Origin of the sequence: Streptosporangium sp. CA-115845, from assembly GCF_050943795.1 — a bacterium.
Lineage (GTDB): Bacteria > Actinomycetota > Actinomycetes > Streptosporangiales > Streptosporangiaceae > Streptosporangium.
This window is the reverse complement of sequence record NZ_CP191988.1, coordinates 9694788-9808005: the sequence shown is the minus strand read 5'-3', so window position 1 is coordinate 9808005 and position 113218 is coordinate 9694788. Positions and strand designations below refer to the sequence as shown.

107 protein-coding genes, 2 pseudogenes and 2 riboswitches (1 of these 111 running past the window's edge) are annotated in these 113218 nt (G+C 69.2%); of the genes and pseudogenes, 67 read left to right on the top strand and 42 right to left on the bottom strand.

The features are described 5' to 3' along the window. Positions 1-301, bottom strand: the 5' portion of a protein-coding gene (locus ACQP0P_RS46575) for an SRPBCC family protein (RefSeq protein WP_433369302.1). Its footprint begins 182 nt before the window's first position; 301 of the gene's 483 nt are visible here — the first part of the coding sequence; its start codon is at positions 299-301; the stop codon falls past the left edge of the window. Between the two features lie 137 nt (positions 302-438). On the opposite strand from ACQP0P_RS46575, the pseudogene ACQP0P_RS46570 reads away from it, so the two are divergent. Further along, positions 439-1643 (top strand): annotated as a pseudogene (locus ACQP0P_RS46570) (RNA-guided endonuclease InsQ/TnpB family protein); the annotation flags it as partial. On the opposite strand, the gene ACQP0P_RS46565 reads toward ACQP0P_RS46570, so the two are convergent. The 7 genes from ACQP0P_RS46565 to ACQP0P_RS46535 all read right to left on the bottom strand — a co-directional run bounded on the left by ACQP0P_RS46565 (position 1632) and on the right by ACQP0P_RS46535 (position 7272). Beyond that, the gene (locus ACQP0P_RS46565; protein WP_433382451.1) at positions 1632-2009 is read right to left on the bottom strand and encodes an ArsR/SmtB family transcription factor; all 378 of its coding nucleotides are present in this window, start codon (positions 2007-2009) and stop codon (positions 1632-1634) included. The pseudogene ACQP0P_RS46570 and the gene ACQP0P_RS46565 overlap by 12 nt on opposite strands. Before the next feature lie 325 nt (positions 2010-2334). Beyond that, entirely contained in the window at positions 2335-2892 is a 558-nt protein-coding gene (locus tag ACQP0P_RS46560) for a dihydrofolate reductase family protein (RefSeq protein WP_433369299.1), read from the bottom strand. Between the two features lie 136 nt (positions 2893-3028). After that, positions 3029-4006 carry an adenosine deaminase gene (gene add, locus ACQP0P_RS46555; RefSeq protein ID WP_433369296.1) on the bottom strand — a complete coding sequence of 326 codons (978 nt, stop codon included), beginning with the start codon at positions 4004-4006 and terminating at the stop codon, positions 3029-3031. Between the two features lie 97 nt (positions 4007-4103). Continuing rightward, a complete protein-coding gene (locus ACQP0P_RS46550; RefSeq protein WP_433369293.1) occupies positions 4104-4703 on the bottom strand; it encodes a DUF1707 SHOCT-like domain-containing protein in 600 nt (199 codons plus the stop codon). Between the two features lie 125 nt (positions 4704-4828). Further along, a complete protein-coding gene (locus ACQP0P_RS46545) occupies positions 4829-5593 on the bottom strand; it encodes a GNAT family N-acetyltransferase (protein ID WP_433369290.1) in 765 nt (254 codons plus the stop codon). 244 nt (positions 5594-5837) lie between these two features. Next, positions 5838-6635: a tetratricopeptide repeat protein gene (locus tag ACQP0P_RS46540; RefSeq protein ID WP_433369287.1), complete on the bottom strand. Its 798-nt coding sequence runs from the start codon at positions 6633-6635 to the stop codon at positions 5838-5840. 166 nt (positions 6636-6801) lie between these two features. Next, positions 6802-7272 (bottom strand): MarR family winged helix-turn-helix transcriptional regulator, encoded by a 471-nt coding sequence (locus ACQP0P_RS46535; protein WP_433369284.1) that lies wholly within the window; start codon positions 7270-7272, stop codon positions 6802-6804. A gap of 69 nt (positions 7273-7341) precedes the next feature. Here ACQP0P_RS46535 and ACQP0P_RS46530 point away from each other — a divergent pair, with 69 nt between their 5' ends. After that, the gene (locus ACQP0P_RS46530; protein WP_433369281.1) at positions 7342-7923 is read left to right on the top strand and encodes a MarR family winged helix-turn-helix transcriptional regulator; all 582 of its coding nucleotides are present in this window, start codon (positions 7342-7344) and stop codon (positions 7921-7923) included. On the opposite strand, the gene ACQP0P_RS46525 is transcribed toward ACQP0P_RS46530, so the two are convergent. The 4 genes from ACQP0P_RS46525 to ACQP0P_RS46510 all read right to left on the bottom strand — a co-directional run bounded on the left by ACQP0P_RS46525 (position 7878) and on the right by ACQP0P_RS46510 (position 14372). Further along, positions 7878-9704, bottom strand: coding sequence for an ABC transporter ATP-binding protein (locus tag ACQP0P_RS46525; protein ID WP_433369278.1), 1827 nt, complete (start codon positions 9702-9704; stop codon positions 7878-7880). The genes ACQP0P_RS46530 and ACQP0P_RS46525 overlap by 46 nt on opposite strands. Beyond that, positions 9704-11536, bottom strand: coding sequence for an ABC transporter ATP-binding protein (locus ACQP0P_RS46520; protein WP_433369276.1), 1833 nt, complete (start codon positions 11534-11536; stop codon positions 9704-9706). The genes ACQP0P_RS46525 and ACQP0P_RS46520 overlap by 1 nt, the downstream gene beginning before the upstream one ends. Before the next feature lie 636 nt (positions 11537-12172). Then, positions 12173-13675 (bottom strand): serine/threonine protein kinase, encoded by a 1503-nt coding sequence (locus ACQP0P_RS46515; protein WP_433369273.1) that lies wholly within the window; start codon positions 13673-13675, stop codon positions 12173-12175. A gap of 172 nt (positions 13676-13847) precedes the next feature. After that, complete coding sequence (locus ACQP0P_RS46510; protein ID WP_433369270.1) at positions 13848-14372, bottom strand: hypothetical protein; 525 nt, start codon at positions 14370-14372, stop codon at positions 13848-13850. A 148-nt stretch (positions 14373-14520) separates the two neighbouring features. Between ACQP0P_RS46510 and ACQP0P_RS46505 the strand changes: the two genes are divergently transcribed. Next, positions 14521-15336: a hypothetical protein gene (locus ACQP0P_RS46505; RefSeq protein WP_433369268.1), complete on the top strand. Its 816-nt coding sequence runs from the start codon at positions 14521-14523 to the stop codon at positions 15334-15336. A gap of 25 nt (positions 15337-15361) precedes the next feature. Here the strand turns inward: ACQP0P_RS46505 and ACQP0P_RS46500 are convergent, their stop codons facing one another. Further along, a complete protein-coding gene (locus ACQP0P_RS46500) occupies positions 15362-15631 on the bottom strand; it encodes a hypothetical protein (RefSeq protein ID WP_433369265.1) in 270 nt (89 codons plus the stop codon). Positions 15632-16251: 620 nt separating this feature from the next. Here ACQP0P_RS46500 and ACQP0P_RS46495 point away from each other — a divergent pair. Continuing rightward, positions 16252-16875 (top strand): hypothetical protein, encoded by a 624-nt coding sequence (locus ACQP0P_RS46495; protein WP_433369263.1) that lies wholly within the window; start codon positions 16252-16254, stop codon positions 16873-16875. Positions 16876-17501: 626 nt separating this feature from the next. Here the strand turns inward: ACQP0P_RS46495 and ACQP0P_RS46490 are convergent. Next, on the bottom strand, positions 17502-18095 hold the full coding sequence (locus ACQP0P_RS46490) for a hypothetical protein (RefSeq protein WP_433369260.1): 594 nt from the start codon (positions 18093-18095) through the stop codon (positions 17502-17504). 934 nt (positions 18096-19029) lie between these two features. On the opposite strand from ACQP0P_RS46490, the gene ACQP0P_RS46485 reads away from it, so the two are divergent. The 6 genes from ACQP0P_RS46485 (at position 19030) to ACQP0P_RS46460 (ending at position 26861) form a co-directional block, all read left to right on the top strand. Further along, positions 19030-19527: a SigE family RNA polymerase sigma factor gene (locus ACQP0P_RS46485; protein ID WP_433369257.1), complete on the top strand. Its 498-nt coding sequence runs from the start codon at positions 19030-19032 to the stop codon at positions 19525-19527. Beyond that, positions 19524-20693, top strand: a complete 1170-nt coding sequence (locus ACQP0P_RS46480) for a hypothetical protein (protein ID WP_433369254.1) — start codon at positions 19524-19526, stop codon at positions 20691-20693. Before ACQP0P_RS46485 ends, ACQP0P_RS46480 begins: the two co-directional genes overlap by 4 nt. A 171-nt stretch (positions 20694-20864) precedes the next feature. Then, positions 20865-22475 (top strand): ABC-F family ATP-binding cassette domain-containing protein, encoded by a 1611-nt coding sequence (locus tag ACQP0P_RS46475; protein WP_433369251.1) that lies wholly within the window; start codon positions 20865-20867, stop codon positions 22473-22475. 63 nt (positions 22476-22538) lie between these two features. Further along, positions 22539-23354: a hypothetical protein gene (locus ACQP0P_RS46470; RefSeq protein WP_433369248.1), complete on the top strand. Its 816-nt coding sequence runs from the start codon at positions 22539-22541 to the stop codon at positions 23352-23354. 185 nt (positions 23355-23539) lie between these two features. Then, positions 23540-25354, top strand: coding sequence for a hypothetical protein (locus ACQP0P_RS46465; protein ID WP_433369246.1), 1815 nt, complete (start codon positions 23540-23542; stop codon positions 25352-25354). A gap of 217 nt (positions 25355-25571) precedes the next feature. After that, positions 25572-26861 (top strand): NlpC/P60 family protein, encoded by a 1290-nt coding sequence (locus ACQP0P_RS46460; RefSeq protein ID WP_433369243.1) that lies wholly within the window; start codon positions 25572-25574, stop codon positions 26859-26861. 62 nt (positions 26862-26923) lie between these two features. On the opposite strand, the gene ACQP0P_RS46455 is transcribed toward ACQP0P_RS46460, so the two are convergent. After that, the gene (locus tag ACQP0P_RS46455; RefSeq protein WP_433369240.1) at positions 26924-27421 is read right to left on the bottom strand and encodes an inorganic diphosphatase; all 498 of its coding nucleotides are present in this window, start codon (positions 27419-27421) and stop codon (positions 26924-26926) included. Between the two features lie 121 nt (positions 27422-27542). On the opposite strand from ACQP0P_RS46455, the gene dacB reads away from it, so the two are divergent. The 11 genes from dacB (at position 27543) to ACQP0P_RS46400 (ending at position 37710) form a co-directional block, all read left to right on the top strand. Further along, complete coding sequence (dacB, locus tag ACQP0P_RS46450; RefSeq protein WP_433369237.1) at positions 27543-28904, top strand: D-alanyl-D-alanine carboxypeptidase/D-alanyl-D-alanine endopeptidase; 1362 nt, start codon at positions 27543-27545, stop codon at positions 28902-28904. Between the two features lie 51 nt (positions 28905-28955). Further along, positions 28956-30050 (top strand): zinc-dependent metalloprotease, encoded by a 1095-nt coding sequence (locus ACQP0P_RS46445; protein ID WP_433382448.1) that lies wholly within the window; start codon positions 28956-28958, stop codon positions 30048-30050. A gap of 112 nt (positions 30051-30162) precedes the next feature. After that, positions 30163-31176, top strand: a complete 1014-nt coding sequence (gene tilS, locus ACQP0P_RS46440; RefSeq protein ID WP_433369234.1) for a tRNA lysidine(34) synthetase TilS — start codon at positions 30163-30165, stop codon at positions 31174-31176. A 12-nt stretch (positions 31177-31188) separates the two neighbouring features. Continuing rightward, positions 31189-31746 (top strand): hypoxanthine phosphoribosyltransferase, encoded by a 558-nt coding sequence (hpt, locus tag ACQP0P_RS46435; RefSeq protein ID WP_350925588.1) that lies wholly within the window; start codon positions 31189-31191, stop codon positions 31744-31746. Between the two features lie 279 nt (positions 31747-32025). Beyond that, entirely contained in the window at positions 32026-34035 is a 2010-nt protein-coding gene (gene ftsH, locus ACQP0P_RS46430; RefSeq protein WP_433369230.1) for an ATP-dependent zinc metalloprotease FtsH, read from the top strand. A gap of 2 nt (positions 34036-34037) precedes the next feature. Continuing rightward, positions 34038-34619 carry a GTP cyclohydrolase I FolE gene (gene folE / locus ACQP0P_RS46425; protein ID WP_433369227.1) on the top strand — a complete coding sequence of 194 codons (582 nt, stop codon included), beginning with the start codon at positions 34038-34040 and terminating at the stop codon, positions 34617-34619. 311 nt (positions 34620-34930) lie between these two features. After that, positions 34931-35782 (top strand): dihydropteroate synthase, encoded by an 852-nt coding sequence (folP, locus tag ACQP0P_RS46420; RefSeq protein ID WP_433369224.1) that lies wholly within the window; start codon positions 34931-34933, stop codon positions 35780-35782. After that, positions 35779-36219: a nuclear transport factor 2 family protein gene (locus ACQP0P_RS46415; RefSeq protein WP_030905684.1), complete on the top strand. Its 441-nt coding sequence runs from the start codon at positions 35779-35781 to the stop codon at positions 36217-36219. Before folP ends, ACQP0P_RS46415 begins: the two co-directional genes overlap by 4 nt. Positions 36220-36404: 185 nt before the next feature. Next, positions 36405-36767 carry a dihydroneopterin aldolase gene (folB, locus tag ACQP0P_RS46410; protein ID WP_433382445.1) on the top strand — a complete coding sequence of 121 codons (363 nt, stop codon included), beginning with the start codon at positions 36405-36407 and terminating at the stop codon, positions 36765-36767. Then, the gene (folK, locus tag ACQP0P_RS46405; RefSeq protein ID WP_433369221.1) at positions 36764-37261 is read left to right on the top strand and encodes a 2-amino-4-hydroxy-6-hydroxymethyldihydropteridine diphosphokinase; all 498 of its coding nucleotides are present in this window, start codon (positions 36764-36766) and stop codon (positions 37259-37261) included. The genes folB and folK overlap by 4 nt, the downstream gene beginning before the upstream one ends. Further along, positions 37258-37710, top strand: a complete 453-nt coding sequence (locus tag ACQP0P_RS46400) for a DUF3180 domain-containing protein (RefSeq protein WP_433369219.1) — start codon at positions 37258-37260, stop codon at positions 37708-37710. Before folK ends, ACQP0P_RS46400 begins: the two co-directional genes overlap by 4 nt. Positions 37711-37719: 9 nt before the next feature. Here the strand turns inward: ACQP0P_RS46400 and ACQP0P_RS46395 are convergent, their stop codons facing one another. From ACQP0P_RS46395 to ACQP0P_RS46385, 3 genes are read right to left on the bottom strand one after another with little or no spacing between them, the layout of a single operon-like run. Next, positions 37720-38886 (bottom strand): acyltransferase family protein, encoded by a 1167-nt coding sequence (locus ACQP0P_RS46395; RefSeq protein ID WP_433369218.1) that lies wholly within the window; start codon positions 38884-38886, stop codon positions 37720-37722. A gap of 17 nt (positions 38887-38903) precedes the next feature. Further along, on the bottom strand, positions 38904-40085 hold the full coding sequence (locus tag ACQP0P_RS46390; RefSeq protein ID WP_433369215.1) for an NADH-quinone oxidoreductase subunit D: 1182 nt from the start codon (positions 40083-40085) through the stop codon (positions 38904-38906). 17 nt (positions 40086-40102) lie between these two features. After that, positions 40103-41431 (bottom strand): aminotransferase class V-fold PLP-dependent enzyme, encoded by a 1329-nt coding sequence (locus ACQP0P_RS46385; RefSeq protein ID WP_433369212.1) that lies wholly within the window; start codon positions 41429-41431, stop codon positions 40103-40105. Positions 41432-41483: 52 nt separating this feature from the next. Next, positions 41484-41599: riboswitch (SAM riboswitch) on the bottom strand. A 205-nt stretch (positions 41600-41804) separates the two neighbouring features. Here ACQP0P_RS46385 and ACQP0P_RS46380 point away from each other — a divergent pair. Both ACQP0P_RS46380 and ACQP0P_RS46375 read left to right on the top strand, forming a co-directional pair. Further along, a complete protein-coding gene (locus ACQP0P_RS46380; protein WP_433369210.1) occupies positions 41805-42548 on the top strand; it encodes a TerC family protein in 744 nt (247 codons plus the stop codon). Positions 42549-42860: 312 nt separating this feature from the next. After that, positions 42861-44060: a cytochrome P450 gene (locus tag ACQP0P_RS46375; protein ID WP_433369207.1), complete on the top strand. Its 1200-nt coding sequence runs from the start codon at positions 42861-42863 to the stop codon at positions 44058-44060. Positions 44061-44222: 162 nt separating this feature from the next. On the opposite strand, the gene ACQP0P_RS46370 is transcribed toward ACQP0P_RS46375, so the two are convergent. Together ACQP0P_RS46370 and ACQP0P_RS46365 are read right to left on the bottom strand one after the other, a co-directional pair. Continuing rightward, positions 44223-44981 carry a GNAT family N-acetyltransferase gene (locus ACQP0P_RS46370; RefSeq protein ID WP_433369204.1) on the bottom strand — a complete coding sequence of 253 codons (759 nt, stop codon included), beginning with the start codon at positions 44979-44981 and terminating at the stop codon, positions 44223-44225. 97 nt (positions 44982-45078) lie between these two features. Next, the gene (locus tag ACQP0P_RS46365) at positions 45079-46044 is read right to left on the bottom strand and encodes an SAM-dependent methyltransferase (protein ID WP_433369201.1); all 966 of its coding nucleotides are present in this window, start codon (positions 46042-46044) and stop codon (positions 45079-45081) included. Positions 46045-46466: 422 nt separating this feature from the next. Between ACQP0P_RS46365 and ACQP0P_RS46360 the strand changes: the two genes are divergently transcribed. From ACQP0P_RS46360 to ACQP0P_RS46335, 6 genes are all read left to right on the top strand, one after another. Further along, complete coding sequence (locus tag ACQP0P_RS46360; protein ID WP_433369198.1) at positions 46467-47357, top strand: Rossmann-like and DUF2520 domain-containing protein; 891 nt, start codon at positions 46467-46469, stop codon at positions 47355-47357. A 441-nt stretch (positions 47358-47798) separates the two neighbouring features. Beyond that, a complete protein-coding gene (panC, locus tag ACQP0P_RS46355; RefSeq protein ID WP_433382442.1) occupies positions 47799-48626 on the top strand; it encodes a pantoate--beta-alanine ligase in 828 nt (275 codons plus the stop codon). Between the two features lie 301 nt (positions 48627-48927). After that, positions 48928-51468 (top strand): L-aspartate oxidase, encoded by a 2541-nt coding sequence (locus ACQP0P_RS46350; RefSeq protein ID WP_433369195.1) that lies wholly within the window; start codon positions 48928-48930, stop codon positions 51466-51468. Continuing rightward, on the top strand, positions 51468-52250 hold the full coding sequence (locus tag ACQP0P_RS46345) for a type III pantothenate kinase (RefSeq protein WP_433369193.1): 783 nt from the start codon (positions 51468-51470) through the stop codon (positions 52248-52250). The genes ACQP0P_RS46350 and ACQP0P_RS46345 overlap by 1 nt, the downstream gene beginning before the upstream one ends. Before the next feature lie 206 nt (positions 52251-52456). Then, positions 52457-53914 (top strand): bifunctional lysylphosphatidylglycerol synthetase/lysine--tRNA ligase LysX, encoded by a 1458-nt coding sequence (lysX, locus tag ACQP0P_RS46340; RefSeq protein WP_433382439.1) that lies wholly within the window; start codon positions 52457-52459, stop codon positions 53912-53914. 922 nt (positions 53915-54836) lie between these two features. After that, complete coding sequence (locus ACQP0P_RS46335; protein WP_030905642.1) at positions 54837-55037, top strand: LuxR C-terminal-related transcriptional regulator; 201 nt, start codon at positions 54837-54839, stop codon at positions 55035-55037. A gap of 208 nt (positions 55038-55245) precedes the next feature. Here the strand turns inward: ACQP0P_RS46335 and ACQP0P_RS46330 are convergent, their stop codons facing one another. Then, positions 55246-56208, bottom strand: coding sequence for an NlpC/P60 family protein (locus ACQP0P_RS46330; RefSeq protein WP_433369190.1), 963 nt, complete (start codon positions 56206-56208; stop codon positions 55246-55248). 92 nt (positions 56209-56300) lie between these two features. Further along, positions 56301-56448, bottom strand: a riboswitch (cyclic di-AMP (ydaO/yuaA leader). 335 nt (positions 56449-56783) lie between these two features. Here ACQP0P_RS46330 and ACQP0P_RS46325 point away from each other — a divergent pair. The 5 genes from ACQP0P_RS46325 to ACQP0P_RS46305 all read left to right on the top strand — a co-directional run bounded on the left by ACQP0P_RS46325 (position 56784) and on the right by ACQP0P_RS46305 (position 64614). Next, a complete protein-coding gene (locus ACQP0P_RS46325) occupies positions 56784-57437 on the top strand; it encodes an amino-acid N-acetyltransferase (protein ID WP_433369187.1) in 654 nt (217 codons plus the stop codon). Between the two features lie 99 nt (positions 57438-57536). Continuing rightward, positions 57537-58721, top strand: a complete 1185-nt coding sequence (locus ACQP0P_RS46320) for an RDD family protein (RefSeq protein WP_433369184.1) — start codon at positions 57537-57539, stop codon at positions 58719-58721. Positions 58722-60007: 1286 nt separating this feature from the next. Next, the gene (locus tag ACQP0P_RS46315) at positions 60008-60340 is read left to right on the top strand and encodes a histone-like nucleoid-structuring protein Lsr2 (protein WP_012895497.1); all 333 of its coding nucleotides are present in this window, start codon (positions 60008-60010) and stop codon (positions 60338-60340) included. 279 nt (positions 60341-60619) lie between these two features. Continuing rightward, the gene (locus ACQP0P_RS46310; RefSeq protein ID WP_030905625.1) at positions 60620-63127 is read left to right on the top strand and encodes an ATP-dependent Clp protease ATP-binding subunit; all 2508 of its coding nucleotides are present in this window, start codon (positions 60620-60622) and stop codon (positions 63125-63127) included. A gap of 536 nt (positions 63128-63663) precedes the next feature. Continuing rightward, positions 63664-64614, top strand: coding sequence for a TIM barrel protein (locus ACQP0P_RS46305; protein ID WP_433369180.1), 951 nt, complete (start codon positions 63664-63666; stop codon positions 64612-64614). A 196-nt stretch (positions 64615-64810) separates the two neighbouring features. Here ACQP0P_RS46305 and ACQP0P_RS46300 read toward each other — a convergent pair whose 3' ends face one another. After that, positions 64811-65899, bottom strand: coding sequence for a type III PLP-dependent enzyme (locus tag ACQP0P_RS46300; RefSeq protein WP_433369177.1), 1089 nt, complete (start codon positions 65897-65899; stop codon positions 64811-64813). 32 nt (positions 65900-65931) lie between these two features. Next, a complete protein-coding gene (locus ACQP0P_RS46295; RefSeq protein ID WP_433369175.1) occupies positions 65932-66678 on the bottom strand; it encodes a GntR family transcriptional regulator in 747 nt (248 codons plus the stop codon). A gap of 279 nt (positions 66679-66957) precedes the next feature. Here ACQP0P_RS46295 and ACQP0P_RS46290 point away from each other — a divergent pair, with 279 nt between their 5' ends. The 7 genes from ACQP0P_RS46290 to ACQP0P_RS46260 all read left to right on the top strand — a co-directional run bounded on the left by ACQP0P_RS46290 (position 66958) and on the right by ACQP0P_RS46260 (position 71695). Continuing rightward, positions 66958-67578: a hypothetical protein gene (locus tag ACQP0P_RS46290; protein WP_433369172.1), complete on the top strand. Its 621-nt coding sequence runs from the start codon at positions 66958-66960 to the stop codon at positions 67576-67578. Next, the gene (locus tag ACQP0P_RS46285) at positions 67575-68015 is read left to right on the top strand and encodes a hypothetical protein (protein ID WP_433369169.1); all 441 of its coding nucleotides are present in this window, start codon (positions 67575-67577) and stop codon (positions 68013-68015) included. The genes ACQP0P_RS46290 and ACQP0P_RS46285 overlap by 4 nt, the downstream gene beginning before the upstream one ends. Next, positions 67999-68367, top strand: coding sequence for a hypothetical protein (locus ACQP0P_RS46280; RefSeq protein ID WP_433369166.1), 369 nt, complete (start codon positions 67999-68001; stop codon positions 68365-68367). Before ACQP0P_RS46285 ends, ACQP0P_RS46280 begins: the two co-directional genes overlap by 17 nt. Continuing rightward, positions 68364-68693: a hypothetical protein gene (locus tag ACQP0P_RS46275; protein ID WP_433369163.1), complete on the top strand. Its 330-nt coding sequence runs from the start codon at positions 68364-68366 to the stop codon at positions 68691-68693. The genes ACQP0P_RS46280 and ACQP0P_RS46275 overlap by 4 nt, the downstream gene beginning before the upstream one ends. 158 nt (positions 68694-68851) lie before the next feature. After that, the gene (locus tag ACQP0P_RS46270) at positions 68852-69679 is read left to right on the top strand and encodes an aspartyl/asparaginyl beta-hydroxylase domain-containing protein (RefSeq protein WP_433369161.1); all 828 of its coding nucleotides are present in this window, start codon (positions 68852-68854) and stop codon (positions 69677-69679) included. A 14-nt stretch (positions 69680-69693) separates the two neighbouring features. Then, a complete protein-coding gene (locus tag ACQP0P_RS46265; protein WP_433369158.1) occupies positions 69694-70569 on the top strand; it encodes a hypothetical protein in 876 nt (291 codons plus the stop codon). 352 nt (positions 70570-70921) lie between these two features. Then, positions 70922-71695 carry a phosphotransferase gene (locus ACQP0P_RS46260; protein ID WP_433369155.1) on the top strand — a complete coding sequence of 258 codons (774 nt, stop codon included), beginning with the start codon at positions 70922-70924 and terminating at the stop codon, positions 71693-71695. 1 nt (position 71696) lies between these two features. Here the strand turns inward: ACQP0P_RS46260 and ACQP0P_RS46255 are convergent, their stop codons facing one another. Further along, entirely contained in the window at positions 71697-72572 is an 876-nt protein-coding gene (locus ACQP0P_RS46255) for an A/G-specific adenine glycosylase (protein ID WP_433369152.1), read from the bottom strand. A gap of 144 nt (positions 72573-72716) precedes the next feature. On the opposite strand from ACQP0P_RS46255, the gene ACQP0P_RS46250 reads away from it, so the two are divergent. Continuing rightward, a complete protein-coding gene (locus ACQP0P_RS46250) occupies positions 72717-73403 on the top strand; it encodes a hypothetical protein (RefSeq protein ID WP_433369150.1) in 687 nt (228 codons plus the stop codon). A 197-nt stretch (positions 73404-73600) separates the two neighbouring features. Here the strand turns inward: ACQP0P_RS46250 and disA are convergent, their stop codons facing one another. From disA to ACQP0P_RS46225, 5 genes are all read right to left on the bottom strand, one after another. Next, a complete protein-coding gene (gene disA / locus ACQP0P_RS46245; RefSeq protein WP_433369147.1) occupies positions 73601-74686 on the bottom strand; it encodes a DNA integrity scanning diadenylate cyclase DisA in 1086 nt (361 codons plus the stop codon). Positions 74687-74794: 108 nt separating this feature from the next. Beyond that, positions 74795-76198 carry a DNA repair protein RadA gene (gene radA, locus ACQP0P_RS46240; protein ID WP_350925638.1) on the bottom strand — a complete coding sequence of 468 codons (1404 nt, stop codon included), beginning with the start codon at positions 76196-76198 and terminating at the stop codon, positions 74795-74797. 79 nt (positions 76199-76277) lie between these two features. After that, complete coding sequence (gene trxA / locus ACQP0P_RS46235; RefSeq protein WP_433369143.1) at positions 76278-76592, bottom strand: thioredoxin; 315 nt, start codon at positions 76590-76592, stop codon at positions 76278-76280. Beyond that, the gene (locus ACQP0P_RS46230; RefSeq protein ID WP_433369141.1) at positions 76589-76969 is read right to left on the bottom strand and encodes a MerR family transcriptional regulator; all 381 of its coding nucleotides are present in this window, start codon (positions 76967-76969) and stop codon (positions 76589-76591) included. The genes trxA and ACQP0P_RS46230 overlap by 4 nt, the downstream gene beginning before the upstream one ends. 113 nt (positions 76970-77082) lie before the next feature. Beyond that, on the bottom strand, positions 77083-77781 hold the full coding sequence (locus ACQP0P_RS46225) for a class I SAM-dependent methyltransferase (protein WP_350925644.1): 699 nt from the start codon (positions 77779-77781) through the stop codon (positions 77083-77085). Positions 77782-78041: 260 nt separating this feature from the next. On the opposite strand from ACQP0P_RS46225, the gene ACQP0P_RS46220 reads away from it, so the two are divergent. From ACQP0P_RS46220 to ACQP0P_RS46195, 6 genes are all read left to right on the top strand, one after another. Further along, entirely contained in the window at positions 78042-78851 is an 810-nt protein-coding gene (locus tag ACQP0P_RS46220; RefSeq protein WP_433369137.1) for a sugar phosphate isomerase/epimerase family protein, read from the top strand. Further along, positions 78848-79492, top strand: coding sequence for a TetR family transcriptional regulator (locus ACQP0P_RS46215; protein ID WP_433369134.1), 645 nt, complete (start codon positions 78848-78850; stop codon positions 79490-79492). The genes ACQP0P_RS46220 and ACQP0P_RS46215 overlap by 4 nt, the downstream gene beginning before the upstream one ends. 219 nt (positions 79493-79711) lie before the next feature. Then, positions 79712-81832, top strand: coding sequence for a heterodisulfide reductase-related iron-sulfur binding cluster (locus ACQP0P_RS46210; protein WP_433369131.1), 2121 nt, complete (start codon positions 79712-79714; stop codon positions 81830-81832). Between the two features lie 169 nt (positions 81833-82001). Then, positions 82002-82796 (top strand): hypothetical protein, encoded by a 795-nt coding sequence (locus ACQP0P_RS46205; protein WP_433382436.1) that lies wholly within the window; start codon positions 82002-82004, stop codon positions 82794-82796. Further along, positions 82793-83869 carry a glycosyltransferase gene (locus ACQP0P_RS46200; RefSeq protein WP_433369129.1) on the top strand — a complete coding sequence of 359 codons (1077 nt, stop codon included), beginning with the start codon at positions 82793-82795 and terminating at the stop codon, positions 83867-83869. The genes ACQP0P_RS46205 and ACQP0P_RS46200 overlap by 4 nt, the downstream gene beginning before the upstream one ends. 18 nt (positions 83870-83887) lie before the next feature. Further along, a complete protein-coding gene (locus tag ACQP0P_RS46195; protein WP_433369126.1) occupies positions 83888-84169 on the top strand; it encodes a metal-sensitive transcriptional regulator in 282 nt (93 codons plus the stop codon). 88 nt (positions 84170-84257) lie between these two features. On the opposite strand, the gene ACQP0P_RS46190 is transcribed toward ACQP0P_RS46195, so the two are convergent. The 3 genes from ACQP0P_RS46190 to ACQP0P_RS46180 form a co-directional block, all read right to left on the bottom strand. Further along, positions 84258-84539, bottom strand: coding sequence for a hypothetical protein (locus ACQP0P_RS46190; RefSeq protein ID WP_350925654.1), 282 nt, complete (start codon positions 84537-84539; stop codon positions 84258-84260). Between the two features lie 115 nt (positions 84540-84654). Further along, complete coding sequence (locus ACQP0P_RS46185) at positions 84655-85998, bottom strand: hypothetical protein (RefSeq protein ID WP_433369123.1); 1344 nt, start codon at positions 85996-85998, stop codon at positions 84655-84657. A gap of 167 nt (positions 85999-86165) precedes the next feature. Continuing rightward, positions 86166-86708, bottom strand: coding sequence for a gamma carbonic anhydrase family protein (locus ACQP0P_RS46180; protein WP_343962268.1), 543 nt, complete (start codon positions 86706-86708; stop codon positions 86166-86168). A 140-nt stretch (positions 86709-86848) separates the two neighbouring features. Here ACQP0P_RS46180 and ACQP0P_RS46175 point away from each other — a divergent pair, with 140 nt between their 5' ends. Continuing rightward, entirely contained in the window at positions 86849-88189 is a 1341-nt protein-coding gene (locus ACQP0P_RS46175; RefSeq protein ID WP_433369119.1) for a hypothetical protein, read from the top strand. 253 nt (positions 88190-88442) lie between these two features. On the opposite strand, the gene ACQP0P_RS46170 is transcribed toward ACQP0P_RS46175, so the two are convergent. The 4 genes from ACQP0P_RS46170 to ACQP0P_RS46155 form a co-directional block, all read right to left on the bottom strand. Further along, positions 88443-88673 (bottom strand): hypothetical protein, encoded by a 231-nt coding sequence (locus ACQP0P_RS46170; RefSeq protein WP_433369117.1) that lies wholly within the window; start codon positions 88671-88673, stop codon positions 88443-88445. Positions 88674-88799: 126 nt separating this feature from the next. Then, a complete protein-coding gene (locus ACQP0P_RS46165) occupies positions 88800-89552 on the bottom strand; it encodes a GntR family transcriptional regulator (protein WP_433369115.1) in 753 nt (250 codons plus the stop codon). Between the two features lie 151 nt (positions 89553-89703). After that, on the bottom strand, positions 89704-90246 hold the full coding sequence (locus tag ACQP0P_RS46160) for a VanZ family protein (RefSeq protein ID WP_433369112.1): 543 nt from the start codon (positions 90244-90246) through the stop codon (positions 89704-89706). Between the two features lie 221 nt (positions 90247-90467). After that, entirely contained in the window at positions 90468-91226 is a 759-nt protein-coding gene (locus tag ACQP0P_RS46155) for an IclR family transcriptional regulator (protein ID WP_433369109.1), read from the bottom strand. A gap of 73 nt (positions 91227-91299) precedes the next feature. Between ACQP0P_RS46155 and ACQP0P_RS46150 the strand changes: the two genes are divergently transcribed. The 9 genes from ACQP0P_RS46150 (at position 91300) to kynU (ending at position 99506) form a co-directional block, all read left to right on the top strand. Continuing rightward, a complete protein-coding gene (locus ACQP0P_RS46150; protein WP_433369106.1) occupies positions 91300-92754 on the top strand; it encodes a 2-hydroxymuconic semialdehyde dehydrogenase in 1455 nt (484 codons plus the stop codon). Then, positions 92747-93544: a 2-keto-4-pentenoate hydratase gene (gene mhpD / locus ACQP0P_RS46145; RefSeq protein ID WP_433369104.1), complete on the top strand. Its 798-nt coding sequence runs from the start codon at positions 92747-92749 to the stop codon at positions 93542-93544. Before ACQP0P_RS46150 ends, mhpD begins: the two co-directional genes overlap by 8 nt. Further along, positions 93541-94461, top strand: a complete 921-nt coding sequence (locus tag ACQP0P_RS46140; protein WP_433369101.1) for an acetaldehyde dehydrogenase (acetylating) — start codon at positions 93541-93543, stop codon at positions 94459-94461. The genes mhpD and ACQP0P_RS46140 overlap by 4 nt, the downstream gene beginning before the upstream one ends. After that, a complete protein-coding gene (gene dmpG, locus ACQP0P_RS46135) occupies positions 94458-95471 on the top strand; it encodes a 4-hydroxy-2-oxovalerate aldolase (RefSeq protein WP_433369098.1) in 1014 nt (337 codons plus the stop codon). The genes ACQP0P_RS46140 and dmpG overlap by 4 nt, the downstream gene beginning before the upstream one ends. Next, a complete protein-coding gene (locus tag ACQP0P_RS46130; RefSeq protein ID WP_433369095.1) occupies positions 95468-96241 on the top strand; it encodes a 2-keto-4-pentenoate hydratase in 774 nt (257 codons plus the stop codon). The genes dmpG and ACQP0P_RS46130 overlap by 4 nt, the downstream gene beginning before the upstream one ends. Further along, a complete protein-coding gene (locus ACQP0P_RS46125) occupies positions 96238-96660 on the top strand; it encodes a RidA family protein (RefSeq protein WP_433369093.1) in 423 nt (140 codons plus the stop codon). Before ACQP0P_RS46130 ends, ACQP0P_RS46125 begins: the two co-directional genes overlap by 4 nt. Next, complete coding sequence (locus ACQP0P_RS46120; RefSeq protein WP_433369090.1) at positions 96657-97172, top strand: 3-hydroxyanthranilate 3,4-dioxygenase; 516 nt, start codon at positions 96657-96659, stop codon at positions 97170-97172. Before ACQP0P_RS46125 ends, ACQP0P_RS46120 begins: the two co-directional genes overlap by 4 nt. Before the next feature lie 3 nt (positions 97173-97175). Then, positions 97176-98147 carry an amidohydrolase family protein gene (locus ACQP0P_RS46115; protein WP_355617211.1) on the top strand — a complete coding sequence of 324 codons (972 nt, stop codon included), beginning with the start codon at positions 97176-97178 and terminating at the stop codon, positions 98145-98147. Between the two features lie 126 nt (positions 98148-98273). Next, a complete protein-coding gene (kynU, locus tag ACQP0P_RS46110; RefSeq protein WP_433369087.1) occupies positions 98274-99506 on the top strand; it encodes a kynureninase in 1233 nt (410 codons plus the stop codon). A gap of 25 nt (positions 99507-99531) precedes the next feature. Here the strand turns inward: kynU and ACQP0P_RS46105 are convergent, their stop codons facing one another. Next, the gene (locus tag ACQP0P_RS46105; protein ID WP_433382529.1) at positions 99532-99792 is read right to left on the bottom strand and encodes a hypothetical protein; all 261 of its coding nucleotides are present in this window, start codon (positions 99790-99792) and stop codon (positions 99532-99534) included. 94 nt (positions 99793-99886) lie between these two features. On the opposite strand from ACQP0P_RS46105, the gene ACQP0P_RS46100 reads away from it, so the two are divergent. Beyond that, positions 99887-100354: a hypothetical protein gene (locus ACQP0P_RS46100; RefSeq protein ID WP_433382527.1), complete on the top strand. Its 468-nt coding sequence runs from the start codon at positions 99887-99889 to the stop codon at positions 100352-100354. Between the two features lie 356 nt (positions 100355-100710). On the opposite strand, the pseudogene ACQP0P_RS46095 reads toward ACQP0P_RS46100, so the two are convergent. Next, positions 100711-100770 (bottom strand): annotated as a pseudogene (locus ACQP0P_RS46095) (DUF3237 domain-containing protein); the annotation flags it as partial. Positions 100771-101062: 292 nt separating this feature from the next. Continuing rightward, positions 101063-102796: a pyruvate dehydrogenase gene (locus ACQP0P_RS46090; protein ID WP_433369084.1), complete on the bottom strand. Its 1734-nt coding sequence runs from the start codon at positions 102794-102796 to the stop codon at positions 101063-101065. Between the two features lie 269 nt (positions 102797-103065). Here ACQP0P_RS46090 and ACQP0P_RS46085 point away from each other — a divergent pair, with 269 nt between their 5' ends. The 5 genes from ACQP0P_RS46085 to ACQP0P_RS46065 all read left to right on the top strand — a co-directional run bounded on the left by ACQP0P_RS46085 (position 103066) and on the right by ACQP0P_RS46065 (position 108005). Next, complete coding sequence (locus tag ACQP0P_RS46085) at positions 103066-103878, top strand: class I SAM-dependent methyltransferase (RefSeq protein ID WP_433369081.1); 813 nt, start codon at positions 103066-103068, stop codon at positions 103876-103878. 433 nt (positions 103879-104311) lie between these two features. Next, positions 104312-106651, top strand: a complete 2340-nt coding sequence (locus ACQP0P_RS46080) for a sensor histidine kinase (RefSeq protein ID WP_433369078.1) — start codon at positions 104312-104314, stop codon at positions 106649-106651. After that, the gene (locus tag ACQP0P_RS46075) at positions 106644-107069 is read left to right on the top strand and encodes a roadblock/LC7 domain-containing protein (protein WP_030905472.1); all 426 of its coding nucleotides are present in this window, start codon (positions 106644-106646) and stop codon (positions 107067-107069) included. Before ACQP0P_RS46080 ends, ACQP0P_RS46075 begins: the two co-directional genes overlap by 8 nt. Then, on the top strand, positions 107066-107416 hold the full coding sequence (locus tag ACQP0P_RS46070) for a DUF742 domain-containing protein (RefSeq protein WP_433369074.1): 351 nt from the start codon (positions 107066-107068) through the stop codon (positions 107414-107416). The genes ACQP0P_RS46075 and ACQP0P_RS46070 overlap by 4 nt, the downstream gene beginning before the upstream one ends. Next, positions 107397-108005, top strand: coding sequence for a GTP-binding protein (locus ACQP0P_RS46065; RefSeq protein WP_433369071.1), 609 nt, complete (start codon positions 107397-107399; stop codon positions 108003-108005). The genes ACQP0P_RS46070 and ACQP0P_RS46065 overlap by 20 nt, the downstream gene beginning before the upstream one ends. A 3-nt stretch (positions 108006-108008) precedes the next feature. Here the strand turns inward: ACQP0P_RS46065 and ACQP0P_RS46060 are convergent, their stop codons facing one another. After that, positions 108009-108719, bottom strand: coding sequence for a helix-turn-helix domain-containing protein (locus ACQP0P_RS46060; protein WP_433369068.1), 711 nt, complete (start codon positions 108717-108719; stop codon positions 108009-108011). Between the two features lie 155 nt (positions 108720-108874). Between ACQP0P_RS46060 and ACQP0P_RS46055 the strand changes: the two genes are divergently transcribed. The 3 genes from ACQP0P_RS46055 (at position 108875) to ACQP0P_RS46045 (ending at position 111669) form a co-directional block, all read left to right on the top strand. Then, positions 108875-110110 carry an acyl-CoA dehydrogenase family protein gene (locus ACQP0P_RS46055; RefSeq protein ID WP_433369065.1) on the top strand — a complete coding sequence of 412 codons (1236 nt, stop codon included), beginning with the start codon at positions 108875-108877 and terminating at the stop codon, positions 110108-110110. Continuing rightward, a complete protein-coding gene (locus ACQP0P_RS46050) occupies positions 110107-110958 on the top strand; it encodes an SDR family NAD(P)-dependent oxidoreductase (RefSeq protein WP_433369062.1) in 852 nt (283 codons plus the stop codon). Before ACQP0P_RS46055 ends, ACQP0P_RS46050 begins: the two co-directional genes overlap by 4 nt. A 123-nt stretch (positions 110959-111081) precedes the next feature. After that, positions 111082-111669, top strand: coding sequence for a DsbA family protein (locus ACQP0P_RS46045; RefSeq protein WP_433369059.1), 588 nt, complete (start codon positions 111082-111084; stop codon positions 111667-111669). Between the two features lie 102 nt (positions 111670-111771). Here the strand turns inward: ACQP0P_RS46045 and ACQP0P_RS46040 are convergent, their stop codons facing one another. Together ACQP0P_RS46040 and ACQP0P_RS46035 are read right to left on the bottom strand one after the other, a co-directional pair. Continuing rightward, on the bottom strand, positions 111772-111996 hold the full coding sequence (locus ACQP0P_RS46040; RefSeq protein ID WP_433369056.1) for a ferredoxin: 225 nt from the start codon (positions 111994-111996) through the stop codon (positions 111772-111774). Beyond that, entirely contained in the window at positions 111990-113189 is a 1200-nt protein-coding gene (locus ACQP0P_RS46035) for a cytochrome P450 (RefSeq protein WP_433369053.1), read from the bottom strand. The genes ACQP0P_RS46040 and ACQP0P_RS46035 overlap by 7 nt, the downstream gene beginning before the upstream one ends. Between the last annotated feature and the right edge of the window lie 29 nt (positions 113190-113218).

Sequence of the window (113218 nt, the reverse complement as noted above, 5' to 3'; positions counted from 1 at the left end):
CGGGATCGCCGTCGAACGTGAAGGTCTGCACGATACGGTCCGGCCGCACCTCGTGGAAGCAGCCGTGGAACCCGTACTCCGTGCCGTCGTGCACCGAGACGTACCGCCAACTGCCGCCGGTACGCGCGTCCCAGTGCTCGATCCGGGTGGCTGTGGTGTTGGGGCCCACCCACCGGGCGAACAACGCGGGATCGGTGTGTGCGCGGAACAGTTGCTCGGGCGTGGCCGCGAAGTCACGAGTCGTCCGGATGACCGGCAGCCTCGGGTCGGCCTCGATGGCTGTCTCCGTGATCCTGTTCATCAGATACCTCCGAGGAGACCCCCGCCTTCAGACGGGGGAGGAATCGGGCTCCTGCGGAGCAGGACAGGGGCAGGCGATTCGCCGCCAGGCGGACCGCCGTACCGAACACACGCACGATCCTCAGCTGATCGCACGGTATGGTGCGAGGCGTGGCGCAGATCGTGAAGCGGGCCTACAAGTACCGCTTCCACCCGACCCCCGAGCAGGCCGGCGAGCTGGCCCGGACGTTCGGCTGTGTGCGCCTGGTCTACAACAAGGCCCTGGAAGAACGCACCCGCGCCTACACCCTCCAAGGGCGTCGCGTCTCCTACGTGGAGTCCTCGGCCACGCTGACCGAGTGGAAACGCAGCGGTGCCTACGACTTCCTGTCCGAGGTGTCGTCGGTCCCGCTCCAGCAGGCGCTGCGCCACCTGCAGGCGGCGTTCTCCAACTTCTTCGCCAAACGCGCTAAGTACCCCACGTTCAAGAGCAGGAAGAAGTCGCGGGCGTCGGCCGAGTACACCCGCTCGGCGTTTCGCCGGCGTGAGGGCGCACTGACGCTGGCGAAGATGGACGCGCCGCTGGCCATCGTGTGGTCGCGTCCCCTTCCCGAGGGCGCACAGCCGTCCACGGTCACCGTGAGCAGGGACGCGGCGGGCCGCTGGTTCGTGTCCCTGCTGGTCGAGGAGAAGATCAGCCCTCTGCCGCCGGTCGAGCAGAGCGTGGGGGTGGACGCGGGCATCACCGCACTGGCGACGCTGTCGACCGGGGAGAAGATCGTCAACCCGCGTCACGAACGAGCCGACCGGCGCAAGCTGGCCAAGGCCCAGCGGGCGCTGGCCCGCAAGGAGAAGGGGTCGAACAACCGGGCCAAGGCGAGGCTGAAGGCCGCCGGGGTGTACGCCCGGATCACCGACCGCAGAAGGGATCACCTGCACCAGGTCACGACACGGCTTGTTCGCGAGAACCAAGTGATCGCCGTGGAAGACCTGACCGTCCGCAACCTGGTCAAGAACCGCTCGCTGGCCCGCGCCGTCTCGGATGCGTTCTGGCGGGAGTTGCGCTCCATGCTGGAGTACAAGGCCCGGTGGTACGGGCGGACCGTTGTGGCGGTGGACCGCTGGTTTCCCAGTTCGAAGCTGTGCTCGGCGTGCGGCGCGATCCAGCGGTCCATGCCGTTGGGGGTTCGCGAGTGGGTGTGTGCCTGCGGTGCCGCCCATGACCGGGATGTCAACGCCGCGAAGAACATCCTCGCCGCCGGGCTGGCGGAGAGGTAAAACGCCTGTGGAGCTGGTGTAAGACCTCAACGAGAGTCCTCTCGGGCGGGCAACCGGCGGTGAAGCAGGAACCCTCACGGGCGACCGTGGGAATCCCCATCGTTTACGAGGGGGAGGATGTCAAGTTCGTCTCCGTTCATCTCCGCCAGGACGGCGTCAAGGCGGCGGTTGCGCTGCTCGACGCGGTCCCGGTGGCGCTCGATCCAGGTGTCCATCAGGTCGAGGGCCTGGATCTCCAGGCGCACCGGCCGGGGCTGCGGCCCTCGCGGTCGGCTGACGAGCCCGGCGTCCTCAAGCACCCGCAAGTGCTTGTAGACGGCCTGCAGCGTCATTCGGTACGGCTCGGCCAACTGGCTCACGGTCGCGTCGCCCTCGGCGAGCCGGGCCACCATGTCGCACCGGGTCGGGTCCGCGAGGGCAGCGAAGACTCGGGGCAGCGTGTCCGTGGTCATCCCCCTAGTTTCAACTCAATGGTTGAAAGGACGGTAGGCCGTAGATCACCCATCGGTCAACCCGGTGGTTGAAAGTGCGCGTCCCTCGTAGCGTGGAGACCGAACCGGGAGAGGTTTGGGCGTGGCAGTAGTCACGCGGCGGTGCTTTGATCCGAGGTTTCGGGCGGGCGCGGTGCGTAGCGTCGCCGATCAGTTCTCCCACCTGGGAAGCGTGCCGTTTACCCCCCTCACCGGACAATTTCGCGGACTGGTCTAACGAGACAAAGTTTCCGCAGGTCGCCATGCCAGGCGACGGATGATCTCGGTGTCTCGTTGAGGAATTCGGCTATCGGACGTCGTAGGTGATCTGCACCATGCCGTTGCCGAATCGGCGTTCTCGCTTCAGGGAGAGAGCGGTTCGAAGCCCGTCTGGCAGGACCGGTGTCCCCGCGCCGACGATGATGGGACAGAGCAACAGCTCGATCACGTCGACGAGCCCAAGCCGAAGCGCGCTGTGGGCCAAGGTCGGACCCTCTACTGTCAAGTCCCCGGGTGCCTCGGCCCGGGCCCTCTCGATCGCCTCGGCCGTCAGTTTTCGCTCCAGCCGAGTGCGCTTGGTCCAGACCTCGGGCAGGCCGGCCGAGAAGACGACCTTCTGTGCGGCCTGCCACGTGGTCGCGAACGCTGAGGACTCAGGCGACTGGGCGGCAACCGCCGGATCGGTCTCCCACCCTGCCATCGCCTCATACATCCGTCGCCCGTAAAGGTAGGTGCTCACCTCGCCGGCGTCAGCGTTGAGCGCCGAGATGACCTCTTCGTCAGGGACCGCCCAGGAGTAGTCGCCCTGGGCGTCAGTGTGGTAGCCATCGAGAGACGATGCGACCGAGTAGATGATGCGATGCACGAACTCGCCCTTCCTGCCGGGTTCGTAAATGAGACCACAATCGTGAGACTCAAACGACACGTGAGACTCATCGGCCGGACGCTCGTTCGTTCGGAAGGTCGCCGGGGCCGGGCGTGCGGGCGGCGCTCCGCCACCGTCAGACCGGCCGGGTTTCGCCCCCCAGGGGCGATGCCGTGGTCAGCCAGGCGTCGACTTCGGGCAGAAGCGCCGCCTTGAGCTCCCGAGGGGCGAACGAGGCCTCGATCGAAGCACGAGCCAACTCGGCCATGACGTCGTCACCGTATCCGTGGACCTCACGCAACCGCGCGTACTCGTCGGCCAGCGTCGTCTCGCCATCGGTGTTGACCGTGACCGCCAGCCCGGCCGCGCGTAGCCGAGGCAGCGGGTGTTCGGCCAGCGAGGCAACGAGCCCGAGCAGGACGTTGGAGGTGGGGCAGACCTCCAGCGGGATTCCGCTCTCGCGTACCCGTGCCACCAGCGCGTCGTCGTCGAGCACCCGGATGCCGTGCCCGAGCCGCTCGGCGTGCCCGACGTCCAGCGCCTCGCGGATGCTGGCCGGGCCGGCCGTCTCCCCCGCGTGGTGCACCAGGTGCAGCCCGGCCTCCCTGGCCGCGTCGAGCACCTCGGCGAAAGGCGTCAGCGGATGGCTCTCGTCGCCCGCCAGCCCTATGCCGATAACCTCGTCGTAGCGGACGGCCAGCTCGTACGTCCGCCACAACCGCTCCACCGGACGCCGCCTGGAGTGGTCGAGCAGTACCCGGCTCCGGATCCCGAACCTGGCGCAGCCTTCGGCCAGCCCGTCGAGCACCGCCTCCAGCGGCATCTCGGGCGCTCCGACCCGCTCTCCGTGTGAGGCGGCGGTGAAGGTCACCTCGGCGTAACGAGTGCCCTGAGCGGCCTCGTCCTCGCAGAACTCCACCGCGATCCGGCGGAAGTGCTCGGGCGTGCGCAGCGACTCGCGAACTTTGGCCCGCTGGTCGGCGAACGCGCGGAAGCTCGCGAACGGGCCCTCGGGCTCCGGCGGGCCGCCCAGCTCCCGCACGGTCCCGGGACGTACGGTGCTCTCCAGGTGCACGTGCAGGTGGGCCTTGGGCAGCAGTCGGAGATCTCTCACGGCAGATCATGCTAACGACTCTTGATGATCTTCGGGCATCCACGGCAACCCGGCTGAAGATTCGAACTCCGTGCGGGCCACTCCAGCCGTTTGTCGCTCACCGCAGCTGAGCGCGTTTCAGCTTGCGGCGTTCGAGGGCGTTGGGATGGCGGACGACCACGCCTGCCGGGCCGCCGGTGCCGGTGAGGCGGATCAGTGGTGTGCCCGGCAGTCGGTCGGGAGTGGCCTTGTCCCTCAGACCGCCGAGGCCGGGATCCATCCCGCCGGTCTCCACGGCCCAGCCGTCAGGGAGGATGATCGTGACCCCGGCCATCTGGCCGTGTGCCTCCACCTCGACCTCGGGCAGCCGGCAGTCGGTCTGGGTGAAATCGATCTTGGCGCCGCCCATGCCGCCGTACGCGATTACTTTCGCGGGTACCTGCCAGCGCCCGACGCGCGCCGCGCCGTGCAGGCCTCCCTTGAGGACCAGCGGCTGTCCCGAGTCCGGCGAAACCACGGGCGGCAGGTCGGCGGTGAGGGGCGTCAGATCGGCGTAGGTTCTGGCGGTCAGCGCCTGTTCCAGCCTCTCGTCGAGCTCGGCCAGGTCGATACGGCCCTCGGTCGCCGCCTCGTTCAGCCGTGCCACCACCGCTTCGCGCTCGGCATGGGAGACGCGCAGTTCACCACGACGGAGGGATTCCGGGTACTCAGCGGTCATGTAGTCGATGATACGGAAATGCGGGTACAAACGCGGCTACTGCCGATCACTGGTCAGTGGGCGGCCGGGACGCGGGATGAACCCCCACGGGAGAATGATCCAGTCATGGCTGGAATCGGCGATCCTCAGGCCGGAGCAGTCGTTGACGGCTCCAGTTGGACCTGTGTCTCGGCGTCGGTGAATCCGACCGAGCGGTACACGCGGATCGCGACGTAGCTCGGATCGGCCACCATGACGAGCGTGTGCGCGTTCAGATGTTCCAGGGCGTGCCGGCCGGCCGTGTACACGAGGGTTCCGGAAAGGCCCTGGTTCCGATGTGCCGGGTGGGTGTCGACGGCCTGGTAGCGCGCGAGCCCCGAACCATCGGTGAACAGGCCGAGCCCGGAGACCATGCGGTCGTTCACGAAGGCCCCGAACCACGCGCCGCACCCGCGTTCCTGCAGCCGGCGCATCGCCGCCAGATTGCGCTGGGCGAACACCCGGTATCCCTCGATGTCCGGGCCGGGGTTGGTGGCCTCCTGCAGTGCCAGCGCGGCGGACCAGTCCTCGTCGCCGTTCAGGACGCGGAAGTGGGCGTCACGGTTGGGGCGCGGCGGCGGATGCACCGCACCGGCCGTCATCACGGTGCTCCGCTCGACATCGAGGCTCGCCGCCGCCAGCTCCTCCGGCTCGCCGGCGTCGCCGGTGACACCGTCGACACCGAGGGCGACGTGGCCGGCGTCCGGGAACTCGCGGTGGAAGGTGCTCACCCATGAGGCCACCGTTCCGGGGGCCGGCGGGGTGTCCAGCAGGATGAAGTTGCCCCAGTGATAGGTCGGATTGGCGGGTGTCCGGACAACCAGGTAACCGTCGCGCCGGTCGACGAGGCTGCCTCGCAGCCCGAGCAACATCAGATCACTTTGGTATCCCAACGACCGCACAGTCATGGTCAAACCGTACCTGCGCTCTCATCGCCTCACCAGAACCCAGGTTTTCCAGATACTCCGCGCGCGGTCCCAAGGTCAGGTGTCTCCCACGGCCTTCCTGGACTCCTCGGCCACCCCCTCCCTGTCAAACTAGACAGAGGCAGCTTTCATCAGGGAATCGAGCACTGAGCCGATCGGCGGAGCGCGGTGGCCCGGTCCGGTGCGGAGGTCATGTCCTGCCGGGGGTGATCCCGCACCGTCGGGGTCGTTCGGCCTCGTCGGTGTGGCCGAGTCGTCTCAGCAGGCCGATCGCCTGGGCCAGGGCGTTGGGGAGGCCCGACTCGATGGCGCGCAGGTAGGCGAGGATCGCCCTATCCGCATGACCGGTCTCGCACAGCAGGAGGGCCGCCCATATCAGGGCGTGCACATCACCGGCCTCGGTACGGGCCCGCAGCCAGGTGATCGCCTCCTGGGCACGGCCTGTCTCGTACATCAGGTCGACCGCGTGCGCCAGGGCGTGGGTGTCGCCGGTCTCGGCGCGGGTCCGCAGCCAGGTGATCGCCTCCTCGGCCCGATCCAGCTGGTACAGCAGGACGGTGAGCCGCCTGAGGGCGTGGGTGTCGCCGGTCTCGGCGCGGGTCCGCAGCCAGGTGATCGCCTCCTCGGCCCGCTCGGACTCCTGGAGCAACTCGACCGCCTTCCACAGCGCGTCGATGTCGCCGGTCTCCGCCCGGGTCCGCAGCCAGGTGATCGCCTCCTCGGTCCGGCCCACCCGCTGGAACAACTCGACCAGCCGCCAGCAGGCGTCGGTGTTCCCGGCTTCCGCGGCGTGCCGGTAGGCGGCGATTGCCGCTTCGGTCCTGCCCGTCTCCTGCGGCCTGACCGGCCGTCGGCCGTCGCGGACGCGTCCGGCGCCGGCGGCGCGGTTGTGGTCTCCGGGCCGTCCCGCCCCATCGGGGAGAGCAGCGGTCCGGTTGGAGATGTCGGGCGGCCGCCGGAGCTGACCGCCGCTCTCATCGCGGCTCATCACTCATTGCCACTCGTCGCAACATCATCACTCCGTATGGAGCCTGCGGACGGCGAAAATAGACGATATTAAGGTGACATAAGTAATTCTGTCATCTCGCGAAGATCGGTTTTCTGCCCCCCTTCGGCGGGGCAATAATAGATATTAGAGTGTTATCTAATATATTTTAGGTGATATTTCCAGGATTGGTGGGCGATTTTGCGGGTTCCGTCGGGCACGTCAGGTTGGCCGACATCCGGGTCAGGACGTCGATCGTGGCCAGGTACTCCTCGGCGCTGATCCCCTCGGTGAGGCGGGCGCGGTCGGCGTTCACCTGCCGTCGTAACTCCTCGTGCGCCCGGATCCCGGCGGCGGTGAGGGTCGGCCGCTCCGCCCCCTCCAGCCAGCCCCGCTCGCGCAGGTCGTCCGCCACCGGGCGCAGGGAGGGCCGCCGGTCGTCAAGGAAGGGGGCGAGGGCGATGTCGAGGTCGGCGAGGGTGGGGGAGTCGGTGGCGATGACGTTCAGCACCTGCCAGTGGCGGCGGGTCAGGCCCTGGCCGGCGAGGAGGCCGTCGAGGGAGCTCTCGACGAGGCCGTGCAGGTGCTTGATCCAGTAGCCGATGGGACGTCTCTGGCCGGTGATCTCGGAGATGTTCACGGTGCCGCCTTCCTTGATCGATACATATACTTTGACAATAACATGTATTAGTACATGTATCATCGAGGCATGGAAGATCCTCAGGTGGCCGCCGTCGAGCGGGCGATGGTGGCGATCCGGCGCAGCCAGAGCCGCCGCGCCCTCCAGCGCCTCACGGGTGACGTCGAGTTCGACCCCGCGCTCTTCGGGGTGATCGACGCTGTGGAGGAAGGGCCGGAGGCCGCGACGGTGACCTCCGTCGCCGACCGGATGGGCGTCGACCAGCCCCGCGCCAGCCGCCTGGTGGCCAGGGCCGTCGAGGCGGGGCTGCTTCGCAGGGTGGCCGACCAGGCTGACGGCCGCCGTAGCACGCTGGAGCTCACCGAACTGGGCGCCGGGCACGCCGAGCGGGTCCACCGCTTCCGCCGTGAGGTCTTCGACGCGGCGATGCGCGGCTGGTCCGAGCACGAAAGGCGGGAGTTCGCCCGCCTGCTCACGGCCTTCGTCGCGGAACTGGGCCGACGCCACCAGGAAGGCCAACGGTCCCGCGTCCCGGTTGAACATCCCGTTCCGCCGGGATGCCCCGGCGAGCTGCTCAAATCGGGGCCCGATTCAAGCAGCCTCGATCACGTGGAGCCGGTGACGGAGACGAACCCGGAACCGGGACGGTAGTCGGGGGACTGGTGCCTGAAATAGGTGTTGTAGACCTGGCAGTAGTGACCACCGCGAGCCAGCAGCGTGCTGTGGTCGCCCTCCTCGACGATCCGGCCGTGATCCAGCACGATGATGCGATCGACGTGCTCGATCGTGGACAACCGGTGTGCGATGACGATGGAAGTGCGGTCGGCCAGCACCCGGTCCAGGCCCTCCTGGATCTGGGCCTCGGTCAGCGGATCGACACTGGCGGTGGCCTCGTCCAGGACCACGATCGCCGGATCCTGGATGAGCAGGCGGGCCAGCGCGACGAGCTGGCGCTGGCCCATGGACAGGGCGCGGCCGTGTTCGCCGACGTCGGTCCGCAGGCCGTCGGGCAGGGCGTCGATCCAGTCGCCGCCGCCGACAGCCGCGGCGGAGGCGAGCACCTCCTCGTCGCTCGCCTCCGGCCTCGGGTATCTGATGTTGTCGGCGACAGTGCCGCTGAACAGGAACGGAACCTGTGGAACCGCGCCGATCTGCCGCCGGTACCCGGCCAGATCCAGCGTGCGGATGTCACGATCGTCGATGCTCAACCGGCCGTCCTGGAACTCGTAGAACCGGGTGATCAGCTTGCTGAGCGTCGACTTGCCCGCACCGGTGTGACCGACCAGCGCGACGCTCTCGCCCGCCTCGATGGTGAGGTTGAAATCCCGCAGGACGGTGCTGTCGGCTTCGTAACCGAACCGGACGTCGCGGAACTCGATGCGGCCCGCCAGCCTGCCGACCGGCTGAGGGTCGGTCTGCACGACCCGGGGTGGCGCGTCGATCAGGGCGAAGACCCGCTCTGACGCGGACAGGCCCTGCTGGAACTGGGACCAGAACGCGGCGATGGAGGTCAGCGGGAACCAGAAGAGCGCGACCCCCTGGAGGAAGAGGTACCAGTCGCCGGCGGTCAGACCGCCGCCGAGCACCGTGGTACCGCCCAGTTGGACGAGCGCGACCGTGGCCAGCCCGGCGACGAGAAAGAGCACCGGGAAGATGCCGGAGAAGACGAAACCCTGCTTGAGCGTCACCTGGTAGCTCTGCTCGTTGATGGGCCGGAACTCGTCGTAGACTCGCTGCTCCTGGCGGAAGTTCTTGGCGACGGTGATTCCGCCCATGGTCTCCTGCAGGGTGGCGTTCACCCGGCTCAGCGAGCGTTGCGCCCTGCGGGTGCTGCTGCGGGCGACCCGCCGGAACAGCAGCGCGATGCCCACCACGACCGGCGCCACGAGAAGGGTCAGCAGGGCGAGCTCGACGCTGCGCAGGAAGAGCAGGATCGTGACGAAGCCCACCATCAACACCTGGCTGATCAGGTCCATCGTCAGGGTGGAGACGGTCGCGAAGTCATCGGTGTCGGAGGTGACCCGGCTGACGATCTTGCCCGACGGGTTCTCGTCGTAGAACGACAGGTCACGCTTGAGCACGGCGTCGAACGCGTCCTCGCGGAGACGCAGGACGACGTCTCCGGTGACCTTCGCGCTGTACCACTGGCGGACGAAGTTGAACAGCCAGCCGAGCACCCCGGCGAGCAGCAGGCCGACGATGAGCTGCCGGCCCACATCGGCGATCGTGTCGTTCTCGATCCCGTCCACGCCCCAGCTGACCAGCAACGGCATGGCCGCCTGGGTCAGTGAGAAAAGCACGATCATGATTGCGACCAGGACCATCGCGCCCAGCTTCGGCCGGAAGTAGGACAGGATCCGGCGGAGTAGATCACGATCGTTGTAGGTGCGGTCGTAGTCCTCGGCGTCGAGGCCGTCCATGATGAAGCCCATCAGCCCTGCCCTCCCTGCTCGCCCGCGAGGACCACGCCCGGGTCGGTGGTGCCTGTCAGGTCGATCTCGTCGTAGTGGGCGAAGATCCGCCGGTAGAGGCGACTGCGGGCGAGCAGTTCGTCGTGTGTGCCGTAGTCGACCAGCTCGCCTCGGCGGAGCAGCAGAACCTTGTCGGCCCAGCGGATCTGGGATAGCCGGTGGGTGATCAGGAGCGTGGTGCGCCCGTTGAGAACGCGGTCGACGGCCTGCTGGATCCTGTCCTCGGTGGCGGAGTCGATCGCACTCGTCGAGTCGTCGAGCACGAGGATCGCCGGATCCGTCAGCAGCGCCCGTGCGATGGCCAGGCGTTGGCGCTGGCCGCCGGAGAGGGTGATGCCGCGCTCACCGATGACCGTGTCGTAGCCGTCGTCGAGTTCGCCGATGAACTCGGCGGCCTGGGCCTCCTCCGCCGCCTTCACGACGGCGCTCCGCTCCACCTGCTGGCCCAGCCCGAAGGCGATGTTCTCGGCCACCGACCTGGAGAACAGCACGATGTCCTGCTCGATGGTGGAGATCTGGGAGCGCAGCGAGTCGAGGTCCCACTCGCGCACGTCCACGCCGTCCACCAGGATCCGGCCGGCGGTGACGTCGTAGATCCGGGGGACCAGCTTCGTCAGGGTGCTCTTGCCCGAGCCGGTCTCGCCGACGATCGCCACGGTCTCGCCCGGCTGCACGGTGAACGTCACCCCGCGCAACACCGGATCGTCCTCCCCGTAGCCGAACGTCACGTTCTCGAAGTGGATCGCCCCGCTGATCGGTGCGGCGTGGCCGGCGGCGCGCCGCCCGAATTCGGTCTCGGTGTTCATGATGCTCAGGATCCGGCGGGCGGACACGATGCCGAGTTGGACCAGTGAGAAGGTGAAGATCGACATGTTGGTCGGGAAGCCGATCATGTTCATCAGGCTCATGAAGGCGACCAGCTCACCGATCGTGATGGCGCCCGCGGCCTGGAGGTAGAGGCCGTGCCAGAGCGCCCCGGCCATCGCGAAGGCGAAGAGCAGGGTCGGCAGGTAACGGGCCTGGACCAGGCCGTTGTGGACGAAGGAGTCGCGATAACGTCGCGCGCGCGCCCGGAACCGTCGCCGCTCCTGGTCCTCCTGCGCGGACACCTTGATGACCTCGATGCCGCGGACCGCCTCGTTCAGCCCGGCGTTGAGGTCGCCGAACTGCTCGCGCATGCGGGTTGCCACCGGGTTGAGCTGCCCCATGTAGTGCCGGAGTGCGAGAACGAAGACGATCGCGAAGACGCCGGGCACCAGCAGCAGCCGCGGGTCGATCGCGGCGATGAAGACCAGGGGCACGAGGCCGGTCAAGCTGGAGTCGACGATCAGGTCGATGCCCGGGGAGATCATGATGGAGAGCTGCCGGATGTCGTTGGCCGCCCGCGCCATCAGGTCGCCGACCCGCTGTCTGTTGTGGAAGGTCTGGCTCTTGCCGAGCAGGCTGACGTAGAGCTCGTCCCTGGTGTCCCGCTCCAGCCGCTTGGCCAGAACCTCGCCGGCCAGGCGTGCGATGAGGTCGAAGGCGCCGCGGGCCAGCACGATCGCCAGCAGCCCCAGCGAGATCAGGCCCAGTTCCCGCGCCCCGCCGCCGTTCTCGCCCAGCACGGTGTCGAAGGCCGCGCCGGTGAGCCCGGGGACCGTGGCGTTGAGCACGACCATGATCAGCGATGCGCCGAGGAATCCGGTCAGCTGGAGCGGATGGCGGCGAACATGGGACCAGAACCAGCGCACCGGACCTCGCCTGTCATGCGGGCGACCGGAGACGGAGAACTCCGAACTGCTGGTGGTCACAGGTTCGCTCCCAAGCAGGTCGAGGGTGAAAGTCGAACTTGCTTTCTATCACCGGGCGCCGACACTTTCCCACGCATTTTCTCGGCCCCGCCCTGCCCGTCAGGGGCGGACACGCGGGCCGGCCCGAATATCGGGATGCCGTCAGGTGAAATCGGCGGGTACCCCGCGCGAGGACCTTTGGAGGGGAATTGTCGTGGGGCACGGTGAGGTTGGCCGGAGAAGGGGCTTCTGGCGGGCCGCTTGACGGCGGAGGAGTTCGCGACGGCAGTACGCGTCATCGACGATCGCGGGGTGGCGGTTCACCCGATCAGTGCCGACCATCTGGAGCGGGCTGCCGGTCTGGCCGTACGGCGACACTTGCTCGCGCGGGCCGCAGCAGTCCAGGAGAGAGGGCGGGTGTGGGCCGGCAGGGGTGTCTGCTCAGACGTCGGTCGCGGGTCCGTGATCTGCCGGTTTTTCATCCCGTCAAATGTCAGTTACTCCTCATCGGTCTGTCGGTTTTAAGCACCGTCAAATGTCGGTTGGGCTTATTCTGGGCTCGACCGCCGCAGAGGGGAGCCGCAGTGTCCGAGCTGGTCTCACGTCGGGTAACCGGTCACGCCGAGGAGTTCCTCGACGCCTTCAGAGTGGTGATCGTCAACGGGCCGAGGCAGTCGGGCAAGACCACTCTGTCTCCTTGGGGTGCACCACGATGGGCACGCTGGACCGGACGACACCCGGCCCTTTGATGGCCTGACCGTCGTGCACCTTCCACGTTTCGATCTGGTAGGTACCGGGCGGGACGTCGGCCCACTTGTGGTACTGCCAGGCATCGCAGGCGAACTGCACGGCCTCCTGGCTGGGCCGTACCGCCACCCAGTAAGCAGTCGTCCCCCGAGGACAACTCTTGTACGACCAGAACTCGACATCCCCCTTGCTCGTCTGTGTCCACCACCGAGAAAAGATCCGAAACGCCATCCGATCGATCCGAACCGGGAACCCGTACCCCTCGACCACCTGCGGCGCCCCGGAAACCGGCACGGCCATCAGCACGGCCGCGGGTCTTGTCCCACTGGGAGTGGGGGTGCTCACCGGCGCGCCCGCCAGAGCCACAGGCACGTTTTCGCCCTCGTTCCGCGAGGAGAGGACCAACGGGGGCACGAGGAGTAGCGCGGAGATCGCGATGGCGGCGGGTACCACGTAGAGGGGCGTCTTCCACCACGGACGGGCAGCGTTGGACGGGTGGGTGACCGAGGCCGGGAGGGCAGGACCGGGAGGAGCAGCCTTCTCGCGCAGCGGTGCGGAGCCGTCCGGAAAGGGACCGCACGAGAGCAATTCCCGGAGGCCGAGGCGGTCACGGACATCGGCGGTCGACAGGCCGGGGTTGTCGTGGAGGAACCGGGACAGCAGGGCAGCGGCCGTGGGACGGGCGGCAGGGTCCTTGGCGAGGCAGTCGCGAAGGAGCGGCAACAGGCCGGAGGGGACGCCCGTCAGGTCGGGTTCGGTGGTCAGGATGGCGTACATGAGCGCCGGCATGGCCTCGCCGGGGAACGCCCGCCGTCCCGTCGCCGCGAAGATCATAGTGAGGGCCCAGCTGAACAGGTCGGTGGCCGGGGTCGGCTCGTGTTGCTCGAACTGTTCGGGGGACATGTATGCCGGGGTGCCCATGGCGTTGTGGGTGAGGAGGTGGTCGGCGGCTCTGGCGATCCCGAAGTCGATCACGACGGGACCTTCGGGACCCATGATGATGTTGGACGGCTTGAAGTCGCGATGGATGACGCCGGCGCGGTGGATGGCCACGAGAGCCGCCAGCGTGGCGACGGCCAGGCGGTCGAGGCCACTACCGGTGCGCGGGCCGTCGGTCCTGACAAGCGAGTGCAAGGAGGGGCCGGGGACGTACTCGCTGACGAGGTAGGGCCGGCCGCCGTTCACGCCGGTGTGCAGCACTCTGGCGGTGCAGAACGGTGCCACCCGGCGGGCGGCGGCGGCTTCGCGTTCGAAGCGCCGCAGCGCATCGGGATCGCGGGCTATCGAGTCGAGCAGCACCTTGATGGCCACCCGCTCGCCATCCGGTCCCACGCCCAGGTGGACGGTGGCCTGGCCGCCGGAGCCGAGCGTGCCGGCCACCACGTACTCGCCGTAGTTCTCAATCACTGTCACTGTCACTGCCCCTGTCCCTGTCCCTGTCCTTAGCCGCGCGGCGACGGGGAGGGCGGGGTCCGTGGCCTCGCCGGCTGAGCGCCGCACATCAGCACGCCAAGATGATCAAGATGAGCGGTGCGGCGGCAGATTCGCCGCCGCGGGAAGTGCTCCTTCGCCCTGCTCGGGTGGCTCAGCGCGGGCAGTGGATCGCGCTGTTCTCCTCCCCGACGAACTGCCAGTTGCGTGAGTCGGTGAACACCACGCGCCCCCAGGCCCGGACGCACTGGCTCCCGGCGACGAGGGTGGCGCCGTTGGTCCGGTAGAAGCCCCGCGTCACGTGGCTCTCGGTGTTCGCGCGGTAGTGGTAGCCGCCGCCGTCGAGGTGGTCCTGGTAGCCACGGCACTCGGCGACGGTGCGCCCGCAGACCCAGATCGAGACCGCCATGAACTTGGAATACCGCTCGGCCGCGAGGCTGGTGTTGGTGAAGGCGCACACTCGGCTGCCGTTGCGATAGATGTGCAGGAACGCGCCCTTCATCGCGGCGCTCCCGCTCCTGGCCGTGATCTGGATGCGGCCGATGCGCTCGCCGCTGCAAGGGAGGCCCTGGGACGTGGCCTGGGCGGCCGGGGCCTGGACGACGGACCCGGCCAGGGCGAGCCCCGCGGCGAGAGCCGCCGTCGAAGCCAGGCGTGCAAGAGCGAAAATCGTGGACATGGGGGTCTCCTATGGAGATCGGATGAGATGATGACGATCACGGATGTCGATCGTCCTGGACCGATGCTGCCCTGGGCGTCACGACCGCGATACCCCTTGCAAGCTGCGGAAACAAGGCAGCAACAACCGCAACAAAGCGGAGGATCCCATGGCGCGAGGTGGACGCAAGGATCGCCCCATCGACCGGGAGCAGGGCCCGGTCGCGGAGTTCGTGGACGACCTGCGCCGGCTACGCGGCACGCTGACTCTGGAGGAGCTGGGGCGCCGGATGCGGTACCACCCCAGCACGCTCTCGCGGCGGCTCATGCCGAGGGAGTTGCCCCCACGGGAGTTCGTGGACTCCTACGTGCGGGCCTGCGGGCACGAGCCGGAGCCGTGGCTCGAACGCTGGCAGGAGCTCAGCGGGCAGCCCGCCGGGGAGCAGTTGGAGGAGCCCGCAGGGGCACCGCCGGCGGTGGCCGCCCCCTGGTGGAGAAGGCCCCGTTACCTGGCTCCGGCCGCCATGATCGTCGTGCTGCTGCTCGCTTTCTCGCTGTTCTCGCCGTTCGGAGGCGGGACGGGTGGCCCAGCGGCCGTGCTGATGGCCGTGCCGGTTTCCGGGGCGCCGCAGGTGGTCGAGGGGTACGGGTTCCCGGTTCGGATCGATCGGATGGCGTTTCGGATCTTTTCTCGGTGGTGGACACAGACGAGCAAGGGGGATGTCGAGTTCTGGTCGTACAAGAGTTGTCCTCGGGGGACGACTGCTTACTGGGTGGCGGTACGGCCCAGCCAGGAGGCCGTGCAGTTCGCCTGCGATGCCTGGCAGTACCACAAGTGGGCCGACGTCCCGCCCGGTACCTACCAGATCGAAACGTGGAAGGTGCACGACGGTCAGGCCATCAAAGGGCCGGGTGTCGTCCGGTCCAGCGTGCCCATCGTGGTGCACCCCAAGGAGACGCCGAGCCCCACTCCCAGCGCGACGTGACAGGACCGGCTATTAGTGAGGTGATTTATTTCAGGTAGCCGCGTTCGAAATGGGGGAGAACGAGTGCGGCTTTGACGATGTCGCCGATTCTGCTGGGGTCGGCGGTGATGCGCTGGAGGGTGCGCCGGCGTTGGGTGAGCAGGGCGAAGCCTCGTTCTCCCAGGCAGTGCAGGGCGCGCAGGAGCGCGTTGCGGGTGCGGGTGTCGAGGTAGCGGTAGGCGGTGGCGCGGGAGACGCCGTGGGCGCGGCCGAGGGAGGCCCGGTCGGTGCGGTCGCGAAACCGGCGCAGTCCCATCACCGCCTGCTCAAAACAGGTCGGCGCCCGAGAACCCGAGCGGGTGCCCAGTCGGCGGCGCTCGGCCGGCAGCAGCGGGGAGAGGTGGCAAACCCGAGCCCTCGACCGTCAGGCCACGCCCGGACACTTCCCCCTCAACATCGAAGAGCCGGTTAACCCGCTTTCCCCTGATCCGCTGTGCGTTTCAATTCCACGTTCGTGACCGCCTGCCCGGGCCCGTTTCCGATCAGCTGACAGATGTCGTGGGCCTGCTCGTAGGCGACGACGAGTTTACGAACAGAAAGATCGGCTACTCACGCAACTCCACCGCCCTGTTCTGCTGGGCGCACGAAAGCCCGAGGCTAGGGGATGGAGAGACTGGACAGGGCGCAGCGGACGCACGATGCTTGTTCAAAAAGTTTTCCCGCGGAGGTGCGATCACAGTGACCGGGTTCGGCCGCCCCCGGCCCTCCAGAGTTCATGACTCTTCTCCGCGGAGCTGGCCGACCCGATTGCGCGGGTACCGGAAGTGGGCTTTCGGAGTGATCGCCGCGGCTTTGACGGCTGCCCTCGCCGGTATCCTCACGACGGTATTCAGTCAGGGGGTGTCAACTGTGGCGCAGGGGTCACCTTTCACGTGGGTGACCGAGATAAACAAGGATCCCTGCACTGGTTCCAGTGGTTACTTCGTTGCTCCGAAACTCCCGGTAAAGCCGGTGAACGGTTTCTCTGGAATCGATGATAAAGATTATTTGGCATCGTTGGACGGCTTTGAAAGTGATGTCGCGGTAACGTTTCAGGGGAAGACCGATGCCGTCGTCGTCCTCCAGAAGGTCCAGGTCCGGGTGTCGGAACGGAAAAAACCGAACGGGGTCGCGGTCTCGACGAACGGTGGGTGCGGCGGAGTGACTCCGAGGAACTTCTCTATTGACCTGGACCGGCCGAACCCTCGGGCTTCCGCCGTCCCGGGAGATGATTTGGGAATGCCGGTTCCCGCAGTGGACTTCCCCTTCCGGATCTCGAAGTCAGAGCCGGAGGTCTTACACTTCTTCGGCACTACTCGCGAGTGCGACTGTAGTTGGCGTATCGAGATAAGCTGGACTGGTGAAGGAAAAAGTGGCACCGAAATCATCGACAATCACGGTAGGCCGTTTCGTACCGTAGGCATCAAACATCTTCCGCTCTACCAGTCGGTCTCCTCGCAAGAAGACAGCTCCACGTTCGAATGGGCAGACGCCGGGTTCCGCAATCCAGATTATCCGTAGTGGCGGTCGCCGGGCTTCTTGGCAGGGCACTCGTCCTGGCACTTCTGACTGACCAGGCAGAACGCTCTCGATTCACCTCCATTAGAGGTGTGATCGCGTGTACGTGAAGCCATATCGGCTTTGGCGAGACGCCGCACATTGATCCGCAGACCTTCGATGAAGGAACTCGCCACGGCTTCGGCCCGAAGGAGAAGCCGGGCCAATGCTTCAAGGCTGACCAAGGCGCGCGGGGAGGCGTTCACCTCCAGGAGTCGGCGCTCGACGTCGCTTACATCAGCCGCGCGTTGGGCGGTCAGGGTCAAAGGGCGGCCCAGCAGAGGGTCGGGAACGTACGCTCTGTGATGACACGGTTGGCGTTCGGCCCGGGTGGCGCCGCCAGGAGTGCCCGCCCCGGCTCGTGGCACGCAAGCCTTGATTTTCCAGGATCGACGCGAGAGCTTTCCGCGAGGCGTCGTAGACGAGTTGGTAGGCCCCTGTGGGGTCCGTCCCAACACCGCTGCGGGCGAGAGCGATGTGCCGCTTGGCCTGGGTGAGCATGGTATCGGCGTGCTCTCGGCTCGGCGGCACCCGCTCCAACTGGCCGGCAGTCAGCATCGCGTCGATCCGGTCGCGCCCTTGCCTCCATCTCACGATGTTCTCCGGTTCTGAATCAGGGGGTGGAGGGGCTTGCTCCGCAGGGACATCACGAACGGGTCGCCCTGGTCGGCATGCCACGACGTCGGCGAGATCCGGCTGATGTTCACCTCGCGGCCGAGGAGGCGTTCCGCCGCTCGTGCCGCGTCGTACAGTTCGTCCTCGTCCGGGGAGCCCACCACGAGGACGTCGATGTCACGCGGGGGCGGCCCGGTCTGGTGCGCGTGCCGGGCGGCCCAGGAGCCGTAGATGTACGCCTCGTCGATGCCCGGGATCGGCTGGAGGAGGGGCGGCAGGATGGCTGCCGGGCCGAAGGTCACCGCCAGCAGGTCGGTGAGCGGCTTGGCGACGATCGTGTCGGTGTCGGCACGGATGAGGCGGAGGTTGCCGTGCCGTCTCTCCTTGGTCAGTCCGGCGGCGGCGAACCGGTCCATCTCACGGCTCACGGTCGGCTGGGATACGCCTGTCTGCCTGGCGAGATCGGTCGTCGAGTACTCCTTTTCCGGGTGGAGGTACAGCCAGGCGAGCAGTTCGCCGACGGCATTGGACCGGAACAGGGGAAGCAGCAACGGCGGAATTTCCCTCATAGATGAATAGTACTATGCATCTATAGCATACTTGCTGACCCTGGGTAGTTAATCGACTTCGAACCGCTCCTGTTTTCGGTCGCGTCCGCAGGAGTGGTGTACAAGTCGGCCCTGGGCGTGCCGTATAAGGCCGTTGCGCGAGCCGAGGTTACACCTCATGGCTTTTACCCGTGTCTCCCGTCTCTCTCCCCGCAGTCCGAGGTTCCCGACGAACTCGTGGAGACCATGGAGCAGCTCGATCGCGACTGCGGGAGCACAAGTGGGAGCTCTACCAGGGGCCAGGGCTCATCCTGATCGAGCGCCTTACCGGAATCAAGCTCACCCCCCAGATCCTGGAGGGGGGCAGCCTACCTATCCGGAGTCATCTCCGAGCCGCCGACCACCACGTAAGCGTTCCAATTGGGGCTGCGAAAAGTCCTGGGAATGAATGCGGTGAGGGCCCACGCGGGATCCCGTCCGGCTTGGCGGCGATGTGTCTCAGGGAGAGTTCACCAGCTCACGAGCATCGGGGAGATCTGCCCGCCGTGGGCGTGACGACCGGATCGCCAGGCCGTACCGGCTGGAAACCGGGATGCTGGACCTGAAACCGGCATGTAGCCTGCGCGGGGACTTGGAAAGAGGGAAGCGCAGTGGCACATGTCGAGGTTGGCCAGCCCACCTGCAAGCCATGATCCCTTGACGGTGAACCTGGCCCCCGTTGGGGAGGGGATGCGCCCGGGCTGTCAGGTGCATGTCAGCCACGGGGCGGTGTCGCAGGTGCGGTTGGAAGTGAGGGACCTTGGCTGCTCATGAGGGGTAGCGCTCCGTCCCGCTTCGCCGGGAAGGATGTCAATCCGCCGTCTTGAGGCAACCTGGTCGGTGGGATACGCATGGAATAGGCATGCAGTCTGAGATCAGAAGTGTGATGGAGGAACCGCCACCGGAGCTCCATGCGGTGGCCGATCCGGCCGACGCCATCGTCACCGATTTGTTCATGACCCACCGTCTCGGCCTCGTCCGCTTCGCTTTTCTGCTGGTGGGGGACCAGGAAACAGCCGAGGACATCGTGCAGGACGCTTTCGCGGCGGTTCACCGCCGGTGGAGCCGATTGACCGACCACGGTCAGGTGCTGCCCTATCTGCGAACGGCCGTGCTCAACGGTTGCCGCATGGTCCACCGGCGCCGGGCGATCACCCGGCGTTTCGGTGGTGATCGGAAAGTACCGTTCTGGTCCGCGGAGGCCGAGGCTTTGCTGGGGGAGACCCGTCGCGAGGTGTTTCTGGCCGTGCGCGCTCTGCCGCGCCGTCAGCGTGAGGCGGTGGTGCTGCGCTACTACCTCGACCTGTCGGAGGGGGACATCGCCGAGGTCATGGGTGTCAGCCGTGGAACGGTGAAGTCGACCACATCTCGCGCTCTCAAGACGCTCGCTGTGAAACTGGAGGAGGAGCGATGACTTCGCAGACCGAAGATCGGCTCCGCGACGCCTTTACCGCCGGCGCCGAACTGGTGGGGGCCGAGACCCTGCGCCCCGCCGACCAGGCGGTACGGCCGAAGGTCCTTCGTGGATCTCTTCGCATGGCTCCGCTGCTGGCCGCTCTGGCCGTCGTGGTGGTGAGTGTCGCCGTCGCGGCTGGGTTGCGTGGTTCAGTTCCTGTACGGCCCGCGCTGGAAGGTTCGCCCGGCCCTCGTTTCCTGCTGACCGCCGGAAATGACGGGTTGATGGTCCGCGACGCCCACAACGGTAAGATCACCGACCGGGTTGTGATGCCTCGATCCCCGGAGGGAAGCACCCGGGGCGTGCCCGGCGGATATCTGCTCGCCGGAACCGGAGAGGGCAAAACGTTCTACGTCGCCCAGAGCGTGCGGTCCCGTCAGACGACGGTGAGCACCACGTGGTTCTACCGACTACGGATCGACGAGCGGGGGAAGGTCGCCGAATTGGCGCGCGATGTGATCCCCCCTGTGACCGGTACGACCGCGTCCTCCCTCGCTGTCACGGACGACGGCACCCGACTGGCTTACAGCGTCGACGGCAAGGTGTGCGGTAAGGACAAGACGCTGCGCTTCTGTCCCGGCGCCCGGCTCACGGTCGTCGATCTGCCCGCCGGGACGACGCGCACCTGGACGACGAACGCCGCCGGAAACCTCTGGAGCCTGTCGTGGGCGGCCGACCGCCGCACGTTGGGCTTCGTGATCATGTCGCAGGCCCAAGTCCTTGACACGACCGCCGCCGGTGACACGCTCGGAACCAGCCGGACGGTGGCTCAGGGGGTGGATGCCCCGGAGGCCGCGGCGATCAGCCCGGACGGTCGCAGGATGCTGGTCGGCCGCAGGTACCTGTCCGGCGGCCTGGGACCGTACCGCTACACGATCGAGGAGTACTCCGTCGTGGACGGTCGGAAGATCCGCACGCTGTTCAGCGCGGAATACCCCGGCAGGACCATCCCCTGGTGGAACCTGATTCGCTACGACGCCACCGGGCGCCACCTGCTCTTCAAGGGAAACCTCTACCCGCTGAGCAGGCTGGACGACGGTCAGGTGACCGTCCTCGTCCGTCCACAGCCCTCGGACCCGGGTTTCCCGGATGCCGCACCGCAGGAGATCTCGGCGGCCTGGTAACGCTGGTCCGCCCCGAGTCATGATCACAAACCGCGTGGACGCCTAGCTGCTCCGTGGTAGCGGGACCGCCTGATCTCAGGCGGTCCCGCTACCGCCGTACCGGGAAAACGAGGATGCCCGTGGGCGAAAACGACGGGTACCCTGCGCGAGGGCCTAGGGAAGGGAATTGTCGTGGGGCACGTTGAGGTTGGGCATCTGACGTACGTTCTGCCGGACGGGCGGCCGTTGCTGGACGATGTGTCCTTCCGGGTCGGCGAGGGGGTCAAGGCGGCGCTCGTCGGGCCCAACGGGGCGGGCAAGACGACGCTGATGCGGCTGATCGCGGGTGACCTGCAGGCGGTCGACGGGAGCGTCGCCAGTTCCGGCGGTCTGGGGATCATGCGGCAGTTCATCGGCAGCATCCGGGACGGCCGGTCCGTGCACGACCTGCTGGTCAGCGTCGCCCCGCAGCGGGTGCGGGAGGCGGCGGCGAACCTCGAGGCCGCCGAGCTCGTGATGATGGAGCGCGAGGACGAGAAGGCCCAGATGCGCTACGCGCAGGCCATCACCGACTACAGCGACGCCGGCGGCTACGACATCGAGGTGCTCTGGGACACCTGCACGATGGCCGCCCTCGGCATGCCGTACGACGACTGCAAGTACCGCGAGGTCAACACGTTGTCGGGCGGTGAGCAGAAGCGGCTGGTGCTTGAGGCGCTGCTGCGCGGCCCCGACCAGACGCTGCTGCTCGACGAGCCGGACAACTACCTCGACGTGCCGGGCAAGCTCTGGCTGGAGCGGGCGCTCCGCGAGACCCCCAAGACGGTGGTGCTGGTCAGCCACGACCGCCAGCTGCTGGCCAACGCGGCCGACCGGATCATCACCGTCGAGTCCGGCAACATCTGGGTCCACGGCGGCGGCTTCCGCTCGTACGCCGAGGCGCGCAGGGAGCGCAACGAGCGTCTCGACGAGCTGAAGAAGCGCTGGGACGAGGAGCACGCCAAGATCAAGCGGCTGGTCCTGATGCTCAAGCAGAAGGCCAAGTACATGGACACCATGGCCGCCGCCTACCACTCGGCCCAGACCCGGCTGCGCAGGTTCGAGGAGGCCGGGCCGCCGGAGGCGGCGCCCAAGGAGCAGTTCATCAGCATGCGGCTCAAGGGCGGCCGGACCGCCAAGCGGGCGGTGATCTGCGAGCGGCTTGAGCTCACCGGCCTGATGAAGCCGTTCGACCTGGAGATCTGGTACGGCGAGCGGGTCGCGGTGCTGGGTTCCAACGGCTCGGGCAAGTCGCACTTCCTGCGCCTGATCGCCGGGGAGGAGGTCAGGCACACCGGGGTGGCCAGGCTCGGCGCCCGGGTCGTCCCCGGCCATTTCGCCCAGACGCACGCCCGTCCCGAGCTCATCGGCCGGACGCCCTGCGAGATCGTCATGACTGAGCACGCCCGGCTCAAGAACGAGGCGATGAAGGCGCTGTCCCGATACGAACTGGCCGGAACCATCGCCGAGCAGCGCTTCGAGACCCTCTCCGGCGGCCAGCAGGCCCGGTTGCAGATCCTGCTGCTCGAACTGTCCGGCACCACCTTGCTGCTGCTGGACGAGCCGACGGACAACCTCGACCTGGCCAGCGCCGAAGCTCTCCAGGAAGGGCTGGACGCCTTCGACGGGACCGTGGTCGCCGTCACCCACGACCGTTGGTTCGCCGATGACTTCGACCGCTATCTGGTCTTCGGTGCCGATGGAAAGGTCTACGAATCATCCGAACCGGTATGGGATGAGACCAGGGTGGTCCGCCAGAGGTAAAGACTCGGGTCGTTCCCGGCGCGTCGGAGTGGGAGGGGTACCGCCACCGGTTATCACGGCTAGGTGACGCACAGCACCCGAATCGTCGGCGCCCTCGCCCTCCTCCTCCTCATCGGAAGTGCCGGATGCACCGATGAGGTGGAGAAGAAGCGGGCCGCCGCGCTCCAGCCGATCGCGGTCAGGGAACAGGCATCGTCCATCATCAAGGGTGACGATGGGTATGTGGTGAACTGGGCAGGAGTGCTGGCCAACACCAACCCGTGGCACTTCGGCGAGCACATCGTGGCCACCGTGGTGGCCAAGAACGCCGAGGGCAAGGAGGTGGTCCGGCTGGAACAGCCGCTGGACGCGGTGCCTCCCGCCGGAACCCTGCCCTTCACGGGCCAGGTGGTGACCCAGGACAGGCCCGCCAACGTGAGCATCGCGTACCGCCCGGCACGCTGGCACCTGGCCGGCCGGATCGTCTCGGCCTTCCAGCCCTTCCCGGTCCGCGGCGTGCTGACCGACCGCACCGCCGACGGCAACTATCTCGTCACCGGCTACGTCGGCACCCCGTACGTGATGCCGACCCGCAGCCTGGCCGTCACCGCACTCCTGCGCGACAAGCGGGGCAAGCTGCTCGGCGGTGGGAGCACGTTCGTGGACAACCTCCAGGCGGGTGAGAACCGCCGGTTCATCCTGCAGATCAAGAGTGTCCAGAACACCCGCGACATCGCCTCCGCCGAGGTGACCGCGCGCACCTGGGGGTCGAGCAGCCGCCCCTTCGAACAGCTCGCCCTCGGCGGCGCGCTGCCCCTGCACACGGTCAAGCCGAAGATGCCCCCGTTCGCCAAGGACCGGGGCAGGCAGGCCCCGCTCGCGAGCGCCTCCCAGCCGTGATCGGGAATCCTCTCCGTGACATACCGATAAGCGCGATTAATTCGGCTAAATGGCCATTCTTCAACATTTATAATTACGGGTCGCGAGAGGTGGTTTACTGGATTCGTTGACTCCATGGAGACAGTTGGAGTCACCGTGGAGAAACGGCTGGAACTTATAGTTGCCAATCGTTTACCTTCGGTTGCATGACTGACGGTGTCCTGGTCGAAGCACTGCGCGCGAGGGAACCTTCGGCCCTTTCCGGCCTGTACGACTCGTACGCGGAAGGCGTCTACCGATACTGCCATTCAATGCTCGGCGTCTCGGCGGGTGCGGAACCGGCGTTCCTCGACACCTTCGTCGCGGCCGAGGCCCATATTCACGCGCTCGCCGACTCCCGTCGGCTGGAGGCGTGGCTGTACGCACTCGCTCGGGGGGAGTGCGTACGGCGCAATCTTGCCGGGGAGCCTGACCCGCAGGTCCCCGTCCCGGCAGGCGCCGGCGAGGCGGACCTGCGGGTGATGGCGTGGAACGCCACCCGGAGCCTGTCGCCCGAGGACCGGGAGGTCCTCGACCTGAGCTGCCGGCACGGATTCGGGCCCGTCGACCTCGCCGCGGTCCTGGGCGTCACCGCCAAGGTCGCGGCCGCGCGGTACGAATCGGCGAGGGAGCGGCTGCGCGACGCCGTCACCGCGGAGGTCCTCGTCCGCAAGGGGCCCCACGACTGCGCGAGCCGAGCCCGCATGCTGACCGGCTTCACCGGCGAGCTCACCGCGCGGACGCGCGAGCGGGTGATCCGCCACCTGACCCGGTGCGACACCTGCGCTCCGCACCGGGTCAGGCAGGTCTCCGCGGCCAAGGTCTTCGACCTGCTCCCGGTGGTCGCGCCGCCGCCGACGCTGCGCGCGCGGGTGATGGACTGCTTCACCGACCCCGCGCGGATCCCCTACCGGCACGACGTCGCCCACCGGGTCGGCCCCCTCGACGGTGCCGGGTTTCCCGCCGGTACGGCGCGCGGAGGTCGTCGTCGGCCCTACGTGATGGCCGGTACGGCCGCCGCGGCCGCCGTGTCGGTGGCGCTCGCTCTGCTCCTCACCCAGACCACCCTTCTGTCCGAAGACGCGAGCTCCGGTGTCGCCTCGGAGGTGTTCCCGGCGTCGGCGGAGCCTCCGGCCGCCCAGCCGCCGGAGGAGCACCAGAGGCCGGCGGAGCACCGCGGGCCCGAGGAGCCCGGCCGGTCAGGGGAGCGCCGACGGGTGGACGCGCCGCAGGCACCGGCGCCCGTCCGCGCGGAAACGGCCGTCGGGCGGACCGGCTCGCCCGGAGTGACGGAGCCGGTCGGCGTCACCGGGCCCGGCCCCGGGATCGACCGGCGGGTGCCGGTGCCGGGCCCGACCGGCCACCCGGCGGAGACCCCGCCCCCACCACCGGGCAACGGGTCGTCGGGTGGCGGGCCGGTGCTGCCGGGGGCTCCCCGGGCCGGTGCACCGGACAGCCGCCTCCCGCACCGTGACCACCACGGACACCGGTCCTTCCGCCCCTGCCGCGACACACGGCGATCGACGGACCCGGGCGGCCCGCAGGCGGGCCCGGCGCCTTGGCGGGGCAGCCCGAGGCCCCCGCGAGGAGAGCACAGGCCATCCCGGGTGACCCCCCGGCCCCCGCAGGGTGCCCCGAGACCCCCGCAGGCGGACCCCCGGCCGCCGCGGGCGAATCCTCGGCCGCCCTATGCCGGCCCCATGCCGCCGATCGCCGATCCGCAGGCTCCGTCCGTCGGCCCTGGGCCGTCGCGGGGAGACCTGGGACCTCCGCGTTCCGGGCCGCGGGGAGACCTCGACCATCCGAGGGCCGCTCAGCGGCGGTCCCCGGACGCCTCCCGGCCGGCATTCACCGGATCGAATCCCGCTCCACCCCCGCCGCCCGGCTCTCCCGCGTTCTCCGAGCCTTCCACCTCACCGGAAGGGCCGGTCACGCCCCTCGCCGAGCGGCGGCCTCCGGGCGGCAGGACGCCGCTCGGCTGAGCGTCGAGACGCTTTCGGCATCCCTTCGGCGGTACGGGCCGAGCCCCTCACGAGCGGCGGTATTGTGGCGGGCGATGACTACGTGGCGTGAGTGTCATGTGTGCGTAGAGTGACGAATGGGAATGTTGAGGTAGGCCGCCTGGCACGCGGCGACGCGCCGCGTTCTGCGGTGAGACCGCGGCAAGCGGTGTTTCAGGGGGACTCCGGGGGGAGACGCATGCATTCAGTCAGACGGCGCCGCCATGCCGCCGCGGTGGCGGGCCTGGCCTGCTGCCTGATCGCCGGGCAGGGGCTCCCCGCCGGCGCCGTGCCCGGCCGGTCGGGACCGGCGGACGACGCCGTGCCCGGCGGCGTGACGGGCCCGTCGGCCGACGAGGTCGCCGAGGCACGGGCCATGGCCCGCGAGCGTGGTGAGAGGCTCGGCGAGACCACGGTCCTGGTCGCCGAGGCACGGGCCAGGCTGGAGGAGCTCGTCGCCGACGCGGAGAGGCTCGTCGAGTCGTACAACGGGGAGCTCGTCAAGACGGCTCGTGCCAAGGAGCTCTCCGCCCAGGCGGCCGAGCGGGCGAAGACCGCCGGCTCCCAGGTCGCCAAGGCCCGCGAGGCGGTGGCCGCGATCACCGCCCAGAGCTACGGCGGGCTGGACATCGCCCAGCCCATGATGGCCATGATGACCGGCAACGGCGGCCCCACCGACGACGGCTACCTGCGCAGGGCCAGCATTCTGGCCCACATGGGTGGGGGGCAGGCCGAGACGCTGAAGCAACTGCGGGAGTCCCAGGAGGTCTTCGCCATCCTCCAGGCCCAGGCGGAGGACGCGTACGCCGAGCAGCGGGAGGCGCAGGCGGAGGCCGAGGAGGCGAAGCAGGCCGCGGAGGAGGCCGTCGCCAGACAGGTCGACGAGACCCGGCGGATCGAGGAGGAGCAGGCGCGGCTGGAGAGGCTGGCCGACGAGGCACGGAGTACGGCCGAGAAGCTCGCCAGGGAACGCGAGGTGGCCCTGGAGCAGGCCAGGATCGCCAGGGAGAACGCCGAGCGTGCCCGATACCAGGCGGCCGCGATGCGCCGCGAGGCGGCTCGGATGGGAGTGGCCTCGGGGGAGCCCGTGTCGCGCTGGGCGCTCAACGTGACCGCCGAGTCGGCCAGGGGCGACATCGCCGCCGACTGGGCGCTCACCCAGCTCGACAAGCCGTACGTGTGGGCGGCCGACGGGCCGGCCGCCTACGACTGCTCGGGGCTGACCATGCGGGCCTGGGAGCGGGTCGGGATCGTCATGGACCACTGGACCGGCACCCAGTGGACCTCGGGCCCGCACGTGCGGCTCAGCGAGCTCCGCCGGGGCGACCTGCTCTTCTACGGGCAGGTCACGGGGAATCCCGGAGACATCCACCATGTGGGGATCTACGTCGGCCGGGGGCTGATGGTGCACGCCCCGCAGACGGGGGACGTGGTCCGGGTCGCGCCGATGTGGCGCAGCGACCTCATCGGCGCGACCCGCCCCGCGTGAGACCTGTCCGGTGTGACGGCTCAGCAGCGGTTCAGCGGCACTGAGCCGTCACCCGTGGCGGCTCAGTGCGTGCTGGAGGCCTCGTCCTGGGCGCGCTTGATGGAACGGACGATCTCCTCCTCGGCCTCCACCCTGCCGACCCAGTTGGCGCCCTCGACCGACTTGCCGGGCTCCAGGTCCTTGTAGACCTCGAAGAAGTGCTGGATCTCCAGGCGGTCGAACTCCGGCACGTGGTGGATGTCGCGGATGTGCTCCATCCGGGGGTCGGTGGCGGGGACGCAGAGGACCTTGTCGTCGCCGCCCTTCTCGTCGGTCATGCGGAACATGCCGACCGCACGGCACTTGATCAGGCAGCCGGGGAAGGTCGGCTCCTGGAGCAGCACCAGGGCGTCGAGGGGATCACCGTCCTCGCCCAGCGTGTTTTCGATGAAGCCGTAGTCGGCGGGGTACTGCGTGGAGGTGAAGAGCATGCGGTCGAGCCTGATGCGGCCTGACTCGTGGTCCACCTCGTACTTGTTCCGTTGCCCCTTGGGAATCTCAACGAGAACGTCGAACTCCACCGCGTTTCCTCCACTCAGACCCCCGGGCACCCCCGGTTGGGCGTTAATGTCTCGTAGGCGTTTTATGCCTTTTGGCTACTGATGATGAGAGGTCGGCGACGTAATGCGGCGTGAGCGGTGGGTGGCTTTGGTCACTCTCGTCCTGCTGCAGATTTTCGTCGTCGCGGCCGGGGCACACCTGATCACCAGCGGTGTGCTGGTCAAAGGTGAGTCCGAGCGTGTCGCGCCGGCGGCGCCGCCCCCCGTCCCGGTCATCACCTCGGGTCCGGTGCTGGCCGCGGGGGGGAACGGACCTCTCCCCGCCAAGGGTACTTTGGCAGGGCGGTTGACCGAGGCGTTGGGGGACCCCGCTCTGGGAGGAAACGTCGGGGCCGCGGTTATCGACGCGGAGACGGGCACCATGCTGTTCGGCGGCCACGAGAGCAAGGGCATCACTCCCGCCTCCACCACCAAGGTCGTCACCGCTGTCGCCTCGCTGGCCTCGCTGGGGCCCGACACCAAGCTGAGCACCCGGGTGGTGCGGGGCTCCTCGCCGGGTTCGATCATCCTCGTCGGCGGCGGCGACCCCACCCTGGCGAGCCCGAGAACGGCGGCGAGCCAGGTCTATCCCCGGCCCGCCTCGCTCGCCACCCTCGCCTCGCGTACCGCCAGGGCGCTGGCGGCGGCGGGGACGTCCAAGGTGACGGTGGCCTACGACGACTCCCTCTACGTGGGGCCGCGCACCGCCGCGTCGTGGAAGCCCGGCTACGTGCCCGAGGGCAGCGTGGCCCCCGTCACCGCGCTCATGGTCGACGAGGGCAGGATCTCCAGCGGCGGCCAGAGAACCTCCGATCCCTCCCGCGCGGCGCACAGCGCGTTCGTGTCGCTGCTGTCGAAGTACGGCATCACGGTTTCCAAGTCCGCCAGGCGGTCCACGGCGCCGGCCGGTGCCCAGGAGATCGCCAGGGTCGAATCCGCGCCGGTCTACGCCCTGGTCGAGCGGGCACTCACGCTCAGCGACAACGACCTCTCCGAGGCACTGGCCAGGCACGTGGCGATCAAGGAGGGCGAGCCCGCCTCCTTCGACGGCGGTGCCCGGGCCGTCGGCAAGGTGCTGGCCAGGCTCGGCGCCGGCAAGGGCGTGCGGGTCTTCGACGGCAGCGGGTTGTCCCCCAGGAACCGCATCACCCCCGAGGCCCTGGCCCGCCTGGTCGCGGTGGCGATCTCCCCGGCCAACCCCGGCCTGAACCCGATCGCCGCCGGCATGCCGGTCGCCGGCTTCAGCGGCACCCTCGGGCACAGGTTCGGCAAGACGCGCTCCGCCTACGGGCTCGTCCGCGCCAAGACGGGCACCCTGGACGGGGTCAACACGCTGGCGGGTTTGGCCACCACGCGTGCCGGACGCCTGGTGACCTTCGCCTTCATGGCGGACGACGTCCCACCCGGCTGGGGCAAGGCGGAGGCGGCCCTCGACAGGCTCGCGGCGGCGGTGGCCGCCAGTTGATCAAGGGTTCCGGGTGCGCGGCCCGGGAAGGGAGCACGTACGGTGGACGGTATGCAGGTGATCGACTGGGATCTTGCCGTAGCGACCGGAACGCGCCTGGTGCGCCCCGGGCCGCAAGTGAGCCGAGAGGAGGCCCGGCAGGCCGTCGCTGATTTGCGGCGGCTCTCGCGCGAGGCCGAAGGGCACGTCCGAGAGTTCACCCGAATCGACACCGAGACCGCGCCGCAGCCCGCGACCGTCGTCGACAGACCCGGCTGGATCAAGGCCAACATCGACGGGTTCCGGGTGGTGCTGGAGCCGCTCACCGAGCGGATGGCCGCCCGCGCCGGCCAGACGCCGGCGATCGTGGGCGCGGTGGGCTCACGCGTCACCGGGGTCGAGGTGGGCGCGGTGCTGGCCTTCCTCGCCTCCCGTGTCCTCGGGCAGTACGAGTTGTTCCTGCCGCCGGATCCGACCGGCCAGGCGGCCACGGGGCGCCTCACCCTGGTGGCACCCAACATCGTCCACGCCGAGCACGAGCTCAACGTCAACCCGAGTGACTTCCGCCTCTGGGTCTGCCTGCACGAGGAGACCCACCGGGTGCAGTTCACCGGTGTCCACTGGCTGCGCGAGTACGTCAGGACGCAGACGACGGACTTCCTGCTGGCCTCCGACATCGACCTGCCCGCCCTGATGGAGCGGCTCCGCTCGGCCGCCGGCACGTTCACGGACGTCATCAGGGGCGGTGAGGGCAATCTGATCGACGCGATCCAGACGCCCGAGCAGAAAGTGATCCTCGACCGGCTCACCGCGGTGATGACCCTGGTCGAGGGGCACGGCGACTACGTCATGGACGCGGTCGGCCCCTCGGTGGTCCCCTCGGTCGCCGACATCCGGGCCAAGTTCCACCACCGCCGCGAGGGCGGTTCCCGATTCGACCGCACGATCCGCAAGCTGCTCGGCCTCGACCTCAAGATGAAGCAGTACGCCGAGGGGTCGGCCTTCGTCCGCACCGTCGTGGGCCAGGTGGGCATCGACGGCTTCAACAAGGTCTGGACCTCGCCCGAGACCCTTCCCACCCAGGGAGAGATCTCCAAGCCCGAGCGGTGGATCGCCAGGGTGATCGACGCCCCGGCCATCTCCGAGGCCGGCGGCACTCCAGGCTGAGGCATCCGTAGAGGACCCAGGAGGATCCGGGAGAGCCCAGGGGGACACGTGGGGGACGGCGCCGCCTCGCGCGCGGTGCCGCACCCCCGTCCGAGGCCGGACAATGGCGAGCATGGGTCCGCATCCCGCCGTCGCCGACGTCCGCCGTGCCGTACGGCACGCGCTGGGCGACCTGGAACCGGGCGAGCTGGTGCTGGCCGCGTGCAGCGGTGGCGCCGACTCCCTGGCCCTGGCCGCCGCGCTGGGTTTCACCGCGCCCAGGGCCGGGCTCCGCGCCGGTCTGCTGACCGTCGACCACGGCCTGCAGGCGGGCTCCGGGGAGCGCGCGGCCGACGTGGTACGGCTCGCGCCCGGTCTGGGGCTCGACCTCGCCGAGGCGCTCGCGGTCTCCGTCGGCACCTCGGGAGGCCCTGAGGCGGCGGCCAGAGCGGCCAGGTACGCGGCCCTGTCACAGGCCGCCGAGCGGCTCGGGGCGGCGGCCGTACTGCTCGGGCACACCAGGGACGACCAGGCGGAGACCGTGCTGCTCAGGCTGGCCAGGGGGAGCGGCACCCGGTCGCTGGCCGGGATGCCCGCGCGGACCGGTGTCTACCGGCGGCCGCTGCTGGGGCTCGGCCGCGCGACGACGGTGGCGGCCTGCGCGGCGCTCGGCCTGTCCCCGTGGGACGACCCGCACAACCTCGACGCCCGCTACGCCCGGGTCCGGGTCCGCGAGCAGCTGCTCCCCGCCCTGGAGGACGAGCTCGGCCCCGGCGTCGCCGAGGCGCTCGCCAGGACCGCCGACCTCTGCCGTGACGACGCCGACGCGCTCGACGCCTGGGCCGCCGAGGTCTACGCCCGTGTCGCGGTACGAGATTGCGCTCTTAGCGATATTGGAGTGGTGACGATGGCCGTACGGGACCTGGAACGCCTTCCCGCGGCCGTGCGCCGCAGGGTACTGCGGAGAGCGGCGATCGACGCGGGGTCACCACCTGGCACTCTCGCGGCCTCGCACGTCCTGCAGCTGGACCGTCTGATCACACAGTGGCGGGGACAGCGGCGGATAGAGGTGCCCGGGGGGGTGGGGGCGATCCGCCGGTATGACACCCTGATACTCGCCAGACAGTCAGTCAGCCCCGTTTCGTAAGGAAAATCCCAGGTGGACGCAGCCGACATGGGCAAGGACCTCTCGAAGGTCCTCATCCCCGAGGAAGAGCTCCAGGCCAAGATCAAGGAGCTCGCGAGCCGGATAGACGAGGACTACGCGGGCCGGGATCTGCTGATCGTGGGCGTGCTCAAGGGCGCGGTCATGGTGATGGCGGACCTGGCGAGGGCCCTGCACGTGCCGGTCCAGATGGACTGGATGGCGGTGTCGTCCTACGGAGCGGGCACCAGGTCGTCGGGCGTCGTGCGGGTGCTCAAGGATCTCGACACCGACATCGCCGGCCGTCACGTGCTGGTCGTCGAGGACATCATCGACTCGGGCCTGACCCTGTCGTGGCTGGTGCACAACCTGAAGTCGCGCAACCCCGCCTCGGTGGAGATCTGCGCGGCGCTGCGCAAGCCGGACGCGGTCAAGGTGCCGATCGACGTCAAGTACGTCGGTTTTGACATTCCCAACGAGTTCGTCATCGGTTATGGCCTCGACTACGCCGAGCGCTACCGCAACCTCCCCTTCATCGGAACTCTCGCGCCGCACGTGTATGGAGCAGAGTGAAAAGTACGCCCTGCGCGAAGTGTGTCATTCACAAACGCGACATTGCCCATAGCGGCGGGGAACACGGACCTACCTGACGTACGTTGGTAGGGAAAGCCGGTGCTGTCCGCGCGGTGACCCCGCACGCCACGCCGGTGTACCTTCGGACAACCGAAGAGGCGGCCTCCGCCGCTTTCGGACAGTCAGTTGGAGCGGTTAGGGATACCGCGAACCCCGGGTCCGCCCGGGGTTGCCAGGCTCTGGTCAGGAAGGGACGGGCCCGCCGGGGTTCCGCATCGGATGGATCTCAAGCGATTTACACGTGGGCCACTGCTGTGGATCCTGGGCATCGTCGTTCTGCTGCTTCTCGTCACCACCATGTGGGGCGGCGACGGCAACTTCGAGAAGAGAGACACCTCTCAGATCATCAGCTGGATCGACGAGGGCAAGATCTCCAACGCGAAGATCATCGACAAGGAACAGCGCATCGAGGTCACGCTGACCGACGGCAAGCGCTACTACTCCTCGTGGGTGACCGGCCAGGGCGTTCAGCTCGCCGACCAGCTCCAGACCGCCGTCGGGGCGAAGAAGCTGGACAAGGGCTACACCGTCGACGTGCCCAAGGAGAACTTCCTCCTCAGCCTCCTGGTGAGCTTCCTGCCGATCGTCTTCATCGTGCTGATCTTCCTGTTCATCATGAACCAGATGCAGGGCGGCGGCTCCCGGGTGATGAACTTCGGCAAGTCGAAGGCCAAACTCATCACCAAGGACACTCCGAAGACCACCTTCGCCGACGTCGCGGGTGCCGACGAGGCCATCGAGGAACTCCAGGAGATCAAGGAGTTCCTGCAGGCCCCGGCCAAGTTCCAGGCGATCGGCGCCAAGATCCCCAAGGGTGTGCTGCTCTACGGCCCGCCGGGAACCGGCAAGACCCTGCTCGCCAGGGCCGTCGCCGGTGAGGCCGGGGTGCCGTTCTACTCCATCTCCGGTTCCGACTTCGTGGAGATGTTCGTCGGCGTCGGCGCCTCGCGAGTCCGTGACCTGTTCGAGCAGGCCAAGGCGAACGCCCCGGCGATCATCTTCATCGACGAGATCGACGCGGTGGGCCGTCACCGCGGCGCCGGTCTCGGTGGTGGTCACGACGAGCGCGAGCAGACGCTGAACCAGCTCCTCGTCGAGATGGACGGCTTCGACGTCAAGGGCGGCGTGATCCTGATCGCCGCGACCAACCGGCCCGACATCCTCGACCCGGCGCTGCTGCGCCCCGGCCGTTTCGACCGCCAGGTCACCGTCGACCGCCCCGACCTGGAGGGCCGCAAGGGCATCCTCAAGGTGCACGGTCGCGGCAAGCCGTTCGCCGAGGGCGTCGACCTCGACATCATCGCCCGCAGGACGCCCGGTTTCACCGGTGCCGACCTGGCCAATGTGATCAACGAGGCCGCGCTGCTCACCGCGCGGGCCGACCAGAAGTTGATCACGATGGAGCTCCTTGAGGAGTCCATCGACCGCGTGATGGCCGGTCCCGAGCGCAAGTCCCGCGTCATGTCGGACCAGGAAAAGAAGATCATCGCGTACCACGAGGGCGGTCACGCCCTGGTCGCGCACGCGCTGCCCAACTCCGACCCGGTCCACAAGATCACGATCCTGTCCCGCGGACGCGCCCTCGGCTACACGATGACGCTGCCGATGGAGGACAAGTTCCTCGCGACCCGCTCGGAGATGCTGGACCAGCTCGCGATGCTGCTCGGTGGCCGCACGGCTGAGGAGCTCGTCTTCCACGAGCCCACCACCGGTGCCTCCAACGACATCGAGAAGGCCACCTCCATCGCCCGCCGTATGGTCACCGAGTACGGCATGAGCGAGCAGCTCGGCGCCCGCAAGTTCGGCAGCGGCAACGCCGAGGTCTTCCTCGGACGTGAGATGGGTCACGAGCGCGACTACTCCGAGAAGATCGCCTCCACGATCGACGAGGAGGTCCGCCGCCTCATCGAGTCGGGCCACGACCAGGCCTGGGAGATCCTCGTCGAATACCGTGACGTGCTCGACAACCTGGTGCTGGAGCTGATGGAGAAGGAGACCCTCTCCCGCGAGCAGGTCCTGCAGATCTTCGCCCCGGTCGTCGTCAAGGAGAAGAGGCCCTCCTACTCGGGTTACGGCAAGCGGCTGCCCTCCAACCGCCCGCCGATCCTGTCCCGCAAGGAGCAGTCGGGCAACGGCTCGCTCCCCCCTGGTGAGCAGGTGACCGAGGGTAACGGCGTCCTCCCCAACGGATCGGGCCAGCCCGACTCCGTGCAGAGGGACGGGAACTGAGTGTGAGTGTCAAGCCACTTCAGGTCGACACGGCCCGGCTGGAGAGTGCGGTCCGCGAGATCCTCATCGCCATCGGTGAGGATCCCGACCGCGACGGTCTCCGGGACACCCCGGCCCGGGTCGCCCGTGCCTACGCGGAGCAGTTCGCCGGGCTGGGGCAGACCCCCGAGGACGTCCTGACCACGGTCTTCGACGTCGACCACGACGAGATGGTGCTGGTTCGCGACATCGAGGTCTACTCGACCTGCGAGCACCACCTCGTGCCGTTCCACGGTGTGGCCCACGTCGGCTACATCCCCAACGAGAAGGGGCAGGTCACCGGCCTGTCCAAGCTCGCCCGCCTGGTCGACGTCTATGCCAGGCGTCCTCAGGTGCAGGAGCGGATGACCTCACAGATCGCCGACGCGCTCATGGATGTGCTGGAGCCGCGCGGGGTCATCGTCGTGATCGAGTGTGAGCACCTCTGCATGACCATGCGGGGCGTCCGCAAGCCCGGTGCCAAGACGATCACCTCGGCGGTGCGCGGAAGCTTCCGCGACAGCGACAGGACCCGCGCCGAGGCGATGGCCCTGATCATTCGCTGATCTCCCAGAGCATCCATGGAACCCCGTCCGGACCGCCCTTCGGCGGCCCGGGCGGGGTTCCGCGTTGTCGCCTAGAGAAATCCCCCAAGCCAACCTTGATCCGGCTAATATCGCCATACCCGGCAGGACCGGGTGCTCTGTGATCTTCGGATCGCGGCGGACACGCCCCAGGGTCCCCCCGGAGGAGGACGCATGCAGGCCGGACACCCCGACCGAAGGCCGTCCGCTCCGTGACGGGTGTACGAATTCGTGGTGGCACAAGCCGGACCCGCGAGACGGACGGACGGTACGCAACGCCTAGGCTTGTCCGCATGACTACGTGGAGTGTGCCCGGGCTGCCGGACATGGGCCGGTGTCTCGTGATGGGCGTGGTCAACGTGACTCCCGACTCCTTCTCCGACGGCGGCCGATGGTTTGACCCCGCGGAGGCCGTGCGTCACGGCCTGGAGCTGGTCGAGCAGGGAGCCGACATCGTCGATGTGGGGGGCGAGTCCACCAGGCCGGGCGCCGCGAGGGTGCCGCTGGAGGAGGAGGTGGCCAGGGTCGAGCCGGTCATCAGGGAGCTGAGCCGCGCGGGGGTCGCGGTCAGCGTCGACACCATGCGGGCCGAGGTCGCCCAGGTGGCGGTGGAGGCCGGGGCGAAACTGGTCAACGACGTCAGCGGAGGGCTGGCCGACCCGGCGATGCCCAGGGTCGTGGCCGCCTCCGGCGTGCCGTACGTGGTGATGCACTGGCGGGGGCACAGCCACGCCATGCAGGAGCGGGCCGTGTACGGCGACGTGGTGACCGAGGTCTGCCAGGAGCTCACCAAGCGGGTCGAGTCCGTGCTGGCCGAGGGGGTGGCGGAGGAACAGATCGTGCTCGACCCGGGGTTGGGTTTCTCCAAGAACCCCGACCACAACTGGGCTCTGATCGCGGGCCTCGACAGGCTCGCCGAGCTGGGTTATCCGCTGCTCGTCGGGGCCTCGCGGAAACGGTTCCTGGGTCGCCTGCTGGCCGCTCCGGACGGCACGCCACGTCCTTTCAGCCGCAGTGACGACGCCACGCTCGCCGTGACCGCCCTCGTCGCCCAGGCGGGGGCCTGGTGCGTGCGCGTGCACGATGTCCGCCCGAACGCGGACGCCGTCCGTGTGGCTGCCGCAGTTCAGAGAGCGAGACCATGAGCGTCGACACCACCGCCGTCGAGACGGTCAACCAGGCCTTCTACACCGCCATCGAGGACGCCGACCTCGACAAGATGACCGAGATCTGGGCCGAGGACATCGATGGCGAGCAGGTGAGCTGCGTGCATCCCGGGTGGCCGATCGTGAACGGCCGGCAGGAGGTGCTGCGCTCATGGGCGCTCATCATGGCCAACACGCCCTACATCCAGTTCGTGCTGACCGACGTCCGGGTCATGGTCCTGGGCGACGTCGCCATCCTCACCTGTGAGGAGAACATCCTCACCGCGGGAGACGAGGGTGATTCCAGCTTCGCCGCGGGCAAGGTGGTGGCGAGCAACACCTTCGTGCGTACGTCCGCGGGGTGGCGGCTCTGGCTGCACCACGGCTCGCCCGTGCTGCAGGGTGACGACGACGAAGAGGAAGAGGAGGTGGCGTGAGCGAGCGCACCGGCGAATGGCCCGACCGGAATGGTTCCCGGGCGGCCGAGGTACGGGCCGGTGACGGGTCCCACGGCCGAGAGCCTCTGCGGATCAACGACGGTGTCGCCGACCTGATCGGCGATTCACCCCAGGACTCACCGAGGGATCCGGCAGGTGCGGTGTACGGCCTGCCGTCGGGTCGGGTGGCGGACCGGATCAGCCTGAAGGGGCTGCGGGTGCGCGGGCGGCACGGCGTGCTGGCGGCGGAGCGGGAGCTCGGCCAGGAGTTCGTCGTTGACGTCACGCTCTTCCTCGACACGGCGCCCGCGGCGGCCGGCGACGACCTCGGCAGGACGGTTCACTACGGCGAGCTCGCCGAGGATCTGGCGAGGGTCGTGGCGGGCGAGCCGGTCGACCTGATCGAGACCCTGGCTCAGCGCCTGGCCGATGTCTGCCTGGCCCGCGAGCTCGTCCGGTCGGCGGAGGTGAGCGTGCACAAGCCCGCCGCGCCGATCCCGCTGCCGTTCGACGACGTGATCGTGACGATCACCCGGAGCCGGGTATGAGGGTGGTCCTGGCGCTCGGCAGCAACCTGGGCGACCGTTTCGGCACCCTGCGGGGTGGGGTCGACGCCCTCCTCGCCGAGCCGGGGCTCACGCTCGTCGCGGTGTCGCCGGTCTACGAGACCGACCCGGTCGGCGGCCCGGAGCAGGGCGCCTACCTCAACGCGGTGGTGATCGCCGAGAGCGCGCTGGAACCCCTGGCCCTCCTCGATCGTGCTCACGATGTGGAGAACGCCTTCGGCCGGGTCCGGGTGGAGCGCTGGGGAGCGCGCACCCTGGACGTCGATCTGATCACCGTGGGAGACGTCGTCATGGACGACCCAGACCTGACCCTGCCGCATCCCAGGGCGCACGAGCGGGCGTTCGTGCTGGTCCCGTGGGTGCGGGCCGATCCGGACGCCGTCCTGTCCGGGCGGCGGGTGGCCGATCTGCTGGCCGGTCTCGACCAGGACCACGTACGGCCCCGCCCCGAGCTGGTCCTCCAGGGGCCCGGGTGAAGCCCAGCCGTCCCGGCGTCCTCGTCGGGCTCTTCATCGTGGTCACCATCCTCACCTGGGCGCTGCTCAAGCCGCTCTACGTGTCCCTGCCGACCGTGCCGTGGACGGCGATCCCGACGGTGCTCGCGCTGGCGATCGGCGAGGCCTACAGCGGGTGGATGACGAAGGCCAGGATCGAGCGCAGGCCCGACACCAAACCCGTCGATCCCCTGGCGGTGGCCCGGCTGGCGGCCCTGGCCAAGGCCTCCGCGTACGCCGGGGCGGTCTTCGCGGGACTCTTCGCCGGATTCACCCTCTACACCGCCGAACTGCTCGACCAGAGGGTGCCCCGTCAGGACTTCTTCATCACCGGCGGGTCGATGCTGGTGTGCGTGCTGCTGGTCTGCGCGGCCCTGTACCTGGAGTACTGCTGCAAGGTGCCCAAGGACTCCGCGGACGACGACCGCTGAGGGGACGCGTCAGCGCTCCCTGGCCCACTTCCGGCCGAAGAGCATGATGACCGGGAGGGTGCACACCAGTGCTCCGGCGACGGCCAGGGGGCGTTCCAGCCACCAGAGCAGGTCGGGCCGGACCCGGCTGCCCGGCCCGCTGCCCGCCAGCCACCAGGTCAGCGCCACCCAGATGGCCATGCCGGTCGTGTGGAAGAGGAAGAGCGGGAGCGCGAACCGGTTGACCGTCTCGTTCACGCGCTGCCACCTGGGGCGGTCGAGCAGGCGCTCCATGGCCGGCCTCAGCACCTCCACCAGGCCGATCTGGAAGATCAACAACGCCACGATGACGAAGGTGGGCGGCGCCATGTTGGACAGCTTGTCGCCGGGCACGCCGACCATCGAGCCCGGGTAGATACCCGAGTAGACCAGGCCGAAGAGCGCGAACAGCCCGGTCCACAGGATGGCGACGTCGAAGCGGCGGGGAAGCGCCACCACCCTCGCGTAGAAGAACCCGGCCTGGTGGGCCAGCCCCCAGACAATGATCATGTTGAGCCAGCCCACGGCCTCGTACCCGTAGCGCAGTCGCAGCACGTCGACGACGAGCGCGGCCCCGGCCAGCCAGATCAGGATCAGCACGTCGAAGCGCCGGTGCAGCCAGAGCGCGACCGGGAGCAGGGCGATCAGCATGAGGTAGACGCCGATGAACCAGAGCGGGCTGATGACGAGCAGGACCACCCGGTCCATCCACTTGATCCCGAACGCCCACGTCACGACCGCGCCCAGCACGATCCAGGTTCCGGTCAGCGCCAGCGTCGGGATCGCGAGGCCGCGGATGCGCCGCCACACGAAGGTGCCGATACCCATCCCGCGCTCGCGGGCGCGGTTCCAGGACAGTAGGTGGACGTACCCGCCCACGTAGAAGAAGAGCGGCAACACCTGCAGCAGCCAGGTCAGGATCCACAGCCCCGAGGTGAAGCCCAGCGGGCTCGTCGGCGAGGGGCCGTCCGGCCCCCACTGGAGGATCGTGAAAGCCCAGTGCCAGAGCACCACGACGAGCAGGCTGAACGCGCGCAACCAGTCGACGTATCGGTCCCGCGGTGGCCCGCCGGCGGTCGGAGAGCCGCCGGGATCGGCGGGGGACGCGGGTGTCATCGGGGGAGTCGCCTTCTCCTGGTCCCCGCCGGGTTCGATCATGGGCTCCTGACCGTGCCTCACTTGTCGATGTCGCCGACGACGAAGAACATCGAGCCCAGGATGGCGACCATGTCGGAGACCAGGTTGCCGGGGAGCATCTCGCGCAGCACCTGGACGTTGTTGAAGGAGGCGGACCGGAGCTTCATCCGCCACGGGGTCTTCTCCCCGCGCGAGACCAGGTAGTAGCCGTTGAGGCCGAGCGGGTTCTCCGTCCAGGCGTAGGTGTGGCCCTCGGGGACCTTCAGCACCTTGGGCAGGCGCTGGTTGATCGGCCCCTGGGGCAGTTCGCGGAGCCGCCGCACGCAGGCGTCCGCCAGGTCCAGGGAGACCTTCGCCTGCTCCAGCAGCACCTCGAACCTGGCATGGCAGTCTCCGGCGGAGCGGGTGACCACCTTCACCGGAAGCTCGCCGTAGGCGAGGTAGGGCTCGTCCCTGCGCAGGTCGAGGTCGACGCCGGAGGCGCGGGCGATCGGGCCGCTCACGCCGTACTGCATGACCGTCTCGCGGTCCAGCACGCCCACCCCGCGGGTACGGGCGAGGAAGATCTCGTTTCCGGCGATCAGGTTCTCGATGTCGGGCAGCCGTCGCCGCACGTCGGCCACGGCCGTCGCGACCCGGCCCAGCCACCCCTCGGGCAGTTCCTCCTTCAGGCCGCCGACCCGGTTGAACATGTAGTGCATCCGCCCGCCGGCGATCTCCTCCATCACGGCCTGGAGGGTCTCGCGCTCCCGGAACGCGTAGAACACCGGGGTGATCGCGCCGAGTTCCAGCGGGTAGGAGCCGAGGAACATCAGGTGGCTGAGCACCCGGTTGAGCTCGGCCATCAGCGTGCGTGTCCAGACCGCCCTGACCGGCACCTCCATGCCGAGCATCCGCTCCACCGCGAGGACGACGCCCAGCTCGTTGGCGAACGCCGACAGCCAGTCGTGCCGGTTGGCCAGCACGATGATCTGCCGGTAGTCACGCACCTCGAACAGCTTCTCCGCGCCTCGGTGCATGTAGCCCACGATCGGCTCGGCCGAGCTGATCCGCTCCCCGTCCAGGGTGAGCCGCAGCCGCAGCACACCGTGCGTGGACGGATGCTGCGGCCCGATGTTGAGGATCATGTCCTCGGTCGCGAGCTCCTTGCCGTGCGCTTCCCGCACGGCGGCGGCGCCCGCTCCCATCCCCACGTTCAGCTCACGGCGAGGCTCGTTCATATGTCCATGCTGTCACGTTAGCCGCGCGAGGCAAGATCCCGCAGTGCGGTGATCAGCCGGTCGACGTGCTCGGAGGTGGTGCCGATGCCGATGGAGGCGCGCACCGCGGAGGCGGTGGGGTCGTCGCAGCCGCCGTCCTTGGCGTCCAGCAGGTGCCGTACGAAGGGGTGGGCGCAGAACTTGCCGTCCCGGACGCCGATGCCGTAGTCGCCGGACAGGGCCTCGGCGACCTCGCGGGCGGTGCGGCCGTCCACCACGAAGGAGACGATGCCGACGCGCGGGTGGTCGGGCCCCCACAGGGACAGCTCCTGCACGCCGGGGACGGAGGCGAGGCCCGCGCGCAGCCGGTCGAGGAGGCGCTCCTCCTCGCGGACCAGCAGGGTCCAGCCGGTGGCGGTCAGCGCGTCGCAGGCCGCGGCCAGCGCGATGGCGCCCAGGACGTTCGGGGTTCCGGCCTCGTGGCGGGCCTCGGGGTCGTCGTGCCACTCGGTCTCGTCGTCGTTCACCGCCTTCACCGCCCCGCCGCCCCGCAGGTACGGCTCGGCGTCGGCCAGCCAGTCGGAACGGCCGATCAGCGCGCCGGTGCCGAACGGGGCGTAGAGCTTGTGGCCGGAGAAGACCACGTAGTCCAGGTCGAGCGCGGTCAGGTTGAGGCGGCGGTGCGGGACGAGCTGCGCGGCGTCGACGAGGATGCGGGCGCCGTGGCGGTGGGCGATGTGGGCCAGCGCGGCGATCGGCCAGAGCTCCCCGGTGACGTTGGAGGCGGCGGTCACGACCAGCAGCTTGGGACCTTCGACCGAGGCCAGGGCCTCGTCGGCGGCGCGGACCGCCTCGCCGGGGAAGGCGGGGGCCGGCAGCCGCAGGGCACGCTCCCAGGGCAGCAGCGAGGCGTGGTGCTCGGTGTCGAAGACCACGGCGGTGGTGCCCTCAGGCAGGCTGCGGGCCAGCAGGTTGGTCGCGTCCGTGGTGTTCCTGGTGAAGATCACCGAGTCGCCGGGACGGGCACCGACGAAGGCGCGCACCGTCTGCCTGGCCTGCTCGTAGCGGGCCGTGGTCAGCTGGGACGCGTACCCGGCGCCTCGGTGGACGCTGGAGTAGGCCGGGAGCGCGGCGGCGACGGCGGCGCTCACCGGCTCCAGACAGGGGGCGCTCGCGGCGTAGTCGAGGTTGGCGTAGCGGACGAGCCTGCCGCCCCTGACCGGAACCTCCAGGTCGGAGCCGAGCACAGCGGGAATCGGCCGATCGCCGGACGTACGGGTCGCGGGGACGGTCACCGGGGTGGCCGCGTCGGCCGCGTCGGCTGCGTCGGCGGCTGTGGTGGTGGTGAAGATCGTCAGTGCGGACACGCCAGGGCTCCTTCGAGGTCATCGGACCCCAACCCATGGCATGGATGCCTGGAGCCCGCGCTTGCCCGGCACACCTCGTGCCGGACCAGGTCCTCACCCGGGGCACCCCGCCGCGGACGCGAGGGTTGCCGGCCAGCGAGCCGGGGCTTGTCACTGGCACTCATGACCTACGGGGGAACTATAACCGACGCCTGTCCGAAATTCGCAAGCGATGTTTGGCACATTCGGGAACTCCCGGTGAATCCCGTTCGTCTGGGCAGTGGACCGCAGGAGCCGGACGGCGGGGGACGTTTGTCCTGGTAGAAGAAGAAAAGAGTCGAACGACGGGTCTCGTCGTGCCGGCGGCGATCAAGCAGGACGTCTGGAGGAATCGATGCTGGATTGGGTGAGCAACCCGGAGATATGGATAGGGTTCATTACCCTTGTCGCCCTGGAAATCGTGCTGGGTATCGACAACATCATCTTCATCTCGATTCTGGCGGGGAAGCTCCCGCCCGAGCAGCGCGACAAGGCGCGCAAGCTGGGCCTCCTCGCGGCCCTGGTCAGCCGGTTGTTGCTGCTGCTGGCGCTGTCGTGGGTGGTGAGGCTCACGGCGCCGCTCTTCGAGGTCCTGGGTCAGCCGATCTCGGGACGAGATCTCATCCTGCTCGGCGGCGGGCTCTTCCTGCTCGGTAAGAGCGTCCTTGAGATCCACGACAGCATGGAGGGCAAGTCCGAACACGGCGGCACCAAGGCGGTCGCCACCTTCGGCTCGGTGATCATTCAGATCATGCTGCTGGACATCATCTTCTCTCTCGACTCGGTCATCACCGCGGTCGGCATGGTCGACCAGCTGGGCGTCATGATCGCGGCCGTGATCGTCTCGATGCTCGTGATGCTTTTCGCCTCCGGCCCGATCAGCGGCTTCGTGGACAAGCACCCGAGCATCAAGATGCTCGCCCTGTCGTTCCTGGTGCTCATCGGCGTCCTGCTGATCGCCGAGGGCCTCGGACAGCACATCTCCAAGGGCTACATCTACTTCGCGATGGCGTTCTCGCTCATCGTGGAGCTGCTGAACATCCGCGTGCGCAGTAAGAGGGCCCGCTCCCAGGAGCCGGAGGAGCCTGCGGAGGTCTGAGATGACGGCGTTCTCGCTTGTCGCGGGGGCGGTCCCGGGGTTTGGGCGGGTCGGTCTGGTCCCGGGAATCGGCCGTGCTCTGGGGTGACGGCGTTCTCGCTTGTCGTGGGGTCGGTCCCGGGGTTTGGGCGGGTCGGTCTGGTCCCGGGAATCGGCCGTGCTCTGGGGTGACGGCGCACTCGCCCGTGGTGGAGAGGGGCGCGCCCGACCTCGGGGACCAAAGGGGCGAACCGAGGCGGCCGTGGAGCCAGTCGGCATCCGTCTTCCCAGGTCCGGGCATATCAGGGCGTACAGCGACATTACGATGTCGTTGTGCTCTTTGATCCCTGGAATCCGGAATTCGTCGCCCATCCGTACGACGTCTACGACGAGCTGAGGCGGCAGCGGCCGGTCAGCTTCTTTGAACCGACCGGCCAGTGGCTGGTCGCCCGGCACGCCGACGTCAACGCGCTGCTGCGCGACCGTCGGCTCGGCCGCTCCTACCTGCACGTGGCGACCCACGCCGAGTTCGGCAGGCCCGACGACCCCGAGTTCCAGGACCCGTTCTGGCGGGTGGTCAGGGCCGGGATGCTCGACGTCGAGCCGCCGGTGCACACCCGGCTCCGGCGCCTGGTCTCCAAGGCGTTCACCCCGCGCATGGTCGAGGCGCTCCGCCCCAAGGTCGCCGAGATCGCCGGGGGACTGGTGGACCGTTTCATCGAGCGCGGTGGTGGAGACCTGATCTCCGAGGTCGCCGAGCCGCTCCCGGTGACCGTGATCGCGGAGATGCTCGGCGTGCCCGAGGCCGACCGGCACCTGCTCCGCCCCTGGTCCGCCGACATCTGCGGGATGTACGAGCTGAACCCCTCCGTCGAGGCCCAGCACACCGCGGTACGCGCGGCCGAGGAGTTCTACGCCTACCTCGTCGAGCTGGCCCGCGCCCGCCGGGCGAACCCCGGTGACGACCTGATCAGCGCGCTCGCCCTGGTGGCCGAGGAGGGCGACAAGCTCACCGAGGAGGAGCTGGTCGGCACCTGCGTGCTGCTGCTCAACGCCGGGCACGAGGCCACCGTCAACGTCACGGGCAACGGCTGGTGGTCGCTCTTCCGCAACCCGGGCGAGCTGGAGCGGCTCCGTGCCGACCACGGCCTGCTGCCCACCGCGATCGAGGAGATGATGCGCTGGGACACCCCGCTGCAGATGTTCGAGCGCTGGGTCCTGGAGGACATCACCGTCGGCGGGGTGGACATCCCGCGCGGCACCGAGGTGGCGCTGCTGTTCGGCTCGGCCAACCGGGACCCCGAGGTCTTCGCCGACCACGACCGCTTCGACGTCGGCCGGGTGGACAACCCGCACATCTCCTTCGGCGCGGGCATCCACTTCTGCCTGGGCGCCCCCCTGGCCAGGATCGAGCTGATCGAGTCCTTCGGCGCCCTGCTCCGCAAGGCGCCGAAGCTGGAACTCACCACCGAGCCCAGCTGGGGCCCTGGCTACGTCATCCGCGGCCTCACCGCCCTCGACGTACGGGTCTGAACCGGCCCGTACGGAGCACACCGGCGTACGACGCGGGCCGGGTGACGACCCCGCCCGCGTCCGTACCGTCGACGGCAGGTTTCGCGCCGTTCCGACAGGACTTCTGGCCGATACGGCGGCATCCGGCACGGCCGGGTGCGGGGGTCGTCCACGCCCGTGTGTTCACATCCACCAGGTCGCATCGGTGATGGTGTCGAAGCCGAGGGAGTCGTAGAGCGGCTTGCCGGCCTTGGCCGCGCTCAGGACGGCGGGCAGGTCCCCCAGGTGTGCCAGGACCGCGTGCATGAGCGCCCGTCCGACTCCGTGGGAGCGGTGGTCGGGCAGGGTGGTCACCCAGTAGGTCCCGCCGACCGTACCGTCGACGACGGTCATGCAGGCCCCGGCGGGCACCCCGTCCCGCGCGGCGAGGAACAGATCGACTCCAGGGCGGTCCAGCAGGTCCTTGGCGAAGGCGTCACCCGGGCGGTAGGGCTGGAAGTTGGTCAGCGGGAATCCGTGGACCACGATGCTTTCCGCGGTCCGCAACTGTTCCACCGTCTCCACATGGATGATCTCCACGGCCGGTGGCGTGGCGACCGGACCGGGGCGGCGGACCATGATGGGGAGCCGCCGCGGGGTCAGGCCCAGAGCGCTCATGTCGACCGAGCCGAACGGATCCTCGACGACGACCCCGCCGGAAAGCCGGCGCCGGGCCAGGTCCGTCAGTTCGGCGAGATCGTCCGGACCGGGGTCCGGGGAGAGCAGCAGGATCCGCAGCCCGCCGCGCTCGCGGCCATCCGAGCCGAGGAAGCCGGGGCGGCGGATCAGCTCGGTTCCCCGGGTCCGGGCGAGAGCCGTCCAGAAGGCGGCGAAGTTCTGGACGGCCAGCTGGAGAGAGGCCATGCGTTCGGCGGGAACGGCGTGTGTCGGGGAAGTGCTCATGACATAGACCCTACGAGGCGAAAGGATCTTTGCTCGGCTTCCCCCGGCCGGTGGATCGGGCCACTTCCGAAGGAGACCGGGGCAGGGCGCGACTTTTTCAGAGGCGGGTCTGGGAGAGCCAGCCGAAGCCGCCGAGGCCGCCGTGGGCGATCAGCTCCGCCTCCTCGGAGGCCCGCGCGAGGGCATGCAGGTAGCCGCGCGGGTCGATCCTGGCCTGCTCGACCGGCGGGCGGTTCCCGGTGACGCCGAGGGCGCGCAGCGCCTCCCGCTGCGTGGTCAGCGCCGTCGTGACGGCCCCGGCGCTCTCGCCGGCGGCCGCGCAGGCGTCGAGTGCCACGTGGGCGGTGATGTCGCACGAGCCGTCGGGCACCGGCGCGACCATCGCCCCGTCGCGGTATCCGGCCAGCGTGCCGTACGGCGGCCGGTCGGTCAGGGAGTGGGCGTAGTCGATCGCGATCGCCCGGCCGCGTGCCAACCGTACGATCACCGACGCCCAGGCCCGGTCGCGTGGCCTGCCGATCTCGGCCCGCTCACCGGTGGCGCGCATCGACCACCAGCGGGCCAGCCACGCGAGATCCGCCTCGGCCGGTCTGCCACCGAGCCGCTCCTCACCGTCGGTGACGTTGACCAGGACCAGCCGGGGTCCGTCGGCGGTCTGCTCCACGATGTCGACGGGAACATTGTCCAGCCACTCGTTGGCGATCACCAGGCCGCAGATCCCGTCCGGCGCGGCCTTTACCCAGACGATCTCCTCGGGCAGCGCCGGCGGCCTGGCCGCCAGATCCACCGCGGTCACTCGGAGCCTCGACCGCAGCGCGGGCGGTGCGGCGGCGAGTACCCCGGCCGCCAGCAAGCCCTCACCGGCGCCGATGTCGACCAGGTCGAGCACCTCGGGGCCGCCGAGCACCTCGTCAACCGAGGTCAACTCGCGCAGCACGGCCTCGGCGAAGACGGGGGAGGCGCCGACCGAGGTCCGGAAGTGACTGGAGGGTCGTTCGCGGAGGTAGAAACCGCTCTCGCCGTAGAGCGCGTGCTCCATCGCGGCGCGCCAGGTGAGCCACACACTCTCAGACGCTACCCGCCGAGGCGGAGGAACGAGATCAACCCGCGCTGACGCTTCGACTGAGTGCATGACTGCATTCTGTCACCGGCTCGCATGATCGTTGTTGATGCCAGGTCGGCGCGTCGCCACCTGGATCGCCGTGTGGGCCGGGTTTTCCGGCTCTGCGCGGCCCCGTACGGGTCTGTGTCGCCCGGTTCGGGGATCTCGGCGGAGTTGACGCGCTGTCACCTGGATCGCCGGGTGAGCCGGACTCTCCGGCCCTCTGGCGGGCCCTCATGCGCTCTCGGGTGCCCGGTTCCGGGCTTCCGGGGTGGAACAGGGCCGTCGCGACGGAACCCGCGTCTTGACGCGGTTGCGGCGGCGCGGCCCGTTACGCTGGTCAATCAGGCACGAAGCCCCACATGGTCGAAGGACGTGACGTCATGGACGCAGTCGATCGCCCGGCACGGCTGGCCGTCGGAGTGGTCGGAGCGGGCAGGGTCGGTTCGGCGCTCGGCGCGGCGCTCGTCAGGGCGGGACACCGGATCGTCGCGACGAGCGGTGTCTCCGACGCCTCCAGGGAGCGTGCGGTCGAGCGCCTCGGGCTCGTCCCCGTACGGCCCGAGGACGTGGTGGCCGGAGCGGACCTCGTCTTGCTGACGGTCCCCGACGACGTGCTGCCCGAGTTGGTCTCCGGCCTGGTGGAGACGGGGGCGAGCCTGCGGGGCAAGCTGGTGGCGCACACCAGCGGCGCGTACGGCCTGGCCGTGCTCAATCCGGCGATCAGGGCCGGAGCGCTGCCGCTGGCGCTGCATCCCGTGATGACCTTCACGGGCCGTGACGACGACCTGCGCCGCCTCGCCGGCATCTCCTACGGGGTGACCGCGCCCGAAGGGCTCCGCCCGGTGGCCGAGGCCCTCGTCATCGAGATGGAGGGCGAGCCGGTCTGGATCGCCGACGAGGACAGGCCGCTCTACCACGCGGCCCTCGCGGGAGCGGCCAACCACATGGTGACGCTCATCGCGGAGTCCTCCGAACTGCTGGAGAAGATCGGCGTGGAGCAGCCGGGACGGATGCTCGGCCCGCTGCTCGGCGCGGCGCTGGAGAACGTGCTGAGGCTCGGCATCTCGGGGCTGACCGGCCCGGTGGTGCGCGGTGACGCGGGTACCGTCCGCAGGCACGTGGACGCGCTGATCCTCGCGGCCCCGGAGGCCGCGGACGCCTACGTGGCGCTCGCCAGGCTCACGGCCGACCGGGCGCTGGCGGCCGGGTTGCTCAAGCCCGAGGCCGCCGAACGCCTTCTGGACGCCCTGGGGGGCAACGTATGGACCTGAGACCTCCCGCGGCCACCGGCCTGACGGAGGAAACCGATCCGGTGACTCCCCGCTCCCCGAAGGGAGCGGCTTCTCGCCTCCCTCGGTCGAGGTGGGCGACGGCCGGGCCCTGACCGTTTCAAACGCCGGAACCGTGACAGGGAGGCGATTCACCTGCCGGGTGAACCCGGCGGTCTCCTCACTGAGCATGGTGGAGGGGGTCGGCCTGATGAGGGTGCCGGTCCGGCGAGGGGCCGGTCGACGCGGTGGGTTTCCCCGGCCGCCGGCCTGTGGAGGGGATCGGTCCGCAGGGGGAGCCGGTCGGTGCCGTTCCCTCCCTCCGTACGCTTGAGGTCGGGGGCTCCACTCTCCAGGAATTTCGATGAACGTCGCCCCTCTCCGGCCGGTCGGCCGGAGCACCCCCGGGAGGTTCCATTGATCGTGGCGGATGACCGCACAGGGCTGCTCAAGGCCCGGGAGGCCCTGGGGATCGGGGTGGGTGCCTCCGGGGGCGGGAGCGCGCTGGCGCTCGTGCCGACCATGGGCGCGCTGCACGAGGGACACCGCTCGCTCATCCGGCTGGCCCGGCGGAGGGCGGCCCACGTGGCGGTGAGCATCTTCGTGAACCCGCTCCAGTTCGGCCCAAACGAGGATTTTTCCCGCTATCCCCGTACTTTTGATGCCGACCTGGAGGTCTGCGAGGCCGAGGGGGTGGACGTGGTGTTCGCCCCGTCGGTCGAGGACATGTACCTGCCGGACAGGCAGGTCGGCGTCTCCGCGGGGGAGATGGGCTCGATCGTCGAGGGAGAGTTCCGGCCGGGGCATCTCGACGGCATGCTGACCGTGGTGCTGAAGCTGTTCAACCTGGTTCAGCCGGACGTGGCGGTGTTCGGGCAGAAGGACGCCCAGCAGCTCGCGATGATCCGCCGGATGGTCGCCGATTTGAATCTGCCGGTCTCCGTCGTCGGGGCGCCCACGGTCCGCGAGCCGGACGGACTGGCGCTGTCCAGCCGCAACCGCTACCTGTCGCCGGAGGACCGGGTGGCCGGTCTGGCCCTGTCCCGCGCTCTGAACGCGGGGGCCGGGCAGCGCACGCCGGCGGAGATCCGCCGGACCGCGCTCGCCGTTCTGGCGGCCGAGCCGTCGCTGGCCGTCGACTATCTGGTCCTGGTCGACCCCGCGACCTTCGCCGAGGTCGGCGACGACCACGCGGGCGAGGCGATCCTCGCGGTGGCCGCGCGGGTGGGGTCCACCCGGCTGATCGACAATGTCACGCTCACCCTTCGCTGAGTTCCGGAGGTTCTCCCGCGACGCGGTGGCGCCCGGTTCCTCGCGTGGGGGTTCGCCGTGCGCCCGGCAGGCGGGTGCACCTCTCATCCGCGTGTCATCCGCGTGCGGACCGGTCGTGGAGCCGGGTCCGATGGGCGAATCCCCCGCCGGTGGGTTCCCGCTCCGGCCGCCCACGGCCCAGAGGCACTGTGGTTCCGGAGGTAAGCGAAATGTCCTACCCCGGGGAACAGCCGCGCCGGGGATGGCGTTATCGTCACGCTGACGAAATGAACGGCCTCTATGACTCCGCGAGGAGGCGGCAATGAGCATCCCGGCCATACCCCAGAGGTTGACCGCTCCCGCTCCGGGATGGACGGCCTGCGCGGACGTGGTCGTGGTGGGCTCCGGCATCGCGGGTCTCACCCTGGCACTGCGGTACGCCGACCTGGACTCCGAGGCGAAGGTCCTGGTCGTCACCAAGGACGTCCTGTCGTCCGGGTCCACCCGCTGGGCCCAGGGCGGCATCGCCGCGGTGCTCGATCCGCGGGACACCCCCGCCGAGCATCTGTCCGACACGCTCCTCGCGGGGGTGGGCCTCTGCGACGAGGAGGCCGTCCGGGTCCTGGTGACCGAGGGGCCCGACGCGCTGCGCGGCCTGATCGCGATGGGTGCCAGGTTCGACACCGACGAGGCCGGGGAGCTCCAGCTCACCAGGGAGGGTGGCCACCGGCGCGATCGCATCGTGCACGCGGGCGGCGACGCCACCGGGGCCGAGGTGCAGAGGGCACTCGTGGCGGCGGTCAGGAAGTCGGGGATCGAGGTGATCGAGCACGCCCTCGTGCTCGACCTCCTCAAGGACGCCGAGGGGCGCGCCGCCGGGGTGACCCTGCACGTCATGGGCGTGGGCGAGCGCGACGGGGTGGGCGCGGTCACGGCCAGGGCCGTGGTGCTGGCCACCGGCGGCATGGGCCAGGTCTACGCCGCCACCACCAACCCCGCCGTCTCCACCGGAGACGGGGTGGCGCTCGCGCTGCGGGCGGGGGCCGTCGTCAGGGACCTGGAGTTCGTCCAGTTCCACCCGACGGTGTTCTGGCTCGGCGAGGACGCGAGCGGCCAGCAGCCGCTGATCTCCGAGGCGGTCAGGGGCGAGGGCGCGGTACTGGTCGACGCGGACGGCACCCGGTTCATGCGGGACGTCCACGAGCTGGCCGACCTCGCCCCCCGTGACGTCGTGGCCAAGGCGATCATGCGGCGGATCCGCGCCACCGGCGCCGACCACGTGTATCTCGACGCCCGCCACTTCGGCGAGGAGAAGTGGCGCACCCGCTTCCCGACGATCCACGCGGTCTGCCTGGAGCACGGCATCGATCCGGTCACCCAGCTCATCCCCGTCGCCCCCGCCGCCCACTACGCCAGCGGCGGCGTCCGCACCGACCTGCGCGGCCGTACCAGCGTGCCCGGTCTGTACGCCTGCGGCGAGGTCGCGTGCACCGGCGTGCACGGTGCCAACCGGCTGGCCTCCAACTCCCTGCTTGAGGGCCTGGTCTTCGCCGGGCGCATCGCCGCCGACATCCACGCCGATGTCCGCGAAGGGCGGGCCGTGGCCGGCGAACCGGTGCCCGACGACCGCCCCACCGGCCTGATCGACCCCAGGGCCCGGGGCAGGATTCAGGGACACATGAGCCGGGGGGCGAGCGTGCTGCGCAGCCGGGAGTCGCTGGGCGAGGCCGCCAGGACCCTGCTGAACCTCAGGTGGACCCCGGTGGCGGTCGAGTCGTGTACCGAGTCGTGGGAGACCACCAACCTGCTGACGGTCGCCTCCGCGCTCGTGGCGGCCGCCCGCGCTCGCCAGGAGACCAGGGGGTCGCACTGGCGCGAGGATTTTTCCGAGAGAGACGACGCCTTGTGGCTGGGTCACCTCGACGTGACCCTGACAGCGGAGGGACCGACCATGACATACGTACCGCACGGGCGGCGAGCGACCGTGCTGCCGCCGCAGGTGGAGAACAATCTCACCGAGGCGGGTCTTGACCCGGTCGGGGTGGTCGCGGTCCTTGAGGCCGCGGCGGCCGAGGACGTGGCGGGGGGTGACGTCACCAGCATCGCCACCATCCCGGCGGACCGACGCGACACCGCCGACGTGGTCGCCCGCGCGGACGGCGTGGTCGCGGGGCTGGCCGTGGCCGAGGGCGCGTTCTGCTACCTCAGCGGAGGCCGTCTGACGGCCGAGCGCAGGGTCAAGGACGGCGAGCGCGTCGCCGGCGGCGACGTGCTGATGACCGTCACCGGTCCCACCAGGGACCTGCTGACCGCCGAGCGCACCGCGCTCAACCTGCTCACCCACCTGTCCGGTATCGCGACCCTGACCGGTAGGTGGGTCCAGGCTGTCGAGGGGACCGGGGCCCGGATCAGGGACAGCCGCAAGACGCTGCCGGGACTGCGCGCCCTGGAGAAGTACGCGGTCCGGTGCGGCGGTGGTATCAATCACCGCATGTCACTTTCGGACGCCGCGTTGATCAAGGACAATCACGTGGTGGCCTCCGGTGGGGTCGCCGAGGCGTTCCGGGCGGTCCGTGACGCCTACCCAGGCCTGCCGATCGAGGTCGAGGTCGACAGGATCGACCAGATCGAGCCGGTGCTGGCTGAGGGAGCGGAGGAGATCCTGTTGGACAATTTCACGGTCGAGGAGCTGGTACGGGCCGTACGGCTGGTGGACGGCAGGGCGCGGCTGGAGTCCAGCGGAGGGCTGACCCTCCAACTCGCTCGTGATGTGGCCGAAACAGGTGTTGACTACCTTGCCGTGGGCGCGCTCACGCACTCGGCGCCGTCACTGGACATCGCCTTGGACCTTCGGGGGAACTGATGCTGCTTGCCATTGACGTCGGTAACACTCACACCGTTCTCGGCCTCTTCGAGGGCGAGGACGTCATCGAGCACTGGCGGATCGCCACGGACGCCCGGCGTACGGCGGATGAGATCGCCGTCGTGCTCCAGGGGTTGCTCGGGCAGTCACCGCTGCTCAAGGGCACAGACGTCAACGGCATCGTGATCTGCTCCACCGTTCCGTCGGTGCTCAACGAGATGCGCGAGATGTGCCGCCGCTACTACGGCGACGTGACGGCGGTGATCGTCGAGCCGGGCGTCCGCACCGGGGTGCCGGTCCGGATGGACAATCCGAAGGAGGTCGGCAGCGACCGTATCGTCAACGCGCTGGCGGCCATCCAGCTGTACGGCGGGCCGTGCGTCATCGTCGACTTCGGGACCGCGACCTCCTTCGACGCCGTCTCCGCCAAGGGGGAGTACGTCGGCGCGGTGACCGCCCCCGGCATCCAGATCTCGGTGGACGCGCTCGCCGCGGCGGGAGCGCAGCTGCACAAGGTGGAGCTGGTCCGCCCCCGCTCCGTGATCGCCAAGAACACCGTCGAGGCGCTTCAGGCCGGCATCATCTACGGCTTCGCCGGCCAGGTGGACGGGATCGTCGAGCGGATGGCGGCCGAGCTCGCCGCCGACCCCGACGATGTCACGGTGGTCGCCACCGGCAGCGCGGCGCCGCTGGTGGCCGGCGAGGCGCGCTCGATCGACATGCACGAGCCCTGGCTCACGCTGATCGGGCTGCGCCTGATCTACCACCGCAACGCCATCTGAGAGCGTGGTGACACCGGTGCCGTGACACCGCCCAGAGCGCGGTGCCGCGGCCGGAGGGCGCCGCGGTGTTCCCGGAGAGCACCGCGGCGCCCTGGAGTCCTCTCCGGCCCCCGGCGGTCGGCGACCTCACGAGGTTCGCCACATCGGTACCCTTTGGAACTGTGACCGATGAAGTGACCAACCCCGCCGAGGATCTGCCCGAGCAGATGCGCGTGCGCCGGGAGAAGCTCGACCGCCTCCGCTCCGAGGGCGTCGACCCCTACCCGGTGAACTTCCCGCGCACCGCGACCAACGCCGAGATCCGCCAGAAATACGCCGATCTCTCCGCTGACACCGCGACGGGCGACAAGGTGGGCGTCACCGGCCGGGTGATGCTGTCCAGGACCGGTGGCAAACTCTGCTTCGCCACCATCCGCGACGGCTCCGGTGATCTCCAGGTCATGATCTCCCTGGACAAGGTGGGCGAGGAGGCACTGGCCTCGTGGAAGCGCGACGTCGACCTCGGCGACCACGTGGGCATCGAGGGTGAGGTCATCACCTCCCGCAGGGGGGAGCTGTCCATCCTCGCCGACCGCTGGGCGATCACTTCGAAGTGCCTGCGCCCGCTGCCGGAGAAGCACGCCGGGCTCACCGACCCCGAGGCGCGGGTCCGCCAGCGCTACGTCGACCTCATCGTCAACGACGAGGCCAGGAAGCTGGCCTACACCCGCAGCGCCGTGGTGCGGTCCGTCCGTGACTTCTGGCACGAGGAGGGCTACCTGGAGGTCGAGACGCCGATGCTCCAGCCGATCCACGGTGGAGCCACGGCCCGGCCTTTCAAGACCCACATCAACGCCTACGACATGGAGCTCTACCTTCGCATCGCGATCGAGCTCTACCTCAAGCGGCTCGTGGTCGGCGGTATCGAGAAGGTCTTCGAGATCAACCGCAACTTCCGCAACGAGGGCGCGGACTCCACGCACAACCCCGAGTTCACGATGCTCGAGGCCTACGGCACGTATCTCGACTACAACGACATGGCCGACCTGACCCAGCGGATGATCCAGAAGGCGGTCGTGGCGGCCCTCGGCCACTCCGTGGTCGTCCACCAGGGGCAGGAGATCGACCTCGGCCTGGCGAAGTGGCCGCGGATCACCCTCTACGGGTCGGTCTCGGAGGCACTGGGCGAGGAGATCACCACCGCGACGCCCCTGGAGTACGTACGCAAGCTCGCGGACGCTCGGGAGATCCACTGGGATGCCAAGTGGGGCCAGGGCAAGCTCGTCCAGGAGATCTTCGAGGCGCTCGTCGAGCACACGCTCATCCAGCCCACGTTCGTCATGGACTATCCGGTGGAGACCTCCCCGCTGACCCGCCAGCACCGTGACAACCCGCTCCTCACCGAGAAGTGGGACCTGATCGGGTTCGGCACCGAGCTCGGCACCGCCTACTCGGAGCTGGTCGACCCGGTCGAGCAGCGCCGCCGCCTCACCGAGCAGTCCCTGCTCGCCGCGGGCGGGGACGCCGAGGCCATGCAGCTTGACGAGGACTTCCTCACCGCACTGGAATATGCGATGCCGCCCACCGGTGGCATGGGGCTCGGCATCGACCGCCTCATCATGGCCTTCACCGGTAAGAACATCCGCGAGACCATCCTGTTCCCGCTGGTCAAGCCGACCGGCTGAGTCTGAGGGCAGCGCCGCCGGACCGCATGGGACGAGGTCCCCGCGGTCCGGCGGCGATCGTTTCCGCCAGGCGGTGTCCGCCGGGATCGAAGCCCGGATGACGGCCCCGGGCGGCATCCCCGGGGCGGGCCGGTCGGGCTCGGCGCGCACCTTCGAATCCCGGTCGGCGGTACCGGGTGGCGCCCTCACCACCTCGCGAGCACCTCTTCACCGTCCCGCACGGCTCCGTGCCGGCGCGCGTGGGCGCGAGCACGGCACGTGGACGATGCCTGGGCGGACGGGGCGAATCCCCCATGGGCCGGAAACCGCGGGGTCCGTGCTCACGCTCCCCCGTGCAATTTCGGACGGCTTTCTGCATAGCGCAGAAACTCCCTTTTAAGCATGTCCAATATCGCCTGACGTCTGTGGTCGGCACCCGATACTTCGCTAATGCCGCAAAGGCGCTCTTGCGGGCTTCCCATTTCAGAGTTTTCCGCGAGGCGCCGTCAAGGCGCCAGACGGCGTGGCCGTCGAAGAGCGCCAGGAAGAGATCGATTTTCCCGGGGAAAAGTGGGCGGCTCGCTTCCGTCGAGGATGCGGCCCCGCGGGTGCGTGCCGCCGCGGCGGTTCCGGCAAAACCTTGTTCTGCCAGGACTTCTGTTGTCGCAGCCAGGGGGGCACCTGCGGGCTCGTGCGGGGGCACGGTCGTGACTTAACCCCAAAGGCACTGACATATCATGAGTACTTCACGTAGCACCTAGTATGTCAATAGTGGGCGCGCGCTATGAAGAGTAGAACTTGACGACCTTTGAACAAGGCGTTTACCGTTCCTGGCGGACGGTATTCATTTCCGGCGTCTCGCGCCCGGTTTCCAGAGTGGGGGGAGTGACTCTTGATGGCATATCCAGAAGTGGATTCTCGCCATGGCGACAGCCCCCTGGGCATGAGTGATATCGGTCTCAGCGACGACGACCTCGTGCTGCTGGCTGAACTCGCCAAGGGCGTCACCGTCGACAGGGTGGGCCGCCGCCTCGATATCAGCGGCCGGACCGTCAGGCGCAGGCTCAGAGGCATCTGTGACCGCATCGGTGTCGCCACGGCGATCGAGGCCGTGGCCTGGGCGGCCCGCCGCCGCCTGATCTAGGCCCTGCCCCTTGGCTGTTCTGCCCACCGCGGTCAGACGGCGCCTCACCGCGTTGCCGTCGGTCACCGCACCTGCGGGGCACCGTCGGGGCACAAGTCCGAGGGGCGCAAGTCCGAGGGGCGCCGTCTGACCGGCCCTCGGCACGGCAGGATTCGCCGCCCGGCCAAGGGCCGGGCGGCTCGCGCCGTGACCGGTCCGGCTCAGCCGCTCAGGCGGCGATCCGCACCCCGCCGGCGAAGGGCCGGTTGTCGATCGTGGCGATGTGGACGACGTCACCCGTCCGGGGTGCGTGGACCATCAGGCCCGCGCCGATGTAGATCCCGACGTGGTGCAGGTCGCTGTAGAAGAAGACCAGGTCGCCTGGGCGCAGGTCGTTTCTGGAGATGTGGGTGCCCGCGGTCCACTGGTTGCCGGTGTAGTGCGGCAGGCTGATGCCGACCTTCTGGTAGGCCCACATGACCAGCCCGGAGCAGTCGAAGGAGTTGGGGCCCTCGGCGCCCCAGACGTACGGCTTGAGCTGCTGGGTGAGCGCCCAGCGGGCCGCCTCCGCCGCCCTGCCGCTGCCCACGATGGGCACGTCGGTCTTCACCCGGGCGCCCCTGTTGCTGACGGCCCTGGTGCGCACCTCGCTGAACAGGTCGCTCTCGACCCGCGTGACCAGTCGCTCGATCTTGCTGCGCCTGCCCTCGAGCTCCCCCAGGAGCGCCTTGACCTCTGAGGTCCTCGCCTTGGCGCCGGCCTGCGCTCGCTCGGCGGCCTCGATCGCCCGGCCGACCTGGGCGACCTCCTCGCTCTGCTGCTGCTGGAGGGCGTAGTTGGTGGTGGCCTGGTCGAGGAAGGTGTCGGGGTCGGTCGCCTGGGTGAAGGCGAGCCCGGAGTTCAGGCCGCCGGACATGTAGTTGCTCTGCGCGAGGAGGGTGGCCTTGGTGCGCCGGATCGCGAGCTCCGACTCGCTCGTCGCGAGGATCTTCTTGGCGCTTTCCGCGGCTCGCTGGGCCTGCTTGAGCCTGACCCGCTCGCCGTTGTACTGCTCGGCGAGCGTGCCGATCTCCTCGTGCAGCTTCTCGGCCTGCTTGGCCAGCTGCTGGAGGCTGGGCTCGGGATCCGCCGTGGCCGAGCCCAGGGGGACGCCGAGGGTCATGATGGCGAACGCCAGGCCGATGACCGCCATCCGGCGACTCCGCCTCCGCGGCGCGCGTTCTCGACAGCGGGCGTCGCCGCCCGCGTGCTCTCCTGCGCGGTCGCGCATGCGCTTCACCAACGGGCTCCTCTCCTCGGCCGCCTACCGGGTTAGCTGACGGGTTCGGGCCGGAGGCAGCCCTACCGGGTGCGCCGGTGGCACTCGGATTCACCCCGAAGGACGTGGTGGGTCCCCGGTTCCCCTGGTCGGGAGATTCGGCGGGTCAGGCTTTTACGTCTCTGACATCGAGCACGGAGATTAGTGCACTCGTGGTTCCTGCTCAACCAGAACTGCGAACTCGGTAGAGGTTTCGCAACTGAAATGTCACGGAAAGATCACATGCCAATATGATCAACATGGCCATTACGCTGCCTTTGCCTTCCTCGCGGCGGGCGCGGCGCGGGTCTTCCCAGGTCCGGGACCGTGCCAAAGATGAGCTGCGACACATTAGAGGCGCCGTGCGCCCAGCGTGGTAATGCAACTACCAAGGGTCATGTGATGCCCTCGGGGTGAGAGTTAAGGATGAGCCGTAATTGAAGGCCGGAGAGGACGTACGCTGATCGGTCATGGAGCAGCTTGCGGAGCATTCTCCCGTGCCGTTCGCGAACCCCGGGAAAGAGGGGGAGCGGCGAACCGGATCCGAGGAAGAGGAGCGGGGGTCACCCGCTCCCGGCGCCACCCCGGCGGTCACGGTCCGCCGTGCCCGCACCCCGGACGTCCGCGTCATCAGGCGGCTCGTCGACACCTACGGTGGAGCCGGCCCGCGCCTGCTGGAGAAGGCCACCGTCACCCTGTACGAGGACATTCAGGAGTTCTGGGTCGCGACTGACGCGGAGGGGATAATCCTCGGCTGCGGGGCGCTTCATGTTCTCTGGGAGGACCTTGCCGAAATTCGGACCGTTGCCGTCGATCCGACCCGCAGGGGAATGGGAATCGGCCATCGGATCGTCTCGGTGCTCATCCGCACGGCTGCCGAACTGGGCCTGCGCAGGGTCTTCTGCCTGACCTTCGAGGTCGACTTCTTCGCCCGGCACGGATTTCAGGAGATCCAGGGCACACCCGTCGCCCCGGAGGTCTACGCCGAACTTCTCGCCTCCTACGACGAGGGCGTCGCGGAGTTCCTCGATCTGGAGCACGTCAAGCCCAATACCTTGGGAAACACCCGGATGCTGCTGCACCTGACACACGAGCCCGACTCTGATGACTTTAGAGATGACTGACTGGAAAGGTGACTGTTGATTCCTATGTCGATACCTTGTGCAGCAGCAAGCATGTGCGTCTGACATTTGCCACATGCGCAGTCTAAGTGAGGTGACGCGGTGAGCAACGGACAGCCGCCGTATCCGCAGGATGATCCCGAGCGCAGTCGCACACCTTCGGGACAGCCGGATTACGGACAGCACAACCAGGGCCGAGCCCCTGGCGAACTCGACCCCGATGTGACGATCATGGGATATCGGTCGGAGGGATCGCAGTCGAACACCGGCCCGGGGGTGGCCCAGCCCGGCTATGGTCAGCAGGGCTACGGGCAGCAGCAGTACGGGCAGCAGGGGTACGGGCAGCAGCAGTCGTACGGTCAGCAGGGCGGGACGGACGCGTACGGCCAGCAGCAGGGCTATGGCCAGCAGGGTGGGACCGGCGCGTACGGTCAGCAGCCCGGCTACGGGCAGCAGCAGTCGTCCCACGAGCAGTCGGGCTACGGCCAGCAGCCCGGCTACGGGCAGCAGCAGCCGGCCCAGCCGGGTTACGGCCAGCAGCAGTACGGTCAGCAGCAGCCGGGCTACGGCCAGCAGCCGGGGTACGGTCAGCAGCAGCCGGCCCAGCCGGGTTACGGCCAGCAGCAGTACGGGCAGCAGCCCGACTACGGCCAGCAGCCGGGGTACGGCCAGCAGCCCGACTACGGCCAGCAGCCGGGGTACGGCCAGCAGCCCGGCTATGGGCAGCAGCAGTACGGGCAGCAGGGGTACAGCCAGCCTTACGGCGGTCCCCCCGGCGCTCCCGCCCCGCTCGCCGAGTGGTGGCAGCGCCTGGTGGCGCGGATCGTCGACGCGATCATCCTGGCGATCCCGGCGGTGATCATCAGCGCGGTGCTGACCGGTCTCCTGGTGACGGCTCCCAGTTTCAACCTCGCGACGGGCGCCGGCACCGATGGGAGCGGTGTCTTCCTCGCGAGCCTTCTCATCGCACTGGTCAGTGCGGCGATCTACTTCGCCTACGAGTTCTTCATGATCAGTAGGGGTGGGCAGACCGTCGGCAAGATGGTCATGGGCATCAAGATCGTGCCCATCGGCAGTACCCTGCCGCCGGGCGGGCTCAGCTCCGACGTCGCGCTCAAGCGCGGCGGTGTGTTCTTCGGCCCGCAGTTCCTGAGCTGGATCCCCCTCCTCGGCTGGATCGTCAACATCTTCAGCCTCGTGAACGTGCTGTGGCTGCTGTGGGACAAGCCCCTGCAGCAGGCGCTGCACGACAAGGTGGCCGGGACGGTCGTCGTCAAGATCAAGTAGTTCCGGGTAAATCGGGGCCGGCGGTTGAACCGCCGGCCCCGATTTCGCGTCCGGACCAGAAAAACGGGGACCGTTAGGGGTGGGTAACCGTCTCGGCCGCGGAAGCCACGGAAGCGTAAAAATCATTTGCCGCGCCATGGGCGACGCGGGGGGACTTATGCTCGAGCCCCGGCGTGCCCGGCGGAATATTCGCGTTTGAGACCGGACAAGGGGCTCAGGAGAGCCCGCAAGCCGCTATGAGCCGCCAATGCCGGATCTGCCCTCGTCGAAGGTTCGCACACCAGTCGTCGAATGGCGGGACCGGCCCGCCTCCCGCATCCCCGGTGACGGCCCGCGGGTTTCTCTCCTTCACCTTCCGTCGCGCGTTCAGGGGTCTTCTCGCGGAGTTGGATCATGGGTGTGTGGTGTTGCCTGGGTTGTCCCGTGAGCCCATCGTCTTTGGTGGTTATACGGTCTACGACTATGTACTCCACGCCGGAGTGGGTCGTACTCTTGGCAAGAAAGCGTTGAAGATCCGTCTTGTTCCGTAGGCTTGCGTCGCATCGGCTGCCGCCCGGGTGATGAAGCGAGCCGCTCTCCGCCCGGGTGTTCTGCCGACGGTGGACATTCTCGCGATGAACCGCCCGCGGTGATCTCCGGTTCCGTGACAAGGCGTTGTTCATCCCGGCGGGAAGGCTCTCCCACCAGGAGCTTCGCCCCTCCAAGGTCGGTGGCGCAGCGGCCGGAGAGCGGGCGGGCATTGGTATTTTCGAAGGCGACGATGATCACCTGATCGTCCTGTCGGTTTTTCCCTGCGGCTTTACGACTGCAACCGGTAAGGCGGCTGGAGAGAAGCATTAGGCTGGAGAGTGACGGGCACGGTCGCCCCTGCTGACACGCGTCGCCGTCCGGTGGCGCTATGGTCATCTGTGGGCGGTTCCAGACTGATCGGGCGGACACCCGCATGGCTCGGGAGTCGTCGCCAAATTTTCATGGTCTCCAGAAAGCCACCTAGCGGTACGGAGCGAGGACGAATGTACGACGTATTGTCCGCGTTGATACCTCCGGCGGTCGTCGGCGGAGCCTTCATCTTCGGAGTCGTCAAGCTACTTCGGAGTGAAGCCGCCGGTCGCCGGCCAAAACAGTCCGACCCGGCCGAGTCGCAGAACAGCTGATCCGCCGGAGCACCGACAGAGAGTGTCTCGGTCGGCTGTGAGAATCGCCGGGCTCCTGGAATTGCCGCTCTTCGATCGCGGGTATATGTTTAGCTTGCGAATGAAACAATACTCCGCGAAAGGATTGTGTAGATGGCCAAGCAGATCCAGGAGATTCTCATCGACGACCTCGATGGGGGCGAGGCCAATGAGACTGTCGCCTTCGCGATTGACGGCACCAGCTATGAGATTGACCTGAGTGACGTTAACGCGAAGAAGCTCCGCGACTCCCTGTCGCCTTTCGTGCAGAGCGCCCGTCGTTCCGGCGCGCTGGCACCCCGCCGCCGCCGCGCGGGTGGCGCGCGGGCACTCACGCGAGAGAAGAGCGCCGACATCCGGGCATGGGCGAAGTCCCACGGCCTTAATGTCAGCGAGCGCGGTCGAATCGCCTCCAAGATCGTCGAGCAGTACGAAGCGGCTCACTAGATCGGCTCAGTGGATCGAGTGAATCATGCGGTTATGGCGGTCACGGTGGGGTCCGGTGGCGGCCATGACCGCATGATGTGTTTGTCCGGTGGACAAACGTCGTTCGCTTGCGGCGTAGCGGGAACATCCCACCCCCCGTAAGTAGTTGGATGGAGGGTGAACGCCCTGCTCTCGGGGAACGTCTTCTGCATAGAGCGGTCGCCGGGTCGGGGCTACCATGCGGGATGACAGGGCCCGGATATCCCGGACCTGCCTGACCGCTCTGTGAGGAGCGACGAGATGTTCGAGAGGTTCACCGACCGCGCACGGCGGGTTGTCGTCCTGGCCCAAGAAGAGGCCCGGATGCTCAACCACAACTACATCGGTACGGAGCACATTCTTCTTGGCTTGATCCATGAAGGTGAAGGCGTTGCCGCCAAGGCTCTGGAGAGCCTCGGCATCAGTCTTGAAGGTGTGCGTCAGCAGGTCGAGGAGATCATCGGCCAGGGCCAGTCCGCGCCGTCGGGGCACATTCCGTTCACCCCGCGTGCCAAGAAGGTCCTTGAGCTGTCCCTGCGCGAGGCGCTGCAACTGGGTCACAACTACATCGGCACCGAGCACATCCTGCTCGGCCTCATCCGTGAGGGCGAGGGCGTGGCCGCCCAGGTGCTGGTGAAGCTGGGCGCCGATCTCAATCGGGTCCGCCAGCAGGTCATCCAGTTGCTCCACGGCTACCAGGGCAAGGAACCGACCGCCGCCGGCGGTCCGGCCGAGGCCGCTCCTTCGACCTCCCTTGTGCTTGACCAGTTCGGCCGCAACCTGACCCAGGCCGCTCGCGAGGGCAAGCTCGATCCGGTCATCGGCCGGGAGAAGGAGATCGAGCGGGTCATGCAGGTCCTGTCCCGCAGGACCAAGAACAACCCGGTCCTGGTGGGTGAGCCCGGCGTCGGCAAGACCGCCGTCGTGGAGGGCCTGTCCCAGAAGATCGTCAAAGGCGAGGTGCCCGAGACGCTCAAGGACAAGCAGCTCTACACCCTGGACCTGGGTGCCCTGGTGGCGGGTTCGCGCTACCGCGGTGACTTCGAGGAGCGCCTGAAGAAGGTCCTCAAGGAGATCCGCACCCGTGGCGACATCATCCTGTTCATCGACGAGCTGCACACGCTCGTCGGTGCGGGCGCCGCCGAGGGAGCGATCGACGCCGCCAGCATCCTGAAGCCGATGCTGGCCCGAGGCGAGCTGCAGACCATCGGTGCCACCACCCTGGACGAGTACCGCAAGCACCTGGAGAAGGACGCGGCGCTTGAGCGGCGTTTCCAGCCGATCCAGGTGGCCGAGCCCAGCCTCAGCCACACGATCGAGATCCTCAAGGGCCTGCGGGACCGCTACGAGGCCCACCACCGCGTCTCCATCACCGACGGTGCCCTGGTGGCCGCCGCGCAGCTGGCCGACCGCTACATCAGCGACCGGTTCCTGCCGGACAAGGCGATCGACCTCATCGACGAGGCCGGCTCGCGCATGCGCATCCGCCGTATGACCGCGCCGCCGGACCTCCGTGAGTACGACGAGAAGATCGCCAACGTGCGGCGCGACAAGGAGTCCGCGATCGACGCGCAGGACTTCGAGAAGGCCGCCGCTCTCCGGGACCAGGAGAAGCAGCTCCAGCTCAAGCGCGAGCGCCGCGAGAAGGAGTGGAAGGCCGGCGACATGGACGTCGTCGCCGAGGTCACCGAGGAGCTCATCGCCGAGGTCCTGGCGACCGCCACCGGCATCCCGGTCTTCAAGCTCACCGAGGAGGAGTCCCAGCGACTGCTCCGCATGGAGGACGAGCTGCACAAGCGGATCATCGGCCAGGACGACGCCATCAAGGGTCTGTCCCGCTCGATCCGCCGCACGCGCGCCGGTCTGAAGGACCCGCGCCGCCCCGGTGGCTCGTTCATCTTCGCCGGTCCTTCCGGTGTCGGTAAGACCGAGCTGTCCAAGGCGCTGGCCGAGTTCCTGTTCGGGGACGAGGACGCGCTGATCATGCTGGACATGTCGGAGTTCATGGAGAAGCACACCGTCTCCAGGCTGTTCGGCTCGCCTCCCGGCTACGTCGGATACGAGGAGGGCGGCCAGCTCACCGAGAAGGTGCGGCGCAAGCCGTTCTCGGTCGTCCTGTTCGACGAGATCGAGAAGGCCCACCCCGACATCTTCAACTCGCTGCTGCAGATCCTGGAGGACGGTCGTCTGACCGACGCCCAGGGCCGGGTGGTGGACTTCAAGAACACCGTCATCATCATGACGACGAACCTGGGCACTCGGGACATCTCCAAGGGTCAGGGGGTCGGCTTCGCGAAGAGCAACGACGCCGAGTCCAACTACGACCGGATGAAGTCCAAGGTGCAGGAGGAGCTCAAGCAGCACTTCCGGCCGGAGTTCCTCAACCGTGTCGATGACATCGTGGTCTTCCACCAGCTCACGCCGAAGGAGATCATCCGCATCGTCGACCTGATGCTGGCCCAGGTGGGCCTGCGTCTGAAGGACCGCGACATGGGGATGGAGCTCACGCAGGAGGCCAAGCAGCTGCTGGCCGACCGTGGCTACGACCCGGTGATGGGCGCCCGCCCGCTCCGTCGTACGATCCAGCGCGAGCTGGAGGACACCCTGTCGGAGAAGATCCTGTACGGCGAGCTCCGTCCCGGCCAGATCGTGAAGATCGGGATCGAGGGCGAGGGCGAGAACGCGAAGTTCACCTTCGTCGGTGAGGACGCGCCGGTCGACCGGGTTCCCGACTCGGCCGCCGCCATCGCGGAGCCGATCCAGAACTAGGCCCAGAACCGGGCATCGTCCCGCGGGCCCCGGCCGTTGAGGATCGGTCAGGTGGTGCCTCGCAAGGTTGGCGGAGGTCACCGCAGCACGCTGCGGTGACCGTCGACAACCCGGCAAGGTGTCGTCCGTCCGGCCGCGGTAGGCGGAAGATCCAAGGCGCAGGACCCCGGGCATGGCCCGATCAGGCAGGAAGGACAGACCCCGCCGTGAGGATACTCACGGCGGGGTCTGTCTATTTGTTATCTAAGAAGGTGTCTCGCCACGATAGGTAGTACTACACTGTGTAGAGCGAGTTCGATAAGTCTTGCCCGAGTGATCCGTGGGTTGCAGTGATCATGGTGAGATCGGCGTCGAGGTCAGCCTGGCGGCGTACCTGGAAATCAGCTCCGTGAGTGACGCGGAGCCCGGTGGCCGCACGGGATGCTTCGGACGGCCGGGTCGAGCTCCCGGCAGGGAGAGCCTCCGGCTCACGGCGCTGGAACACCGGCGCGGGGCGATCGGAGAGGCTGACACGGAAGTATGTCTTGGAGGCACACATGCGTTTGCGGCACGAGGACGGGACGCTCGTTCACCTGGCGTACAACGCGGGCGTGCACCCCGCCGAGGACCTCGAGAACCTCATCGCGCACCTGACGAGATACGCGGTGCCGGTGCGCAAGCGCCTCGGAGTGGAGCGGATGGGCGTCGGCCTCTGGCTCTCCCCGAGCGTCGCCGACCATCTCACCGCGGACAGGATAGAGCTGGTGCGCCTGCGCCGCTCCCTTGAGGAGCGCGGCCTGGAGGTCGTCAGCCTCAACGGAACCGGCGGCAGGAACCAGGAGTCCCCCGGTCCCGACTGGGCCAAGCCCGAGCGTTACCGCTACACGATGGCACTCGCCAAGATCCTGGCCTTCCTGCTCCCGCAGGACGTCCGCTTCGGAAGCATCTCCACCATCCCCATCGGCTGGCGCCGCGACTGGCCGGCCGACCTGCACGCGATAGCCTCGCGCCGTCTGGAGCGCCTCGCCCGCGAGCTGCGCGGGCTGTACAGCGTCACCGGAAAGACGATCAGGGTCGGCTTCGAGCCGTGGCCCGGCTGTGTCCTGGAGACCACCAAGCAGGCGCTCGACAAGGTCTCCGGCATCGACTCCGAGCACCTGGGGGTCTGCCTGGACGCCTGTCACCTCTCCGGCGGCGCTGAGGAGCCCGGAGTCGCCCTGCGCGGCCTGGCGGACGCCGGAGCTCCTGTCGTCAAGCTCGGCCGCGTACACAACCACATGGCCGCCGCCTGCCAGGAACTGCCCAGCACCCGCTCGGTCCTGGAGGACACCCTCACCGCGATGCTCTCCGGCGCGGTGAGCGGCACCGCTCACATCGAGGTGGAGACGCACGACCTGGCCGTGCCGCTTCGGGCCAAGGGGCCCGGCGCACTGGTCAACGTGATCGCCGAGGAGCTCGACTGGGCCCGCACCAGCCTCACGGCTCTCGGCCTGCGCCTCGCCGCCTGACCGACCGCCTCCGCCCCGTCGTGTCAATGGTCGAGTGTGTGCCGCCGCTGAGGCTGGACTTACCGAACTCGGCGCCAGACAGATCTGAGAGGGGCGCCACGATCTCTCTGTGTCACAGCGCTCATCGCCGAGGAATCATCGAAGCCCTCGGCTCCAACAAGAGCCAAGGGCTTCTGTGTCACCGAGATGGCACACCTCAGATGTACGAGAACTCCGGATGCGGGTGCATCAGGAAGTCGTGGTGGGAGATGTTCCAGGCGTAGGCGCCGGCCATGAGGAACTGCACGATGTCGCCGGTTGCCAAGGCCGCCGGGACTCGGCGGGTGAGGGTGTCCTTGGGAGTGCAGAGCTGGCCAACGATCGTAACCGGCTCGCCCTCCTTGGCAATGACCATCGGCTGGTCGTGGCCCTTGGTCGCGGGCGTGCGGATGTGGTGGGTCCCGCCTGCCACGATGGCGAACAGCTCGCCGTGGACCCGCTTGACGTCCAGCACACGGGTCACGTACCGCCCGCAGTAGACCGACACCGACCGGCCGGGCTCGATCCGCAGCGTCTCGCCGGGACGGCGCAGCCCCGCCAGGCCCTTGCCGTAGGTCTCCCAGTCGAAGACGGCGCCGGGGTCGGCGTAGTCGACGGCCATGCCGCCGCCAAGGTTGATCTCGGTCAGGCTGAGGCCGCGGGTGTAGTCGAGCACGCCGTCGGCGACCTCCAGCATGCGCGGGGCGTCCAGGCCGCTGGCCAAGTGGGCGTGAACGCCGCGCAGGCGTACCGCGTCCTGGCGCTCCAGAAGCGCGAGACATTCGTCGACGCCGGCCGGGTCCATGCCGAAGGGGGTCGCGCCGCCGCCCATCGCCAGGGCCACGTCCCCCAGCGAGAGGGCGAGGTTGGCGCGGAGCAGCACGTCGGCCTCCCGCCCGGTGGCGATCAGGCGGCGCAGCTCGTTTGGGCTCTCCACGTGCAGCCGTTCGACGCCGCGATCGAGGGCGAGCCGGAGTTCGCCGTCGGTCTTGCCGGGGCCGCCGAACGCGACCCTGGCCGAGGGGAGCACGCCCAGCACGTGCTCCAGCTCGCCGCCGGAGGCGACCTCGACCCCGTCCACGTGCCGGGCCAGCACCCGCAGCAGCTCCGGGTCCGGGTTGGCCTTGGCCGCGTAGTACAGCTCGATCCCCGGCAGCGCGGCCCGCACCGCCGCCGCGTGCGCGTCCAGGGCGGCCAGGTCGTACACGTAGGCGGGCAGCCTTCCAGTCGCCGCCAGCTCACGGGCTCTTACGGTGAGAGCGTCCACAAAAATCTCCGATCGATGTGGGATGCCGAGGATCAGGTGAGAGGGAACGTGGATTCGATGATCAGGTAGCTGGTGGGCGTGACGGTCGTGGTCACTTCCACGGTCCGGCCGTCAGCCATGCGCCCCGTGTGAAGAATGTCGAAGACCGGCCTTTCGGCACTGATCTCCAGCTTCTCCGCCTCTTCGTCGGTTGGGAGGCGAACCAAGATCCGCTCGTCTGCCTCCACCTGAGGATGACCGAGACTGGCGTACAGGGACTTGATGCCTCCGACGATCACCGGCTCAGGCTCTTCGAGCGTGGTGCCGACCGCGATGTCAGCAGGCATGTAGGAAATGACGAGGCTGATGGGTATACCGGAGGCAAGCAGGCGACGTGACCGGCGCACCACGGTGATCTCCGAGAGGCCAAAGAGGGCGGAGATGTCGTTCGGAGCGGTCATCCGGGTAACCGAGATCTCATGCTGCGGTTCCAGGCCGATGGCACGGATCTCAGCGTCGAACGCCCCTTTCGCTCCTTCGTGCTCACGCGTGTCGCGCCGATAGCGGGCGCCGGACCGAGACAGGGGCGGAAGCCAAGTCACTCGGGTCCCGTCTCCCTGCCGGGGACGTACCAGGCCTTCGGCGGCCAGGAGCTGCAACGCCTTGTTCACCAGACTACGAGAGACGCCGTAGTCCGAGGCGAGGGCTGTCTCGGACGGCAGAGTCTTACCGGGAGCGTAGGTTCCACTCCGGATCAACTTACGTAGGTCTTCGGCTATGTCCCTGTATGTGAATTTCATGATCCAGTCTTCCTTTCTCGCAGCCACCTCAGCATAAGGGTCAAACGTTTGTCATCTCTTGACGTGAGGTCTCGGTCACGCCAAGCTGGAGATGTTAAACGTTTGTCTTTTAGAGTACCGCCTTGAGCTGTCAGAGAAAAGATCGGGCCTGCTAGGTGCTGAGAACACCGAACAGGCCCTTGATCAGGAAGGCGCTCCTGACCCGTGAACAACCCTAATACCCCGGTTCTCGACCGGACTGCGGCAATCGGCTGCGGCTGCTTCGCCGATGCTTCGCCGATGCCAATGGGCTGCGCCCTCTGCGGGCACGCCCCCTACGCGCACGGCTGCCCCGGCCAGGGCGCCGACCACGACTACGCCCAGCCGTCCCGGGAGCTGATGGCCGTCCGCTTGGAGGCCCGCCGCCTCGGCGTCCTGCTGCCCGCCTCCGAGGCGTTCGCCGACGCCGAGATCGTCCCCCTCGTGCCCGCGCAGCGCCGTCCTGAGCAGCCCGCCCCGGCCGCGCCGGCCGCGCCGACGCTGCTGCCCAAGCGCACACCCCGGCCTTTCCCTCGCCCGGACATCCGCCCCGCCGTCGTCGCACCGCCGGGGCGCGACGACGGCCGACGCCCCACGCCCCGCCCCATCGAGACCCGGCAGGACCGCGCGGCCCGCCTGGCACTCGCCCGCGACCCGTGGGCCCACCGCCGAGCCTGCGTCGCGGCCCGCGCGCACAAGCACACGCCCCCGCACCACACCACCGTGCTCCAGCAGCCCGTGCACCTCCCCGACGCGGGTGAGCGGCGTCAGCCGCACCAGATCCTCCGGCAGGGGCCGACCGTCGCCCTCGGTCAGGGCCACCCACCGACCTCCCTGCCTCCTCCCCTGCTCGCCTCGTATCGTCAGGAGGTCGCGGCATGAACGCGACCCCGGAACGGGGCGACGCCCCCACCAGTTGGCGCGGCGGCAGTCCCGCCGCTCGGACGATCGCCGCCGCGTTGTCGACCACCGCCGAGCGGCCGTCCCCCGTGCGGCACGCCGAGGACCTGGCCGCTCTCCTGGCCGACGTCCACGGCATCGTGGCCGACGTCCACGAGTTCACCTCCGGCAACGCCATCGTGTCCGTCCATTACGGGCTGCTGGCCTACACCGACGGCGAAAGCTTCTGGTGGACCAGCCCCGAACTCAACCACGCCGGAGCACCGATCCTCAGCTCCGCGCTCACCCTGACCGAAGCCGCCACCCAGCTCGCCGAACACCACGCCATCCTGAGCGCGCGGGAGGCTACCGACGTGGTGCGCGGCGGGCTGCCCCTGCTGGCCGATGTGATCGGGGCCGAGCATGTTGACCCTCGCTGACCTCGACGCGGCCCGAGCCGCCCAACAGGTCCAACAGCACGCGCCCGCCTGGTTCGTTATCTGGAGCCTGCGCCACCGCCGCTTCGAGGCATGGAACTGCACCGATCCTCAGGGGTGCCGCATCGTCTACGCGCAAAGCGCCACCGCCCTGTGGAACCTCATGCAGCGGACCGAAGTCGACCTGTGGCGGACCTCACCACACAGCGCCATGCCGCCCTCCGGCGCGGCCACCCCGAACCCGCCACTCCCGATGACCTCGGGGCTCATTCCCCGTCCCCGCGCCCTGCCCTCGGCGCGCGCCGAGCAAGTCCCGAGGCCACGTTTCTCGTCGTGGAAAAGGAGGCGCCCGTGATCCCGCACTCTGACCCCCTGGCAGGCGACCAGTTGAGCGCGGCCACCTGGTGCCCCGGTGCCATCAGCGCCCTCAAGCACCTGCGCACCGAACTGCACACCCACCGCATCTACCCAGAGATCGCCTACGACCAGGGCAGGCCTCGCCTTGTGATCAGCTCTGAGCTGACCGTATGGGCTGACCAGGCGGGCACGGCCTTCTGCTGGGGAGCCTGCTTCCTCGAAGAGCCAGCCGACCAGGCGCCGACAGACGGCGTGCCGCAGGTCGCGCGCCGTATCGCCGGACGACTCGGCAAGCACTACGCCGAACCGATAGATCCGCCCTGAGCCGCGTGACAGCACGGCGATACCTGATCTCCAGTGCTATCACGCCCCAACTCCCCGCGGGCGGTGGTGCGCCACCAGGGGCCGCCCGCAGGGACGGACACAACCAACCGCGTACATCCAGCGGCCAGAGGGCCGCACGTGTAAGGGGAGGTTTCACCATGACAACCTTGCTCACCCAGCAGGTCGCCTGCACCAGCGGCGCCCTCGACGCCGCGCTCCTGGAGCGCGTCCGCCACGAGACGCTCACGGTTCCGGACGGGTGGGTCACCGAGTACGGCGATTACCAGTCCGGCGGCTGGGGGACGCTGTCGCTGCTGAACGCCAGCGGCGTGGCCACCGACGTAACCATCACCGACTGCGAGCCGGTCGAGACCAGCGTGCTCGCCTCGATGCCCGCCACGAAACAGCTCCTGTCCGGGCTCGGCTTCCACTACATGTGGGCACGGATCGCCAGGCTCACTCCCGGCTCCTTCCTGTGGGAACACCGCGACTACGGAGAGCTGCAATCGGTCGAGCGCTACCGCCTGCACATTCCCATCGTCACCAGCCCCTCGGCCTTCCTGGTTCTGGCCGGGTCTGCTGTGCATCTGGCGGCCGGTGCTCTGTGGAGGCTCACTCCGACCTTCGTCCACGGCGCCTGCAACCTGTACGGGCCTACCCGTATCCACCTGATTCTCGACTGCTACGCCAGCGCTGAACTCGACGACCTCATCGCCGGCCAGCAGCTTCCTGGTAACTACGTTCGTCACCTGCCACCCCTGCACGGCGAATCGCTTCAGCAACAGCTCGACAAGGCGACGTCCCTCGCCCGGCTCGGCTACCCCCAGGCCGCCGAGCAGCACCTGCTGCGATTGTTTTTCAAGCACTCCCTGCCCGAGGGCAGAGCATACGACCTGATCAGCGACATGTACGACGCCGTCGGCACCCCCGACATCGCCCAGGAATGGCGGAGTCGGAAATCCATCCTGCTCGGCCTCACCGCGTGAGAAGGGACACCCCCATGCCCGCTATCTGCCTGGACGCCATCGATCGGCTCGCGGCAGCGAACCGGCCTCGCCAGTTCACCATCATGGAGAACGTCACCGACCTCCTGGCCGCCAGTCCCTTCGTCACCCACCTGCTCGTGCGTGGCTCTTTCGCCCGGGGCACCTCCGATCGGCTGTCCGACGTGGACCTCGTCATCGGCATCACCCCCTCGGCGTTCATAGAGTTCGTCACCGTGCACGACGCCCTCGCCGCCACGCAGCTCGGCGCGATCATGCCCGGCTGGTTCGACACAATCGTTCCCCGAATGGGCGGGCTCGGCTACGTCCACCTGGTCGAGTACGACGGCAAGCTCTATCAACTTGACCTGTACCTGGCCCCGTCCGAACAGATCGAGAGCATCGCCGCCTTCACCCGAGGGCAGATCATCTACACCGCGCAGGCCAACGACACCGCCCCCGAGCCCGCCGTGACTCAATTCATCGCCGACCGCATGGCGGCACCGCCCACCTGCGAGCAGCTCATCATCGAAATGCTGGCGCTGAGCTGGATGATCCACAAGCGGATCATCCGGGGGCAGCGGTTCATGGCCTACGCCGAAACGCACATGCTCCACACCGCCGCGCGCACCCTGGTCCGGACTGCGCTTTCCCCGCAGACGGCGTTCTACGGCTGGTACCACCTAGACACCGATATCGGCACCACACCCATCGGCAGGGCCTGTCTGCGGGAGCTGGAGGTGCTGATCGCTTCCCCGCCGCTGCCCACCCACGAATCCCTGACCGAAATGTTGGAGCGCATCCTCGCACTCGCCCACCGCGCCGCCCCGCATGCTGTCGAGGGACTGCGCCTGTCCATCGACGCCTACCGTTACCATCTCGACCTCGACTGAGCGCACGGCGATCAGCCGTCGCCACGCGATACGGTGGATGACATGCCCCTTCACATGGGACGGCGAGCTATCGGCGCCGGACAGGGATAACGAGGAACCTCCTCGTCCTGTCCGGTGCGTGCCTTTGCGCTTTGCCCGACCAACACGAAGGGGTTTTCCCTTGTCGTCTGCCTCGTACGATCATCCGCCGCTCGGCGCCACCGCGATACGTCCGTCCTGGGACGAGCTTCCCAGGAGCCTGCGGAACTCCATCACCGCTCATCTCGGTTCCGCCGTCGTCACCGCCGATGTTCAAGGGGGAGGCTTCACACCCGGAGTCGCCGCGCGCCTCGGTCTGGCCAATGGCGATCGAGTGTTCATCAAGGCCATCCCGGACGATCACGTTCTGTCCGGCAAGTACCTGATCGAGGCTGCGACCTCCTCCGGCCTTCCCGCCACCGCGCCAGCTCCACGTCTACGGTGGTACGGCGCATCGGCGGAGTGGATCGTTCTGATCTTCGATGACCTCGACGGCCGCCACCCCGATCTGTCGCAGGGTTCGGCCGATGTCCCCGCTGTCGTCACGGCCGTATCCAGCATGGTCGAACTACTGACGCCCTCCCCGCTGTCCGACCTCCCATCGGTCTCCACCACTCGCGTTTCCCTCCTGCACGGCTGGCGTGAACTGGTCGTCTGCCCGCCTGCCGACCTCGGCGGCTGGGAACGACGCCACCTGCGCGATCTCTCGGAGCTGGAAACCCACTGGGCACAGCACGCTGACGGTTCCACCCTGGTTCACGGCGACATTCGCCCCGACAACATGATCATTGCTACGGGCGAGGTCGTGTTCGTCGTGGACTGGGCACAACCTAGCTTGGGAGCCGCCTGGCAGGACATCGCCGACCTCGTTCCTCACATGATCATGGCGGGCCACTCTCCGGTGTCGGCGGAGAAAACGCTGATCGGCGTCCCGGCATGGGATTTCGCCCCACCAGAAGTGATCACCAGCTACGCCGCATCGTTCGCCGGGTACTGGACCGGGATGAGTCGGCAGCCCGCACCGCCGGGCGTCCCGAACCTTCGCGCCTACCAACGCCGAGCGGCTGCCGCTGCCATCGCATGGACGATGTACCGCACCGGCTGGTGACTCAGCCGGGTAGGCGGTAGGTGCCGTCGTCGAGGACCTCGGCCAGGCCGTCGGAGATCAGGCCGTCGAGGGCGCGCTCTCGCTGCGGGGCGTCGTCCCAGACCACGTCGAGGGCGTCCTTGGGTACCGGACCGTGGGCCTGGCGCAGAACCGCGAGAAGGCGGCCGCGGCACTGACGGTCCGTGCCCGCGTACGTCTGCCCCCTGCGCGCGGGGCCCTCGTAGGCGGGCTTGCCCGCCAGGCGCCAGGCGCACAGGTCGCTGACCGGGCAGTCGGCGCAGCGGGCGGCACGAGCGGTGCAGACCAGTGCGCCGAGCTCCATGACGGCGACCGCCCAGAGGGGGGCGCGGTCGGCGTCGGGGAGCAGCGAGGTGGCGAGCCTGCGCTCGGGGGGCGTGGTGGCCTTCGGCGGATATTCCTCGCCGCTGACGGCCCGCGCCAGGACCCGCCGCACGTTGGTGTCGAGAACCGCGTGCCGGCCCCCGAAGGCGAAGCTGGCGACCGCGGCCGCGGTGTACTCGCCGACGCCGGGCAGCGCCAGCAGGGCGTCGTGCTCCGAGGGGACCTCGCCGCCGTGCCGGTCGATGATCGCGCGGGCGCACGCGTGCAGGTTCAGTGCCCGGCGGGGGTAGCCGAGGCGGCCCCAGTGGCGTACGGCCTCACCGGGGGGCTCGGCGGCGAGGGAGGCGGGCGTGGGCCAGCGTTCCATCCACTCGGTCCAGACGGGCAGCACCCTGACCACCGGTGTCTGCTGCAGCATGATCTCGCTGACCAGGATCGACCAGGGTGAGGCGCCGGGCGTCCGCCAGGGAAGGTCGCGGGCGTTGCCGGCGTACCAGTCGAGGACGGGTTCGAGGAAGCGGTTCGACTCGGGCACCTTTTGACGATAGTGCGGGATCAGGCCCCCTTGCCCCTCCTTCACCTGCCTTCATCCGTCTTCTACCGATGATCGGTGGCCGAAACGGGGACGGTAGCGGCGGGTCTCCCCCTGTGGCCCGCGAGCACTAACCATACTGTCGGTATGGATCCCGACACGTTCCGTAGCGATATCGGAGCTGACATCTACTGGCGGCGCCGGATGGCCGCGCTCGTCGGTGTGCTCGTGGTGGTCGCCGTCGTGGCGTGGGCCTGCTCGTCGACGAGCGGGCCGCAGGACGCCCGGGAGAAGGGCACCTCGGCCGCCAAGAAGGACGTGCCGGACCCACTGCTGGCCATCCTGCCGACCGTGACGGTCATCCCCTCACCGCCCGCGAGCCCGTCCGCGAGCCCGAACCCGGAGCCGAGGGAGAGCAAGGCGGCCCCCAGGCCCCGGCGACCTGGTGAGGCCTGCGCCTCCCCGCAGCTCGTACTGAGCATGGAGGGCCAGGGGACGGTCTACCCGCCGGGCATCCGGCCCCGGTTCATCCTCACCCTCGTCAACGTCGGCAAGGTGATGTGCACCACGGACGTGGGGCCGCGCACCATGGAGGTGCGCATCACCTCCGGTGACGACCGCGTGTGGTCCTCCTCCGACTGCGTCAGCGGTGAGACCGAGAACATCCGCAAGCTCGACCGGGGCATCCCCTATGTCCGGGAGCTGGTGTGGGACCGCCGCAGGTCCGGGAACGACTGCACCGCCGACCGCGTCGCCGCGCGTCCCGGTACCTACGTCGCGGTGGTCCGCGCCCCCGGTCTGCGGAGCCACAAGGCCGTCTTCCACCTTCGCTAGCGATGTCCGTCCGCGTGCCCCGGGGCACCGAAAGGCCGCTTCCGCGAGACGACGGCCGGAAAACCGGCCGAAGTTCGCGGTCAGCGCACCGGCGCCGTGGAGACCTTCGCCGGGTCGGCGGCCGTCGACCGTCCAGGCCGCCGGGCGAGGCATGCCGGAAGGACCCGGTGAGCCTCCGCGCTCGGCCGGGGGATCTCTTACACGTAGCGTTCCAGGATGGACGACTCGGCCAGCCGGGACAGGCCCTCGCGGATGTGGCGGGCCCTGGCCTCGCCCACCCCGCCCACCTCCTGGAGGTCGCCGATGCTGGCGGCCAGGAGCTTCTGCAGGCTGGTGAACTGGTCGACGAGGCGGTCGACCACCGTGCCCGGCAGCCGCGGGACCTTGGCCAGCAGGCGGTAGCCCCTGGGGCTCACCGATGTCTCCAGGGCGTCGTTGCCCGAGTGGCCGAGGATCTGGGCGACGACCGAGAGGTCGAGCAGGTCGGCGGAGGAGAGCTGGTCGAGCTCGTGCAACGCCTCGGCGAACCTGCGCGGGCGGCGGCCCGTCACGGGCAGGTAGTCGCGCACGATCAGTTCGAGGTCGCTCTCCGTGCCGGCCACGAGCTCATCCAGCTGCAGGGAGAGCAGGCGGCCGTCGGTGCCGAGCTCCACCACGTAGCCCGCGATCTCCTCGGAGATGCGCCTGACCATCTCCAGCCGCTGGGCGACCACCGCGATGTCGCGGACCGTCACCAGATCCTCGATCTCCAGCGCCGAGAGCGTGCCGGAGACCTCGTCCAGGCGGAGTTTGTAGCGCTCCAGCGTGGCCAGGGCCTGGTTGGACTTGGACAGGATGACCGACGACTCCTCCACCACGTAACGGATGCCGTCGAGATAGAGGGCGATGATCCGCATGGACTTGCTGAGGGAGATGACCGGAAAGGAGGTCTGAAGGGCCACCCGCTGGGCGGTGCGGTGCCGGGTGCCCGACTCGTCGGTGGGCAGGGACGGATCAGGCATCAGGTGCACGGCCGCGCGCACGATCCGCAGGTCGCCGGAGTTGAGGACGATGGCGCCGTCCATCTTGGCCAGCTCACGCAGCCGTGTCGCGGAGAACTCGACGTCCAGCTCGAACCCGCCGCTGCAGATCTCCTCGACGGTGCTGTCGTATCCCAGCACGATCAGGCCGCCGGTGTGTCCTCGCAGGATGCGCTCCAGGCCGTCGCGCAGGGCGGTGCCCGGTGCGACGGCGGCGAGGACGTCCCTGCGGCGTTCGTCGAGCCCTTTGTACGTTGCTGCCACATGACCCCCGTGGTCTGCGTATAACGCTCAGCTTACCGGCGAAGGCCCCGCACGGCCCGGAATCATCTGATGACCATGGGCCGCGCGAGGTCCGTGGGGCGTGGCGCCTCAGGTGACGTGGGTGAGGGCGTCCCAGACGTTCTCCGCCTCGACGACGTCGAAACCGGGGGCGAAGGACGCGCCGCGCCCGGCCACCCGGACCAGGGAGTTGTCGCCGTTGCGTCTCTTGCCCACCTCCAGGGAGCCCGCCGGGACCAGTGCCCGGGTGAAGCCCAGCCGCGCGGCCTCCGACAGGCGCCGCCGCACGTCACGCACCGGGCGCAGCTCCCCTGCCAGGCCCACCTCGCCGAGCACCACCAGGCCGGCGGGGAGCGCCTTGTCACCGGCCGCGCTGGCGACCGCCAGCATCACGGACAGGTCGACCGCGGGATCGCTGAGCTTGATCCCGCCGACGGTCGCGGTGAAGACGTCGCATCCGCCCAGCTTGGCGTTGAGCCGCCGTTCCAGCACGGCCAGCACCATCGTCACCCGGTAGGTGTCGAGCCCCGAGGAGGAGCGGCGTGGCTGCTGGGCCTCGGTCCTGGCGACCAGTGCCTGGACCTCGGCCGGTAGCGGCCGGGTGCCCTCCAGGGTGACCGTGACGCACGTGCCGGGCACCGGGTCGGTGCGGTGCGAGACGAACAGGCCGCTGGCGTCGGTGATGCCCTCGATGCCGCTCTCGTGCAGGTCGAAGCAGCCGACCTCGTCGACCGGGCCGTACCGGTTTTTGATCGCGCGGACCAGGCGGAGCCGGGAGTGCCGATCGCCCTCGAAGTGGAGCACCACGTCGACGAGGTGCTCCAGCGTGCGGGGGCCGGCGATCGAGCCCTCCTTGGTGACGTGGCCGACCAGCACGGTGGCCATGCCACGCTCCTTGGCCAGCCGCACCAGGTTTCCCGCGACCTCCCTGACCTGGGTCACCCCACCGGGCACGCCGGTCGCCTGGGCCGAGCCGATCGTCTGCACCGAGTCGACGATGAGCAGGTCGGGCTGGACCTTCTCGACGTGCGAGACCAGCGCGCCCAGCTCGGTCTCCGCGGCCAGGTAGAGGCGGTCCTGGATCGCGCCGATCCGGTCGGCCCTGATCCGCACCTGGGCGGCCGACTCCTCGCCCGTGATGTAGAGGACGGTCTGCTGCCGGGCGATCTTGGCCGCCGCCTCCAGCAGGAGAGTGGACTTGCCGATGCCGGGCTCACCGGCCAGCAGCACGACGGCTCCGGGCACCAGACCGCCGCCGAGGACCCGGTCGAGTTCGGGCACCCCGGTGCCGCGCGCGTGCGCCACCTCGGCCTTGACCTGGCCGATCGGAACCGCCGGTGCCGACACCGCTCCGGCGGAGGCCACCCGCGCACCCGCGGGCGCCGTCTCCTCCTCGACCGTGCCCCAGGCCTGGCACTCGCCGCAGCGCCCCACCCACTTGGCCGTCTGCCACCCGCACTCGGCACAGCGGTAGCCACCAGCCTTCTTCGCCATGGCCGCACGTTACCCGTAGGACCCGACAACTTTCACCCGGCGGGGGCGCCGTACCGGATGAAAGCCATCGGGAGCGGCGTCAGATGTGGCCTTCGAGGTCGGCCAGCAGCAGGCGCTTGGGCTTGGCGCCCTTGATCTGCCGGACCACCTCGCCGTTCTTGTAGAGGTTGAGCGTCGGCAGGCCGAGGACGCCGTACCTCGCGGAGATCTCGGGGTGGTCGTCGGCGTTGAGCTTGGCGATCGTGAGGCGGTCGCCGTACTCGGCCTCGATCTCCGCCAGGACCGGCGCGATCATCTTGCACGGCGGGCACCACTCGGCCCAGAAGTCGACCAGGACCGGCTTGTCGCTCCGTAGCACCTGCTCGTCGAAGTTGTCACTGGTCAGTGTGATCATGGTTTTTCCGCTTTCCTCAGTACGCATCCTGGGCAGGCGATGGTCAGCTGCGCCGCCACCTCCGCCCTCCGGGTGAGAAGCGTGCGGATCTCGTCGTCGATCTCCGCCAGCTTGCGCTGGTAGACGGCCACGGACTCCGGGCACGATCCCCCCAGGGCATGCCCGGCCCGCAGGCAGGCCACGAACGGGCGGGCGTCCTCCAGGGTGAAGCCGACGGCGAGCAGCGACCGGATCTCGGAGACGAGCCGCAGATCGGTCTCCTCGTACTCCCGGTAGCCGCCTGCCGAGCGCCGGGCCGTGATCAGTCCCTGCTGCTCGTAGTAGCGCAGTGCCCGGGCACTGACACCCGCCCGCCGTGCCAGTTCGCCGATCCGCATCCGGCCCTCCTCACGACCCGACGATAAACCTTGACATCAACGTCAAGGTCAAGCCGGTGTCCCGGTGTTCCCCCTCCGCGTCCGACAGGCCGGCGGGCAACCACGGGACAGGCTCAGAACCGCCTCCAGCGCAGCAGGTTGGGGTAGGCGATCTCCAGGCCGGGGGTCTCGGCGATGGCGAGGTCGGCGACCGCGGGGGTGAACTCGATGCGGAGCACCGCCTCCAGATCGGCGCGGCGTTCGAAGCACATGCGCAGGTCGAGTTTCTCCACCTGCCAGCCCTGGCGGTTCCAGAAGCTCTCGACGGCCCTGGCCGAGTACGCGGGGATGGACTGGCTGAACCAGCGGCCGAAGGCGCCGCGGGTGGTGTCGATGTCGATCACGAAGGCCGCGCCGCCGCGCCGCATCACCCGGGAGAGTTCGGCCAGGCCGGGCTCGCAGCCGGGGCCGAAGAAGTAGGCCCAGCGGGCGACGGCCACGTCCACGGAGGCGTCGGGCATCGGGAGGGCCTGGGCGGTGGCGGCGTGGATCTCGACGTTCCGCAGGGCATGGCAGCGGCGCCTGGCCAGCCGTACGAGGTCCTCATGGGGTTCGACGCCGATCACGCGGGCGGCGGTGGCGGCCATGGCCGGCAGGTGATAGCCGGTGCCGCAGCCGATGTCGAGGACCGTCGCCCCGGTCCACGACCTGACGGCCGCCATCGCGGCCTCGGCACGCCCTTCGGGATCCACCGCCCGGTTCTCCAACTCGTAGGTCTGGGGGGTGTTCCAGATGTTGGGGCTGGGGATGGCACCCCTGGCGAACCTCGGCATGCCCTTACCGTAATGACTCCGCCGCCTCGGCGAGGAGAGCGGCTTCGCATCCCACCGGCAGAGGCGGGCCCTGACCGTTTCGAACGCCCGGGGTCTCCTCGCCGAACCCGATGATGTGATCTCGGTCGCGTCGGTGGTGGCGGACAGCACTGCTCGCCGGACCCGCTTAGGCTGGCAAAGGTGAGCGACATGAGCGAGCGGGCCGGTATGCCCAGCGGTGTTCGCCAGGGTGTGCTCCGAGCCGGAGACGAGGAAGCGGTATGAGCGTCCGTGTATCCAGCGTGAAGATCGCGCTGTCCACCGCGTCGGTGTATCCCGAACGCACCCCCGACGCCTTCGAGTTGGCAGCGCGTCTGGGATACGACGGTGTGGAGATCATGGTGGGCGCCGACCCCGTGAGCCAGGACATCGACGTCCTGGAGCGCCTGTCGGACCACTACCAGCTGCCGATCCTGGCCATTCACGCGCCGTGTCTGCTGGTGACGCAGCGGGTGTGGGGCAAGGACCCGTGGGCCAAGCTTCAGCGCGCGCAGCGCGCCGCCGAGCGGGTCGGTGCCAGGACCGTCGTGGTGCACCCGCCGTTCCGCTGGCAGCGCGACTACGCGCGCGACTTCGAGCTCGGCCTCGCCAGGATGCGTGAGGAGACCGACGTGGTCTTCGCGGTGGAGAACATGTTCCCGCTGCGGGCCAGGGGCAACGAGGTGGTCCCCTACTCGCCCGACTGGAATCCGGTCGACTACGACTTCCCGCAGGTCACGCTGGATCTGTCGCACACGGCGGTGTCCGGGTCCGACGCCATGGAGATGTTCACCAAGCTCGGCGACAGGCTGGCCCACCTGCACCTGGCCGATGGCGTGGGGGTGTCGAACAAGGACGAGCACCTGGTTCCCGGGCGGGGCGGCCAGCCGTGTGCGCCGATCCTGGAGCGGATGGCGGGCAGCGGCTACTCGGGGCTGGTCGTGCTGGAGATCAATACGCGCAAGGCCGTCAGCCGTACCGAGCGGATCGACGATCTCGCCGAGGCGCTGGCCTTCGCCCGGCTGCATCTCGCCGCGTCCACCAACGTATGAGCGAGCCCGTCGTGAGCACGTCGTCCGCGAACGGCTCCGCCCAGGACGGGGCCGGAGCGGTCAGAAGGCGCCCGGGGCGCAGGCCGGGGTCGGCTGACACCCGCGGGCAGATTCTCGCGGCGGCGCGTGAGACCTTCGCGGAAAAGGGGTTCGACAGGGCGACCATCCGGGGCATCGCCCGGCAGGCGGGGGTGGATCCGGCGCTGGTCCACCACTACTTCGCCGGCAAGGAGGGGATGTTCGTCGAGGCCATGGAGCTGCCGATCACCCCCGAGAGCGTCGTCTCGGCGATCCTGGCGGGGCCGCGCGAGGAGGTCGGCGAGCGGCTGGCCCGGTTCATCCTGACCGTCACCTCGGATGCCGGGGCCCGCCAGCCGCTGCTGGCGCTGGTCCGCACCGCGATGACCAACGACCAGATGGTCGTCATGATCCGCGAGTTCATGACGCAGGCGCTCCTGATCCGGGTCGCGGAGATACTGGGAGTCCCGCCGATCCGGATGGAGGCGGCCTTCGCACAGCTGTTCGGCGTGGTCCTGGTGCGCTACGTGCTCAAGCTGGAGCCGCTGGCCTCGCTGGACATCGAGGAGCTGGTCGAGCTGCTCGCCCCCACGATCCAGCGCTATCTCGACGTGCCTTCCTAGCCTCGGCGGCCATTTCGGCGGCATGTAGAGCATTGTTCTGTGAATGGCGTTGACCGTAAGGTGACCACGACCGCCGTCGGCCTCGCTTTGACGTTAAGTTACCGATCAGTACTATTTATGGAGACCCGTCGTCAGCGTGGATGACAGTCAGTCGTACGCTGTCAGCCAACGTCGTCTGTGGGAGGACCCGTGCTCTGGGTAGCGATTATCGGGCTGGTCATGACAATCGTGGCGCTCGCGCTTGCCGCGCGCCGCGTGTTGTTCCTGTACAAGCTTGCCACCATCGGGCCGGGCGCGCCCGAGCGCGTCGAATATGCGAAGAACAACCTCGGTGAGGAGCTCAAGGCTCAACTGGTCGAGGTTTTCGGGCAGCGGAAGCTGCTGAAGTGGACGGCGTCCGGCGTCGCGCACTTCTTTGTCATGTGGGCGTTCCTCATCCTGGCGACCGTCTACCTTGAGGCGTACGGCGCGCTGATCCAGGGGGCCGTCACCGGAACCCCCGACTTCCACATTCCCCTTGTCGGGACATGGCCGATCCTGGGTTTCCTGCAGGACTTCATCGCGGTCGCGGCCCTGCTGGGACTCATCGCCTTCGCGGTCATCAGGATCAAGAACGCTCCGAAGAAGCTGGGCCGCAAGTCCCGCTTCTCCGGGTCACATCTCGGCGGTGCCTGGCTCGTCCTCTTCATGATCTTCAATGTGATCTGGACGATGTTCCTCTTCCGCGGCGCCGCGGCCAACACCGGCAACCTGCCCTACGCCTCGGGGGCGTTCGCCTCCGACGCGACGGCCGCGCTGCTGCGGCCGCTGGGCGAGGCGGGCAACGAGATGCTGGAGCACGTCGGCCTGCTCCTGCACATCGGCGTCATGCTGGTGTTCCTGGTGATCGTGGTGAACTCCAAGCACCTGCACATCTTCACCGCGCCGGTGAACGTGGCCTTCTCCCGCCGCCCGGACGGCAACGGCGCGGCCCAGCCGATGCGGATCGACGGCAAGATCGTCGACTTCGAGGACGAGGACCTCGACGGTGACCGGCTCGGCCGGGGCAAGATCGAGGACACCACCTGGAAGGGCTTCCTCGACTTCTACACCTGTACCGAGTGTGGCCGCTGCCAGTCGCAGTGTCCGGCTTGGAACACCGACAAGCCGCTGTCGCCGAAGATGCTGATCCTGGACCAGCGCGACCACGCCTTCAAGGTGGCGCCGTACCTGATGGCCACCCAGGAGCAGCGCGCCGACCTGCACGAGGACGTGCTGGCCCTGCTGGAGAAGCCGCTGGTCGGCGAGGACGGCGTCATCCACCCCGACGTGCTGTGGTCCTGCACCAACTGTGGTGCCTGCGTCGAGCAGTGCCCGGTGGACATCGAGCACATCGACCACATCCTCGACATGCGCCGCTACCAGGTGATGGTGGAGTCCAACTTCCCCTCCGAGGCCGGCGTCATGGTCAAGAACCTGGAGAACAAGGGCAACCCGTGGGGGATGTCCGAGATGAAGCGGGCCGACTGGATCGAGGAGCTCGCCGGCCGCGAGGTCGACCCGATCGAGGTCCAGCTCGTCGATGACAAAATGGGCGAAGATGTCGAATATTTGTTCTGGGTCGGCTGCGCCGGGGCGCTGGAGGACCGGGCCAAGAAGACCACCAAGGCGGTCGCGGAGCTGCTGCACGTCGCGGGGGTGAAGTTCGCGGTGCTCGGCCCGATGGAGGCGTGCACCGGTGACCCGGCCCGCCGCCTGGGCATGGAGTTCCTCTTCGACATGCTGGCCAAGCAGAACATCGAGACGCTGAACGAGGCCGGGGTCAAGAAGATCGTCGCGACCTGCCCGCACTGCTTCAACACCCTCGCCAACGAGTATCCGCAGCTGGGCGGTACCTACGAGGTGGTGCACCACACCCAGCTGCTGGCCAAGCTGGTGGACGAGGGCAGGCTGATCCCGGTCACGCCGATCGAGGAGAAGATCACCTACCACGACCCGTGCTTCCTCGGGCGCCACAACAAGGTCTACTCCCAGCCCCGCGACATCATGGCCAAGGTCCCCGGTGTGCAGACCCAGGAGATGCACCGCCACAAGGACCGCGGCTTCTGCTGCGGCGCGGGCGGCGCGCGGATGTGGATGGAGGAGCGGCTCGGAAAGCGCATCAACACCGAGCGGGTGGACGAGGCGCTGACCACGGACCCGGACACCATCTCCACGGCCTGCCCGTTCTGCCTGGTCATGCTCGGTGACTCGATCAACGAGAAGAAGAACGCGGGCGAGGCCAGGGAGACGCTGGAAGTCGTCGACGTCTCCCAGCTGCTGATCAAGTCGATCAAGGGCCAGCCCGTCGAGGCGTCCTGACGCCCGATGACCAAACGTCAGGTGCGGCATTTTTTCGCATGCCGCATCTGACCTGCGGTCAAGTTCCCATGAAAAGGACGTAAGGTCCGAAAACCTTCCTTTCACATAACGGTCAAATCACGGTAACCTCAACGTCGCGTAGCTCATTCAACGGGGAGGGGGCTTGACGATGCCTGTCGTCGTCAGCGATGCCGAGGTTACCCTGGCCGATGTTCTCTCACTTCGGCTGGCCGTCGACGAACCGCTGGCCGACGGCACCGAACTGGTCCTGCGCAACCGGGCCACCGCGGTCGAGAGCCGGGTGCCGCTGGGGGCGCCGGGCGTCCAGACGCGCGAGGCGGCGCTGGCGGTCTCGCTCGCGCCGCTGGAACTGGGGCCCGGCCGCTGGGACACCTACCTGCAGCAGGGCACGTCGCGCACCCGGCTGCGCAGCGTCGACCCCGGGTTCTCCCTCGACCACCTGGACGCGTACGCGCTGAGCCGCCGCACGCTGGCCTACCGCGCCTACCGGACCCGTAACGGCTTCCTGGCCCTGAAGATCGACGACGCCCGGCCGGCGGCCGAGGTCCGCTCCGTCTGGTTCAGGGAGGGGCGCTTCGAGGTCACCGGGCTGCTGGCCTTCACCGGCCTCGACGACGACGAGGCCCGGCACGAGGCGCGACTCGCCCTGCGCCGCAGCCGGCCCGACGCCGAGCTGACCTCTGTTGCAACGGTCCAGGGCGTGCGCTTCCACGCCGCGCTCTCACTCTGCGACGTGCTCGCCGCGGCTCCCGACCAGACCGGTACCTGGGAACCCTCACTGCGGGTGCGTGGCGTGGACACACCGCTCCGGCTGGGCTCCCGGCTGGACGACGTCGACGGCAAGCGCCGCCGCCTGCACTATCCCGCCGCCCAGATCGACGGGGTGCCGATCCGTCCCTGCTACACGGCGGACGACGAGCTCAGGATCGAGGTCGGCGGGTGAGGATCTGCCTGCTCGTCCCATCCGTCTACGGCATGCGTGGTGATACCCGCTCGGTGGTCAACCTCGCGGGAGAGCTGGCAGAACGTCACGACGTCGAGATCATCAGCGTCCGCCGCCAGCGGGAGAGGCCGTTCTTCCCCGTGGCGTCCGGTGTGAAGCTGTCCTGGGTGGTCGACGCCCAGCCGGGGGTGCGGCACCTGCTCCCGCGCGGCCAGATGCGCACCGAGGTCGCCCTCTGGCGGCGGTTGCGTGGCCTGAAGGCCGACGTGCTCATCAGCACCCGCCCCGGCCTGAGCGTCCAGGCGGCCAGGCACGCGCCGCGTGACGTCGTGCGGGTCGCCCGCGAGTGGGGCCGCCCGCCGGTGCCGGGGCCGATCAGGAAGTTCTACCCGCGCCTGGACGCGGTCGCCGTCGCCACCGAGTCGAGCAGGCAGGAGTGGGAGCGTCTGCTGGACGGGAACGTCACGGTCGGCACGATCCCGGACGCGCTGCCCGCCGGGCCGTGGCCACGCTCGCGGATGGACAACCGCATCGTCGCCGCGGGCGGGCGCCTGGTGCCGGCGAAGGCCCACGACCGGTTGATCCGCGCGTTCGCCGCCGTCGCGGGCAAGCGCCCCGACTGGCGGCTGCGCCTGTACGGCGGGGGTCCCGAGGAGAAGCGCCTGCGGGCCCTCGTCGGCGCCCTCGACCTGCACAACCACGTCTACTTCATGGGTACCACCTCCGACCTGACCGGCGAGTTCGCCAAGGCCTCGATCGTGGCGACCACCTCCAGGACGGAGGTGCTCGGGATGACCGTGATCGAGGCGATGGCCAGCGGGGTGCCGGTGATCGCGTTCGACAGCCCGCGGGGAGCGGGCGAGTTCGTGGCCGACGGGCGGAGCGGGGTCCTGGTCGCCGAGGGGGAGGGTGAGATCGAGGCGTACGCGTCCGCGCTGCTCGCGCTCATCGGCGACGAGCGGCGGCGGCGGGAGCTCGCGGCGGGGGCACTGGAGGCCGCGGCGGTTTACGGCGCGGGCGCGGTGGCGGACCGCTGGGAGAAACTGATCGCGGCTACATCCCGCTGCGCCTGACGCGGGTACCGTTGGGGCATGCATGGGTACAGCGATGACAAGCAGGCTTATCTGACCCGGTTACGGCGGATCGAGGGGCAGATCAGAGGTCTGCAACGGATGGTCGAAGAGGATGCCTACTGCATCGACGTGCTGACCCAGGTGTCCGCCGCCACGCGGGCGCTCCAGGCGGTGGCGCTCGGTCTGCTTGAGGATCACATCGGTCACTGTGTCGCCGACGCCATCAACACCGGAGGCCCGGAGGCGCAGGAGAAGGTCAAGGAGGCGTCGGCCGCGATTGCCCGTCTCGTCCGTTCGTGACTAGTCACATGACTATTTTTTCCGACCACGTCCCGGACCCCGTTACAGGGTCCGGGACCGGGTCTTGAAAACGGTTCTTCCGGTGGCTTCAGCAGACCGCCGAAGCACTCAACCCGAGCGCGTTGTCGAGCTCCACCAAGGTGAGGGGCCGTTCGCTGATGGCGACGGCGGACAGCACCTCGGCATAGAGCGCGATCTCGTCCAACGCGACACGGTCGTGGACTCTAGAGTCCAGGTCGTCGTGCCCCACCGCGTCGTCCTTCCTTCCGCAGCCCACACCCACTTCGAGGTTACGGCGGGCGGTCATCGGTGCCCATGGCCCATCGGGACCATTCCTCGCCCCGCCCGGCACGTCCTCAAGGAGGATCATTTCCCGATTACGAGATCACAATTCAGCTAATTGTCTGATGCGTATGGGCCTAGAAGGATATAGGGAGAGTAAGGATGAAATAACTCCATTTGTGGTTTAAGCATACCGGCGTGTGTCAGAAGTGACGCGGATAGGTTCCCGATACTCCTGGGACGGGGTCGTCCCGCTCGTGTGTCAGCCGGTGCACGACAGCCGAGGCCGTCGCGAAACCGCGCTCGGGTACCTCGGTCCCGGTGAGACGGCACCACGCGAGCCCGGTGGCGTAGGCGGCGCCGAGCAGGGCCGCGGCCGAGGCCCGGTCCGGCGGGTGGAGCGCGGAGGGCAGCTCGCCCGAGCGCGGCCAGCAGCCCCGCAGCGGGTGCGCGGCGTCGGTGAGCACCACGTGGAGGATGTGCCGTAGCTCGGGATCCAGCCACGGGTAGAGCCCGTCGGCCACCCTCGGCGCGAAGGCCGCCAGGTCGGCGGCGAGCAGCGAGGCGGCCACCGCCCGTGGATCGGCACCCATCGGGACGAGGAAGCCCAGTGCCTGGACCAGGTCGTAGACCATGTGCTGGAAGTGGTCGCCGGGTGAGGAGTCGGGCAGCGTCATGTGGGCCGGGCAGCGCGAGAGCCACGCGTGACGCACCACCTCGTCGCCCTGGTGGGCGATGACGGGATCCTGGCAGGCCCGGCGGAGCAGCGGTTCGATCATGGCCAGCAGGGCGTCGGCGCGCGGCCCGAATCTCGGGTCGCCGCGTACCACGGCGGCGGTGTCGGCCATCAGCGCGACCAACCGCAGGCCCGCCTCGGGGTGCCCCGCCCTGACCCGCTCGCCGTACAGCGCGACCAGCTCGCCCAGCGAGGTGGGCGGCAGCCAGCGGACCCACTCGTCGCCGGGCAGCGGGCGGGCGAGGAACTCCCCGAACATCGACAGCAGCACCTCGTTGCCGTCGAAGGCGGGGGCGTAGGCGCACCACATGAGCGTGCCCCAGATCGCGGCGACCGGGCTGGCCACCTCCCCGGCGAAGAGCCGGCTGAACGGCCCGGTGAGCGGGAAGTCCGCCCTGCGCCTGCCCCGCTGGGCGATGACCAGCTCGCGGACCCGCTCGGTGATCTCGTAGGGCACGTCGGGGCCGACGAACCCCTGGACCGACCCGCGGTCGACGGCGAAGTCGGGGCCGGTCGGGATCAGCTGCGGCAGCACCATCGAGGTGACCTGGATGACCTGCGCCGCGGCGCGGAAACCCCGGTCGGCGGGAGGCGCGGTCAGGTACCAGCGGCCGTCGGCGGGATCCTGGCGGTACCACCGGGCGTGGGCACCGAACAGCCAGCGCCCGCCGTCCGGGGTGGCCAGCGTGCGCTGGGCGATGGCCTGGGCCCGCGCGAGCGGCGGGAGACCCGTCCACCGGTGGTCGGCGACCATGGTCCGCACGTCGCGCTCGATGGCGTCGAACCCATCCCACTGCCACACGCCGGTCATCGGCATTCCGGGGCGAGGGCCCCTGGCCTTCGCCACGGGCGGGATGCCCCTGCCTCCCTTCGGTCAAGGTGGTGTCCGGCACCGCGATCGCCAAGCGGGCCTCGCACGATCGTAAGGCTCCCCCGGCCGCTCCGGCGGGTGGGCGTCCAGGCCGGCGGGCGTGCCGTTCAGACCGGTGGCAGAACGGTCGCGGCCCGATGGCGGGCGGCCCTGGCGACGTAGCCGGCCGAGGTACGGGCGAAGGAGTCGCGGTCGTCGTCCGTGAGCTCTCGGACGATCTTCCCGGGGACGCCCGCGACGAGCACCCCGGCCGGGATCCGCTTCCCCGGTGCCACCAGGGCGCCGGCCGCGATCAGCGACCCCGCGCCGATCCTGGCGCCGCCCAGCACGATCGCGCCGATGCCGATGAGCGCGCCGGTCTCCACATGGGCCCCGTGCACCATGGCCTTGTGCCCGAGGCTCACCCGGGGCTCCAGCACGGCCGGTTCGCCCGGGTCGGAGTGCAGGCAGCACAGGTCCTGGATGTTGCACTCCTCGGCGACCTCGATGTCCTCGTCGTCCCCGCGGAGGACCGAGCCGTACCAGACGTTCGCGGCGCGGCCCAGCCGAACTCTTCCGACGACCACCGCTCCCGGGGCGATGTAGGCGTCCGGATGAATCCGCGGAATCGCGTCGCCGTCGAGGGCGGCGATGTAGGGCATGGCGTTCATGGAGACGATGGTAGAGGGGGGCGTTCTGTCCGGTATTTCGGCAAGCAGGTGGCGTGTTCAGGTTGCGGACTTGGGCAGTAAGCAGGAAAGTCGTCTCCTGACGTCACCTTTCCCGCCACACAACCTCCACGGGCAGTGCCATGACAAACCAGCACGAGAGCTTTCCCGACCTGATGCATGAGGACTCGTTCGAGGTCGTCATGCGCGGTTACAGCCGCCGACAGGTTCACGACTACATGGACCGTCACCGCCACCAGATCCGCGACCTGGAGGAGCGGCTCGCGCGCGCGATCGGCCAGGCCGAGCAGGGCCGGATCGAGCTGTCCGAGGCACGCAGGAGGCTCTCGGACGCCCCGCAGGACTACGACGAGCTCGGCGAGCGGCTCAGCCAGATACTGAAACTGGGCGAGGAGGAGGCCACCTCCAAGAGGCAGGTCGCGGAGGCGGAGGCACTCAAGCTCCGCGACGACGCGGCCGCCGAGTCCGAGCGGCTGATCACCTCCGCGCAGGACCGGGCGGAGAGCATCCTGAACGCCGCGCAGCAGGAGGCCGAGCGCCGGGTGGCCGAGGCCACCGCCACCGCCGAGCAGCGGCTCGCCCACGCCGGAAACGAGGCGGAGGAGACGGTCAACGCGGCCCGTGCCGAGTCCGAGGAGACCCTGCGCAGCGCCCGTGCCGAGGCCGACCGGATGGTCACCTCGGCGAGGAGGGAGGCGGAGCAGACCGTCGAGCACGCCCGTGCCGAGGCCGAGTCCACGCTGAACGCGGCCCACTCGGAGGCACAGGCGACGGTCGTCGCCGCCAACACCGAGGCGCACTCCACGCTGTCGGCGGCCCAGCAGCGGGCCAACGCGCTGGACGAGACCACCGGCCGCCGGGTCGTCTACCTCACCGACACCCACCACGAGGTCATGCGCCGCCTGCACGAGATGGGTGCCGTCCTGGGCGACCTGCTGCACCGGGAGAGCAGTGCGGGTCCCCTGGTCGACGAGGACGCGGTGCTGCCCCCGGCCCGCGTTCAACCCGCGCTGACGGCTCCTGTCCCCGCCGAGGCCACCGACGACGTCTCCGAGGTCTCGGGGGTCTCGGGGATTTCCGGGGTCTCCGGCATTTCTGGAGTCTCGGGGATTTCCGGGGTCTCCGGCATTTCTGGAGTCTCCGGGATCTCCGGGGTCTCGGGGATCTCCGGGGTCTCCGGGATCTCCGGGATCTCCGACGAGACGCCGGGGGCCGCGTCCGGCGGCACCGAGGTGCCGGCGGGGTACGCGGAGCACACCGGATCCGAGGGTGCGCGAGGCGCCGAGCCCGACGACGCCGCGCCCGACCTGGAGTCCGTACGGGTGATCGTGGAAGACGACACCCCCCGCGAGGACGCCGGTGACCGTTCTGCCGGGGAGCTTGAGGTGTACGACGACACCGACGTCGACCTCACTCCGGCCACGGGAAAGAACGGGGGGAGGTACGCCGCTCCCCACACATGAGATCCCCTTCGCCCCGAAGCGCGTGAACGGGTATCGGCGCGGGTGACCGTGGATCTCAGCGGCGCCGCGGAGATCATGAGCAGGTTCTGGAGATCGGCGCGGGTGACCGTGGGGTTCCGCGGTGCGGCCGGAGCCCGGAGCCGTCCGGAGGTCAAGCGGAAGCCCCCGCCCCCGATAGGGTCGGGGGCTTCCGCGATTGGGGGCCCGGCGCCGGGACCGCATCGGATCCGCTCATCCCGGCACCGGGCGGTCTTCAAGTGTCCGTTTCCGGCTCCGCCTCGCCGGAACGTTCCCGCTGGGTGCGTAGTTGCTCACGCAGGTCCTCCGAGTCGTCCGCGTCGATGGTCATCGCGCAGCCGACATCACGCTGGGCGGAGGTCAGCGGGTGGTGGCGGGTTGCCCACCACCTGCCCGCGTCGCTCCGCCAGATCGTCCAGTCGGGAAACTCCCGGGCGATTTCCGCTAGATGCCGGTCGAAAGACATCCGTGCACCTTCCCCGCGCCCAGGCCCGTCTTTGCGACGTTCCACCTCTGACGGTGAGGCACTTCTCTAGAGAAATCAATGATCGTGAAGGACAGGTCAACCTATCGGTTGACGGATGGCCTTGAACTATGAGTCGAAGTCGTACTGAAGTACGTAAGAGGCGGCGTCCAGCACCATCTCGTTGACCTCGACGGCGACGCCGTCGGCGGTGCGGGCGACCCGGGCGATCACGATGACCGGGGTACCGGCGGGCAGGTCGAGCTGGACGGTCTCGTGGGGATGGGGCATGCGAGCGCGGATCTCCTCGGTGAAGTGCGCCGGGGCGTGGCCGAGCTCGCCGAGGCGCGCGTAGACGCCCCCCGGTCCGGTGTCCTCCCTTGTGATCGCGGTCCCCTCCACCAGTTCGGCGGGGAAGTGGGAGACCGACAGTTGCACCGGCCGCCCGTTCACCGAGTAGCGCCGCCTGCGGACCCACACCTCGGGGCTGTCCAGCACCCGTGCCACGGGGTCCTCGGCCCGCTCCCGGTCGATGTCCACCTCGTCCACGCTGTAGGGGCGGCCCTCGGTGTCGGAGTCCCAGATGGCCGCGCCGCGCCCCCATCTGTCACGAGAGAGCCGCCGGGAGCCGTGTCGCCTGATCGGGCGGAACTGCCTGACATACACCCCCGAGCCGCGTTTGGGGATGGCCAGTCCTTCGTTGATTAACACGGAAAGGGCCTGTCTGGCGGTGGCGCGGGCTATGCCGTGCCGTGCCATCAGGGCGTTCTCGCCCGGAAGCCGATCCCCGTCTCGGAGATCGCCGGACAGGATCGCTTCGCGAAGCCCGTCGGCGATGCGCCGATAGATCGGGGGCTCGGGAGGTACCGGGGACTGCTGCACGTTCGATCACCCTCTGTCACCAACCGGGTTTGGCGTCTCCAGAGAACTTGCCCCGTCTTGTCCACGATCGCACAGATACAGGGGTTGGTAACCTGTTTCTTTTGGGAGCTATCGTGCCCGTGTGGCGAGCTTAAGGAGTTTCTCCGGCCCGTTACCGTGGAACGATCCCAGCCGCTATTCGGTCGGCCCACCACCGGCGCGTCACGGTCGCGGCCAGCACGGCACCCGCTGTGTTGACGATCACGTCGTCGACGGAGCTCACCCGCCCCAGGCGCAGGACGTACTGGAGGATCTCCACGGTGAGTGAGGCGCCCGCCGCCACGGCCGTGATCCGGGCGAGCGAGGCGAGGCGGGGCGAGCGCACCGGGAGCATGGCGCCGAGCGCGGCGAAGACCAGCAGGTTCCCGCCGACCTGTACGAACGCCGCCTGCGCCGGCCCGTGGAGGGTCGCCCACAGGTCCACGAGGGGGAGAGGACTGACGTCGGAGTCGCCCGCCCGAGGAGTGAGGATCATCCAGATCCAGGGGGCGGTCCCGGTCACCGCGACCACGTCGGCCAGGGCGGTGCGGACGGGGCAGGGGTGACCCTTACGGGCGCGGTGACGGGCCAGCACCTGGATGGCGACCACGGCCGCCGGGACCGCGATGAAAGTCGCTATAACGATATTTCCCCATAGCTGCCATGCCTGGTGCATGAGGCAATGATGCCGGTGCGCGAAGCCCGGCCGGCGGTGCTGTGAGGTTACGAGAAGGTGGCCCTCCGGCAAGGGGCGTTCGGGGGCGTCGGACCCGAGCGGATCGGCACGGCGCGGGAGTCGGCGCATCAGGCCCGGCGTGGGCCGGGGAATTCCGGGAACCGGAACCCCGGGCCGAGCGGTGACCGGGGGCGAGGCGGGCGGTCGCGGCCGGCCCGGGATCAGATGGTTCTGGTCAGGGCGCGGGAGATGCCCAGGGCGGCGGCCTTGACGGCAGGGGCCAGCCGGGTGGGCTGGAAGCGGGCCAGCGGGACCGAGATGGACAGCGCGGCCACGGCCACCCCGTCGCCGAACACCGGGGCCGCGATGCAGGCGCCGCCCAGCTGGGCCTCCTCCCGCTCGTAGGCCAGCCCCGCGGCCTGGATCTGGCCGAGCGCCTCCTCCAGGCGCCGGGGGTCGACTATCGAGTGCGGGGTCAGCCGGCGGAGCGGTCGGCCGAGAACCTCGTCGATCAGGTCGGGTCCCGAGTAGGCCAGCAGGGCCTTGCCGATCCCGGTGCAGGTCAGCGGGAGGCGCCCGCCGACGCGCGAGGGCAGCGCGAAGGCCGTCTGGCCACGGATCTTCTCGACGTAGACGACGTCGAGGCCGTCGCGCACGCCCAGGTGGACGGTCTCGTGGGTGGCCTCGTAGAGGTCGTGCATGAAGGGCAGTGCCGCGTGTCTCAGGTCGCGCTCTCCGGGCACGATGCTGCCGAGCTCGAAGAGGCGGCGGCCGAGATAGTAGCCGTCGGGGTGGCGGGTGACCGCGCCGATCGAGGTCAGCTCGGTGAGCAGCCGGAAGGCCGTGGTCTTGGGCAGATGGCAGCGCTCGGCGACGTCGATCAGGCGCAACGGCCCGCCCGTGGGGCGGAACGCGTCAAGCACGAGCCAGGATTTCTCCAGCACGGACAACCGATCGGGGTTCCGTTTCACGGAACTCATTCTTGCTTATGAACCACCTGGGCCCTATACCCGTATGGAGTGACCCAGCGAAGTACATCCCCGAGGAGAAGTCTTGTCTGACCAGGTGAACCACTTCATCGGTGGGGTGCCGGTCGCCGAGGGCGCGACGTTCGCCACGTACGACCCGGTGACCGGGCTTGTGGTGCGTGAGGTCCGCGAGGCGGACCGGGCCGTCGTCGACAGAGCGGTGGCCGCCGCCCGCTCGGCCCTGCCCGGGTGGGCGGCGCTGCCGGTGGCCGAGCGGGCCGCCTGGATGCGCCGCCTCGCCGACGCGATCGAGGAGCGGTTCGAGGATCTGGTGGCCGCGGAGATCGCCGACACCGGCAAGTCGGTCACCCAGACCCGGACCCTGGACATCCCGCGCGGCGCCGCCAACTTCAGGTCGTTCGCCGAGATCGCGGCCCAGCACCCGGAGAACGCGTTCCACCTGACGGACGTGCTGAGCTACACGGTGCGCAAGCCCCTCGGGGTGGTCGCGGTGATCGTGCCGTGGAACCTGCCCTTCCTGCTGGCGACCTGGAAGCTCGGTCCCGCGCTCGTCGCGGGCAACACGGTGGTGGTCAAGCCCTCGGAGCACACCCCGGGCTCGGTCGCGGTGCTCGCGGAGATCGCCGCCTCGATCGGCCTTCCCGCCGGCGTCCTCAACGTCGTGCACGGCTTCGGCGGCGGCTCCACCGGCCAGTTCCTGGTGGAGCACCCGGGCGTGGACGCGGTCACCTTCACCGGTGAGAGCCGCACCGGTTCGACGATCATGAAAGCGGTGGCGGACCGGGTCAAGCCCGTCTCGTTCGAGTTGGGCGGCAAGAACGCGGGGCTGGTCTTCGCCGACGCGGACCTCGACGCGGCGGTCGAGGGGAGCGTGCGGTCGGTCTTCACCAACGGCGGCCAGGTCTGCCTGTGCACCGAGCGGCTGTACGTGGAACGGCCCGTCTTCGAGGAGTTCACCGCGCGGCTGGCCAGGCGCGCGGGGGAGTTGCGGTTCGGCCGCCCCGCCGACCAGGACACCACGATGATGCCGATGATCTCCGCCGAGCACCGGGACAAGGTGCTCTCCTACTACGAGCTGGCCAAGAGCGAGGGCGCCGAGATCCGGGCCGGTGGTGGCGTGCCGAGTTTCGGCGACGACCGCGACGGCGGCTACTACGTCGAGCCGACGGTGCTGACCGGCCTGCCGCACGACTCCAGGGTGAACCGGGAGGAGATCTTCGGCCCGGTCTGCCACATCGCCCCGTTCGACACCGAGACCGAGGCGGTCGGACTGGCCAACGACAGCGAGTACGGCCTGGCGGCGACGGTCTGGACCGCCAACCTGAGCAGGGCCCACCGGGTGGCGCAGTCGTTGGAGGCCGGGCTGGTCTGGGTCAACACCTGGTACCTGCGCGACCTGCGAACCCCCTTCGGAGGGGTGAAGCTGTCCGGCATCGGACGCGAGGGCGGCACGCGCTCGCTGGACTTCTACTCCGAACCCACCACTATCACCATCAGGCTGGAGCCGGGAAATGACTGAGTGGAGCGAGGCCGTCGACGCGCACCGGGATGCGGCCGACCGGTTGCTGGAGGCGGCGCGGAGCGGCAAGCCGTGCGCCCCGGTGCGTGAGATGTTGCCCGGCCGGAGCGCCGAGACCGGCTACGCGGTACAGGAGATCAACACCAGGCGGGCGCTGGCGGAGGGGCGGCGGCTGGTCGGCAGGAAGATCGGACTGACCTCCCCCGCGGTCCAGCGCCAGCTCGGCGTGGACCGGCCGGACTTCGGGATGCTCTTCGCCGACATGGCCTACCTCGACGGCCTGCCCGTCCCGACCGACCGCTTCCTGCAGCCCAAGGCCGAGGCGGAGGTGGCACTGGTCCTCGGCGCCGACCTGGAGGGCGGCCCCTTCACGGTCGCCGACGTGATCCGGGCGGTCGACTTCGTGCTGCCCGCGATCGAGATCGTGGACAGCCGTGTCGCGGAATGGGACATCACGCTCGTCGACACGGTCGCCGACAACGCCTCCAGCGGCGCGTTCGTCCTCGGTAACACCCCGGTCGAGCTGCGCGGCCTGGACCTGCGCCTGGCCGGGATGACCATGAGCAGGAACGGCCTGGAGGTCTCCACCGGCGCGGGCGCGGCCTGCCTCGGACACCCGCTCAACGCCGCGGTCTGGCTGGCCGACGCGCTGGGCCGCACGGACTTCCCGCTGCGCGCCGGGGACGTCGTGCTCACCGGCGCGCTCGGCCCGATGGTCGGCGTCGAGTCCGGCGATGTCTTCGAAGCACACATCGAGGGCCTCGGCTCGGTCAGGGCGGTGTTCTCATGAAGATAGCGATCATCGGTTCGGGGAACATCGGCACCGACCTGATGTTCAAGGCGCTGCTGTCGAAGAAGGTCGAGGTCTTCGCGATGGCGGGCATCGACCCCGACTCCGACGGCCTGGCCCGTGCCCGCCGTCGCGGGGTCGCCACCACCCACGAGGGCGTCGAGGGCCTGGTCGCGCTGCCCGGGTTCGCCGACGTGGACGTCGTCCTCGACGCGACCTCGGCCGGCGCGCACCGGCACAACGACAAGGTGCTGCGGGCGCACGGCAAGCGGGTCATCGACCTGACCCCCGCCGCCCTCGGCCCCTACGTGGTGCCCCCGGTCAACCTGGAGGCGCACCTCACCGAGCCGAACCTCAACATGGTCACCTGCGGCGGGCAGGCCACGATCCCGATCGTCGCGGCGGTCGCCTCGCAGGTGCCCGTCCGGTACGCGGAGATCGTCGCCTCGATCGCCTCCCGGTCGGCGGGACCCGGTACCCGGGCCAACATCGACGAGTTCACCGAGACGACCGCCCGGGCGATCGAGCAGGTCGGCGGGGCGGCCAAGGGCAAGGCGATCATCGTCCTCAACCCGGCGGAGCCGCCGCTGATCATGCGTGACACGGTCTACTGCCTGGTGGACGAGTGTGACGAGCCGGCGGTGGTGGAGGCGGTGCGGGCCATGGTGGAGCGGGTCCGCGACTACGTGCCCGGCTACCGGCTCAAGCAGGACGTGCAGTTCGAGAAGATCCCGGCCGGGGAGCCGCTCCCCGACGGCACCCGCGACGGCGGCGTCAAGGTGACCGTCTTCCTGGAGGTGGAGGGCGCCGCCCACTACCTGCCCGCCTACGCGGGCAACCTCGACATCATGACCTCCGCCGCGCTGCGCACGGCCGAACGTCTGGCCGAGACGGACCGTACGGAGGTGAACGCGTGAAACTGTACGTTCAGGACGTGACGCTGCGGGACGGCATGCACGCCATCCGGCACCGCTACACCGTCGCCCAGGCCGCCGAGATCGCCGCGGCCCTCGACGCCGCCGGGGTGGCGGCGATCGAGATCGCGCACGGCGACGGCCTCTCCGGGGGCAGCTTCAACTACGGCGTGGGCGCGCACACCGACGACGAGTGGATCGAGGCGGTCGCCGGGGCGGTGAGCCGGGCGAGGCTGACCACCCTGCTGCTGCCCGGCATCGGCACCATCGACGACCTCAAGCGCGCGCACGCGCTCGGCGTCACCTCGGTCAGGATCGCCACCCACTGCACCGAGGCCGACATCTCCGCCCAGCACATCGCCACCGCGCGCGAGCTCGGCATGGACGTGGCCGGATTCCTGATGATGTCGCACATGGCGGAGACCGAGGAGCTGGCCAGGCAGGCCAAGCTCATGGAGTCCTATGGCGCGCACTGCGTCTACGTGACCGACTCCGGCGGCCGGTTGACCATGGACGGGGTCAGGGAGCGGATCCGGGCCTACCGCTCGGTGCTCGACGAGGGCACCGAGATCGGCATCCACGCCCACCACAACCTGGGGTTGGGCGTGGCCAACTCGGTGGTCGCGGTGGAGAACGGCACCTACCGGGTGGACGCCTCCCTCGCCGGGATGGGCGCGGGCGCGGGCAACTGCCCGATCGAGGTGTTCGTCGCGGTGGCCGACCTGATGGGCTGGGACCACGGCTGTGACCTGAACGCCCTGATGGACGCGGCGGACAACCTGGTCAGGCCGCTGCAGGACCGGCCGGTCCGGGTGGATCGGGAGACGTTGACGCTTGGCTACGCCGGTGTCTACTCCAGCTTCCTGCGGCACGCCGAGGCGGCCTCGGCGCGGTACGGGGTCGACACCCGGACCATCCTGACCGAGGTGGGCCGCCGCCGGATGGTGGGCGGCCAGGAGGACATGATCGTGGACATCGCGCTGGACCTCGCACGTTCGGGAGAGCAGTCATGACCGACATCCACAAGCTCGCCGCTGTCCTGGACGAGGCCATCCGTACCGGTCGCGCGGTGCCCAGGCCCGAGCAGGACTACGGCGTGGCCGACGCCTACCGGGTGCAGGAGGAGCTGATCCGGCTCCGTCTTTCGCGGGGGGACCGGCTGGCCGGGGTGAAGCTGGGCTTCACCAGCGAGGGCAAGCGCCGCCAGATGGGCGTGCACGACATCATCTTCGGCCGGGTGCCGGAGTCGTCGGTCATCGGTGACGGCTCGCACGCGGATCTGTCCGGCTACATCCACCCGAGGGTGGAGCCGGAGGTCGTCTACCTCATCGGGCGGCGCATCGCGTCGCCGGCCGACGCGTTCGCACCGGACGCCGTCGCGGCCGTCGCCCCCGGTATCGAGGTCATCGACTCGCGCTACGAGGACTTCAGGTTCTCGCTGCCCGACGTGATCGCCGACAACACCTCGGCCGCCGGGTACGCCGTCGGCCAGTGGCAGCCCTACGACCCGTCCCGGTGGAACCTGGGCGTCGTGCTGGAGATCGACGGGCGCGTGGTCCAGGTCGGGTCGACCGGCGCCATCCTGGGCGACCCGCGCCGGGCCCTCGCCGAGGCCGCACGCCTGGCCGGACAGATCGGAATGGTCCTGGAGCCGGGGTGGATCCTGCTCGCCGGTGCCGCCACCCCCGCCGAGCCGCTCGCGCCCGGCGCGCGGGTGCGGGCCGAGATCCAGCACCTGGGGTCGGTGTCGTTCACCGCGTCCACGCCCGAGGAGAGAGCATGAGCGACGGGCTCGTCGTCACCGGGAAGGCCACTCCCCGGGGAAGGTTTCCGCACGTCAAGCGGGCGGGTGACTTCCTGTACGTGTCGGGGACCTCCTCGCGCAGGCCGGACAACACGATCGTCGGCGCCGAGGCCGACGAGTTCGGCACGGTCACGCTCGACATCGCCGAGCAGACCCGGGCGGTGATAGAGAACATCGGAGACATCCTCCGGGCGGCCGGAGCCGAGCTGCGCGATCTCGTGCAGGTCACCACCTATCTGGTGAACATCAATGACTTCGGCGGGTACAACGCGGTCTACGCGGAGTACTTCGACGAGACCGGCCCGACCCGCACTACAGTGGCCGTTCACCAGTTGCCGCACCCGCATCTGCTCATCGAAATTCAGGCCGTGGCCTACCGACCGGAGGGGCGCCCGTGATCCCACCCATCGACTTCACCACATGGATCGACGAGAACGCCCACCTGCTCAAGCCGCCGGTGGGCAACAAGATGGTCTTCGAGGGCTCCAGTGACTTCATCGTCATGGTCGTCGGCGGGCCGAACGCGCGGACCGATTTCCACATCGACCCGTACGAGGAGCTCTTCTACCAGATCCGCGGCAACATGCACGTCAACATCATGACCCCCGACGGTCCGCAGACCGTGCACGTGCGCGAGGGGCAGATGTGGCTGCTCCCGCCGAACACGCCGCACTCGCCGCAGCGCCCCGAGGAGGGGTCCGTCGGCCTGGTGGTGGAGCGGATCAGGCCGGAGGGCGTGCTGGAGAGGTTCCTCTGGTACTGCCCGGAGTGCAGCGCCGTGGTCCACGAGGTGGAGCTTCAGGTCCGCGACATCGTGACCGACCTGCCGCCGATCTTCCAGGCGTTCTACGACGACGAGAAGGCACGCACCTGCGGGAACTGCGGCGCCGTCCACCCCGGCAAGGGATAGCCGTTGATCATCGATGTGCACACCCACCACGTCCCCAGGGGCTGGCCGGACCTCGGCTGGCCGGGGGCGCCACGGCTCCGGGTCGACTCCGAGCGGGAGGCCGTGATCCTGCTCGGGGACCGGGAGTTCCGCCGGATCGCCGACGACTGCTGGAACCCCTCGGTCCGCCTGGAGCGGATGGACGCCGACGGGGTGGACGTCCAGGTCGTCTCGCCGACGCCGGTCTTCTTCTGCTACGAGCGCCCGGCGGCGGAGGCGGTACGGGTCGCGAAGATCTTCAACGACCTGGCGCTGGAGATCTGCGCCTCCGAACGGCTGGTGCCGTTCTGCCAGGTGCCGCTCCAGGACCCCGACCTGGCCTGTGCCGAGTTGGACCGGTGCATGGCCGCCGGGCACGCGGGCGTCGAGATCGGCAACCACGTCGGCGACCGTGACCTCGACGACGAGGGAGTCGTCCAGTTCCTCCAGCACTGCGCCGCCGTGGGCGCGCCCGTCTTCGTGCACCCCTGGGACATGGCGGGTGGGCCCCGGCTGGAGCGCTGGATGGCGCAGTGGCTGGTCGGCATGCCCGCGGAGACGCACCTGTCGGTGCTCGCCCTGATCCTGGGCGGGGTCCTCGATCGGGTACCGGACACGCTGCGCCTCTGCTTCGCGCACGGTGGCGGCTCGTTCGCCTTCTGGCTCGGCCGGTTCGAGAACGCCTGGCACCGCCGGGGTGACCTCGTCGGGGTCTCCGAGTTCCCGCCGTCGCACTACCTCGACCGGTTCAGTGTGGACTCGGTGGTCTTCGACGAGCGGGCGTTGCGGCTGCTGGTCGACACGATGGGAGAGGACCGGGTCATGCTCGGCTCCGACTTCCCCTACCCGCTGGGCGAGTCGCCGGTGGGCTCGCTGATCCGAGGGGCGGGGTTCCTCTCCGAGGACGCCCGCGCCAAGCTGCTCGGCGGCAACGCCACCCGCTTCCTGGGCCGCTGAACCGGCGGCGAGCAGGGGAGCCCGGGTGCGGCGGACCGGTCTCGGTTCCGCCGCACCCGGGATGCCACCTGATCCGCTGTGACGGCATGATGGAAAGGTTGCCAGCAGCTACCCCGGAGATGACTCGTGGCCATCAGCCGTGCGGAGTGCGTCGCGCTCGACGACGCCGATCCCCTCAAGCGGATCAGGGAGGAGTTCGTCCTGCCCGACGGGACGATCTACCTGGTCGGCAACTCGCTCGGCGCTCCGCCGAAGGCCGCCGCGGCCGCGGTCACCCGGACCGTGGAGCAGGAGTGGGGCGGCCGGCTGGTCGGCGCCTGGAACGTCTCAGGCTGGTACGACCTGCCGCTGACCACCGGTGACCGGATCGCCCCGCTGATCGGCGCGGGCCCCGGCCAGGTGGTGGTGGGCGAGAGCACCTCGATCGCCATCGTCAAGGCCGTGTCCGCGGCCCTGAGCCTGCGGCCGGAGCGCCGGGTCGTCGTCTCGGACCTGGCCAACTTCCCCACCGACCGCTACGTGGTCCAGGGGCTGGCGGAGGCGCTGGGCGGCTACGAGATCCGCGACGTCACCGGCCTTGACGACCTCTCCGGCGCTCTCTCCGAGGACGTCGCGTGCGTGCTGCTGTCGGAGGTGGACTACCGGACCGGTGCCCGTCACGACACGGCGGCGGTCACCGCGACGGTCCAGGCGGCGGGCGCGCTGATGATCTGGGACCTGTGCCACAGCGCCGGCGCGTACCAGGTGGACGTCTCGACGGCCGACTTCGCGGTCGGCTGCACCTACAAGTACCTGAACGGCGGTCCGGGGTCCCCGGCCTTCGTCTACGTCCACCCGGACCACCAGGCAGCGGGGCGGCACCTGCTGACCGGCTGGCACGGTCACGCGGAGCCGTTCGCGTTCGAGCCGGACTTCCGTCCCGCCGACGGCATCCGGCGCTTCACCGTGAGCACCCCGCACGTGGTGTCCTTCGCCCCGCTCAACGCCTCGCTCGACATCTGGGAGCGCGTCGACCTGGCCGCCGTGCGGGCCAAGAGCGTGGCACTGACCTCGCTCTTCGTGGAGCTCGTCGAGGAGTTCTGCGCGCCGTACGGGCTGGGGCTCCTCTCGCCCAGGGACCCGGAGCGGCGGGGCAGCCAGGTCAGCTTCAGCCACCCGGACGGCTATCCGGTCATGCGCGCCCTGATCGACCGTGGCGTCCACGGTGACTTCCGCGCCCCCGACGTCCTCAGGTTCGGCTTCGCGCCGCTCTACATCCGTTTCGTGGACGTCTACGACGCGGCCGTGACCCTGGCCGAGGTGCTGGAGAAGGAGAGCTGGCGCGACGACCGCTACAGCCGGCGCCTCGCCGTCACCTGAGCATCCGCCCCTCGGCGGGGGGTGCTCAGCGGTCGCTCAGCTTGCGGCCCCTGAACATCGGGCGCCTGGTCTCCCAGTATCTCCAGCCCTCCACCCGCGCGGGGATGTTGGCTATGCCGGCGGTGACCTTGCGGACCCGGCAGTCGTAGACCTGGCGCCACGCCGTGAAACTCACCCGGTACCCGAAGACGCGGTACCACAGGTTTCCGTACATGCCGTCGCTGATTTCCCGCGTGTATTCGTGTCCGGTCTCGACGATGTGCTCGTCCGCGAGCAGCGGATTCACGTTGTTTCGCAGCTGGCGGATTAGTTTACCCGTTTCGATCTCGCTGACCTTTTCTCTTTCTATTTCCATCTCGGCGTACACGCGGTGTTGCCGGGTGACCGACGCCGCCATTGTGCCGCCGGGACCGTCGATGAATCGGGTACGGGGGATGAAGAAATTCTTTGGCCGGAAGGAACGGAATCTGAAGAAGGACCTCGGCCTGCACTTCCTGCGTGCCTGTTCCGCGAGCGAAGGGTGGGAGTTGCCGGAACCGGTGGTGGTGAGGGGTTCGGTGCTGACCGAGGCGATGGGTGAGGTCGGGTTGGGCGGCGGCTCGACGAGCGCGGACGAGGTGGTGGACGAGGTGGTGATCGAAGAGGGCTCGGCGCTGGTCGAGGTGCTGGTCGAGGTAATGGTCGAGGTGGCGGGCGGGGCGGTGGGCGAGGTCGGGGCGGGTGGTGGGACGTTGGGCGCGGACGCGGCTGCGGCTGCGGGTGTGGAAACGGTGACGGCGAGGGCCACGGAGATGGCCACGGAGAGGGATCCGGCCAAGGACGATACGGCCGCCCCTTTCGTCGACTGACGTCCCTTGCGTCGGTTGCGTGGAACCATCGGGTCCGTTTGAGGCTCGGGGGTGGGCATGGAGACCTCTTTCCACACGCGATCCGCCGGTCGGAACGTGGCCTCTGCCGTTATATGGAACCACTCAGCGCGACAGTGATGATGCTTACAGCCGGGATTCGCCGCCACGTGGTGCCACGCCGACCCCCACCCCACCGAACAGGGAAAGAGCGGGTGAAAAGGCGTCCATGCCGCCCGCCCGAGTGCCGCCCCGTTTTCCGCGCCCCCGTTTTCCGCGCCCCCGTTTCCCGGCGCCTTGCCGCCGGGCAGTACGGTCCCGGAAAGGCGTGGCCCCTCGAACGACCTGCCGACAATGTTGATCACCCGGCGCCTGCCCCACTGGGAGTCGCCGAGGTCGAGGATCGGGTCGAGTTCCACCTGAAACACGGCGAGCGGTTCGAGGTTCGCCGCGTCACGCTCCAGGACGGGCGCTCGTTCAGCGACACCGGGTCGAAGCCCGCGTCGCCCAGCAGGGTCACGTTGCCAGACGTCCGGTACGGCAGCGGATCGCGGTCGACCATCGGGTACTCGTACGCAGCCTCGGTCCTCCTCGGCCGGGTCCTCGCCGCCCGGCCAGGGGACGCCCCCTGATCAGGGCCGGCTGATCAGAGTCGACGCGGGCCGGCTCGGGTGCCAGGGGCAGGGCAGGGGCCGCCGGGCGCCGTCCGGCTCAGGGGCGCGGGATGCTCCGCAGATTCGCCTTCGCCATGTCGACCATGCGCCCGACCCCGCCGGTGAGCACGATCTTGCCTGCGGCCAGGGCGAACCCCTTCACCTGCTCGGGGGTGATGCGCGGTGGCATGGCCAGCACGTCGGGGTCGGTGACCACGTCCAGCAGGAAGGGCCCGGGGGTCGCGAAGGCGCGGGCCAGGGCCTCCCGTACGTCCGCGGGGTCCTCCACCCGCAACGACCCGATGCCGGCCGCGGCGGCGATCGCCGCGTAGTCGACGGGAGCGTGGTCGGTGCCGAAGTCGGGCAACCCGTCCACCATCATCTCCAGCTTCACCATGCCGAGCGAGGAGTTGTTGAACACCACCGTCTTCACCGGCAGGTCGTGCAGCCGGACCGTGAGCAGTTCCCCGAGGAGCATGCCGAGCCCGCCGTCCCCCGACAGCGAGACGACCTGCCGCCGGCGGTCGGTGAACTGGGCGCCGATGGCGTGCGGGAGCGCGTTGGCCATGCTCCCGTGCACGAACGAGCCGATGATGCGGCGGCGGCCGTTGGGACTGAGATAGCGGGCGGCCCAGACGTTGCACATCCCGGTGTCCACGGTGAACACCGCGTCGTCGTCGGCGAGCTCGTCCATCAGGTTCGCGACGTACTCGGGGTGGATCGGGCGGTGGTGCTCGATGTCGCGGGTGTACGCCGCCACGACGTTCTCCAGCGCCTTCAGATGCCTGGCCAGCATCCTGTCGAGCTGGCGGCGGTCCGTCTTCTGCGTGACGTGCGGCAGCACCGCGCGGATCGTCGCGCCGACATCGCCGTGTACGGCCAGCTCCAGCGGGGTCCTGCGGCCCAGCCGTGCCGGGTCGTGGTCGATCTGGACCGTGCGCGCCCCCGGCAGGAAGTCGTCGTAGGGGAAGTCGGTCCCCGCCAGTACCACCAGGTCCGCCTCGCGCATCGCGTCGTAGCAGGCGCCGTAGCCGAGCAGCCCGCTCATCCCCACGTCGTAGGGGTTGTCGTACTGGATCCACTCCTTGCCGCGCAGCGCGTGCCCGACCGGGGCCAGGGTGCGCCCGGCCAGCCCCATGACCTCCGCGCGGGCGTGGCGCGTTCCGGCGCCGCAGAACAGCATCACCTTCTCGGCGTGGTTCAGCGCCTCGGCCAGCTCGGCCACCTGGTCGGCGGGCGGCACGACCGTGCCGGTCCGGGTCAGGAAGTCGTGCTCACCGGTGGCGCGGGCGGTGGGCATGCTCGCCACGTCACCGGGGAGCACCAGCACCGAGACGCCGCCGAGGCCGATCGCCTGCTGTACCGCGGTGCGCAGCACCCGGGGCATCTGCCCGGGCGTGCCGACCATGTCGCAGAAGTGGCTGCACTCCACGAAGAGACGCCCCGGATGGGTCTCCTGGAAGAAGCCGGTGCCGATCTGAGTGGAGGGGATGTGCGAGGCCAACGCGAGCACGGGGGCGCCGCTGCGGTGGGCGTCGTAGAGCCCCTGGATCAGGTGGGTGTTGCCGGGGCCGCAGCTCCCCGCGCAGGCCGCCAGGCGCCCGGTGACCTGTGCCTCGGCCGCGGCGGCGAACGCCCCCGCCTCCTCGTTGCGTACGTGCACCCACTCGATGCGGCCGGACTTCCTGACCGCGTCGACCACCGGGTTCAGGCTGTCGCCCACCACCCCGTAGATCCTTTCCACCCCGGCCTGGCGGAGAACCTCGATGAACTGCTCGGCGACGGTCACCATGGTGCCCCCTCGTGTATGGCGTCACCGGTGTACCTCACCGCATTTCGCCGCGTCACTCCCCGGGGGCGGCGTTCGACCGGCCTCGCGGTGTGTAGCTCGGCGGCGGGACCGCTGTTTGCTTACCGAGCAAAAGGCTCATGTTCGGACATGATGTGGCGCGGGGGATACGTTCTTTAGGGGGCGAGGGTACGTCCTGCCGAAAGCCTGTCACTTTCCGTGGTGTGCCGCTTACCATGCGACGGAGGTCACCCACTCTCGGAAGGTTCCAGATGACCGGGCAGAACTCCGCGACCGTGTCTGACTACGTGTTCGACAATGACGGGGATCACTCGTCCGACCAGCACCGCTACCTCGCCCAGCTCCTTGACCCGCTGACCTTCGAGCGCCTCGCCCTGACCGGCGTCGGAGCCGGCTGGAACTGCCTGGAGGTCGGGGCCGGCGGGGGCAGCGTGGCGCTCTGGCTGGCCGAGCGGGTGGCGCCCGACGGGCGCGTGCTGGCGACCGACATCAAACCCGGCCTGATCCCGTCCAGGCCGGGGCTGACCGTCGTCCGCCACGACGTCGTCGCCGACCCGCTGCCGGTGGACGCGTTCGACCTGATCCACGCCCGGCTCGTGCTCAGTCACCTGCCCCAGCGCCGCCAGGTGCTGCGGCGCCTGCGCGCCGCGCTGCGGCCCGGCGGCTGGCTGCAGATCGACGAGATCGACATCACCCGCTGGGTGGCGCCGCCCACCCCCGGCGGGCGGGAGGGAGAGCTGTACGGGGCCTACATCGCCGCGATGACCCGGGTGCTGGGCGCCGCGGGCAGCGATCCGACCTGGGGCGGTTTCGCCGCGCGGGAGATGGCCGGGGCGGGCCTGGTCGATGTCGACCCGGTGCGCTGGACCGAGGTGTGGGAGCGCGGCTCCGCCGGGCTCGGTCTCCTGATCAGCAACAGTCACCACCTGGAGGAGCGCCTGGTGGAGGCGGGGATGACCGCACGGCAACTCCGGGAGGTCCGCGAGGTCATGTCGGCCCCGGGGTTCAGCGCGCCCTCCTTCGAGATCCATTCGATCCTCGCCCGCAGGGCCTGCGACGGCTGAGGGTGAGCCGGGAGGTTTGACACACGGGATTCGGCCACCTGACTTTCGGCCGTTTACCGACACCCGTGCCCGGTGGCCGGACAGCACGTTCCGTGATCGAATATCGGGCCCGGTGTCCGGCCACCGGGTGCTCGGGCGTCGGCGGACGGTAACGGAATGCTCTCGACCCGTGGCGGCGGAGGCGGCGGTTTCGCGCGCCCACACCCATGCTGAGCTGCATGATCGTCTGGAGGCCCGGCCCGCGCAGCCGAGTAGTCCTGTGACCTGTCGCGAACATTGAGATTCAATCTTCGCTCTGCGGCTTGAAGCTACATATGTCCCATGGGCATAGTGTTTCGAATCACACACGCACCAGTCGCGGCGTGCGACCGCGGGGCTCTTCGAGCCCGGCGGCTGTCGACCACGCGCAGGAACCGCGGATTGGACACGACGAATGAGTTCCCCCCCTCCGATCCGCTCGAAGATTCTTAAGATCCTCGTCATTCCTGTGCTCTCGCTGATCGCCCTCTGGGTGGTCATCGCCTACACGGCGGTCTCACAGATCGCCGGCATCTCCCAGACGCAGACCCGCTGGCAGGTGATCGGGGCGCCGATCCAGGAGATGATCCTCGAGATCCAGCGCGAGCGCCAGCTCTCCGCCGACGCGGCCGGGGCCACCGCACAGAACAAGCCGCTCTCCGAACAGCGGCGAGCCACCAACCGCACGGTGGATCTGGTGCGCCAGGCGATCTCGTCCGCCGAGGGCTACGAGCCGGAGAACGCCCCGGCCGACATGCGGATCCTGAAGTCGGCCATGGACGGGCTCGTTCTGGTGCGAGCCTCCGCCGACAACGGCTCGATGAGCGCGATCCAGGTGACCGACGCCTACAACGCCTTCATCGCCGCCGCCAACAAGCAGTTCGGCGACTCGGCGGTGCTCGCCGACGTGTCGTCCTTCCGGGTCATCCGCGGCATGACCGCCTACAGCACCACCGCCGAGTACCTGGGCAGGGAGCAGGCCGTACTCGCCCCGGTGCTGAAGCGCGGCATAATGACGCACGCCGAGCAGGCGGCCTTCGTCGCGGCGGTGACCAGCCGGAGGCACTTCCTGGCCAACGCGGAGTTGGACATGAGCCCCGAACTGCAGGCGCGCCACCAGCAGGTCGCCGGGGACGCCGTCCACCAGCGGCTGCTGGTCGCCGAGAACAAGATCTTCGCGTGGGACCTCAAGGGGGAGCCGCCGCTGGACGCCGCCGAGTGGAAGCGGGACTCCGGGACGGTGATGAGCACGGTCAGCCAGCACACCGAGGAGGAACTGGCCCGCGCCACGATCAAGGGCGACGAGCTCAGGAGTTCGGCGTTCCTGCGCATCGGGCTGGTCCTGGGCCTGGGTCTGCTCGCGATCATCGTCTCGATCGTGTTCTCCTACCGGTTCGGCCGCTCCCTGGTCGATGAGCTGAAGCGACTCCAGGCCTCGGCCGTGGAGCTGGCGGAAGAGCGGTTGCCGCGACTGGTCGAGCGGCTGCGCAGGGGCGAGGACGTGGACCCGGCGACCGAGGCTCCCGAATTGGATCGCGCCAACACCGCCGAGGTCGACCGGGTCGTGCACGCGTTCTCCGCGGTGCAGCGCACCGCGGTGGAGGCCGCGGTCGGCCAGGCCACGCTCCGCAAGGGCGTCAGCCAGGTCTTCCTGAACCTGGCCTGGCGCAACCAGGCGCTGCTCCACCGCCAGCTCACGCTCCTGGACACGATGGAGCGCCGCGTCGAAGAGCCGGAGACCCTGGAGGATCTCTTCACGCTCGACCACCTGACCACTCGCATGCGGCGGCACGCGGAGAACCTGATCATCCTGTCCGAGGCGGCCCCGGCCCGCAGATGGCGCGACCCGGTGCCGATCTTCGACGTGGTGCGCAGCGCCGTGCTCGAGGTCGAGGACTACACCCGCGTCACGGTCCTGCCCATGCCGCAGGCACCGCTGCTGGTGGGCGCCGCGGTCACCGACGTGATCCACCTGATCGCCGAGCTGGTGGAGAACGCCACGGTCTTCTCGCCGCCGAACACGGTGGTCCACGTACGGAGCATGGTGGCGGCCAACGGCTTCGCGCTGGAGGTCGAGGACCGGGGGCTGGGGCTGAACCAGGCCACCCTCGACGAGCTCAACGCCAAGCTCGCCGACCCGCCGGAGTTCGACCTGGCCGACAGCGACAGGCTCGGCCTGTTCGTCGTGGCCAGGCTCGCGGCCCGGCACGGGATCAAGGTCGTGCTGCGGCCCTCGCCGTACGACGGCACCACCGCGATCGTGCTGCTGCCGCAGAGCCTCCTCGCCACCTGCGAGGCACTGACCGCCGAGGCCGTCCCCCAGGCACGCCAGGTGGGCTCCCACCCGGGCGGGCCGGTGCGGGCGCTGACCGCGGCACCGGAGGTGCTGCCCGGGGCGTTCTACAGTTCGCAGGACCTGCCGGTGGCGCGCACTCCCGAACCCTCGCCGGGATGGTTCCCCGCGCCACAGCAGCGGCAGGAGACCCCGGCCCCCTCGATGCCCGTGCGGCGGGCGGTGTCCGTACCGGACATCGACGAGGACCTGGACGGGTTGCCGGTGCGGGTGCGGCAGGCCAGCCTGGCCCCCCAGCTCCGCCAGACGCGCTCACCGGAGCGGCGCGACGTTCCCGCGCGTACTCCCGAGGAGCTCTCAAACCTCATGTCGTCCATGCAGCGAGGCTGGCAGCAGGGTCGCAGCCAGACCGAGCAGGACCAGGACGTGTGGAAGCGAAAGGAAGGCCACTCCGATGCCTGACCCCAGATCTGAACTGAGCTGGCTTCTCGACGACCTGACCCAGCGGGTCCCCGGTATCCGGCACGCGATCGTGCTGTCCGCCGACGGCCTGGCGATGGGCGGCTCCCGGGAGCTGACCCGGGAGGACGCCGAGCACCTGTCCGCCATCTCCGCCGGGAGTCACAGCCTCGCGCTGGGCACCGGGCGGCACTTCGGCCTCGGCGGTGTGCGGCAGACCATCATCGAGATGGAGGGGGGCTTCCTGTTCGTCACCGCGGCGGGGCAGGGAGCCCGGTTGGCTGTGCTGGCCGCGGGCGATGCCGAGCTTGGCATGGTGACCTACGAGATGGCGCTGTTGGTCAAGCGCGTCGGCGAACACCTGTCCTCACAGCCGAGGGGAGCTGCCCCGGCGCCCGCCTGGAACGGTGCGAGATCGTGACGGGAGAGGATCCCGGGCCCTTGGTCAGGCTCTTCGGGGTGACCGGCGGTCGGGCGCGCCCGGTCGGGGAGAGCATCGACCTGGTGGCCATCGTCACGACCGTCGACATACCCTTCGAGCCGGTCGGGTTGATGCCCGAGCATCTCGACGTGCTGTCGGCGTGCCGCCGGCCCACCCCCGTGGCGGACGTGGCGGCGCACCTCAAGCTGCCGCTCAACATCACCCGCGTACTCCTCAGCGAACTGCGCCGCGAGGGCCTGGTCACCATCGACAAGCCCCGGCCGATGGGGAAGACGATCGACGAACGCATCTACAGGGAAGTGCTGCATGGAATACGCGGCCTCTGAGCCGGGCATGAGCCCGGTCGACAGCCCGGCGATGGCCATCAAGATCCTTGTCGCCGGCGGTTTCGGGGTCGGCAAGACGACCATGGTCGGTACGATCAGCGAGATCAGGCCCCTGCACACCGAGGAACTGCTGAGCGAGCGCGGTGTCGGCGTGGACGACGTCGAGGGCGTCGAGTCGAAGATCACCACGACCGTGGCACTGGACTTCGGCCGGATCACCATCCGCGACGGGCTCTGGCTCTACCTGTTCGGCACTCCGGGGCAGGACAGGTTCTGGTTCATGTGGGACGAGCTCTCCGTCGGCGCGCTCGGCGCGGTCGTGCTCGCCGACACCCGTCGACTGCAGGACTGCTTCCCCGCCGTGGACTACTTCGAGCAGCGCGGGCTCCCGTTCGTGGTGGCGGTCAACTGCTTCGACGGCGCGCGGCGGCATGACCCGATCAAGATACGGAGGGCGCTGGGGCTGGACGGGGTGGCCCCGATCGTCCTCTGTGACGTGCGCAGGCGCGAGTCGGTCAAGGAGGTGCTGACCACGCTGGTCACCTACTCGGCGGGAGGTGCCTTCCAGGCGGCTCACGCGGGCGCCTGACGGTCACCGTTCGCCTTCGAGGCCGCCGGGGTCCGGTTCACGGCGTTCTCCGCCCCGCAGCCTGTCGCGCTCTCCCAGCAGGCGAGCGGTCTCCGCGGAGACCTCGGTGGCCAGCACGGCCGACACGACGTCGATCAGATGGCTGGTGAAGAGCCGGTCGTCCTTGCCCTCGGGTCCCGCGGCGCGGCGGGCGAGCTCCACGTAGGTCACCCGGATGGCCATGAAACGCTGGTGCAGCCGGCGCAGCGCGACCTCGGAGAGCAGCGGGGCCACCAGCTCGCGCCACCGGTTGATGCTCTGCTGAGGATCGGCCCGCATGCTCCGCAGGGCGGGGAGGTCGCCGCGCTGGACGAGCTGCTCCATGATCCGTAGATATGACCGGCCGCCGTCGGGGTCGGCCAGCTTGGCGGCCATCGGCCGCACCAGCGCGGCGGCGAGGGTGCGGCGGGCCTCGGCCTCCGGAAGGCTCCCCCTGGACTCGTACTCGTCGAGCAGCTGGTGGCGGCGGGCCTCGATCTCGGGATGGTGCTTGGCGAGCACCGCGTTCAGCAGTCCCGCCCGATCCCTGAAGTGGTACTGGAGCGCCGTCGAGTTGCGTTGCCCGGCGGCATTGTTGATCTCGCGGAGTGACACGCCGTCGATTCCCCGCTCGGCGAACAGCCGCTCGGCCGCCGCCACCAGGCGCCTGCCGGTCGCTTCCGGGTTAGGGGGCATGCGCGCTCCTGCCTTGCCGGTGGATCTGTCGATCGTTAGGGTAATAATGCATCTGTCTGAAATCATCAAGCAGTCGCCTCAGAGGCGGCGGCACACGGCAAGGATAGAAGGCGTTCCCTTCTGACCTGCCGGCCAGAAGGTAAGGGGAGGACCCCGTGGCCATTGATTTCACCCTCGCCCCCGAGCACGAGGAGATCCGTCGCCGGGTGCGGGCCTTCGTCCAGGAGACCATCATCCCGGCCGTCGGCGGCTTCGACGACGAGGAGAAGGTGACCACCCGCGACGAGTACATCCGGGTCATCTTCGAGCTGCGCGAGAAGGCGCGGGCCGAGGGACTGTGGCTGCCGCACATGCCCAAGGAGTGGGGCGGCATGGGCCTCGGCCACGTCGAACTCGCCATGGTGCAGTCCGAGGCGGCCAAGACCCGGCTCGGGCCCTGGGTCCTCAACTGCGCGGCGCCCGACGAGGGCAACATGCACACGCTGCTGCACTGGGCGACCGACGAGCAAAAGGAGAAGTACCTCAAACCACTGCTCAACGGCCACCAGATGTCATGCTTCGCGATGACCGAGCCGGAGGTGGCCGGCTCCGACCCCACGCTCATCCGCACCCACGCCGTCAGGTACGGCGACGAGTGGGTCATCAACGGCCACAAGTGGTTCATCTCCAACGCCCGCAGGTCGAGCTTCGCCATCCTCATCGCCAAGACCGAGCTCGACGTGCCCGAGGGCTCGCGCGGCGGCAACACGGCCTTCCTCATCGACCTCCCGCAGCAGGGGTGGAACGACGTCCGCGAGGTCGAGACGATGCACGGCTCCACCGGCCACAGCGAGATCGTCATCACCGACCTGCGGGTGCACGACGGCCAGATCCTCGGCGGGCGCGGCAACGGCCACCGGCTCGGCCAGTACCGCCTGGGCCCGGCGCGACTGGCGCACTGCATGCGCTGGATCTCCCAGGCCGAGACGGCGCTGGACATGATGGTCGACCGCGCGCTCAACCGCTACAGCCACGGATCGCTGCTGGCCGAGAAGCAGGGCATCCAGTGGCTGATCGCCGACTCGGCGATGGAGCTGTACCAGTGCAAGCTGATGGTCCTGCACGCCGCCTCGAAGATCGACAAGGGCGAGGACTTCCGCACCGAGGTCTCGATGGCGAAGCACTTCGTGGCCAACAGCCTCAACCGGATCGTCGACCGGGCGATCCAGGTGCACGGCGCGCTCGGCTACTCGACCGACACCCCGCTGGCCGGCATGCTCCAGCACGCCCGCTGGGCCCGCTTCGCGGACGGCGCCGACGAGATCCACCAGATGCGCATCGCCGAGCGTACGATCGCGGCGTACCAGAGCACGGGTTCGACCAACGCCGCGACCGGAGGGCTGCCACTTTGACCACGGAGAAGACGAGTACCGGCGGCTGGTTCGCCGGAGGCGGTGGCGGGCTGTTCGGCGGGCTGGAAACCGAGAGTCCGGCGGAGGCGTGCAACGTGGTCCGCAGTGACCGGCTGGAGGGCAGGGTCGCCCTGGTCACCGGCGGCGGCAACGGCATCGGCGCGGGCGTGGCCCGGCGGCTGGCCGAGGGCGGGGCCCGCCTCGTCCTCGCCGACGTCGACGACGCCGCAGGCGAGAAGCTCGCCGACGAGCTGGACGCGACCTATGTCCACTGCGACGTGTCCCGGCTGGAGGACAACGAGGCGGCGGTGGCGACCGCGGTCGAGCGGTACGGCAGGCTCGACCTCGCCTTCCTCAACGCGGGCATCACCTCGGGCTGCGGGCTGGGCGAGGACTTCGACATCCGGCGCTACCGCCTGGCGATGGGGGTCAACCTCGACGGCGTCGTCTTCGGGGCGCACGCCGCGATCCCGGCGCTGCTGGCGGCGGGCGGCGGCACGATCGTGGCGACCGCCAGCATGGCGGGCATCGTCGGCATCCCCTCGGATCCCATCTACGCCGCCAACAAGCACGCCGTCGTCGGGCTGGTCCGCTCGCTGGGCCAGGATCTCCGGCCGCGGGGGATCAGGGTGCAGGGGCTCTGCCCCTCGTTCGCCGACACCGCGATCCTCGGCCAGGGCAGGGAGATGCTCCAGCAGCTCGGCTTCCCGATCCTGGAGGTCTCGGCGGTCGTCGAGACGTTCGTCCAGCTGCTCGACAGCGAGGACACCGGCGAGTGCTGGTTCGTGATCCCCGGCCGCGAGAGCCGGCCCTTCTCCTTCCGCCGAGCTCCGGGACCGCGCGTCTGAGCGGGTGTGGTTTGTCCGAATTTTGGTGGTTCATAGGCTCCGGCGGTCCGCCAGAGGGTAGAGCACGAAAGGGGTTGGACCCGCGGGGGCCGCGACCCTCTTCCGCGTCGCGGGGAGGAACACATGACAGCTCGACCGCATCGGCCCACACGGCCGACCCGGGTGCCCGCCGGCGCCTCCACGGCGGGAGACGGTATCGCCGTGGGCTCGGGCCCGGTCATCGTGGACACCTACATCGACTTTCTCTGCCCGTTCTGCAGGGCGTTCGAGGAGGCGGCGGCACCGGCGCTGGTAAGGCTGGTGGCGGACGGGGCGGTCAGCCTCGTCTACCATCCCATGGGCTTCCTGGACGAGCTCTCCACCGACCACTACTCCTCCCGCGCGTCCGCCTCCGCTGGTTGCGCCTCGGACCGGGGGAGGTTCGTCGAGTATGTCCACGCGCTCTTCGCCGGCCAGCCCCCGGAGGGAGGCCCGGGGCTCACCGACGACGAGCTGGCCGAGGTCGGCCGCCTGGCGGGGATCACCGATCCGGGGTTCGGCGGATGTGTGCGCGAGGGCGTCTACCTCGACTGGGCCGCCCACGTGACGGAGACGGCCATCGAGCGCGGAGTGAGCGCCACGCCGACGGTCCTCGTCCAGAACGTCCCGGTACCCGCCAACGCGCAGGCCATCCTCACCGCCGTGCTGGCCGTCGCCCGCGCGCGCCGGTGACCGGCGGGGGCCGGAGCCTCGGCCCGCGGGCGCCCGCCGTACATCGGGAAGTGCCGGAATCCCGCGTTCTCTGACCTGCGGGATCCCGGCGCCTCCGGCACGTCAGGCGGTGCCGGGATCCTCCCGCACCGAGATGGCGCCCGAGGGACAGAGCCGCTCGGCCCGGCGGACGTCGGCGTGCGACTCGGGTGGCGGTGACTCGTCGAGGAGCACGACGGTGCCGTCATCCTCGCTCTGGTCGAACACCTCCGGCGCGGTGAGCACGCACATGCCCGCTCCGATGCACCGCGACGCGTCCGTGGTCACCTTCAGTGCGTTCTCTACCATCTGACCGGCAGCTCCCGTACGCCGTAGATGGACATGGTGTCGCGCATGCGGACCTCCTGCGCCGGTATGGCGAGTCGTAGATCGGGGAACCGATCGAACAGCATGGGAAACGCGGTGCGCATCTCCACGCGGGCGAGCTGCTGGCCGAGACACTGGTGCAACCCGTGCCCGAATGTCAGATGCCCACTCGCGGGGTGGGTGATGTCCAGACGGTCGGGGTCGGTGAAGCGCGCGGGATCGCGGTTGGCGGCCTGGACCGAGAGGGTCACCACCTCACCCGCCCTGATGAGCTCCCCGTCCACCTCGACGTCCTCCAGGGCGGCGCGGATCGGGCCGATGTGGATGATGCTGAGATAGCGCAGCAACTCCTCGACCGTGTTGTCGATCAGCGAGGGGTCGGCGCGCAGCGCGGCGAGCTGGTCGGGGTGCTGTAGCAGGGCGAACGTGCCGAGCCCGAGCATGTTGGCGGTGGTCTCGTGCCCGGCGACGAGCAGCAGGAACCCGATGTTGCCCAGCTCCTCGTCGGTCAGCTCGCCGCCGGTGACGAGCCCGCTGAGCAGGTCGTCGGCCGGCTCGGCCCGCTTGAGCTCGATGAGCCGGGCGAAGAACGCGGCGACGCGGGCGACCGCCGCGCGGATGTCCTCGACGGCGGACTCCAGGTTCAGCAGCACCGCGGTGGTCTGCTGGAACTCCTCACGGTCGGAGTACGGGACACCGAGCAGCTCGCAGATCACCAGCGAGGGAATGGGCAGCGCGAACTCCCTGACCAGGTCCTGGGGAGGCCCGGCCTTCTCCATCGCGTCCAGCCGCTCCTCGGTGATCTCGTGGATCCTGGGCTCCAGCTGCTTCATCCGCCGCACGGTGAACTGCGCGGTGAGCAGCCTCCGGTAGCGGGTGTGGTCGGGCGGATCCATCCGGATGAACATGCCGGGGTCGGCCGGGCGGCGCATCTCCTGCATCAGCGGGAAGGGCACCGGGATGTTCAGCAGCTCGCGCCGGGAGCTGAACCGGGGGTCGGCCAGGATCGACCGCACCGCGGGATAGGAGGTCACCAGCCAGCCCACCCGGCCGTCGGGGTAGGTCATCCGGGTGACGGGCCGCTCCTCGCGCAGCGAGGCCAGGCGCTCGGGTGGGGTGAAGGGGTCGGGACGTCCGAAGGGAAAGGTGATCGCCTCCGCGTGGGACTCTGTCATCGGTCGCTCCTATGCAGAGATGCAGCTGG

Coding starts and splice junctions, on each gene's coding strand:
- ACQP0P_RS46565 (WP_433382451.1), bottom strand. CDS start 2,009: ATGACCACGGACACGCTGCCCCGAGTCTTCGCTGCCCTCGCGGACCCG.
- ACQP0P_RS46550 (WP_433369293.1), bottom strand. CDS start 4,703: ATGACCGCTGAGTACCCGGAATCCCTCCGTCGTGGTGAACTGCGCGTC.
- ACQP0P_RS46545 (WP_433369290.1), bottom strand. CDS start 5,593: ATGTTGCTCGGGCTGCGAGGCAGCCTCGTCGACCGGCGCGACGGTTAC.
- ACQP0P_RS46540 (WP_433369287.1), bottom strand. CDS start 6,635: ATGAGCCGCGATGAGAGCGGCGGTCAGCTCCGGCGGCCGCCCGACATC.
- ACQP0P_RS46530 (WP_433369281.1), top strand. CDS start 7,342: ATGGAAGATCCTCAGGTGGCCGCCGTCGAGCGGGCGATGGTGGCGATC.
- ACQP0P_RS46525 (WP_433369278.1), bottom strand. CDS start 9,704: ATGGGCTTCATCATGGACGGCCTCGACGCCGAGGACTACGACCGCACC.
- ACQP0P_RS46510 (WP_433369270.1), bottom strand. CDS start 14,372: ATGTCCACGATTTTCGCTCTTGCACGCCTGGCTTCGACGGCGGCTCTC.
- ACQP0P_RS46505 (WP_433369268.1), top strand. CDS start 14,521: ATGGCGCGAGGTGGACGCAAGGATCGCCCCATCGACCGGGAGCAGGGC.
- ACQP0P_RS46500 (WP_433369265.1), bottom strand. CDS start 15,631: ATGGGACTGCGCCGGTTTCGCGACCGCACCGACCGGGCCTCCCTCGGC.
- ACQP0P_RS46490 (WP_433369260.1), bottom strand. CDS start 18,095: ATGAGGGAAATTCCGCCGTTGCTGCTTCCCCTGTTCCGGTCCAATGCC.
- ACQP0P_RS46480 (WP_433369254.1), top strand. CDS start 19,524: ATGACTTCGCAGACCGAAGATCGGCTCCGCGACGCCTTTACCGCCGGC.
- ACQP0P_RS46465 (WP_433369246.1), top strand. CDS start 23,540: ATGACTGACGGTGTCCTGGTCGAAGCACTGCGCGCGAGGGAACCTTCG.
- ACQP0P_RS46460 (WP_433369243.1), top strand. CDS start 25,572: ATGCATTCAGTCAGACGGCGCCGCCATGCCGCCGCGGTGGCGGGCCTG.
- ACQP0P_RS46445 (WP_433382448.1), top strand. CDS start 28,956: ATGCAGGTGATCGACTGGGATCTTGCCGTAGCGACCGGAACGCGCCTG.
- tilS (WP_433369234.1), top strand. CDS start 30,163: ATGGGTCCGCATCCCGCCGTCGCCGACGTCCGCCGTGCCGTACGGCAC.
- ftsH (WP_433369230.1), top strand. CDS start 32,026: ATGGATCTCAAGCGATTTACACGTGGGCCACTGCTGTGGATCCTGGGC.
- folP (WP_433369224.1), top strand. CDS start 34,931: ATGACTACGTGGAGTGTGCCCGGGCTGCCGGACATGGGCCGGTGTCTC.
- ACQP0P_RS46415 (WP_030905684.1), top strand. CDS start 35,779: ATGAGCGTCGACACCACCGCCGTCGAGACGGTCAACCAGGCCTTCTAC.
- folK (WP_433369221.1), top strand. CDS start 36,764: ATGAGGGTGGTCCTGGCGCTCGGCAGCAACCTGGGCGACCGTTTCGGC.
- ACQP0P_RS46395 (WP_433369218.1), bottom strand. CDS start 38,886: ATGATCGAACCCGGCGGGGACCAGGAGAAGGCGACTCCCCCGATGACA.
- ACQP0P_RS46390 (WP_433369215.1), bottom strand. CDS start 40,085: ATGAACGAGCCTCGCCGTGAGCTGAACGTGGGGATGGGAGCGGGCGCC.
- ACQP0P_RS46380 (WP_433369210.1), top strand. CDS start 41,805: ATGCTGGATTGGGTGAGCAACCCGGAGATATGGATAGGGTTCATTACC.
- ACQP0P_RS46370 (WP_433369204.1), bottom strand. CDS start 44,981: ATGAGCACTTCCCCGACACACGCCGTTCCCGCCGAACGCATGGCCTCT.
- ACQP0P_RS46360 (WP_433369198.1), top strand. CDS start 46,467: ATGGACGCAGTCGATCGCCCGGCACGGCTGGCCGTCGGAGTGGTCGGA.
- ACQP0P_RS46350 (WP_433369195.1), top strand. CDS start 48,928: ATGAGCATCCCGGCCATACCCCAGAGGTTGACCGCTCCCGCTCCGGGA.
- ACQP0P_RS46345 (WP_433369193.1), top strand. CDS start 51,468: ATGCTGCTTGCCATTGACGTCGGTAACACTCACACCGTTCTCGGCCTC.
- lysX (WP_433382439.1), top strand. CDS start 52,457: ATGCGCGTGCGCCGGGAGAAGCTCGACCGCCTCCGCTCCGAGGGCGTC.
- ACQP0P_RS46335 (WP_030905642.1), top strand. CDS start 54,837: ATGAGTGATATCGGTCTCAGCGACGACGACCTCGTGCTGCTGGCTGAA.
- ACQP0P_RS46330 (WP_433369190.1), bottom strand. CDS start 56,208: ATGGCGGTCATCGGCCTGGCGTTCGCCATCATGACCCTCGGCGTCCCC.
- ACQP0P_RS46325 (WP_433369187.1), top strand. CDS start 56,784: ATGGAGCAGCTTGCGGAGCATTCTCCCGTGCCGTTCGCGAACCCCGGG.
- ACQP0P_RS46315 (WP_012895497.1), top strand. CDS start 60,008: ATGGCCAAGCAGATCCAGGAGATTCTCATCGACGACCTCGATGGGGGC.
- ACQP0P_RS46310 (WP_030905625.1), top strand. CDS start 60,620: ATGTTCGAGAGGTTCACCGACCGCGCACGGCGGGTTGTCGTCCTGGCC.
- ACQP0P_RS46305 (WP_433369180.1), top strand. CDS start 63,664: ATGCGTTTGCGGCACGAGGACGGGACGCTCGTTCACCTGGCGTACAAC.
- ACQP0P_RS46295 (WP_433369175.1), bottom strand. CDS start 66,678: ATGAAATTCACATACAGGGACATAGCCGAAGACCTACGTAAGTTGATC.
- ACQP0P_RS46290 (WP_433369172.1), top strand. CDS start 66,958: ATGCCAATGGGCTGCGCCCTCTGCGGGCACGCCCCCTACGCGCACGGC.
- ACQP0P_RS46285 (WP_433369169.1), top strand. CDS start 67,575: ATGAACGCGACCCCGGAACGGGGCGACGCCCCCACCAGTTGGCGCGGC.
- ACQP0P_RS46280 (WP_433369166.1), top strand. CDS start 67,999: ATGTTGACCCTCGCTGACCTCGACGCGGCCCGAGCCGCCCAACAGGTC.
- ACQP0P_RS46270 (WP_433369161.1), top strand. CDS start 68,852: ATGACAACCTTGCTCACCCAGCAGGTCGCCTGCACCAGCGGCGCCCTC.
- ACQP0P_RS46265 (WP_433369158.1), top strand. CDS start 69,694: ATGCCCGCTATCTGCCTGGACGCCATCGATCGGCTCGCGGCAGCGAAC.
- ACQP0P_RS46250 (WP_433369150.1), top strand. CDS start 72,717: ATGGATCCCGACACGTTCCGTAGCGATATCGGAGCTGACATCTACTGG.
- radA (WP_350925638.1), bottom strand. CDS start 76,198: ATGGCGAAGAAGGCTGGTGGCTACCGCTGTGCCGAGTGCGGGTGGCAG.
- trxA (WP_433369143.1), bottom strand. CDS start 76,592: ATGATCACACTGACCAGTGACAACTTCGACGAGCAGGTGCTACGGAGC.
- ACQP0P_RS46230 (WP_433369141.1), bottom strand. CDS start 76,969: ATGCGGATCGGCGAACTGGCACGGCGGGCGGGTGTCAGTGCCCGGGCA.
- ACQP0P_RS46225 (WP_350925644.1), bottom strand. CDS start 77,781: ATGCCGAGGTTCGCCAGGGGTGCCATCCCCAGCCCCAACATCTGGAAC.
- ACQP0P_RS46220 (WP_433369137.1), top strand. CDS start 78,042: ATGAGCGTCCGTGTATCCAGCGTGAAGATCGCGCTGTCCACCGCGTCG.
- ACQP0P_RS46215 (WP_433369134.1), top strand. CDS start 78,848: ATGAGCGAGCCCGTCGTGAGCACGTCGTCCGCGAACGGCTCCGCCCAG.
- ACQP0P_RS46210 (WP_433369131.1), top strand. CDS start 79,712: ATGACAATCGTGGCGCTCGCGCTTGCCGCGCGCCGCGTGTTGTTCCTG.
- ACQP0P_RS46205 (WP_433382436.1), top strand. CDS start 82,002: ATGCCTGTCGTCGTCAGCGATGCCGAGGTTACCCTGGCCGATGTTCTC.
- ACQP0P_RS46195 (WP_433369126.1), top strand. CDS start 83,888: ATGCATGGGTACAGCGATGACAAGCAGGCTTATCTGACCCGGTTACGG.
- ACQP0P_RS46190 (WP_350925654.1), bottom strand. CDS start 84,539: ATGATCCTCCTTGAGGACGTGCCGGGCGGGGCGAGGAATGGTCCCGAT.
- ACQP0P_RS46185 (WP_433369123.1), bottom strand. CDS start 85,998: ATGACCGGCGTGTGGCAGTGGGATGGGTTCGACGCCATCGAGCGCGAC.
- ACQP0P_RS46180 (WP_343962268.1), bottom strand. CDS start 86,708: ATGAACGCCATGCCCTACATCGCCGCCCTCGACGGCGACGCGATTCCG.
- ACQP0P_RS46175 (WP_433369119.1), top strand. CDS start 86,849: ATGACAAACCAGCACGAGAGCTTTCCCGACCTGATGCATGAGGACTCG.
- ACQP0P_RS46170 (WP_433369117.1), bottom strand. CDS start 88,673: ATGTCTTTCGACCGGCATCTAGCGGAAATCGCCCGGGAGTTTCCCGAC.
- ACQP0P_RS46160 (WP_433369112.1), bottom strand. CDS start 90,246: ATGCACCAGGCATGGCAGCTATGGGGAAATATCGTTATAGCGACTTTC.
- ACQP0P_RS46155 (WP_433369109.1), bottom strand. CDS start 91,226: ATGAGTTCCGTGAAACGGAACCCCGATCGGTTGTCCGTGCTGGAGAAA.
- mhpD (WP_433369104.1), top strand. CDS start 92,747: ATGACTGAGTGGAGCGAGGCCGTCGACGCGCACCGGGATGCGGCCGAC.
- ACQP0P_RS46140 (WP_433369101.1), top strand. CDS start 93,541: ATGAAGATAGCGATCATCGGTTCGGGGAACATCGGCACCGACCTGATG.
- ACQP0P_RS46130 (WP_433369095.1), top strand. CDS start 95,468: ATGACCGACATCCACAAGCTCGCCGCTGTCCTGGACGAGGCCATCCGT.
- ACQP0P_RS46125 (WP_433369093.1), top strand. CDS start 96,238: ATGAGCGACGGGCTCGTCGTCACCGGGAAGGCCACTCCCCGGGGAAGG.
- ACQP0P_RS46090 (WP_433369084.1), bottom strand. CDS start 102,796: ATGGTGACCGTCGCCGAGCAGTTCATCGAGGTTCTCCGCCAGGCCGGG.
- ACQP0P_RS46085 (WP_433369081.1), top strand. CDS start 103,066: ATGACCGGGCAGAACTCCGCGACCGTGTCTGACTACGTGTTCGACAAT.
- ACQP0P_RS46080 (WP_433369078.1), top strand. CDS start 104,312: ATGAGTTCCCCCCCTCCGATCCGCTCGAAGATTCTTAAGATCCTCGTC.
- ACQP0P_RS46075 (WP_030905472.1), top strand. CDS start 106,644: ATGCCTGACCCCAGATCTGAACTGAGCTGGCTTCTCGACGACCTGACC.
- ACQP0P_RS46065 (WP_433369071.1), top strand. CDS start 107,397: ATGGAATACGCGGCCTCTGAGCCGGGCATGAGCCCGGTCGACAGCCCG.
- ACQP0P_RS46060 (WP_433369068.1), bottom strand. CDS start 108,719: ATGCCCCCTAACCCGGAAGCGACCGGCAGGCGCCTGGTGGCGGCGGCC.
- ACQP0P_RS46045 (WP_433369059.1), top strand. CDS start 111,082: ATGACAGCTCGACCGCATCGGCCCACACGGCCGACCCGGGTGCCCGCC.
- ACQP0P_RS46040 (WP_433369056.1), bottom strand. CDS start 111,996: ATGGTAGAGAACGCACTGAAGGTGACCACGGACGCGTCGCGGTGCATC.
- ACQP0P_RS46035 (WP_433369053.1), bottom strand. CDS start 113,189: ATGACAGAGTCCCACGCGGAGGCGATCACCTTTCCCTTCGGACGTCCC.